Annotated in this window: 80 protein-coding genes and 1 pseudogene (1 of these 81 cut by a window edge); 37 read left to right on the top strand and 44 right to left on the bottom strand. The window is 59.7% G+C overall.

The annotated features are described in order from the left end of the window. A protein-coding gene (locus JFU11_RS26190) for a TcdA/TcdB pore-forming domain-containing protein (RefSeq protein ID WP_201121411.1) crosses the window boundary here: on the top strand, positions 1-615 show its 3' portion. The gene continues 6,477 nt to the left of window position 1, outside the view; 615 of the gene's 7,092 nt are visible here — the last part of the coding sequence; the start codon falls outside the window, past its left edge; it ends in the stop codon at positions 613-615. A gap of 70 nt (positions 616-685) precedes the next feature. On the opposite strand, the gene JFU11_RS26195 is transcribed toward JFU11_RS26190, so the two are convergent. Beyond that, positions 686-1,282 (bottom strand): MarC family protein, encoded by a 597-nt coding sequence (locus tag JFU11_RS26195; protein WP_017336334.1) that lies wholly within the window; start codon positions 1,280-1,282, stop codon positions 686-688. A 266-nt stretch (positions 1,283-1,548) separates the two neighbouring features. Here JFU11_RS26195 and JFU11_RS26200 point away from each other — a divergent pair, with 266 nt between their 5' ends. The 3 genes from JFU11_RS26200 to JFU11_RS26210 all read left to right on the top strand — a co-directional run bounded on the left by JFU11_RS26200 (position 1,549) and on the right by JFU11_RS26210 (position 3,770). Beyond that, the gene (locus JFU11_RS26200; RefSeq protein WP_201062551.1) at positions 1,549-2,340 is read left to right on the top strand and encodes a hypothetical protein; all 792 of its coding nucleotides are present in this window, start codon (positions 1,549-1,551) and stop codon (positions 2,338-2,340) included. Between the two features lie 66 nt (positions 2,341-2,406). Beyond that, positions 2,407-3,135: a hypothetical protein gene (locus tag JFU11_RS26205; RefSeq protein ID WP_201062552.1), complete on the top strand. Its 729-nt coding sequence runs from the start codon at positions 2,407-2,409 to the stop codon at positions 3,133-3,135. Further along, positions 3,132-3,770 (top strand): hypothetical protein, encoded by a 639-nt coding sequence (locus tag JFU11_RS26210; RefSeq protein ID WP_123718984.1) that lies wholly within the window; start codon positions 3,132-3,134, stop codon positions 3,768-3,770. Before JFU11_RS26205 ends, JFU11_RS26210 begins: the two co-directional genes overlap by 4 nt. A gap of 30 nt (positions 3,771-3,800) precedes the next feature. On the opposite strand, the gene JFU11_RS26215 is transcribed toward JFU11_RS26210, so the two are convergent. The 13 genes from JFU11_RS26215 to gcbA form a co-directional block, all read right to left on the bottom strand. Further along, entirely contained in the window at positions 3,801-6,575 is a 2,775-nt protein-coding gene (locus JFU11_RS26215; protein WP_123718983.1) for a hybrid sensor histidine kinase/response regulator, read from the bottom strand. A gap of 99 nt (positions 6,576-6,674) precedes the next feature. Then, complete coding sequence (purD, locus tag JFU11_RS26220; RefSeq protein WP_123500880.1) at positions 6,675-7,970, bottom strand: phosphoribosylamine--glycine ligase; 1,296 nt, start codon at positions 7,968-7,970, stop codon at positions 6,675-6,677. A 190-nt stretch (positions 7,971-8,160) separates the two neighbouring features. Next, on the bottom strand, positions 8,161-9,768 hold the full coding sequence (purH, locus tag JFU11_RS26225; RefSeq protein ID WP_123718982.1) for a bifunctional phosphoribosylaminoimidazolecarboxamide formyltransferase/IMP cyclohydrolase: 1,608 nt from the start codon (positions 9,766-9,768) through the stop codon (positions 8,161-8,163). Positions 9,769-9,849: 81 nt separating this feature from the next. Beyond that, a complete protein-coding gene (fis, locus tag JFU11_RS26230; RefSeq protein ID WP_007907419.1) occupies positions 9,850-10,170 on the bottom strand; it encodes a DNA-binding transcriptional regulator Fis in 321 nt (106 codons plus the stop codon). Continuing rightward, positions 10,167-11,177, bottom strand: coding sequence for a tRNA dihydrouridine synthase DusB (gene dusB / locus JFU11_RS26235; RefSeq protein ID WP_007907421.1), 1,011 nt, complete (start codon positions 11,175-11,177; stop codon positions 10,167-10,169). Before dusB ends, fis begins: the two co-directional genes overlap by 4 nt. A 185-nt stretch (positions 11,178-11,362) precedes the next feature. Then, positions 11,363-12,583 carry a DUF3426 domain-containing protein gene (locus JFU11_RS26240; protein ID WP_201062553.1) on the bottom strand — a complete coding sequence of 407 codons (1,221 nt, stop codon included), beginning with the start codon at positions 12,581-12,583 and terminating at the stop codon, positions 11,363-11,365. 30 nt (positions 12,584-12,613) lie between these two features. Beyond that, positions 12,614-13,492: a 50S ribosomal protein L11 methyltransferase gene (gene prmA / locus JFU11_RS26245; RefSeq protein WP_201062554.1), complete on the bottom strand. Its 879-nt coding sequence runs from the start codon at positions 13,490-13,492 to the stop codon at positions 12,614-12,616. A 328-nt stretch (positions 13,493-13,820) separates the two neighbouring features. Then, entirely contained in the window at positions 13,821-15,179 is a 1,359-nt protein-coding gene (gene accC, locus JFU11_RS26250) for an acetyl-CoA carboxylase biotin carboxylase subunit (protein WP_123718979.1), read from the bottom strand. 17 nt (positions 15,180-15,196) lie between these two features. After that, positions 15,197-15,658, bottom strand: a complete 462-nt coding sequence (accB, locus tag JFU11_RS26255; RefSeq protein WP_201062555.1) for an acetyl-CoA carboxylase biotin carboxyl carrier protein — start codon at positions 15,656-15,658, stop codon at positions 15,197-15,199. A gap of 46 nt (positions 15,659-15,704) precedes the next feature. Then, positions 15,705-16,157, bottom strand: coding sequence for a type II 3-dehydroquinate dehydratase (aroQ, locus tag JFU11_RS26260; RefSeq protein ID WP_007937215.1), 453 nt, complete (start codon positions 16,155-16,157; stop codon positions 15,705-15,707). Between the two features lie 132 nt (positions 16,158-16,289). Beyond that, entirely contained in the window at positions 16,290-18,029 is a 1,740-nt protein-coding gene (locus JFU11_RS26265) for a protein-disulfide reductase DsbD (RefSeq protein ID WP_201062556.1), read from the bottom strand. 163 nt (positions 18,030-18,192) lie between these two features. Next, positions 18,193-20,139 (bottom strand): methyl-accepting chemotaxis protein, encoded by a 1,947-nt coding sequence (locus JFU11_RS26270; protein ID WP_201062557.1) that lies wholly within the window; start codon positions 20,137-20,139, stop codon positions 18,193-18,195. A 51-nt stretch (positions 20,140-20,190) separates the two neighbouring features. Continuing rightward, positions 20,191-21,861: a diguanylate cyclase GcbA gene (gcbA, locus tag JFU11_RS26275; RefSeq protein WP_123718976.1), complete on the bottom strand. Its 1,671-nt coding sequence runs from the start codon at positions 21,859-21,861 to the stop codon at positions 20,191-20,193. Positions 21,862-22,186: 325 nt separating this feature from the next. Between gcbA and JFU11_RS26280 the strand changes: the two genes are divergently transcribed. The 10 genes from JFU11_RS26280 (at position 22,187) to JFU11_RS26325 (ending at position 31,916) form a co-directional block, all read left to right on the top strand. Beyond that, positions 22,187-23,338 carry a hypothetical protein gene (locus JFU11_RS26280; protein ID WP_201062558.1) on the top strand — a complete coding sequence of 384 codons (1,152 nt, stop codon included), beginning with the start codon at positions 22,187-22,189 and terminating at the stop codon, positions 23,336-23,338. Further along, positions 23,335-24,018, top strand: coding sequence for a hypothetical protein (locus tag JFU11_RS26285; protein WP_201062559.1), 684 nt, complete (start codon positions 23,335-23,337; stop codon positions 24,016-24,018). Before JFU11_RS26280 ends, JFU11_RS26285 begins: the two co-directional genes overlap by 4 nt. 14 nt (positions 24,019-24,032) lie before the next feature. Beyond that, on the top strand, positions 24,033-24,539 hold the full coding sequence (locus JFU11_RS26290; RefSeq protein WP_201062560.1) for an Hcp family type VI secretion system effector: 507 nt from the start codon (positions 24,033-24,035) through the stop codon (positions 24,537-24,539). Continuing rightward, the gene (locus JFU11_RS26295) at positions 24,536-25,030 is read left to right on the top strand and encodes a hypothetical protein (protein WP_201062561.1); all 495 of its coding nucleotides are present in this window, start codon (positions 24,536-24,538) and stop codon (positions 25,028-25,030) included. The genes JFU11_RS26290 and JFU11_RS26295 overlap by 4 nt, the downstream gene beginning before the upstream one ends. Positions 25,031-25,164: 134 nt before the next feature. Continuing rightward, the gene (locus JFU11_RS26300; RefSeq protein ID WP_123358607.1) at positions 25,165-26,232 is read left to right on the top strand and encodes a DUF2333 family protein; all 1,068 of its coding nucleotides are present in this window, start codon (positions 25,165-25,167) and stop codon (positions 26,230-26,232) included. Positions 26,233-26,235: 3 nt separating this feature from the next. Next, the gene (locus JFU11_RS26305; RefSeq protein ID WP_007907443.1) at positions 26,236-26,805 is read left to right on the top strand and encodes an NUDIX hydrolase; all 570 of its coding nucleotides are present in this window, start codon (positions 26,236-26,238) and stop codon (positions 26,803-26,805) included. A 274-nt stretch (positions 26,806-27,079) separates the two neighbouring features. After that, a complete protein-coding gene (locus JFU11_RS26310) occupies positions 27,080-27,451 on the top strand; it encodes a translation initiation factor Sui1 (RefSeq protein WP_007907444.1) in 372 nt (123 codons plus the stop codon). A gap of 219 nt (positions 27,452-27,670) precedes the next feature. Continuing rightward, on the top strand, positions 27,671-29,584 hold the full coding sequence (gene speA, locus JFU11_RS26315) for an arginine decarboxylase (RefSeq protein WP_007907445.1): 1,914 nt from the start codon (positions 27,671-27,673) through the stop codon (positions 29,582-29,584). Between the two features lie 233 nt (positions 29,585-29,817). Continuing rightward, on the top strand, positions 29,818-31,122 hold the full coding sequence (locus tag JFU11_RS26320; protein WP_201062562.1) for a contractile injection system protein, VgrG/Pvc8 family: 1,305 nt from the start codon (positions 29,818-29,820) through the stop codon (positions 31,120-31,122). After that, positions 31,119-31,916, top strand: coding sequence for a DUF4123 domain-containing protein (locus JFU11_RS26325; protein ID WP_201062563.1), 798 nt, complete (start codon positions 31,119-31,121; stop codon positions 31,914-31,916). Before JFU11_RS26320 ends, JFU11_RS26325 begins: the two co-directional genes overlap by 4 nt. A gap of 12 nt (positions 31,917-31,928) precedes the next feature. On the opposite strand, the gene JFU11_RS26330 is transcribed toward JFU11_RS26325, so the two are convergent. Further along, positions 31,929-33,269: an MATE family efflux transporter gene (locus JFU11_RS26330; RefSeq protein WP_123718968.1), complete on the bottom strand. Its 1,341-nt coding sequence runs from the start codon at positions 33,267-33,269 to the stop codon at positions 31,929-31,931. A gap of 97 nt (positions 33,270-33,366) precedes the next feature. Further along, positions 33,367-33,660: a hypothetical protein gene (locus tag JFU11_RS26335; RefSeq protein WP_123718967.1), complete on the bottom strand. Its 294-nt coding sequence runs from the start codon at positions 33,658-33,660 to the stop codon at positions 33,367-33,369. A gap of 193 nt (positions 33,661-33,853) precedes the next feature. On the opposite strand from JFU11_RS26335, the gene JFU11_RS26340 reads away from it, so the two are divergent. From JFU11_RS26340 to JFU11_RS26360, 5 genes are all read left to right on the top strand, one after another. Further along, complete coding sequence (locus JFU11_RS26340) at positions 33,854-34,156, top strand: MazG-like family protein (protein ID WP_008011269.1); 303 nt, start codon at positions 33,854-33,856, stop codon at positions 34,154-34,156. After that, the gene (locus JFU11_RS26345; RefSeq protein ID WP_201062564.1) at positions 34,156-34,905 is read left to right on the top strand and encodes a methyltransferase domain-containing protein; all 750 of its coding nucleotides are present in this window, start codon (positions 34,156-34,158) and stop codon (positions 34,903-34,905) included. Before JFU11_RS26340 ends, JFU11_RS26345 begins: the two co-directional genes overlap by 1 nt. 12 nt (positions 34,906-34,917) lie before the next feature. Further along, complete coding sequence (locus JFU11_RS26350) at positions 34,918-35,544, top strand: DUF4136 domain-containing protein (RefSeq protein ID WP_123718966.1); 627 nt, start codon at positions 34,918-34,920, stop codon at positions 35,542-35,544. Positions 35,545-35,597: 53 nt separating this feature from the next. Beyond that, the gene (locus JFU11_RS26355; protein WP_123718965.1) at positions 35,598-36,155 is read left to right on the top strand and encodes a DUF4136 domain-containing protein; all 558 of its coding nucleotides are present in this window, start codon (positions 35,598-35,600) and stop codon (positions 36,153-36,155) included. A 330-nt stretch (positions 36,156-36,485) separates the two neighbouring features. Next, positions 36,486-38,468, top strand: a complete 1,983-nt coding sequence (locus JFU11_RS26360) for a pilus assembly protein TadG-related protein (RefSeq protein ID WP_123718964.1) — start codon at positions 36,486-36,488, stop codon at positions 38,466-38,468. Here JFU11_RS26360 and JFU11_RS26365 read toward each other — a convergent pair. Together JFU11_RS26365 and JFU11_RS26370 are read right to left on the bottom strand one after the other, a co-directional pair. Next, positions 38,438-41,206: an ATP-binding protein gene (locus JFU11_RS26365; protein ID WP_201121412.1), complete on the bottom strand. Its 2,769-nt coding sequence runs from the start codon at positions 41,204-41,206 to the stop codon at positions 38,438-38,440. The two genes, JFU11_RS26360 and JFU11_RS26365, sit on opposite strands and share 31 nt — an antisense overlap. Further along, a complete protein-coding gene (locus tag JFU11_RS26370; protein WP_201062566.1) occupies positions 41,203-41,643 on the bottom strand; it encodes a TadE/TadG family type IV pilus assembly protein in 441 nt (146 codons plus the stop codon). The genes JFU11_RS26365 and JFU11_RS26370 overlap by 4 nt, the downstream gene beginning before the upstream one ends. 75 nt (positions 41,644-41,718) lie before the next feature. Here JFU11_RS26370 and JFU11_RS26375 point away from each other — a divergent pair, with 75 nt between their 5' ends. The 3 genes from JFU11_RS26375 (at position 41,719) to JFU11_RS26385 (ending at position 44,346) form a co-directional block, all read left to right on the top strand. Next, positions 41,719-42,189, top strand: a complete 471-nt coding sequence (locus JFU11_RS26375; protein WP_201062567.1) for a prepilin peptidase — start codon at positions 41,719-41,721, stop codon at positions 42,187-42,189. 113 nt (positions 42,190-42,302) lie between these two features. Beyond that, positions 42,303-43,091, top strand: a complete 789-nt coding sequence (locus tag JFU11_RS26380) for a response regulator transcription factor (protein WP_123718961.1) — start codon at positions 42,303-42,305, stop codon at positions 43,089-43,091. An 880-nt stretch (positions 43,092-43,971) separates the two neighbouring features. Beyond that, complete coding sequence (locus JFU11_RS26385) at positions 43,972-44,346, top strand: DUF6124 family protein (RefSeq protein WP_201062568.1); 375 nt, start codon at positions 43,972-43,974, stop codon at positions 44,344-44,346. 162 nt (positions 44,347-44,508) lie between these two features. On the opposite strand, the gene JFU11_RS26390 is transcribed toward JFU11_RS26385, so the two are convergent. The 5 genes from JFU11_RS26390 to cpaB all read right to left on the bottom strand — a co-directional run bounded on the left by JFU11_RS26390 (position 44,509) and on the right by cpaB (position 49,792). Next, entirely contained in the window at positions 44,509-45,399 is an 891-nt protein-coding gene (locus JFU11_RS26390) for a type II secretion system F family protein (RefSeq protein WP_201062569.1), read from the bottom strand. Next, positions 45,396-46,280: a type II secretion system F family protein gene (locus tag JFU11_RS26395; protein ID WP_123718958.1), complete on the bottom strand. Its 885-nt coding sequence runs from the start codon at positions 46,278-46,280 to the stop codon at positions 45,396-45,398. The genes JFU11_RS26390 and JFU11_RS26395 overlap by 4 nt, the downstream gene beginning before the upstream one ends. 10 nt (positions 46,281-46,290) lie before the next feature. Next, positions 46,291-47,571 carry a CpaF family protein gene (locus tag JFU11_RS26400; RefSeq protein WP_123718957.1) on the bottom strand — a complete coding sequence of 427 codons (1,281 nt, stop codon included), beginning with the start codon at positions 47,569-47,571 and terminating at the stop codon, positions 46,291-46,293. Then, positions 47,568-48,773, bottom strand: coding sequence for a pilus assembly protein (locus tag JFU11_RS26405; RefSeq protein ID WP_201062570.1), 1,206 nt, complete (start codon positions 48,771-48,773; stop codon positions 47,568-47,570). Before JFU11_RS26405 ends, JFU11_RS26400 begins: the two co-directional genes overlap by 4 nt. Before the next feature lie 89 nt (positions 48,774-48,862). Next, positions 48,863-49,792 (bottom strand): Flp pilus assembly protein CpaB, encoded by a 930-nt coding sequence (gene cpaB / locus JFU11_RS26410; RefSeq protein ID WP_123718955.1) that lies wholly within the window; start codon positions 49,790-49,792, stop codon positions 48,863-48,865. A gap of 314 nt (positions 49,793-50,106) precedes the next feature. Here cpaB and JFU11_RS26415 point away from each other — a divergent pair, with 314 nt between their 5' ends. Beyond that, the gene (locus JFU11_RS26415; RefSeq protein WP_080370534.1) at positions 50,107-50,304 is read left to right on the top strand and encodes a Flp family type IVb pilin; all 198 of its coding nucleotides are present in this window, start codon (positions 50,107-50,109) and stop codon (positions 50,302-50,304) included. An 85-nt stretch (positions 50,305-50,389) separates the two neighbouring features. Further along, positions 50,390-50,791 (top strand): response regulator, encoded by a 402-nt coding sequence (locus JFU11_RS26420; RefSeq protein ID WP_201062571.1) that lies wholly within the window; start codon positions 50,390-50,392, stop codon positions 50,789-50,791. A 161-nt stretch (positions 50,792-50,952) separates the two neighbouring features. Here the strand turns inward: JFU11_RS26420 and JFU11_RS26425 are convergent, their stop codons facing one another. After that, positions 50,953-51,807 (bottom strand): MaoC/PaaZ C-terminal domain-containing protein, encoded by an 855-nt coding sequence (locus tag JFU11_RS26425; RefSeq protein ID WP_201062572.1) that lies wholly within the window; start codon positions 51,805-51,807, stop codon positions 50,953-50,955. Positions 51,808-51,809: 2 nt separating this feature from the next. After that, positions 51,810-53,162: a 3-oxoacyl-ACP reductase gene (locus JFU11_RS26430; RefSeq protein ID WP_123718952.1), complete on the bottom strand. Its 1,353-nt coding sequence runs from the start codon at positions 53,160-53,162 to the stop codon at positions 51,810-51,812. Between the two features lie 184 nt (positions 53,163-53,346). Between JFU11_RS26430 and JFU11_RS26435 the strand changes: the two genes are divergently transcribed. Beyond that, entirely contained in the window at positions 53,347-54,624 is a 1,278-nt protein-coding gene (locus JFU11_RS26435) for an acetyl-CoA C-acetyltransferase (protein WP_123718951.1), read from the top strand. Positions 54,625-54,631: 7 nt separating this feature from the next. On the opposite strand, the gene JFU11_RS26440 is transcribed toward JFU11_RS26435, so the two are convergent. After that, complete coding sequence (locus JFU11_RS26440; RefSeq protein WP_201062573.1) at positions 54,632-55,660, bottom strand: bile acid:sodium symporter family protein; 1,029 nt, start codon at positions 55,658-55,660, stop codon at positions 54,632-54,634. Between the two features lie 84 nt (positions 55,661-55,744). Between JFU11_RS26440 and JFU11_RS26445 the strand changes: the two genes are divergently transcribed. Continuing rightward, a complete protein-coding gene (locus tag JFU11_RS26445; RefSeq protein ID WP_201062574.1) occupies positions 55,745-56,536 on the top strand; it encodes a helix-turn-helix transcriptional regulator in 792 nt (263 codons plus the stop codon). Positions 56,537-56,609: 73 nt separating this feature from the next. Here JFU11_RS26445 and JFU11_RS26450 read toward each other — a convergent pair whose 3' ends face one another. Beyond that, positions 56,610-58,556, bottom strand: a complete 1,947-nt coding sequence (locus JFU11_RS26450; protein ID WP_201062575.1) for a methyl-accepting chemotaxis protein — start codon at positions 58,554-58,556, stop codon at positions 56,610-56,612. Between the two features lie 444 nt (positions 58,557-59,000). Here JFU11_RS26450 and JFU11_RS26455 point away from each other — a divergent pair, with 444 nt between their 5' ends. Then, complete coding sequence (locus JFU11_RS26455; RefSeq protein WP_007907116.1) at positions 59,001-59,894, top strand: PA4780 family RIO1-like protein kinase; 894 nt, start codon at positions 59,001-59,003, stop codon at positions 59,892-59,894. A 215-nt stretch (positions 59,895-60,109) separates the two neighbouring features. Continuing rightward, entirely contained in the window at positions 60,110-61,324 is a 1,215-nt protein-coding gene (locus tag JFU11_RS26460) for an MFS transporter (RefSeq protein WP_201062576.1), read from the top strand. On the opposite strand, the gene cueR is transcribed toward JFU11_RS26460, so the two are convergent. From cueR to JFU11_RS26475, 3 genes are all read right to left on the bottom strand, one after another. Then, positions 61,278-61,691, bottom strand: a complete 414-nt coding sequence (gene cueR, locus JFU11_RS26465; protein WP_007907120.1) for a Cu(I)-responsive transcriptional regulator — start codon at positions 61,689-61,691, stop codon at positions 61,278-61,280. The two genes, JFU11_RS26460 and cueR, sit on opposite strands and share 47 nt — an antisense overlap. Then, positions 61,688-64,081 carry a heavy metal translocating P-type ATPase gene (locus tag JFU11_RS26470; RefSeq protein WP_201062577.1) on the bottom strand — a complete coding sequence of 798 codons (2,394 nt, stop codon included), beginning with the start codon at positions 64,079-64,081 and terminating at the stop codon, positions 61,688-61,690. The genes cueR and JFU11_RS26470 overlap by 4 nt, the downstream gene beginning before the upstream one ends. A gap of 171 nt (positions 64,082-64,252) precedes the next feature. After that, positions 64,253-64,636, bottom strand: coding sequence for a hypothetical protein (locus tag JFU11_RS26475; protein ID WP_048396201.1), 384 nt, complete (start codon positions 64,634-64,636; stop codon positions 64,253-64,255). Between the two features lie 159 nt (positions 64,637-64,795). Between JFU11_RS26475 and JFU11_RS26480 the strand changes: the two genes are divergently transcribed. Then, a complete protein-coding gene (locus JFU11_RS26480; RefSeq protein ID WP_201062578.1) occupies positions 64,796-64,945 on the top strand; it encodes a cation transporter in 150 nt (49 codons plus the stop codon). Positions 64,946-65,100: 155 nt separating this feature from the next. After that, a complete protein-coding gene (locus tag JFU11_RS26485) occupies positions 65,101-66,297 on the top strand; it encodes a multidrug effflux MFS transporter (protein WP_123718945.1) in 1,197 nt (398 codons plus the stop codon). A 9-nt stretch (positions 66,298-66,306) separates the two neighbouring features. Here the strand turns inward: JFU11_RS26485 and JFU11_RS26490 are convergent, their stop codons facing one another. After that, the gene (locus JFU11_RS26490; protein ID WP_007907130.1) at positions 66,307-66,477 is read right to left on the bottom strand and encodes a hypothetical protein; all 171 of its coding nucleotides are present in this window, start codon (positions 66,475-66,477) and stop codon (positions 66,307-66,309) included. A gap of 230 nt (positions 66,478-66,707) precedes the next feature. Further along, on the bottom strand, positions 66,708-67,721 hold the full coding sequence (locus JFU11_RS26495; protein WP_201062579.1) for a zinc-binding alcohol dehydrogenase family protein: 1,014 nt from the start codon (positions 67,719-67,721) through the stop codon (positions 66,708-66,710). Between the two features lie 117 nt (positions 67,722-67,838). On the opposite strand from JFU11_RS26495, the gene JFU11_RS26500 reads away from it, so the two are divergent. From JFU11_RS26500 to JFU11_RS26510, 3 genes are all read left to right on the top strand, one after another. Further along, complete coding sequence (locus JFU11_RS26500) at positions 67,839-68,768, top strand: LysR family transcriptional regulator (RefSeq protein WP_123718943.1); 930 nt, start codon at positions 67,839-67,841, stop codon at positions 68,766-68,768. A gap of 314 nt (positions 68,769-69,082) precedes the next feature. Further along, positions 69,083-69,817, top strand: coding sequence for a helix-turn-helix transcriptional regulator (locus JFU11_RS26505; protein WP_201062580.1), 735 nt, complete (start codon positions 69,083-69,085; stop codon positions 69,815-69,817). 136 nt (positions 69,818-69,953) lie between these two features. Further along, positions 69,954-71,336, top strand: a complete 1,383-nt coding sequence (locus JFU11_RS26510; protein WP_201062581.1) for an MFS transporter — start codon at positions 69,954-69,956, stop codon at positions 71,334-71,336. 115 nt (positions 71,337-71,451) lie between these two features. Here JFU11_RS26510 and JFU11_RS26515 read toward each other — a convergent pair whose 3' ends face one another. From JFU11_RS26515 to JFU11_RS26525, 3 genes are all read right to left on the bottom strand, one after another. After that, the gene (locus JFU11_RS26515; protein WP_038978824.1) at positions 71,452-72,405 is read right to left on the bottom strand and encodes an adenosine deaminase; all 954 of its coding nucleotides are present in this window, start codon (positions 72,403-72,405) and stop codon (positions 71,452-71,454) included. An 81-nt stretch (positions 72,406-72,486) separates the two neighbouring features. Further along, on the bottom strand, positions 72,487-73,452 hold the full coding sequence (locus tag JFU11_RS26520) for a 2-oxoglutarate and iron-dependent oxygenase domain-containing protein (RefSeq protein WP_123718939.1): 966 nt from the start codon (positions 73,450-73,452) through the stop codon (positions 72,487-72,489). Positions 73,453-73,614: 162 nt separating this feature from the next. Continuing rightward, the gene (locus JFU11_RS26525) at positions 73,615-74,697 is read right to left on the bottom strand and encodes a BMP family ABC transporter substrate-binding protein (protein ID WP_123718938.1); all 1,083 of its coding nucleotides are present in this window, start codon (positions 74,695-74,697) and stop codon (positions 73,615-73,617) included. Positions 74,698-74,993: 296 nt separating this feature from the next. Here JFU11_RS26525 and JFU11_RS26530 point away from each other — a divergent pair, with 296 nt between their 5' ends. Further along, the gene (locus tag JFU11_RS26530; RefSeq protein ID WP_201062582.1) at positions 74,994-76,082 is read left to right on the top strand and encodes a calcium:proton antiporter; all 1,089 of its coding nucleotides are present in this window, start codon (positions 74,994-74,996) and stop codon (positions 76,080-76,082) included. Positions 76,083-76,202: 120 nt separating this feature from the next. Here JFU11_RS26530 and JFU11_RS26535 read toward each other — a convergent pair whose 3' ends face one another. From JFU11_RS26535 to JFU11_RS26545, 3 genes and pseudogenes are all read right to left on the bottom strand, one after another. Beyond that, the gene (locus JFU11_RS26535; protein WP_123718936.1) at positions 76,203-77,561 is read right to left on the bottom strand and encodes an 8-oxoguanine deaminase; all 1,359 of its coding nucleotides are present in this window, start codon (positions 77,559-77,561) and stop codon (positions 76,203-76,205) included. A gap of 266 nt (positions 77,562-77,827) precedes the next feature. Further along, positions 77,828-78,514, bottom strand: a complete 687-nt coding sequence (locus JFU11_RS26540) for an SDR family oxidoreductase (RefSeq protein ID WP_201062583.1) — start codon at positions 78,512-78,514, stop codon at positions 77,828-77,830. 25 nt (positions 78,515-78,539) lie between these two features. Continuing rightward, positions 78,540-78,740 (bottom strand): annotated as a pseudogene (locus JFU11_RS26545) (MerR family DNA-binding protein); the annotation flags it as partial. A gap of 84 nt (positions 78,741-78,824) precedes the next feature. On the opposite strand from JFU11_RS26545, the gene JFU11_RS26550 reads away from it, so the two are divergent. Continuing rightward, the gene (locus tag JFU11_RS26550) at positions 78,825-79,247 is read left to right on the top strand and encodes a hypothetical protein (protein ID WP_123718934.1); all 423 of its coding nucleotides are present in this window, start codon (positions 78,825-78,827) and stop codon (positions 79,245-79,247) included. 80 nt (positions 79,248-79,327) lie between these two features. Here the strand turns inward: JFU11_RS26550 and JFU11_RS26555 are convergent, their stop codons facing one another. From JFU11_RS26555 to JFU11_RS26580, 6 genes are all read right to left on the bottom strand, one after another. Continuing rightward, positions 79,328-80,254: an ABC transporter permease gene (locus JFU11_RS26555; protein ID WP_038978830.1), complete on the bottom strand. Its 927-nt coding sequence runs from the start codon at positions 80,252-80,254 to the stop codon at positions 79,328-79,330. Next, positions 80,254-81,360, bottom strand: a complete 1,107-nt coding sequence (locus JFU11_RS26560) for an ABC transporter permease (protein WP_201062584.1) — start codon at positions 81,358-81,360, stop codon at positions 80,254-80,256. Before JFU11_RS26560 ends, JFU11_RS26555 begins: the two co-directional genes overlap by 1 nt. Before the next feature lie 11 nt (positions 81,361-81,371). Further along, positions 81,372-82,937, bottom strand: a complete 1,566-nt coding sequence (locus JFU11_RS26565; protein WP_201062585.1) for an ABC transporter ATP-binding protein — start codon at positions 82,935-82,937, stop codon at positions 81,372-81,374. A gap of 580 nt (positions 82,938-83,517) precedes the next feature. Further along, complete coding sequence (locus JFU11_RS26570; RefSeq protein ID WP_201062586.1) at positions 83,518-84,099, bottom strand: YigZ family protein; 582 nt, start codon at positions 84,097-84,099, stop codon at positions 83,518-83,520. 7 nt (positions 84,100-84,106) lie between these two features. Next, positions 84,107-84,757 carry a TetR/AcrR family transcriptional regulator gene (locus tag JFU11_RS26575; protein ID WP_038978834.1) on the bottom strand — a complete coding sequence of 217 codons (651 nt, stop codon included), beginning with the start codon at positions 84,755-84,757 and terminating at the stop codon, positions 84,107-84,109. Between the two features lie 120 nt (positions 84,758-84,877). Next, a complete protein-coding gene (locus JFU11_RS26580; RefSeq protein ID WP_008006295.1) occupies positions 84,878-85,798 on the bottom strand; it encodes a LysR family transcriptional regulator in 921 nt (306 codons plus the stop codon). A 139-nt stretch (positions 85,799-85,937) separates the two neighbouring features. Here JFU11_RS26580 and JFU11_RS26585 point away from each other — a divergent pair, with 139 nt between their 5' ends. Beyond that, a complete protein-coding gene (locus tag JFU11_RS26585) occupies positions 85,938-87,287 on the top strand; it encodes an aspartate aminotransferase family protein (RefSeq protein WP_030128382.1) in 1,350 nt (449 codons plus the stop codon). Positions 87,288-87,351: 64 nt separating this feature from the next. Beyond that, positions 87,352-88,845, top strand: a complete 1,494-nt coding sequence (locus JFU11_RS26590) for a CoA-acylating methylmalonate-semialdehyde dehydrogenase (protein WP_123718930.1) — start codon at positions 87,352-87,354, stop codon at positions 88,843-88,845. The last annotated feature ends 150 nt before the right edge of the window (positions 88,846-88,995 follow it).

Here is an 88,995-nt window from a genome sequence, read left to right on the forward strand (position 1 = left end):
GAGTCCTTTGAGCTACTGGGAACGCAACAGCAAACCAACGTATTGCTTCATGAAGACAAGAATGGACTGCTGCTGACTTATCCGGGCATGGGGCATGCCGGGCCACTCAGTTATGTCTGGCGTAATGCCGAGGTACTGGTCATTGAAGGCCAGATGAAGATTGGCGATGTTCTGCCACTGATGCCCGACGACGTCACGACCCTGATTCTGCGCATGGGGCAAGGTGCGGTCAGTTACCTATTGTCGAAGGCTGCCTGGCTGAGGCTCGAGTTGGTCATCCTCGACTGCCGGCATTCGCTGGGCAATGCGCAAACGATTCCCGGCAAGTTGATCTGGGAGCTGGATAGTCCTGAAAAACTGTTGCTGAGCATCGTTCAGGAACACTTGGTGATCATTGACCCGGACAGCGGGCACAGCGTGATTTTTCGTGAAGTGTATGCGACGGATGTCACCTTGCGCGGCGAAGCTTTGCTCGGGTTCGAAGGGCATCGACCTTATGCCGTTTCGACACTGGTGCAGAGGCTGGTCGCTCGGCAGAGCATGCATGACAGTGCAACGCTGGGAGAACTTCTAACCGCATCGACTGCTGAGCTGGAAAGCAGCTTGGTGGGATAGTCTTGAGCTCGCACCGATAAAGAAGGCCGCGAAAGATTCTGTTCGCGGCCTTTTACTTTCGTCAGTGACTTCAGGGAACCAGATAACCCTTCACCCCGGTAAAAATAATCTGCGCCGCCAATGCGCAAACAAACAACCCCATCAACCGACTGACAATCTGCAAGCCCTGATCGCCGAGAATCCGTTCTATCCGGTTGGACAAGTAAAGCACCACGCCGACCGTGAAACTGGCCAGGGCAATACTGAGAATGGCCGTCAGCTTGTCATCCCAATGGGGCTGGCTGACGCCCATCACTAACAGAGCACCGATGGTGCCAGGGCCGACGGTCAATGGAATGGTCAGCGGGACGATGGTTACATCCTGCTGCACGTTGTCGGTCTGCACCGCCGATTTGCCTTGAGCCATGCCCAGCGCCGAGATGAACAGCACACTGCCGGCGCCGATGCGGAAGGCGTCCACGGTGATGCCGAAGACATTGAAAATCACCCGCCCGAACAGGTACAGCAAGACGCTGGAAACCAGGGTGGCGGTTGCCACTTTCCAGGCCAGGCGTCGCTGCTCCTTGCGCGAATAACCGCGGGTCAGGCTGATGAAACAGGACAACACGAAGAACGGGCTGTAGAGCACCAGCATCTTCAAGTAAACGCTGAACAACACGTGGAGCATGATTTCGGCTCGCGGCAGGAAAGGGTCGAACCGGAGTCTATCAGTCGTCCAATTACCTGTCGGCATTTGATTGAAAACAGCTGATTTTTTGTTTTATTCAATCTGAAGTTTCGTTTTTGCATTAGTTGTTTTTGTTTGATGGTTTATAAGTGTTGTGGTTTTTTTATGTGGCGTTACAAGTTTGGCGTTGTGGTGTTTTGGGTGTTTGGGTAGTGTTGTTTTGCAAGTTATGGAGTGACTTGCTTAATTTAACTAAGGAGGAATTTATGAGTGTAAATATGATCGATAGTGCTACTGTTGCTGCCTGTGTAAGACGTCTGGAAAGTTACGAAATTGATGAAGTGCCAGTTGTACGTTCTCGTGCATTTGCTGCAAGTGGGATTGTTGTTGAGGAGCCTTCGAAGGGGGCTGTCGTTGGCGAAGGCATTTTGTCCTTCGTAGGCAACCTGTCGGAGCAAAATCAAGTAGATGCGATGCACGCCTTTCTTTTTGCCAGCCTTGTTGCGAATAAGCAATTTCCTTACGAGTATCAGGGCAAGGAATGGTACTACAAGTTTGTCGAAGTTATGACCTCCGCCGGTTGGCTGACGAGCCAAAAATATTACAACGACATTGAAATTAGCGGAAATACCGTTCGGATGGACCAGTTGGTACTGGAAATCCTTGGCTCGGTGGTCGCTGGCCTCGCTATACCAGGCACTGCTTCTGCACTGATGCTGAAGGTTGCCGGTGATGCCATTACCGCCTTGAAAAAGAAAGAAACGGCTTTAACGCTGTATGAACGGAATTTGTTGGAACATGGCGTAGGCGGTATGGCTGCAGGAACCTGTACCGAAGTCAATGGTGAGGTAACCCTGGCACTAGGGACTGTACGTTTTATTCGCAAAAATACAGCAACCCAAGTCCTGTTCATGGATTGGGATAGTCGTGATGTGCAGCTGTATAAAGGTGAATCTGTTTTCAGAAAGGTTCCTTATATCGCTGACCAAACCCGAGACCTGATTCGGACAAAACTTGGGACGAATGCAGTCAGTAAAATCGAAGGCTACGAGATCTGATCTCGCGCGTTCGATGGGGTGGCCGCGTGTCGGCTACCCTTCTTTCTATCATCGAAGGAATTCTACATGGCAAGGGAATATTCGGTATTTGTTAATGCCGCTGCTATCGTTTTATTGCCGAGCAATCCCGTGGAGTCAGCAACTAACGACCTGATGAATTCAGTCCTGCTTGCACAACTGGTCGCCAATAAGCGTGCCGAAGCCACGAGCGCGGTCGATTGGTATGAGACCTATGTGGGGGTGCTGGGTGATTTTTGGTTAACGAGCGCCAGAAGCAGGCAAGATATCCAGCCGGGAAAAGACGATACCGCTTCACCGCTTGAATGGATCGCTGCGGTGCTGGCAAGTAGCACTGAGGATGAGGCGCGGCTGGTGACGGCGTTGTTGAAGGGTATCGCACGACTATCCGATTCTTTGCCCGCGATGAGTTTGCTGCGCAAGCATGTGCAAAAAGAATCCGATGATGAACCGGTAGAAATCTCCTTGCAGTCCAAGCCTGTTCGCTTGCTCGTGATCGTGGCGCAAGACAACGCTTCGATGACCTGCATTTGCCTCCAATTCAAAACTCGGCGAAAGCTTGATCCCAATCCCTGGGGACAGCGCTTCCATGTCGAGGATATGGAGGGCTGCGTTTCGGCTCATTTTTTCCATGCGCACCTGTCCGAGACATTGTATGCGCCCGCCCGTGAAGCGGTCGCCCGCAAGGTTGAGGGGGCTTTGAGCGACAACATCGTGGATATCACGGAGGCCATCGATGCTTTGGCCTTTCTGCCCACTGAGGAGGCTGACTCATGACGAGTTCTGTTCCACAGGCTGCGGTGGTAGGCGGCAGTGTCGTTGCGTTTGCCGCCGGTCTGCCCGAGTCACACAGGGAAGATGTTTACCTGAGTACGATCTACGCGCAAAGGGCCACCCGGGCTGCCTACAACGACGGTTTGTCGGGCGACTGGTTCGACTACTATTGCAAGACGCTCAAATTCATCGGCTGGGACGTGCCGCGTCCGGAAGGGCTAGCGCCCGTTCAAGGCGGGTCGATGGGGGAGGCTGCGTCGCAACATATTGCGACCCGTCTTGGTGAGGCTTTTTCCGACCCGACCAATCGTGCTCTGGCAGCGCTGGAGCGCAATACACAGGCGCTTGAACTATTTGAGTCGACGAGCCTTTCGCAGGATGCAGGCTTCTTTCAGATGATTCCTTGCGTACAGAAAGACGCTCACCGGGTCGAAATGGGGATCTATCACCGTCAATTCCAGCTTCGTCGAGAGATGTCGCGATTTCTGTTCATCAATCAAGATGATCTGATGCAAAGCAGTACAGAGCAGATGTCTGTCATTACATTCAATACGCTCTACTACGCGCAGTTCCGGGACAAAGTGAAAAAATCGGTGTTGTCCCAGGCGATCAAGGATCTGAGCGCTCTGGAAATCTGAACGCTTGTCTGTCTTCCAGAAAGCAACTACTCAGAATGTTGAGGCTGTGCGAGCTTGCTGATCACGCTGGGCAACCCAATGCTCGATCAGGTCGCGCAACTGCGACAGCTCGACCGGTTTGGCCATGTGCCCGTCCATGCCGGCCTGGCGCGCGCGCTCTTTGTGTTCGGCGAGGATGTGTGCGGTCAACGCCACCACGGGGGTGCGAATCCGCTGGTTGCCGACTTCCCAGGCACGTAGCTGCTGGGTGGCGGAGAAACCGTCGAGGATCGGCATTTCACAGTCCATCAGCACCAGGTCGTAGCGCTGTGCCTTCATCGCCATCAGGGCTTCTTCGCCATTGCTGGCGGTGTCCGGTTGCAGGTTGAGCTTGCCCAGCATGCCGCGTATGACCTTGGTCGAAATGCTGTTGTCTTCGGCCACCAGGATGCGGAAATCGCTGGGCACCTTGACCGGAAGGGTAGGGCCGGTGGGCAGCTGCTGCGAGACAGGCAAGCCTTTGTTGCGCTGGTTCAGCTCGTCCGCCAGGGTGGTCTTGAGTGTATAGCCGGCCACCGGTTTGGCGAGAATGCGCTTGATCCCGGAATTGCGCGCGATGATCTTGCTCGGGGCGTTGCTGATGCCGGTGAGCATGATCAGCAGAATGTCATGGTTCAGGCTCGGGTCTTCCTTGATCTTGGCGGCCAGTTGCATGCCGGTCATGCCGGGCATGTTCTGGTCCAGCAGGACCACGTCGAAGTAATCGCGCAGATGGGCCTTGGTGCGCAGCAGCGCCAGGGCCTCCTTGCCGGATGGCACGGCGCTGACATTCAAGCCCCAGGCGCTGCACTGCTGCACCAGCACCTTGCGGCAGGTGTCGTTATCGTCCACGACCAGTACGCGTGCGCCTTGCAGCGGGCTGTCCAGGTCCGACGTCGGATGTTCGAGACGGTCCGGGTCCAGTGGCAGGGTCAGCCATAAAGTGCTGCCCTGGTTGGCTCCGCTCTTGATGCCGAATTCACCCTGCATCAAACGGATCAGCTGACGGGCGATGACCAGCCCAAGATTGCCCCCCAGGCTGGTGGCCGAGAGAAAGTGCTTGCTGTGCAGTTCGGCATGCATCAACGCGTCGCGTTCTTCCGCCTCCATGGGCTGGCCGCTGTCCTGCACGGCGATGCGCAGCCGCGGTTTGGCGCTGCGTTCATCCAGAGCGACGACGATCAGGATCTCGCCTTCGTCGGTTTTCTTCAGGGCGTTTTCCAGCAGGCTCAACAGGGTCTGGCGCAGGCGTGTCGGATCTCCGCTGATGACGCGTGGTACCTGCGGCTGGATAAAGCTGATCAGCTCGACGTTCTGCTGTTCGGCCTTGGCGCGGAAGATGCTCAGGCAGTCTTCGATCAGGGCGTTGAGGTCGAACTGCACGTCGTCCAGTTCGATCTGCCCGGACTCGAGTTTGGAGATGTCGAGAATTTCGTTGATCAGTGTCAGCAGCTCGTTGCCGGCGCTGTGGATGGTCTGCACATAGTCGCGCTGCTTGACCGACAGCGGTGTGCCCAGCAGAAGTTCGGTCATGCCCAGCACGCCATTCATCGGTGTGCGGATTTCATGGCTGATCTTCGCCAGAAACTCGGCTTTGGCGTTGATCTCGGCGTTGCTGGCGGCCAGATCGCGACTGACGCTGAAACGGTCTTCGGTGATGCTTCGCTGTCGCTCGCCCAAGGCAATACTCATCAGCAGGCCACTTATACAGATAAACACCAGCAGAATAATGATCAGGCCTTGCGGAGCGACAAGGGTCAGCCCCTGCAGCGCCGGCAGGATAATCAATGTGCCGAGGTTGAATACCACCATGGCCGCCACGAACAGGCGCGCCGGACGATAACCTTTTTGCCAGTGATGGGTGCCGACGAACAACATACTCAGGCCGGCCAGGGCAACCAGCGCGTAGGTGATGAGGTTCAGCGGCAACGTGTTGACGAACAACAACAGCAGGCCGCAGGCCACGATGAACAGGATATCCCCCAGCAGCAGCTTGTTCAGCGGATGTGGGCCGAGCGGGGCGAAGAAACGGTACGCGAACATCAGGCCGCAAGGCGCGGTCATTAGCAAGGCGAGATAGGCACCGGGTGTTTGCACGGCGGACCAGTTCGGCAACCATGGCCGGGCCAGGTTCAGCAGCAACACCAGGCTGAGCATCAGCAGCCCTTCGCACGCTGCCAGCCAGAGGCTGCTGCGCGAGCGGGTGTAAATGTAACGGGTCAGGTTATGCAGGATCAGCATCCCGAGGCAGCCAAAGAGCAGGCCGTAGATCAGCGTCAGGTTCTGAGTGGCCGCGGTCATGACCGCCGATTGCAGGGTGATGTAAGGCCGCAACTGGTGTTCGGAGACCAGCCGCAGATAGACGTCGAGGGTTTTGTCGCTTTGTGGCAGCGGCAACATGAAGTCGCTGCTGGGGAGGGGGCGCTTGGTCTGGAGCTGCCCGGTACCGGTATTCAATTGATCGATCAGTTGGTCGCCGTCGAGCACATACAGATTGAGGTGCGACAGGTCCGGTGCGAACACTCGCAGCAACTGTTCGTGCTTGCCGGGCGCGAGCCTGAAACGCAGCCATAGCGCACCCTCGGGCGCGGCCGCGGTGAGGCGCTCGAGTTCAATGGGGCTGAATTGATTGGTGTAGCGGCTGGAGCGGATGTCGCTCAGCTGCAGGTCGCCTTGTTCGTCGAGCAATACCGCCCAGCCACTGCCTTGCGCGGCTTGGGCCGGGAGCATGCAGAGCAAGGTCAGCAGAGTGACGGTGAAGCCTATGGCAATCCTGAGCCAGCGCACGGCGAAATCCCTTCGTAGGTTAATGCCAAAGTATAACTATGCGCGGCGCCGGAATAGTCAGGCAAGGGCCGCAAGCCCTTGCCTGGCCGAATGGATGGCTTATTCCTGATTTTCGCCACGCTCGCGGGCAATGGCGCGGTAGCCAATGTCCTTGCGGTAGAAGCAGCCTTCCCAGTCGATTTTAGCTGCCAGTTTGTAAGCTTGCTGCTGGGCTGCATCGACGCTGGTGCCCATGGCGGTTGCGCACAGCACCCGACCACCGGCGGTCACAACCTGACCGTCCTTGAGCGCAGTACCGGCATGGAAGACTTTGCCTTCCAGTGTCGCGGCTGCATCCAGGCCGTTGATCGCAACGCCTTTGGCGTAGTCACCCGGATAACCGCCAGCGGCCAATACGATGCCGACGCTCGGACGTGGATCCCATTGTGCTTCGACCTTGTCCAGCGCTTGCGCCAGGGCGGCTTCGACCAGCAACACCAGGCTCGACTGCAAACGCAGCATCACCGGTTGGGTCTCAGGATCGCCGAAACGGCAGTTGAACTCGATAACTTTTGGGTTACCCGCCTTGTCGATCATCAGGCCGGCATAGAGGAAGCCGGTGTAGACGTTACCTTCCTCGGCCATGCCACGCACGGTCGGCCAGATCACCAGGTCCATGACCCGCTGATGGACTTCGGCCGTGACGACCGGGGCCGGGGAGTAAGCGCCCATGCCACCGGTGTTCGGGCCGGTGTCGCCGTCGCCGACGCGTTTGTGGTCCTGGCTGGTGGCCATTGGCAATACGTTCTTGCCGTCGACCATGACAATGAAGCTGGCTTCTTCGCCGTCCAGGAACTCTTCGATCACCACACGGGAGCCGGCATCGCCAAACGCGTTGCCTGCGAGCATGTCGCGCACCGCGTCTTCGGCTTCGCCCAGGGTCATGGCGACGATCACACCTTTACCGGCGGCCAGGCCATCGGCCTTGATCACGATCGGTGCGCCTTTTTCACGCAGATAAGCCAGGGCCGGCTCGATCTCGGTGAAGTTCTGGTAGTCGGCGGTCGGGATCTTGTGGCGCGCCAGGAAGTCTTTGGTGAAGGCTTTCGAACCTTCCAGCTGAGCAGCGCCAGCGGTCGGGCCGAAGCAATCCAGGCCACGGGAGCGGAACAGATCGACGACACCGGCGACCAGCGGCACTTCCGGACCGACGATGGTGAGGGAAACGTTTTTCTCCGCGAAATCTGCAAGCTGCTCGAGGGCGAGCACGTCGATGGCGACGTTCTCGCACTTGGCTTCAATGGCGGTGCCGGCGTTGCCCGGGGCAACGAAAACTTTCTGCACGCGCGGATCCTGAGCCACTTTCCAGGCCAGGGCGTGTTCACGGCCACCGCTGCCAATGATCAAAACATTCATTTCAAAAACCTCGGATGACGCTAATTCTGTTTTTAGAACCTAAAGCGCTTCACGCTGTAGGAGGTCGCAATGAAGTCGGTAGATGCAAGGCTGAGTCGACCTCGATGAGCGGAGTTGCCTTTTGGCAATGAGCATCATCGAGGTCGGCTCCAACGCAGCAGATGCCGGCTTCAGTGCGGCCGTCGTCTAGTTAGTGACGGAAGTGGCGCATGCCGGTGAACACCATCGCGATACCGGCTTCGTCGGCAGCAGCTATCACTTCGTTATCACGCATCGAGCCGCCTGGCTGGATCACCGCAGTGATGCCGACCTTGGCCGCATTGTCCAAACCATCGCGGAACGGGAAAAAGGCGTCGGAGGCCATCACCGAGCCTGCTACCTGCAACCCGGCGTGCTCAGCCTTGATCGCCGCAATACGAGCGGAGTTCACGCGGCTCATCTGGCCGGCGCCGACACCAATGGTCTGACGGTTCTTGGCGTAGACGATGGCGTTGGATTTAACGTACTTGGCGACTTTCCAGGCGAAGATCAGGTCGTTGATTTCCTGCTCGGTCGGGGCGCGCTTGGTCACGACTTTCAGGTCTTCGCTGCCAATCATGCCGATGTCGCGGCTCTGCACCAGCAAACCGCCATTGACGCGTTTGTAGTCCCAGGCCGGAGCGCGATCAGCCGACCACTCGCCGCAGGCCAGCAGGCGTACGTTGGCTTTTGCAGCCACGATGGCGCGGGCTTCTGCGCTGACGGACGGGGCGATGATCACTTCGACGAACTGACGCTCGACGATGGCCTTGGCGGTTTCAGCATCCAGTTCGCGGTTGAACGCGATGATGCCGCCGAACGCCGATTCGGTGTCGGTGGCGTAGGCCAGTTCGTAGGCCTGACGAATGCCGCCTTCCGCGTCCGGGCTCACGGCCACGCCGCACGGGTTGGCGTGCTTGACGATCACGCAGGCCGGTTTGACGAAGCTCTTCACACATTCCAGCGCGGCGTCGGTGTCGGCCACGTTGTTGTACGACAGCTCTTTGCCTTGCAGTTGGGTTGCCGTGGCGATGCCAACTTCGGCAGGCTTGGCTTCAACGTAGAACGCCGCGCTCTGGTGCGGGTTCTCGCCGTAGCGCATTTCCTGCGCCTTGACGAACTGGCTGTTGAAGGTGCGCGGGAATTCGCTGCGGCCTTCAGTGCTGAGGGTGTCAGCCGCCTGGTTCACGGTGCCCATGTAGTTGGCGATCATGCCGTCATAGGCGGCGGTGTGTTCGAAGGCCTTGAGCATCAGGTCGAAACGCTGAGCGTAGGTCAGGCCGCCGGCCTTGAGGCTTTCCAGGACGTTGGCGTAATCGCTGGCATTCACCACGATAGCCACGTCTTTGTGGTTCTTGGCTGCCGAACGGACCATGGTCGGACCGCCGATGTCGATGTTTTCGATGGCGGTCGGCAGGTCGCAGCCTGGCTTGTTGATGGTGGCTTCGAACGGGTACAGGTTGACCGCTACCAGATCGATCGGCTTGATGCCGTGCTCGTTCATGATGGCGTCGTCGATACCGCGACGACCGAGGATTCCGCCGTGGATTTTCGGGTGCAGGGTTTTCACCCGACCGTCCATCATTTCTGCGAAGCCGGTGTAATCCGCGACTTCCACTGCGGCAACGCCGTTGTCGCGCAGCAGCTTGAACGTCCCGCCGGTGGAGAGGATCTCGACGCCCAGGGCTTCGAGCTCCTTGGCGAATTCAAGGATCCCGGTCTTGTCGGAAACGCTGATTAAAGCGCGGCGGATCGGCAGGCGGGTAGTCTGGTCGGTCATTTCAATTTCCATCAAAAGCAAAGGAGTCAGCAAAAAAGGCGACCGGTTTTACGCGGGCGCCTTTCTGGTTTGATTGAATGCTTACAGCAAATCGTACTGCTTTAGTTTCTTGCGCAGGGTGCCCCGGTTCAGCCCGAGCAGCTCGCTGGCCTTGGTCTGGTTGCCCTTCACGTAGTTCATCACGCACTCGAGCAGGGGAGCCTCGACTTCGGAGAGCACCAGGTTGTACACATCCGTGACGGCAGCGCCCTCAAGGTGGGCGAAATAATTGTGCAGCGCCTTCTCGACACTCCCGCGAAGGGTCTGACCTTCTTCGCTCGGTGTGTTGAGGTGCTGTTTCAAATTCACGTTGTCGCTCACGGGTGTTGTTCCACTCACTAAAGTCTCGGTCATCATCGTCATGCGGCCACCCCTTCTCCGTCCCCTGTCAGGCTCTTGTAACGTTCGGCGAAGAAGGCCCGAACGTAGGCGCATTGTGCTTCCGTATCTTCCAAACGATTGAAGTGGGCGCGGAACTCCCTGGCGCCCGGTAAGGTTGCGAGATACCAGCCCACATGCTTGCGAGCTATGCGCACGCCCATGACGTCGCCATAGAAGGCATGCAGCGCAGCCAGATGCTCAAGCAGAATACGTTCCACCTCGATCAGTTCCGGTGCCGGGAGTTTTTCGCCGGTACGCAGATAATGGTCGATTTCACGAAAAATCCATGGCTGCCCCTGGGCAGCCCGACCCACCAACAGGCCATCGGCACCGGTCGCGTCGAGCACGTACCGGGCTTTCTCTGGCGAATCGATATCGCCATTGGCGAAGACCGGAATCGACACCGCCTGCTTGATCGCGGCAATGGTGTCGTACTCGGCTTCACCGGTATACAGATCGGCACGGGTGCGGCCATGTACCGCCAACGCCGTAATGCCTGCCTGTTCGGCGATCTTCGCCACGGTCAGGCCGTTCTTGTTCGCCCGGTCCCAGCCGGTGCGGATCTTCAGGGTGACCGGCACATCGACCGCAGCCACCACGGCCTGCAGGATCTCGGTCACCAATGCTTCATCTTTCAACAGGGCGGAGCCGGCGGCCTTGTTGCAGACCTTCTTCGCCGGACAGCCCATGTTGATATCAATAATCTGTGCGCCCAGTTCGACGTTGGCCCGGGCCGCATCCGCCAGCATCTGCGCATCTCCGCCGGCGATCTGTACCGAGCGGGGCTCGGGATCACCTTCGTGGATCATGCGCATACGCGATTTGCGGGTGTTCCACAAGCTCATGTCGCTGGTGACCATTTCCGAGACTACAAGGCCCGCGCCCAGTCGCTTGCACAGCTGACGAAAGGGCTGATCGGTGACACCCGCCATGGGGGCGAGAATCAAGCCGTTGTGCAATGTATATGGACCGATGCGTACCGCCGACATAGGACTTCCCTGTTGTGGGGCCGGATCATGAGAGTTCGAAAAAGGGTTGGCATGATACCCGCTCTCGATGACTGGATAAAGGCTGAATTGGATAAAATCTGAACAGTTAATTCGTTATCGCCAGCGGTTTGGTTGGAACGGTCAAAGTCAGAAAACTGCCGTCAAGCCTGTAACACTCGAGCGTTTCACTCGGGGGAATGGAAGCTCAGGCTGTAGTTCACCGCTTTGGGGCCTGGATCGAGAATGTCCAGCGCGATGTGGATCGGCGTTTGCGGCGGCATTTCCGCGAGGCCTTCGAGGTCGCCGCTGAGGTACTCGCCGGGCTTGAAGCGACGGCTGGCGATCAGGTGGCCGTTGAGGTCGGCAAAGCGCAGTTCCAGCAACGGGAAGGGCTGGGAGAAGGGCGCACGGTTGTAGATGATGGCATCGACCACCAGCGCACCATTGAAGTCCGGGTGGCTGCGGACCACCAGGTTGCTGCTTTTGACTTTCGCGATGTCGACCTTGGACGGTACGGTGCAGCCGATCTGCGGACACAGTTGCTGGAACCACGGACGGTACTGGTCCTGGCGCGCCAGTTCGTCGAAGTGGTAGGCGACGTATTGGCCAGCGAGGCCGGCGGCGGCGAGCAGGATCAGCAGCAGCCAGAAAAAGCGCCGACCCCAGGGGGAGCGACGTTTTTTCCAATCCAGTTGCAACGGGTCGTCGGTCAGGTCCTCCAACACTTCCGCGCGCAGGGCCGGTCCGCTGCGTTCGCGTCGCTTGCGCAGGGGCTCGACCGAGGGCAGGTCGTCGTCGACTTCATCGGGAGTCGCCGACAGGCTGCCAAAGGGGATCGGGGCGTCGAGCGGGTCGTGCAGGCGCAGCTGTTGGATCTCGGGTTCGTCGTCCAGATCCGCGGGCTCCAGCGACAGCGAAGGCTCGGTGCGCGATTGTTTGCTCGGCTCGATCGTCGGTTCTGGTGTGGGGGCGTCGACGGTTTGTGCGCGATCGGCGGCCGATTCGCTGAAGAGACTGTCGGACCAGGGCTCCTGATCGTGCTCGGTGGTATCGCGGCGAGCGCTGAGGCTGTCTTCGCGGGGCCGAGTGAATTCCGTTGTTGGCTGGATTTCCCGCTGTTCAAGCCGGGCGAGCTCTTCGTCCAGATCCAGGCTGTCCAGATCCATTTCTGCAGCGGTCCATTGCTTTTGGCTGATGGCTCGCTGCACAGTCGGTTCGACGGGTGCCGGTGCGACCGGTTTGACCGTCTCCTTGCCGGCCCGCTGCTCGAGTAACTGCTTGGCGGCGTTGAACACCTGCAAGCAAGAGCCGCAGCGAACCACTCCACGGGCCGCGCTCAACTGAGCATGGTTGACGCGGAAGCTGGTTTGGCAATGCGGGCACTGGGTGACGAAGCTGTCGGTCATGCGGAAATCCGGTTTATGCAGGCGCTCATTCTAGCGCCGACGGCCAGTAATGCGTACCCAGCCGTCGCGATTGGCAATCGGGTCCAGATCGAAGTCCTGAGCGTAGGCAGCGGCGACTTTTTCACCTTGTTCGGCGAGGATGCCCGACAGCGCCAAGCGACCGCCCGGCTTGACCAGGCTGGACAGTTGCGGCGCCAGCGAAACCAGCGGGCCGGCAAGAATGTTGGCCACCAGCACGTCGGCCTGAACCTGTGGCAGGTCTTGCGGCAGATACAGCGGGAAGCGTTCGTCGGCAATGTTGTTGCGCCCGGCATTGTCGCGGGAGGCTTCCAGCGCCTGCACGTCGATGTCCGTGCCGACGGCTTGCTTGGCGCCCAGCAACAGCGCGGCAATCGCCAGAATCCCTGAGCCGCAACCGAAGTCGAGCACGTTGCAATCTTTCAGGTCCTGACCGTCGAGCCATTCCAGGCACAGTGCAGTGGTCGGATGAGTGCCGGTGCCGAACGCCAGGCCTGGGTCCAGCAGCAGGTTCACCGCGTCCGGCTCAGGCGCGGCGTGCCAGCTCGGGACGATCCACAGGCGCTGACCGAAGCGCATCGGCTGGAAACCGTCCATCCAGCTGCGTTCCCAGTCCTGGTCTTCAATCACTTCGCTGTGATGCTCGGGCAGCGGGCTGCCGGTCAGCAGCTCGAGGTGGGCCAGTACGCTGGCGGCTTCGGTGCCACCTTCGAACAAGGCCAGCAGGTGAGTGTGCGACCACAGCGGGGTGGTATTGAGTTCCGGTTCGAAGATCGGCTGATCTTCGGCGTCCATGAAAGTCACCGACACGGCGCCCACTTCAAGGAACGCGTCTTCGTAGGTTTCGGCTTGTTCTGGGCTGATGGCGAGACGGACTTGCAGCCAAGGCATGGCGGGCACCTTTGAAAAATATAGATTGCAGCCTAGCGGGCTGCGAGAAGCGCGCAAGTTTACGCGAGCGCGAGGCAGAAGACGACCGGGTAGGCTGAGTTCGGAGTTGAACGAATAACCTGTGGCGAGGGAGCTTGCTCCCGCTGGAGCGCGAAGCGGTCCCAAAATGGCCGAACCGGATCTGTCTGATACCGCGCAGTTGAATGGACTTGCGGTCGCTGCGCAGCCGAGCGGGAGCAAGCTCCCTCGCCACTAGGGTTTTGCGTGCAGCCAATATCCAGAAACAACAAAGCCGCTCGAAAGCGGCTTTGTTGGTATGGATCACAGCTTAGTGCTTTTCGCCAGCCAGCTTGTGTTCCAGGTAGTGGATGTTGACTCCGCCTTCGCAGAAGCCAGCATCACGGACCAGATCGCGGTGCAGCGGGATGTTGGTCTTGATCCCGTCGACAACGATTTCGTCCAGCGCATTGCGCATGCGCGCCATGGCTTCGTCACGGGTTGCGCCGTAGGTGATCAGCTTGCCGATCAACGAATCGTAGTTCGGCGGAACGGCATAGCCACTGTACAGGTGCGAATCGACGCGAACGCCGTTGCCGCCTGGAGCGTGGAAATGCTTGACCGTGCCTGGGCTAGGCATGAAGGTTTTCGGGTCTTCGGCGTTGATCCGGCATTCCAGCGCGTGACCGCGGATAACGACGTCATCCTGGGTGTACGACAGCTTGTTGCCGGCGGCGATGCTGAGCATCTCCTTGACGATGTCGATGCCGGTGACCATTTCCGAAACCGGGTGCTCTACCTGGACACGAGTATTCATCTCGATGAAGTAGAAGTGGCCGTTTTCGTACAGGAACTCGAAAGTGCCAGCGCCACGATAGCCAATGTCGATGCACGCCTTGACGCAGCGGGCGAGGACTTCCTCGCGCGCGTTCTCGTCGATGCCCGGTGCCGGCGCTTCTTCGAGAACCTTCTGGTGACGACGTTGCAGCGAGCAATCGCGGTCGCCCAAATGGATCGCATGGCCTTGGCCATCGGAAAGCACCTGAACTTCCACGTGACGTGGGTTGGTCAGGAATTTTTCCAGATAGACCATCGGGTTGCCGAACGCTGCGCCCGCTTCGGAGCGGGTCAGTTTCGCCGAAGAGATCAGGTCTTCTTCCTTGTGAACTACGCGCATGCCACGACCACCACCGCCGCCAGCGGCTTTGATGATCACCGGATAACCGACTTCGCGACCGATGCGCAGAGCGGTTTCTTCGTCTTCAGGCAGTGGGCCGTCGGAACCCGGAACGGTTGGAACGCCTGCGGCGATCATGGCGTGCTTGGCCGATACCTTGTCGCCCATCAGGCGAATGGTGTCGGCTTTCGGGCCAATGAACGCGAAGCCGGAGTTCTCGACCTGTTCGGCAAAGTCGGCGTTTTCCGCAAGGAAACCGTAGCCTGGGTGAATGGCGGTAGCGCCGGTCACTTCAGCCGCGGCGATGATGGCCGGAATGTGCAGGTAAGAGTGCGCGGCCGATGCCGGACCGATGCAGACGGATTCGTCTGCCAGGCCCAGGTGCATCAGCTCTTTGTCGGCCTTGGAGTAAACGGCGACAGTCTTGATGCCCATCTCTTTGCAGGCACGCAGAATCCGCAGGGCGATCTCACCGCGGTTGGCGATCAGAACTTTTTCCAACTTCGCAGTCATCAAAGTTTCTCCGCGGTTCAAACGATGGTGAACAGCGGTTGGTCGTACTCAACCGGCTGGCCGTCTTCGACGAGGATGGATTCGATCACACCGCTGGCTTCAGCTTCGATGTGGTTCATCATCTTCATGGCTTCGACGATGCACAGAGTGTCGCCTTTTTTCACGGTCTGGCCGACTTCAACGAAGGACGGCGAGGACGGCGAAGATTTGCGATAGAAAGTACCGACCATCGGCGAACGGGCAACGTTGCCGTTCAGCACAGGCGCAGCCGGAGCTACAGGAGCAGCGGCGGCAACCGGAGCAGCAGCGACAGGCGCAGGCGCCGGAGCATGCATAGGAGCGGGAGCGTAGTACTGCTGAGCCGGCGTCTTGCTGTGACGGCTGATGCGTACGGACTCTTCGCCTTCCTTGATCTCGAGCTCGTCGATACCGGACTCTTCCAGCAATTCGATCAGTTTCTTAACTTTACGGATATCCATGAATCATCAACTCCCAAGGGTCGGTCAGGGGCTTAACGCTTGTTGTTCAAGCTGTTGCCTGTCTTTCAAGCTGCTCTAGGGCGGCCTCCAGGGCCAGTCGATAACCGCTGGCGCCAAGGCCGCAGATCACTCCCACCGCAACGTCGGAGAAGTAAGAGTGATGGCGGAAAGGTTCGCGTTTGTGCACGTTAGACAAATGCACTTCGATGAATGGGATGCTCACTGCCAGCAGCGCGTCACGTAATGCGACACTTGTATGCGTAAAAGCTGCTGGATTGATCAGAATGAAGTCCACACCTTCGCCGCGAGCAGCGTGGATGCGATCGATCAATTCGTACTCGGCGTTGCTTTGCAGGTAGAGCAAATGGTGGCCGGCATTGCGCGCCCGCTGTTCCAGATCCTGATTGATCTGCGCCAGCGTCGTTGCACCGTAGACACCCGGTTCCCGGGTGCCGAGCAGGTTCAGGTTGGGGCCGTGTAAAACCAATAGGGTCGCCATCTGCTGCTCCTTTGTCATCTGTATGCAATTGTCAGAACCCGGCGACTATGCCGCAAAGCCTTTGTGACTGTCCAGTTCTATGCAATAGCCAGCACGATGGCCGATGTTTACGCGAAATATGTGACTGGGTCATTAAATCCGGTCATTTGCTTTCGCAACACGTTCGGCGAAGTTTTTCGCGCTGATCTCGCCGATCACCCGCACATCGGCACGTTCGACGCCATCTTTGCCAAAAAACATCAGTGCCGGAGGACCGAACAGCTTGTAGCGGTCAAGCAGGGCGCGTTGTTCGGCGTTGCTGGCGGTGATGTCGAAACGGATCAATCGATAGCCTTTGAGGCGTTCGACGACATTGGCATCGTTGAGGACTTCGTGTTCGATGACTTTGCAGCTGATGCACCAGTCGGCGTACCAGTCGAGCAGCAGCGGCGTGCCGGAGGATTTGGCTTCGGCGAGCACACGGTCCAGTTCGGCGGGCGTGGTGATGGTTTGCCAGTTGCCGACGATTTGCGGTTGACCTTTGTCGGCGACATTGCGCGGCTGGCCAATAGGGTTGAACGGATCGGTCTGGCCGCTGAAGGCGCCGTACCAACAGGCCAGGGCATAAAACAGCAGGAACATCCCAAGCAATTGCCCCAGGCGTTTTCTTGGCGGTTTATAGACGAATTCCAGTGCGCCCATAAACAACCCGACGCCACCGGCGAGCAAGCCGATCAGCAACAAGGTGATCTGGCCCGGCAATACCCGGCTGAGCAAAGCGATCGCCAGCCCCAGTAGCAGCACCCCAATCGCGTTTTTTACGTAGATCAGCCAAGGCCCGCTTTTCGGCAGCCAGGCCGCGCCGCCGGTCGCTACCAGCAACAGCGGCGCACCCATGCCCAGGCCGAGCATGAACAATTTCAATCCTCCACCCAGAGCATCGCCGCTGGCGCTGATATACAGCAGCGCGCCGGCCAGTGGTGCCGATACACAAGGCGAAACCAGCAGGCTCGACACCACGCCCAGCACCGCCGCGCCCCACAGTGAGCCACCTTCGGTACGCCCGGCAATCCGGTCCAGGCGGCTGCTGATGGCGTAGGGCAGTTTCAGTTCGAAGACGCCAAACATGGCCAGGGCAAACACTGCGAAAAACATCGCGAACGGCACCAGCACCCAGGCCGACTGCAAGCGTGCCTGAAGATTGAGCTGTGCGCCGAACATTCCCATCAACGCCCCGAGCAACGCGAAACAAAGAGCCATCGGCAGTACGTAGGCCAGCGACAGATTAAAGCCGCGTAAACCACCGACCTGCCCGCGCAGGACCACCCCGGAGAGGATCGGCAGCATCGGCAGTACGCAGGGGGTGAAGGTCAGGCCAACGCCGGCGAGGAAAAACAGCGCCACTTCGCGCCAGCTCCAGGATGTGGTCGCGGCGCCACTGCCATCAATATTCAGGCGTTCGGTCTCGGGCGGGTAACACAGGCCTTTGTCGGCGCAGCCCTGATAGGTGACGACCAGCGTAAAGGCGCGGGAATCAGTGCGCGGCAGTTCTATATCGAGAATGCCGTGGTAAACCTCGACATCGCCGAAGAACTCATCGTGCTTTTGTTCGCCCTTGGGCAGTTGCGCCGTGCCAAGGCCAATGTCAGCCGGTTCGGCGCGAAACTGGAAGCGATGGCGGTAGAGGTAGTAACCCTCGGTGGCGACGAAGCGCAGTTTGATCGATTGCGGCGTGCTTTCTACCAGGCTCAACTGAAAGGCTTCGCGCACCGGCAGGAAATCAGCGCTGTTATTGATCGAACCCAAGGTGGAACTGGGCCGACTGTCCAGCAAGCCGGCGGCAGAGGCCGGCAGGGCGAGCACTAAAAACAGCAGGCAGAGCAAACGGCGCATGACAATCTCGCGTATCGAAAGTGTGGGCATGATAGCGGACAGTGGCGGGGTGTGCAGGACGGGGCATCTTTTGGTGGTTGTTCTGACGCCATCGCGGGCAAGCCCGCTCCCACAAGGACAGCGCATACCCTGTGGGAGTGGGCTTGCTCGCGAAAGCGGTTTGTCAGACGCGGAAAGCCTGAACGGCTGTATGCAACCGTCCACCCAGCACCAACAAATTCTCCCCTTGCTCACGCCCCTCGCCAATACGCAGCAAGTTATCCCCACCCAATTGGTGAATCCGCTCACTGTGATCGCGGATTTCGCTGACCGCGCCGCTCTGCTGGGCGGTGACATCGGCGATGCGCACGGCGGTGTCGGAAATGGTCTGGATCGCCCCGACGATTTTATCCAGTGCGCCATCGGCCGCCTGAGCCTGATTCGCCGTGGCTTCGGCATGTTCGACCTGAGCACGCATGCCTTCGACCGATTGCCGCGCGGCGGTTTGCAGGCCGGCGATCAGGGTCTGGATCTCGGCCGTGGCCCCGGCGGTGCGTTGTGCCAGTGAGCGAACCTCTTCGGCGACTACCGCAAATCCTCGGCCCATTTCTCCGGCGCGGGCCGCTTCGATGGCGGCGTTCAGAGCCAGCAGGTTGGTCTGGTCGGCAATCGAGCGAATCACCGTGAGCACGCCGCCGATGGTCGCCGACTCTTCGGCCAAGTGTTCGATCATCTGCGCGTTGCCTTGCACTTCGCCCACCAGCGCATGCAGCCCGGTGAGGCTCAGCCCGATCACTTTCTGACCGTGTTCTACCGCAAGCCCTGCATGGCGGCTGGCGTCGGCAGCCTGGCTGGCGTCGCCGGCAACTTGTTGAATCGTCGCCTCGAGTTCACCGAGAGAGTCGCGGATCAACGCGGTGTCGCCGGCCTGATGTTCGGCGCCGCTGTGCAGGTCATTGCTTAATTCGGCCAAGGTTCGGCTGCTGCCGGCGACTTGCTCGGCGTTGAGGCGAATGGTGCCGACCAGGTCGACCAGATAGGCGCGTAAGCGATTGAGCGAGGCTTGAATGTCATGCAGTTCGCGGTTGGTCGCGCCCAGTTGAATGTCGCGACTGAAGTCACCTTCAGCCCAGGTCGACAGCGCCGGGGCGAGGTTGGTCAGGGTTCGGGCCAGGCGTCGCTGCAAGGTGTCGATGAGCAATGCGATCAGCAGGATCAGCCCGATCATCACCCCTTGCATCAACCGCACTTCGCTCTGGATCTGCCCGTGCTGGGCACGCACCACCGGTTCCAGCCCGGCGATGGACTGCTGCACGGCGGCGATTTTCACGTGCGTCGCGGTGCTGAGGTCGGCGCGTTTCTGAATCTGTTCGCGAGTGCGCGCCAGTTCCGAAGGGTAGCGGGTGAGCAGGCTGTTGAGTTCACGCTTGAGGCCGACACCGGCATCTTCGGCGACGGTTTTCTCGGTGTTATCCAATCCCATCATTGCTGCGAAATCATCGGTGTTCGATTCGGTGCTGGCGGTCACACCCAGCAGCGGTAAAGCGTCCAGTTGCTCGGCTTGAGTGCGGATGTTGGCGACCTCGCGTTCGACATCGGCGGCCAGTTCGCTACGACCACTACTGACCAGTTTGTTCCGAGCCAAGGAGAGTTTGCCCAAGTGCTGGGAGGCCACGAGCAAGGGCGTCAGGTACGCCGCGTTGCCGCTGGCGTATTGGCTGAGCTGATCGAGGCTGGCGCCAAGTTCGCGTTCGGCTTGCAGCAGCAGTGCTTGCGGATCGCCCGCGAGTTTGCCGGCAGCCAACAGGTCGGTTTTGCTGAATTCAGCCAGGTTCGACAGGCTCGGACGCAAGGTGTCGGCCAATGCCGGTGGCAACTCACCGAGTTCCTTTTGCAAGGCGTCGATGGCTTGGCTGGCGCTGCTCAGGCGCAGGGCATCACCGCTGGCCAGGTAATCCTCGACGTTGCGTGCCACTTCATTTTGAAACTGCTGAGACAGTCCCAGATAACGCTCCATCAATAGATAGGGGCGTTCCAGCGCTTTTTGCGACCACCAGAGCGTGGCGCCAAGGGCCACGCACACGGCGACCAAAAGGAGGGTATTGAGATTGGTCAACAGCTTCAGGCGCATCATGGTCTACCAACGGCAGAATGGTAAGTGCCTGAAGTTATTGCGTTTCTGTTACAGAGTTATGACCGAATGGGTCGATTCAGATGAAAAAGTGGCACTTTGCTTTGATTCCCGCGCGGCTTGTACGCGGTTACGTCCGGCGTTCTTCGCACGGTACAGCGCCTCGTCCGCCTGGCTGGCCATCAGCAGGCTGTCAGAGTCTTCGCGCAATTCGACGACGCCGGCGCTGAAGGTGCACCAGAGGTCCTGCGGCTGAGCGGGGTAGTGAATTTCGGCAAAGCGCTGACGGATTTCATCGAGCACCTTGTAGGCTGATTCGATATCAGTGTCCGGCATGACAATGGCGAACTCTTCACCGCCGTAACGGCCGATGAAATCGGTCTTGCGCAACCGTTGCTTGAGGAACAGCGCCAGGCTCTTGATCACCCGGTCGCCCATGGGATGGCCGTGGCTGTCGTTGACCCGTTTGAAGTGGTCGATATCGAGCATCGCAAAGCTCAGCGGCTTGCTTTCGCGACGGGCGCGGAATGAACAATCTTCAAGCAATTGCAGAATATGGGTGTGGTTGTACAAGCCGGTCAGGCTGTCGCGCACCATCCGTGCTTTCAGATTGCGCGCTCGTGCCGCGCGGTTGCGCACGGTGGTGATCAGGTGCCGTGGCTTGATCGGCTTGGTCAGGAAATCGTCGCCGCCCTCGCTCATGGCGTCGAGCTGCTTATCCAGGTCGTCTTCGGCCGACAGATAAATGATCGGCACGCTGACATAGCGGTCGTTATGCCGGATCACCTTGGCCAGTTCAGTACCGGTGCAGGCGGGCATGTACATGTCGAGGATGATCAGGTCCGGCTGGAAGTCCGCCAGTTCGGCCATGGCCTGGATCGGTTCGATCAAGGTTCGCGTGACGATCCCGGCGCTGTTGAGCAGGCGTTCGGTGTGCAAGGCCTGGGCGCGGGAGTCGTCAATGATCAGCACTTTATAAGGTTCGTATTGGGCGACGCAGGTCAGGACTTCGATCTTTTCCAGCAGGCTTGAAGCTTCGAGAGTGCCGGTGAGAAATTCCTGGCCGCCGGCGCGCACAGCGGCGAGGCGGGTCGGGGTATCGGTTTCGTGCAGGCTGAAAAACAACAGCGGCAAAGGCTGATCGAGGCCTTCCTGGGCTTCGGCCGCCAGTTTCAGGCCGATGCCGGCGCCACTGAAATCGACGTCCATGACAATCGCCGCCGGCAACCGCTCGACCATCGAGGAGCGGAACGCGGCGACACTGTCGAGGGATTGAGCGCTGAGCCCGAAGAATTCAAGTTGCTTGGCCAGCCGCTCGGCCCGGTCGTGATCCTGCAACATCACGTAGATCGGTTTGCGCAGCGGCGGCAGAAAGGTCTGTTCGAGCTGATCGCCATGGCGCAAGCCGGTGCGGGACAGGCGCTGCATCAGGCGATTGAGGTCAGTGATCAGTCCGCTGCTCAGGCGTCCGCGGTTGGCGTCGACCGCTTCCAGCGACTGGCCGATGTGGCGCGCCAACTGGGTATGTTCCGGTTGTTGGAAACGTTCGGCAAAGCGCAGCAGGCGCAGATTGGCCTCACTCAGTTCCGACAAGTCGGTGGTGGACCATTCGTTGCGTTGCAGGCGTTGCCATATCTCAAGAATTTGACGTGCCTGATGAATTACCCGCTGGGCAAAGTGGTGCTTGAGGCGCTCACGGCTGGGGTCTTCTGGCTCGGTCATATCCTGACTACTAGTTAGGGTGCATGCTGAGATCGACTGGTGGCTCTATGCTAGCACCTCTTTTCGATTGCATGAGTGTCGTACGTCAATAATCTGCAAGACGACTTCATTCAGTTTATGACCGGTCGGTCTTGTTTTTCCGGTCGATGTCCACATGAGCCAGCGTATAGGCTGTTTCTGGACGTTTCCCGCTTGTTTCAGAGGAACTTCCTAGCGTCCGGCATACGTCGTCTGTCAGGGATTTCTGATTTTTCATTGGCATGATTCGGGCGGCGTTTACGACTGTTAGGGTTCAGGGATTCCCTTAGACGCTCGTCCGCAAACCATGACCCAGTGTTTCAAAGAACACCCCAACGATGATTTACGCCTGAATCACAACAGCACGCCCGTAGCTGACTGTGAATGCAAAGAAGTGCGGCTTTATGGCAGCAAGACCCTGGTTACGGATGTGCCGATCCTTACTTGTTCATGCCTCTGGCGTACCTATCAGCGTGAGGCAGAAAAAATCGTCGCACCGGATGGTGTATTGATTGTCGACCCGGTAGAGCGCAACCGCGCGATCAATGCCGCTTACGCCCGATTGTGGCTGCATGACCGGCGCTTCCAGTGGGCAGGGTTAGCGGCCTTCGCCTCGAAGCAGGTTGGTTGCGGACTGCTCCATGCGGCGGACAGCATTGATCTTATTCGCGATGAGTATGAAGCGCGGCAACGTTTGCGGGACAGTCGCCGTGAGTCAGGGATTTTGACTCCGGACAGGATGACCGAACAGGCAGGCGCGTTGCGTGACTATAAAGAAGCCGATGCGCGCAATCCTGTGCCCTCTGTGGATTTCCGTTCCGCAGAAGAGGACTTGTCATTGGTGCAGCAACAGTTCCGGCATGTGTACGACATGATGGCGTTGGGGAATACCACGCTGTTTCTGGATATTTTTCCGTTGCATGAGTTTTATGCGAAGCGGGGATTGAAGGAGTTGCAGCAATGCCTAGACGCTCGGGGCGAGATCTATGGGCATCCAAAGTTTCCGGTGCTGTGGCCGGTGGGGCAGGAAAAGCTCCAGTTCGGAGTGGATTACCCCGAAGTTTTGCCGGCTTTTGAGGCGATAGAAGCAGGGGACATTGCCAGGAGCGTGGAGTATTTGGCGTTGCATGAGCAAAAAAATATCCTGCAGCCGACAATCTATCAGGACCGCCAACTGACAGCTTTGCTGCGTGGCAACCACGTTTCCTACGTCACAGGGTTTCCTTCGGGTGTTGCCCAGGCAATTGAGTTGACACTCACCAGTCAATGCCAGCGCGTCGCGGATGGCCGCACCATCGGTTTTGGCAGCAACCCACTGGCAGACTTGTCAGAGATCAATCAGCGAATGGAGTTCGTACTTCAAGCAGCAGCACGCTTTGATCAGATGCTCAACGACCACAACCGTAATGCATTAGAACAGTCGATCAACGAGATCGTATCGAGCGGTAGCAGGCTATGAATCTGCGACCACGGCTGTTCGGTTGGCGCTGCGGAGCAAACCTTCTACTGCTGGCTGTCTTGACGTGGGCCGCCATACATCAGCTGACGCAACCTCTCTGGGATGAACCCGAAATCGTCCTGGAAATGGGGGGGACGTATGAAGATCTGCGCAGAAACTCTTCAGCCCCCTTTAGTCCGGAGATACGCGGGCACATCTGGTTCGGCATTCCCATGAGCGATGCAAGATTGCGATTCGTCGATCCGCAGTTTGGGTTCACCACGCCCGCGGCGCGCTTTTTCACTGTCAACTTTGATGACAATGTCATTTACGGCATCCGCATGTCCCCGCAGGTCGAGCCGCTACTAATCGATGATGCCCTCAAGGTGGTTCTCGATCTGCAAGACCAATGGCGTGAAAAAGGCTGGGTGGCGAAGGGGCTGCGAAGAAACCCCACGATCGCTGATACACCTGAGTGGCGGGCCTACCTGAGGAAAGGGATTCTGGCCGGGCGATCCTATTGGCAAGCCGGCGATAAGTATCAGGTCATGCTGGTACTGGCTCGCTTCGAGGATTACCGAAATCCGACCGAAGAACGCTACCTCAGCACCCTCGCGCTCGCCAAACCCTGGACGCCCTTCGACGAAATCGAAGACATGTACGACGAGCCCAGTCACTTCCCCGCCCCGCAACCCAACTAAAAAGGAACCCCACCATGCCAACTCCCGCCTTCATGACCCTCCAAGGAGAACGACAAGGCCTGATCAGCGCAGGTGCCTTCACCGAGGCATCGGTGGGCAACATCTACCAGCTGGGTCGTGAGGACCAGATCATGATTCAGGCCCTCAGCCATGGCATTTTCGTGCCCAAAGGGGCGGGAGCGGGGCGTCGGATGCACAAACCCTTGGTCATCACCAAGGCAATCGACAAGGCATCACCGCTGATCAACATCGCTCTGTGTTCCGGGGAGTTGCTCAGCAAGTGCCGCGTCGAGTGGTATCGCACCTCGGCTCACGGAACGCAGGAGCATTTCTACACGATGGAGCTTGAAGACGCGGTGATCATCGGCGCCGAAGTGCTGATGCCGCATTGCCAGGATCCCGCTACTGCTTACCTCACTCAGCTGGAAAAGGTCCACTTCAGTTACCGACGGATCTATTGGCGGCATGAGATCAGCCGAACCATGGGCTCTGACGAATGGGGCGCCGAGGCGCAAGTATGAGGCTGGTCAATGAAATGCCTCTGTCCACGTGGGAGCGCCAACATGCATATTCCAGTGAGCAAGCACTGGATCACGTGCGCCAGGCGTTGCTCGATCGGCAATCCATCGAAGGCCTAGACGAGTTGCGTGCGGGCCTGCTGATTGATATCGACAGCGAGGTGCTGGAGCAACTCGAGATTGGCGAATGGTGGCTGATCCGGGCGGAGGCCGACTTTGGCGACTGGCCGATACCGGTTCGTATATTCGATCAGACGGTCATCGAGTTGATGAAAAATCCGCCGGTTCAGCCATCGCGATCACCGAGAATCTTCCGCCTCGTCGATAGCGTAACGGCCGAGCCGCTGACGCAGCAGCATTACATCGCGACCGTGGACGGGCAGGCTGCCCAGAGAAAAACCGACGGCGAAGGCATCGCCCATCTTTTTGCGCCGGCCGAGGTGCGGCAGATTTCAATGGAGGTCATGGCGTTTAGCGCGGGCAGGGATGCTTAAGTTCATTGGCAACGGTTGCCGCAGGTTCGGGCGGTAATTTTCGGGATAAGCCCAACGGCAGGTGCCGGTCAAAGGCACGTTGTTGTATGGTTGTGGTCGAACCGATGAACTCAAGTGATTGAAAGGATACCGCCATGCTGGACTGGAAGAACCGCACAGGCAGCGCGCCTGAGCGTGCCGCTGAACCGAAATCGGCCACCCGCAGTTATTTTGGCGGCCTGTTGTTCAGCCGGGCGCTGGCCACTTTGATTGTTCTTTACCTGTTGGTGGCGATTGCGTTGGGCTGGTACTGGAGCCAGGAGCCGGCGCTGTTCCCGGTTCAGCAGAATGCCCAAATGGCGGCCGAGAAAGAAGGCAAGCAGATGGTTGTCGGGTACACCACGGTGGAAACCCTCAAGTCCGTCGCCGGCACCCTGCTGACCAAGCCGGGCGGTTATATTTCCAACGACCGTTTCCCGCCGGGGCTGTGGATGGATAATACGCCGAGCTGGGAATATGGCGTGCTGGTCCAGGTCCGCGACCTGAGCCGTGCGCTGCGTAAAGACTTCGCCCGCTCGCAGTCGCAGTCCACCGAAGACGCCGATCTGGCCAAGGCCGAGCCGCGTTTCAACTTCGACAACAAAAGCTGGGTGCTGCCATCCAGTGAGTCCGAGTATCAGGAAGGCATCAATTCCCTGAGCCGTTATCAGGCGCGCCTGTCCGATCCAAGTCAGAAAAGCGCGCTGTTCTATGCCCGCGCCGACAACCTGAATAACTGGTTGGGCGATGTCGGTACCCGTTTGGGGTCGCTGTCGCAGCGGCTGTCGGCCAGCGTCGGCCGGGTCAAGCTCAACACCGCACTGAAAACCGAAGTCCTGGCCCCGGGTCAGGTGCCACAGGTCGACGAAGAAATCGTCGAGACCCCGTGGCTGCAGATCGATAACGTGTTCTACGAAGCCCGTGGTCAGGCTTGGGCGTTGTCCCACCTGCTGCGTGCTATCGAAGTCGATTTCGCCGATGTGCTGGCGAAGAAGAACGCCACGGTCAGCGTGCGCCAGATCATTCGTGAGCTGGAAGCCTCGCAAGAACCGGTCTGGAGCCCGATGATCCTCAACGGCAGCGGCTTCGGTGTGTTGGCCAACCACTCGCTGGTCATGGCCAATTACATCTCCCGGGCCAACGCCGCGGTGATCGATTTGCGTCAACTGCTCAATCAGGGCTGAGTCATGGTCGATAGCTCCGTTGATGACATGCGTGAGGCCGCCCATCGCGCGGCCTCCGATGCCGAACAGATCGCCTGGGTCGACGAGCAGGACAACCTGCTCGGCGCGCTGGTCCGCTCCGAGCTGCGCGAACGCGAGCTGATCGGGCGCGGCACCTACATCATGCTGTTCAATTCTGCCGGTGAACTGTGCGTACACCGACGCACCCTGAGCAAAGCGATATACCCCGGTTACTGGGACGTGGCGGCCGGCGGCATGGTGCTGGCCACTGAGACTTACGCCGAATCGGCGGCCCGTGAGCTGGAAGAAGAGCTGGGCGTGAGCGGTGTGGAACTGACTGCCCATGATCACTTTTTCTTTGAGGACACCGGCAACCGACTCTGGTGTTCGGCGTTTTCGGCGGTGTGGGACGGCCCGTTGATCCTGCAACCGGAAGAAGTGCTTGAAGCGCGTTTCATCCCGATCGATCAGGTCCTGCTGGAAATCACGCAGAAGCCTTATTGCCCGGACTCTCTGGCGGCCTTGCAGCGCTATCTTCGCGCCCAAGGGAATAACGTCGCAAAAGAGCTATAAATTGGCGCCGATTGGCTCTTAGCAAGTCGGCTTTTTGCCGTTACACTGCGCGACCTTTTCAAGCTGAACCGGTAATGCTTGTTGTAGGAGCTGCCGCAGGCTGCGATCTTTTGACTTTAGCTTTTGAGTCAAAATCAAAAGATCGCAGCCTCGTTGCACTCGTCAGCTCCTACACCGGGTTTTCCGTTTCAGTAGCGCTGCCCCTGCCTGAGTGGGGCTTCGCGGTCGATGGCATCTGCCACGACCAGTCTTTGTCCTCCCAAGAGGATTGCCGGTGGCCAAAAAAGCCGCATCCTTCGCCGCCCTTGGTGGCCTGGTATTTTCCACCGACGCAGGTCGTCATTGCCCGGATTGCAGTCAACCGGTGGATGCCTGCATCTGCAAACAAACCGTTATCCCGGCCGGCGACGGCATCGCTCGCGTGCGTCGCGAAAGCAAGGGCCGTGGCGGCAAGACGGTGACCACCATCACCGGTGTGCCCCTGGCCGAAGACGCGCTCAAGGATCTGGCCACCACGTTGAAAAAACGTTGCGGGACCGGTGGGGCGTTGAAGGACGGAATCATCGAAATCCAGGGCGATCATGTCGAGCTACTCTTGGCCGAGCTGATCAAACACGGTTTCAAGGCGAAGAAGTCCGGCGGCTAGCAGCCTCTGTGAAAACCACCCGCGGCTTGATCCAGTCCCGATTTCATTCTGGTCTGGCGTCGTCTCAATGGTTTTCACAGAGCCTGTTCATGACCGGTTTCTAAACTCACTGCGGTCAGCGAGGTCTACCCCCTCGTTGACGAACCGTCATTTTCATACTTTAGACTGCGCCGGCCTGAACCCAGGCGACGCTCTATGACTTCTTTATAGGGGACTTCGATGTCCGTACGACGCACACGCAAAGACGATGGCAGCCAATGGACAGTTGCGGACAGCCGCAGTGTTTACGGGATTCGCCATTGGGGGGCCGGGTATTTCGCGATCAATGACGCCGGTCGCGTCGAAGTTCGTCCGAACGGCCCGACCAGTTCGCCTATCGACCTCTTCGAGCAAGTCGACCAACTGCGCAAAAGCGGTTTGTCCTTGCCGTTGCTGGTGCGTTTCCCTGACATCCTGCAAGACCGAGTACGTCAGCTGACTGGCGCGTTCGACGCCAACATCGAGCGTCTGGAATACCAGAGCAAGTACACCGCGCTGTACCCGATCAAGGTCAACCAGCAGGAAGCGGTGATCGAAAACATCATCGCTACCCAAGACGTATCGATCGGTCTGGAAGCCGGCTCCAAGCCGGAACTGCTGGCGGTACTGGCGCTGGCGCCGAAGGGAGGCACCATCGTCTGTAATGGCTACAAGGACCGCGAGTTCATCCGTCTGGCGCTGATGGGCCAGAAACTCGGCCACAACGTGTTCATCGTGATCGAGAAAGAATCCGAAGTCGGTCTGGTGATCGAAGAGGCGGCGTCACTCAAGGTCAAGCCGCAGGTCGGCCTGCGCGTGCGTCTGTCGTCCCTGGCGTCGAGCAAGTGGGCAGACACCGGTGGTGAAAAATCCAAGTTCGGCCTGTCGGCGGCGCAACTGCTGTCGGTGGTCGAGCGTTTCCGCGCTGCCGGCCTGGACCAGGGCATCCGCCTGTTGCACTTCCACATGGGTTCGCAGATCGCCAACCTGGCGGACTACCAGCACGGCTTCAAGGAAGCGATCCGTTATTACGGCGAGCTGCGCAACCTTGGCCTGCCGGTGGATCACATCGACGTCGGCGGCGGTTTGGGCGTGGACTACGACGGTACTCACTCGCGTAACGCCAGTTCGATCAACTACGACATGGACGATTACGCCGGTGTCGTGGTCGGGATGCTCAAGGAGTTCTGCGACGCGCAGAGCCTGCCGCACCCGAACATCTTCTCTGAAAGTGGCCGCTCCCTGACCGCTCACCACGCCATGCTGGTGGTGCAGGTGACCGACGTCGAGAAACACAACGACGACGTGCCGAAGATCGATAACAAGGAAGAGCTGCCGGAAACCGTGCAGTGGCTGGTTGATCTGCTCGGCCCGACCGACATCGAAATGGTCACCGAGACTTACTGGCGCGCCACGCACTACATGAGCGACGTGGCCACTCAATACGCCGATGGCAAGCTGACCCTGGCGCAAAAAGCCCTGGCCGAGCAATGCTACTTCGCCGTTTGCCGCCGCCTGCACAACTCGTTGAAGGCCCGTCAGCGTTCCCACCGTCAGGTGCTCGACGAACTCAACGACAAGCTGGCCGACAAGTACATCTGCAACTTCTCGGTATTCCAGAGCCTGCCGGACACCTGGGCCATCGGCCAGGTCCTGCCGATCCTGCCGCTGCACCGTCTCGACGAAGAGCCGCTGCGCCGTGCGGTGTTGCAAGACCTGACCTGCGACTCCGATGGCAAGATCAAGCAATACGTCGACGAGCAGAGCATCGAGACCAGCCTGCCGGTGCATGGTCTGAACGAAGGCGAGGACTACCTGCTGGGGATTTTCCTCGTCGGTGCCTATCAGGAAATTCTCGGCGACATGCACAACCTGTTCGGTGACACCGACTCGGTGAACATCTACCAGAACGCCGACGGCAGCGTGTACCACGCTGGTATCGAAACCCACGACACCATCGAAGACATGCTGCGCTACGTGCACTTGTCGCCGGAAGAGCTGATGACCCACTACCGCGACAAGTGCGCCAGTGCCCGCATCAGCGCCGCCGAACGCACCCAGTTCCTCGACGCCTTGCGTCTGGGCCTGACTCGTTCGTCTTACCTGTCTTCTTGAGGTAAGGCTCCGTTCTCATCGGGTTGTCTGAAAATTCTCCATACGTTGGGGAAATTTCAGATGACCCGGTGCGACACTTCTCTCTTTTCAAGCGAAATGACCCACAGACCGGGCTATCCAAGCGATGTGGTCTTCTTTTCACGTAGGTCATTTCCTAAGTTGTACTTCGGCACTCTACTCGGCCATGTCTCTCAGCGAGAATCCCCGGCCGCCCCTCCTGTAGAGAATCGCCGATGTTCGATCCAGTCAACGAGCTGTCATTTCGTCTGGATATAGCGGGTCTTCCCGACCCCTTTGAGGTCTTGGCCTTTACCGGTAGTGAAGCCATCAGCGAGCCTTTTGTGTTCGACGTGGATCTGCTGAACAGTGACCCAACGCTGGACCTCGCAAGCCTGCTGTATCGCTCGGCCTTTTTGCACTTCGGGCCCTTGGGGCAGGGTATTCACGGGCAGTTGCTTGGCCTCGTTCAGCTCGGCCATGGTGGTGAGCCCAGGCTCTGTCGTGTCCGTCTGGGGCCCAGGCTGGCGTGTCTGGCCCAGCGCTTCAATCAGCGAATCTTCAGCCAGTGTTCGGTGCCGGAGATTCTCGCTCAGGTGCTCAAGGAGCACGGTATTGCCGGCAAGGATCGGCGCTTCGACCTGAGCGGCGATTACCCGTCCCGTGATTTCTGCACGCAGTACCGGGAATCAGACCTGCAATTTCTCCAGCGTCTGTGCGCCCAGGAACGGCTTCATTACTACTTCGAACACCGCTCACGCGGACACTGTCTGGTTTTCGGTGATGGCCTGGGGCAGTTTAGCAGTGGCGAAGAGAGCGTCTTCAAGGGTGAGAACGAACGGCCAGGTGTGCATCAGTTCAAGCTTCACGGTTGTGGGCAGATCGCCGAAGGCCAGACGAATCTGGCGACCCTGCGCAGCGGCCAACTGATGCCGCTGTCCGGCCATCCGTGTGCGGACTGGAATCGTCTCTGGCTACTGACCCATGTCGAACATCAGGGTGGGCAGGAGCCGGGGCTTTCTTATAGCAACCAACTGCGGGCCGTTGTGCAGGAAATGTCTTTCATGGCACCTCATTCGGGCGTGAAACCCAGGATGCACAGCCTGCAGCGGGCGTGGGTGGTCGAGGTCGATGAGTCTCAGCCGGATCTGTCCAGACCGGTTGCCGTGCAGTTTGACTGGCTTTACCAGGGGGAGGGCGCAGCGCCCAGCCACTGCTGGCTGCCGTTGGCTCCCGAGTTGGAGGGCGCGGGCACCCTGCCGTTGAGTGAAGGGGTGCAGGTGCTGGTGAGCTTTATCGAAGGAGATCCGGATCAACCCTTGATCAGCGGATTTCTTCCCGGCGCAGCTTCCAGTGCAGAGCCACCCTTCTTGACGACCGATGTCAGCCCGGTGCTTGACGGCATGCAGGGCTTGCTGCAATCCAGCGAACCCTTGGTGCTCCTGTGCCTGCTGCCCGGAGGCGGCAGTTTCAGTCATTGCGCGCAGTCCTTTTGCACCTGCCGGGCGGCGATGCAGCTCGGCCAGAGCGGTGTGGCATGATCGCCGCTCAAGCGGTCGACCCGACCCCGCAATGGCTGTTGCTCGACGTGCCGGGCGTGCCTCAGGCCGGCGCGAGTTTGCAGCAACAGTTTGCTCATGCCCGATGGTTCCGCCTGTTCGAAGGCACCGAATTTCACCCGTTGCGTGAACACGGGCCGGTGTTGGTCGACCTTCGCGAATGCCCGGCATTGGCCGAGCTGTGCCAAAGTGCGCCACATACCTGGAGCGGATTGCTGCTGGTCAGTGAAGCATCGCCATCGCAGCTGCTGGAGCATTTGCGACGCATGCTCGCGGTCACCTTGGGTCTGCATCACCGGGCTTTGTTGAGTTACTACAACCCACACACGGCGAGTTATTTTTTCGATGCCTGCGATGCGCAGGAGTTGAGTCGCTGGCTAGGTCCGATCGATCAGTTGCGCTGGTTCGGCGGCACCTGGGCCGACCGGGCCATAGGCTGTCAGGGCTGGCAGCAGTTGTTCAATCCGCGGCTTGCCGTCAGGCCGCTGGACATCGAAGAAACCCTCAGCCTGCGTCAGCGAGACACCTTGCAAACCTGCCTGCTGGAACAACACGCCTGGCGCTGGAGCCGATCCACCGGCACCGACTACAACAGCTTGTGGGCTTACCTGCAGGAAGGGCTGGCGCTGGGTTTCAGCGAACGTCCGGTGCTCGATGGCTGGTTATGGTTGCGCTTGCAGCATCCCGACGCAGTGCCAGTGCAGTCGTTGCCGGGATTCACCCAGCAGGAGCGTCTCGATAGCCTGCGCAACCTGTGGCAGAACGATCAACCCTGAAGCTGACCCTCGTCATCCGTTGAGCCAGCTGTCGTGCTTGCGCAAGTACCAGGCGAACGCGCCAAGGGTCAGGCTACGCAGCAACATGAACAACAGGAAGGTTATCCACAATCCATGGTTGCCCAAGCCTTGCAGCGCCCAGGCGAAGGGCAGCAGCAGGATCAACGTCAGCAGCATGCCGTTGCGCATTTCCCGGGCGCGGGTGGCGCCGATGAACAGGCCGTCGAGCAGGTAACTCCAGACGGCAATCAGCGGCAGCACCGCGAGGTAAGGCAGGTAAAGGAAGGCGGTGTCGCGCACGCTCTGGATGTCCGTCTGCATCTCGATGAACAGGTGCCCGGCGAGCAGAAACAGCAAGGCAAACCCCACACTCGCCAGCAATGACCAACCGCACGCCACCACCAATGAGCGGCGCAGGGCCTCTCGGTCGCGAGCACCGATGGCGTGTCCGCACAGTGCTTCGACTGCGTGGGCCAAACCGTCCAGCGCGTGGGCGGTCAGCAGCAGACCGTTAAGCAGCAACGCATTGGCGGCGACTGTGGCATCGCCCAGCCGCGCGCCCTGCACGGTGATCAGGAAAAACACCGACTGCAACGCCAGGCTGCGGATGAAGATGTCGCGATTGACAGCCAGTAATGGGCGCCAACTCTGCCACAACGCCAGCGCCGCCCAAGCGATATGACCGGGGTAGGCGCGCAGGGCTTTGCGGGTCATGAACAGGCCGATCAGCGCGCCGGTCCACTCGGCGATCACCGAGGCCCGCGCCGCGCCGACCACTCCCCACTCCAGGCCGAGCACGAACCATAGGTTCAGCGCGATATTGACCAGGTTGGTGCTCAGCAGAATCGCCAGCGGAGCCCGAGCGTTCTGGGTGCCGAGGAACCAGCCCACCAGCGCGTAACTGGCCAGCGCCGCCGGCAGGCCGAACAACCGTGTGTGGAAGAACTCGCGGGTGAGCTGATCCAGCTCCGCCGACGGTTGCATGAAGTGCAACGCGACCCCGCTCAACGGCACGCCCAGCGCCCCTAAAAGAATGGCCAGGCCCATGGCCAACAACAGACCCTGGAGCAAAATCTGCCGCAACGCTGCGCCATCCCCACGCCCGGCAGCCTGGGCGGCGAACCCGGTGGAGCCCATGCGCAGAAAGCCCATGGCCCAGGCAAGAAAGGTATACAGACTGGCGCCCACTGCGACAGCACCGAGCTGATGCGCATGGGGCAGGTGGCCGACGACGGTGCTGTCGACCAGCGCCACCAGCGGTACAGAAATGTTCGAGAGAATCATCGGTGCGGCGAGCGACCAGACTCGACGATGAGTCGGACGGTCGCGCCAGTCGGCAATCAGGTTGGACATGCAGGCTCCTTGGGGGCGTCTGCATTGTAGCGGCAGATTGTTTTGCATGATCGTTCCCACGCAGAGCGTGGGAATGATCAGGGCAGGAGGGATGGGGTTAATGAACAATCCAGCTCAGCAACCACAATCCCAGCAACAACCAGATAATCCCCATGATGATCGACGCGTTCATGAAGGCGCGGATCGCCGCCCACAGCAGCATCAGCCCGATGATCAGTGTGATGATGCTGACGATCGAAGTGTCCATGCCCAGCGCCTGGGCCAACCCTTCGACGAAATTGCTGCCGGCGTTGCTCAACAGGTTGAACAGGCCAGTAAGGGCATCGATGATGAACCGGATGGCCGAACCGATTATCTGGCCGAGCCATTCGAAAAAGCTTTCTACCTGCATGTGTACGTCCTGATGGAGTGGTGGCGTGGTTGCCGGATCCGAGCGTTGGGCTATGGATCGTGCTGCCGAGTTCCCGTAGGAGCTGCCGAAGGCTGCGATCTTTTTGGAGTATGGCGCAAAGTGCGCAGGCACAACGCTGCCACTTGCCTTCACCCGCCATCCCCCTGAAGCTATACGCCTTCAGGAGAGCCCGATGAACCTTGTTGAACTGACCGAACGCCTGCACGCCATTCGCGACCGTAATGACTGGCGGCAATTTCACAGCCCGAAAAACCTGGCCATGGCCGCAAGCGTGGAAATGTCCGAGCTGGTGGAGATTTTCCAGTGGCTGACCGAAGACCAGTCGCGTCAGTTGCCGGCAGACAAGCTCGCCCATGCCGGGCAGGAAATCGGCGACATCGTGCTGTATCTTCTGCTGCTGTGCAGCGAGTTGGGGTTGGACATGAATGAAGTGGTGCGCAGCAAACTCGCGGACAGCGAACGGCGGTTCAGCTGATGAGCGACCGTCATTTCGATCAACTGGCGACTCGCTTCGCCGAAAAAATCTACGGTGGCGCCAAAGGTGCGATCCGGCTCGCGGTGCTGCAAGCCGACCTGGCCGAAACCCTGCCGGACCGTCCGTTGCGCGTCCTGGACATCGGCGCGGGCCTGGGCCACATGTCGTTGTGGCTGGCCGAGCGCGGTCATCAGGTGACCCTCGCCGAACCCGCCGAACCGATGCTTGAAGGTGCCCGCCAGCGCTTCACCGAAGCGGGGCAGACGGCGACATTCATTCAGGCGCCGTGGCAAGACCTGCTCGGTCAGCTCACCGAACCTTACGATCTGGTGCTGTGCCACGCCGTGCTGGAATGGCTGGCCGAACCCCATGCGATTTTGCCGGTACTGCATCAGTTGACGAAGCCGGACGGCTGGTTGTCCCTGGCGTTCTACAACCGCGATGCGTTGATCTACCGCAACCTGCTCAAGGGCCATTTCCGCAAGATGCGCAAGAACGACATGGCTGGCGAGAAGCAGAGCCTGACTCCGCAGCAGCCACTGGATCCACGGGAATTGGCGGCGCAACTTGAGAGCATGTGGCAGGTCGAAACCCAGAGTGGAGTGCGGGTTTTTTATGACTACATGCCGGTGGAATTCCAGGCCCGCGTCGAACTGCCGGACTTGCTGGAAATGGAACTGGCTCACCGCCGTCACCCAAGCTTCGCCGGGCTTGGGCGCTATTTGCACTGGATCTGTCGGCCGATCTGACCGGAGCGCGAAATGAAAAGTCGTTCAGGGTTGCTGGTGATCTGTCTCGGGTTGGCGGCCTGTCAGGGCAGCAACCCTTATGTCGCGACCTCCAATCCCCTGCCACCGGCACCGCCCCAGGCCGCCACCACCTTCGACCGCAGCGCCTACCCGGCGCCGCCACGGGATTACGGACGCTATCGCAGCTGGGCCTGGCTCAACGGGCGCCTGCCTCCGGGCACGGCCTGGGCCGACTCGGAGCAGGTGGCCGAAGCGGTCAGCAATGCCCTCGATCAACGCGGCTTGCGTCCACTGCACGACAACCGCCCGGCAGACCTGTTGGTCAGCGCCGACCTGCATCTGGAAACCCGCTTGCGTCAGGTCCAGGACGACTATGGTTACGGCGGGGGGTATTACGGCGGCGGTTATGGCGGTTACAACCGCTACGGCAGCGGTTACGGCATGTACAACACGGTGCCGGTCATCCGTACTTATCAGGTACAAGTGGTGGTGGTGCGCGTCGATCTGTTCGACGCGAGCACCGGCCAGCCGGTATGGAGTGCCAGTGCCGAAACCAGCAATCAGGGCAGCCAGAGCGAGCGTGCTGATGCCATTCGTGAAGCTGTCGAAAAAGCCATGTCGGCGTATCCTCCTAGTTAGCTTCCTGTAAAGGAAGCATCCCGCTGGATCATGTCTTCAATCGGAGAAAAATCATGTTCCGCCGTCTCGCTTTACTGGCCATGGCCGCACTGCTCACTGCCTGCGCCGCCAACCAGGTCAATCATGACTTCGATGCCAGCCGCGACTTTGCCGCCTATCGTAGCTGGAGCTGGAAAGAGCCTGCCGTGCAATACCGTCCCGATGATCCACGGATCAAGAGTGACCTGACCGAACAACGCATCCGCCAGTCCGTTGCCGATCAGCTGGATCAGCGCGGTTTACGTCCAGCCGCCGCCGGTGCCAGCTCGGACCTGAAGGTGCAGGCCTACCTGATCGTCGAAGATCGCCAGCAACAGGTGAGCACTAACTATGGCGGCGGTTATGGTGGCCCATGGTACGGCTACTGGGGCGGGCCGATGTACACCGAAACCCGCAACGTCAGCTATAAGGTAGCAACCATCCAGGTCGACCTGCTCGATGGCAAGGACGGCAAACTGGTGTGGCGCGGCAGCGACGAGCAGACGCTTAGTCGCACACCGAACCCGCAGGATCGCAGCAATAAAATCCACGAGACAGTCGGGCGGATATTGGCTAACTATCCACCGCACTAAACCAACACCACCGCTCCACTGTGGGAGCGAGCCTGTGGCCAGGTGAGCTTGTGTGGCGAGGGGGCTTGCCCCCGTTGGAGTGCGAAGAGACCCTAAAACCAGTCACCGCGATCTTTAGTCAGCAACGCGGTGTCCTGATTTACGACTGCTTCGCAGTCGAACGGGGGCAAGCCCCCTCGCCACACAAGCCCGCTCCCACATAAACCCATTCCCACATTGAGTTTTTGTCGTCTTGGATGGCGAGTTGCCAGCAATCTGGCGGACCCTTGTCTACACTGCTTCACATCGTTGGAGGTAGCCCTCGGCAGTGTGCCGGCAAAGGAGTGTGCCATGTCTCCCTGCTTGCAGTTTCGTAGCCCGGCCCGGCAACGGGGAGCGATCGGTTTGATGGCGGTGCTGGCCCTGGGCATGGCCTTGGTGTTCCTGCTGCTCGTGGTCGACAGCGGCCGCCTGTACCTGGAAAAACGCAGCTTGCAACGGGTGGCGGATATGGCCGCGCTGGAGGCTGCCACGCGCAACGGTGATTGCGCCACGGGTGCCACCGCTACCGCCTATGCCACCGCCAGTGCAAACCGCAACAATTTCACTCTTCCTGACCCCACGCGCAGCCTGACGGTGGCCTGCGGCGCCTTGACCCTGGACGCCAATAATCTTCGGGTTTTTACGGCTAATCCGAGCAGCAGCGAAGCCATTAGGGTGACCGTCAGCCATTCGATCCTGCAGAGTTTCGCCGGTGGTATTGGTGCCGTGTTCGGCGGTCCTCCAGCCGGTGCGACCCTCAACCTGACCGCGACCGCCGTCGCAGCGTTGCCGCCACCGCTGGCATCGCTGACCATCCGCACTACGGTGCTGACTATCGATACCAGCAAGTCGGCCACTCTCAATGCGCTGTTCGGTGGTTTGTTGGGCGGCAATCTGAACCTCTCCGTGGCGGGCTGGAACGGTTTGATGAGCACCAACATCAGCCTGCTCGGTTACCTCGATCGATTGAAGGTCGACCTCGGCCTCAACGCCGCCGGGTATAGCCAGGTGTTGGGCACTTCGGTGGCGGTTAGTCAGTTGATCCAGACTGCCGTCAATGTGCTGGACCCCGGCGGCACACTCGGCGCGACGGCGACCATCGTCGGGCTGCAAGCACTCAAGGTTGCCGCTGGCTCAACGACCGTGGTGCTGGGCAATATGCTGCACGTCGAGAACGGCAGCAATATGTCGGCGTTGGCGACGAACGTGAGTGTGTTCAACCTGATTGAAGGCATCGTGCAACTGGCCAACAAGAAAAACGGTCTGGTGGCAACGCTGCCGATCAATCTGGCAGGGCTGGCGCAAATCACGGCGCGGGTGCAGGTCCTGGAACCGCCACAACTCTCCGCGATCGGCAATCCGAAAAACGCTGCGCTGGATCCACTGGGCCCCAATCGGATCTACGTGAGAACTGCGCAGGTGCGCACATTGCTGTCGATCGACCTGCCGGCACTCGACGCCATTGTGGCGCTGGTCAATGCGGTGACCGATCTGGCAGGACCGCTGACCAACACCCTCAATGCCTTGCTCAATCTCAACCTGGTGGCGGTGCTCAATTCACTGACCTGTGCCTTGGGCGTGCCCTGCCAGACACCCGACATCATCGTGTTGCCGGGGCCGATACGGCTCGATGTGGCGCTGGAGGTCGCCAGTGCCAGCAGTTACGTCACGGCCTACAGCTGCGTCAGTAACACCAACAAAACCCTGACCACCAACACCAGCACATCGCTGGTTAACCTGAAAATCGGTCAGATCGATGCGGCCAGCATGTTCGGCAGCAACACCACGCCGCCGGCGGTCACGGTGCAGCCATTGAAGGTGATCGATATCGGGATCAAAACCTGTCGCAGGATTCTCTTTCTGCCCATCACCTGCGATCCGCGTGTGCCCGGCGTCGGTGGCGGCATCGATATCGTTGCCGACACCAGCGTGGCGGCGAACGCCAACATATCCCACGTCTATTCCGCACCACCCGCCACCAGCCTGCCGGAAATCAACCAGCCACCGTTCTACTACTCGTTCACCACCAGCAGCATCGTCAGCAGTCTGCTCAACACGCCGCTTAACATTCACGTGGATATGTATGGCCCGTCGGGCAGTCTCGTCAGCGGTCTGGGGACGATCCTGAGCAGCGTCACCACCTTGCTGGTCAGCGCGATCAACAGCGTGCTCAGCCCGTTGCTCGACAGCTTGATCAACACCTTGCTGTTAAGCCTTGGGATCGATTTGAACAAGGTCGACGTCGGTGCCAACCTCAGCTGTCATTCGGGACGCGCGACGCTGGTGATCTGATCGCCCGTGGCAATCGGCAACTCGATACAAAACCGCGCGCCCTCGGTCGAGTTTCTTACACTCAACTTACCGCCCATGTTTTCGACGATGCCGTAACTCACCGACAACCCGAGCCCGGTGCCGATGCCCACCGGTTTGGTGGTGAAGAAGGGTTCGAAAATCCGCTCCAGCAGCCGTGGATCAATACCGCCGCCGTTGTCCTCGACCCACAGTCGCACCGAGTATTCATCACGTTCGGCGTACACCGAAATCCACGGTTTGAACTCCTGGTCGGCCTCGCGTTTGCTCAGCAGCGCATCCCGCGCATTGACCATCAGATTGATCAGCACCTGTTCCAGCTGATCGACGTAACCGCGCACCTGCACTTCAAATCCGGTCTCGCTGACCCGCAGCTCGACGCCTTTGCCGCGCATACCTTCGGACAGCAGTGACAGCGTGCCCTCGATGGCTTGAGCCGGATTGAACGGGTGCTGCTCGATCTCCGAACGCCGACCGAACACCCGCATGTGATCCACCACCCGCGCCGCGCGCTGGACTTGCGCGTCGATGCGGTTGAGTTTGTCTGTCAGGTAATCGATTTGCGCATCGCCATTGCTCAGGCGTTTGAGCACATTGACGATGGCCATGCGCATCACGTTCAGCGGCTGATTGATTTCATGCGCCAGCCCGGTGGCCATTTCGCCGAGGGTGGCCATTTTTGCGCTTTGGGTGAGCTGTTGCTGGGCGCGCCGGACTTCGGTGTTATCGCGGCCCACAGCCTGAATCTCAAGCAAGCGACCCTGCTCGTCGAACACCCCGCGATCCGACCAGACCCACCAGGCGTGTTCCCGGCCCGGCAGTTGCAGGTTGATTTCCGCGGTGCTGACCGGGAACTCCGGGCTCAGGTGACTGAGCCGCTGGAGGAACGATTCGCGCTGTTCCGGCGACATCCAGCTGCCCAGGTTCACTCCCGGCAGCTTCTCGGGCTGGCATTCCAGATAGGTCGCCAGCGGGCGGTTGCCGAAGGTCAGTGTCAGGTCTGGAAGGTAGCGGCAGATCATCGCCGGGGAATCTTCCACCAGAATCCGATAGCGCTCTTCACTCTGTTTTACCTTCTCGGCGGCCAGGGTCGCTTCGGTGACATCCAGCCACAGCCCCACGGCTTCCACCGGCAGCCCGAGGTCGTCGCGCAGCAGTTTGGCTTCGTCGAGCAGCCAGTGGTAATCGCCGCGACTGTCGCGCAGCCGATAACGGGCACGCACCGAACCTTCGCGCAGCAGTTGCCGGGTGCGCTCGAAATAGCCGTCGCGGTCCTCGGGGTGAACCCGTTCCACCAGCGCGCCGGCGGCGCAATCGGCGAGCGACCAACCGAGCAGCGGCAACAGGCTGTCGCTGAAAAATGTCGGTTGCAGCGCACCTTCGACATAGCGCTGCACATAGATCACTGCCGGTGAACTGGCGATCAGGTTGTCCAGCCGGGCATGGGCGGCAGCGGCGTTCTGCTCCTGATTTTTGATGTCACTGATGTCGAGCATGAAGCCCACCAACCGCCGGTTTCTGCCGATGCCCAGGGCCTGACCTTGCAGTCGATACCAGATCGGCGTTTGCGCCGCGTCGGGGCGATGCAGGCGCACGCACAGCAGCAACGGCGCGCCTTCGTCCTGCAAGGTTTGCAGGCGAATCGTCAGCTCTTCACGGTCGGCGGGGTGGATCTGTTCGAGCCAGTCGTGCAGCGGCAAACGAGTGCTCGCAAGGTTCAGCATGCTTGCCAGCGACGGCGCCAATTGCACCTCGGCATCGTCGCTGAAAACCTCCCACCAGCCGGTGCCGAGCAATGCTTGCAGAGACTCCAGCCGCTCCAGTTGCAGATGGTGCTGATGCTCGCGCAAACGCTCAAGCAACGGGCCGGCCAAAGCGGCGGTGAGTTGCAACCAGTCGCGCTCGCTCAGGTCGGGGGCACGTTCTTGCACCGGGTAGAAACCACAGAGCAACCAGGCCACCACGCCCAGGGCATTGTGGTACGGCACCGCGAACCCTTCGGCATTGCCGAAGATGCCTTGCAGGCGCGGGTGTTCGCTGGGGGGCAGTTGTTGGGGGGCGGAGCCATTCAAACTGTCGAGCCCGGTGCCCAGGCGTTGGTCGATTTCCCACAAGTCGGGTGCATCGAAGGCCACGTAATGCTGGTGGATCAGCCAACCCTCTGCCTGTTCGTCGAGCAAGGCCATGGCGATGCATGGAATCTGAAAGCGCTGGGCCAGACCTTGCAGTTGCTCCGCCAGCACCTCAGGCAAGCGCGTCAGGCTGCACAGGCGCAACTGTTCGCTGATCTGCGCCGCAAGTAATTGGCATTGTTCGCGGCTGCGCGCTTGTCGACGTTCGAGCAGCAGATCGCCGATGTCGATTAACTGCAACAGCCAGTTTTCGCCCAACGGCTGCACCCATCCCCGCAGATGCAGCGGTTGTTCGCCGAGGCTGAAAAAATCCAGGTCCAGACTCTGCCCCTGCCACTCGGCAGGCGCGCCTTCGACCGACAGCTCGCTATGGGGCATGAGGTAATCGAGCAGATGCGGTGCCTGCGCGCCCGGCATTTGTTGCGCCAGCAGATGCCGCAGAGGGCCGGTCAGCTGAATCACCCGGCCCTCGTCATTCAGAAGCAGCTGCAAACCGAGACGTTGCACGCTCTGAGTGTCCGCACTGGTCGAGGGCTGCGGCGGTTGGCGGTTGAGCAGGCGCCCGAAGAGTCTGTCCCCGGAACTCAAAATTGCAGGCTCGATCGGGCGGTAAGGGTCGCCGGCAGATTGGGCACCGAGCCGATCCCCGGCAGCACCAGAAACGGCAGGACCTGATTCAGTTTACTGGTGGGGTAATTGATGGTGACCGTCAGCACGCCACCGATATAAGTGGCACTGGCGTCAGTGGCCACATTGAAGTTCAGCGCGGCAGGAATCCAGGCCAACTGCCGGGTCAGTTCGGTGGTCGCTATGTTTTTGACGGCGGTGTCGTAATTGGCGGTGCTCGGGTCCAGCGCCACACTGCGGCGCACCGCTTCGGCCGTCGATTGATTGAACGATTGCATCAGCAACAGCGGCAGGCTGTAACTGACCAGCCCATAAAACACGGCGAAAAAGATGATGAACACCAAAGCGAACTCAATCGCCACGGCACCTTTTTGTTTGCGGGGGAGGCCTGTTTTCATGAGTGCGTCTACCCTGACCATCACGACGTAGTATCAGCATAGAATCATTCAGCCAAAACGGACGTTTTTTACCGGATGCAGAACTTTGTCCTACTTATCTGGCTGACGCTTTGCGCAGCACAGGATGTCCGAGAGCGGCACATCGCTAATGGCCTGACCCTTGGCGCGGGTGTACTGGCGCTGGCATATCTGTTGTGGACGGGCACCACATGGTTGGGGGCCGAGGCGGCGCAGGGCGGCTGGGCTTTGTTGTTGGCTCTGGCCTTCACCTTGCCCGGTTATGCATTGAGACGTCTGGGGGCGGGCGACGTGAAACTGATGGCGACGCTGGGCCTTGCGACGGACGGTATGCACCTGCTCGGCGGCTTCATCGGCGCTGGATTGGCCAGTGCATTCTGGCTGCTGCTGGCGCCAAGACTCTGGCTGTATATGGGGCAGGGGCTTAGAGATCGTCTTCGTTACCTGGGGCCAGGAACGTCAAAAAAGCAGCCCTTTGCGCCGTTCGTACTGGTGGGCATGTTGCTCACACTGGTCTGGATGCATTAGTCGCCGGGCGCCACTCGTTCTATGTACATAGTTGGAAAGTGCGTCTACTTTCAAAACAGTTGTTGTACAGCTTTTGGAAGTGGGTACAGGAACGGTCAAGCCTGGAGTGACACGTGAACAAGCGTATCTCGGCAATAAAAGTCCTTGTGGTCGATGACGAACCATTGATTGTCGAAGAACTGTGCGAGTTCATCGAGCGCAATGGTTATCGCTGTGTTCCTTGTCAGTCCGGCAAGCAGGCGATCGAGCGTTTCAATGAATATGAGGATATCGGTCTGGTGCTCTGTGATTTGCAGATGCCTGACATGGATGGCATTCAGCTCGTCCAGGCGCTGCGACGGTTGTCCGGCAAGCACCGGGCGTTCGAGGCGATCATGCTCACCGGTCGCGCAGACAAGCAGGATGTGATCAAGGCCTTGCGCGCCGGGTTCGCTGACTACTATCAGAAACCGATTGATCTGGATGAGTTGCTCGAAGGTTTGCAGCGTCAGGAAGTGGTCTTGCAGGAGCGGCAGAAAAACCTGCAGTTGGGGCATTTGAGTCAGAAGCTGCAGTACCTTTGTGAGTCGATCGACGAGCTGTATCAGGATTTGGACAAGGTTCGCCGGGGACCGTCTTCGGTGTCTTCGTCTGATTCGGCTGATGGTGCGTTCAGTGAGGTTGAGCGGGTGGAGATGCCGGCGGCTTTCAATCAGCTGTCACCGCGGCAGTTGGAGGTGGCGCGGTTGGTGGGCAAGGGGCAGACCAATTATCAGATTGCTTGTGAGTTGGGGATTACCGAGAACACGGTGAAGCTTTATGTGTCGCAGGTGTTGCGGTTGACGCATATGCATAATCGGACGCAGGTGGCGTTGGCGTTGTCGCCTGGTAATGCTGGTGTGCGGCGGCTTACTGCGCACTGATTTTTTTCGGCTGTACGCTGTTTCATGGTGTACATATCCATTTCTGCGGTAACGGCGGCTTATGGTTTAGTCCCTTTTGGCAAACGCCCCAAAAGGAACCAAAAGGTCTCGCCCCAAGCGTACGGCCCCTCGCTAAGGCTCGGCGTTCCTTCGTTCCGGTATCCATCTGGGGGCATCGCCCTACGGTTGGCTTCGCTTCAACCTACATGCGATGAGTTCGACTGCGTCGAACGGCGCTGCGCGCCAATCCCCAGATGAACACCGGAACGAGGCCTCCCGAAGGGGCGGGCAGATCAAGATCAAAAGCTGCAGGCGAGCTAACGCTCGGCCTGTTGAGTGGTGAGGGGCGGGTGCACGCCGCTCCACTGTGGGAGCGAGCCTGCTCGCGATGGCGGCCTGACCGCCGACCAATCTCTCGCGGGTGTACAACCCCACGTAGGAGCTGCCGAAGGCTGCGATCTTTTGATCTTGGGGCCCTGACAGCCAATCAATCCCTCTCAGACATACGCCAACCCACTGTGGGAGCGAGCCTGCTCGCGATGGCGGCCTTACAGCCAGCGATGTTTATCGATCGGTAAAAACATCAGAACCTTCCCACATGTTTTTCAGGTTGCCCGTCGGAAGCTGTGTCTCTAGCCTTTGTCCGTCGCTGACCATTCAGCGTCCGGGCGTCGCGGCTCGATTCTTGAGGCATAATCGCTCCACCAAACAACAGCACTTTTGGGTGTCTGTCGTTTCGTGTCATGGCGACTGTGCGCGGGATACCTTCGGGTATGCCGAGCTGCCTCGGGGATCGGTCCGCGAACCCGCGTACAGCTGCCACCCCAAATTGCATCGCGGCAATTTGGAAGTGGCTCCATTTCATCCCAGAGGTGTAATCATGTTCAAAGCAACCCCGAATCCGCCAGAAACCGACAACGTTTCCCCTTACGAATCTTCTGATTCAAAAAAATTCCACGACGCCGCTAACCGCGCGCTCGATCACTACCTCAATCCCACCCCAAACAAAACCGAAGGCCGCAAGCCAAGCAAGATGTTTATGGTTGCGCCGGACATGGATAACGAAAGCCTGTTAGCCCATGTCTGCGAGTCGCTGGCTTCGGCAAGTGTCATGACCAGCGACATTGCCGCATATGTCGAAGCCCCGCAGCGGCATACGATCCTGGCGATTCAGCAGGTCATCATGCTGGCCGAGCTGGCGGTGAATCGAATGCTGGATAACGTCGACATACCAAAACCCGCGCCACACAGCTAATCCCCTGTAGGCGCGGGCCTGTGGTGAGGGGGCTTGCCCCCGTTTGAGTGCGCAGCACTCACAAGATCTTTGGGACATCAGAGATTTTGGGGCTGCTTCGCAACCCAACGGGGGCAAGCCCCCTCGCCACAGGTCGCTCCTACGGGATCGCCGCTGTGCCTTTCAATGATGAAAGGCCCGGGCCAATGCGGTGAAGCTAGGTCCGGCCAGTACGATCAGTAACGCAGGGAAGAGAAACAACATCATCACGACGGACATTTTCGCGGACATCTTGGAGATGTATTCCTGCAAGCGCGTCAGGCGCCGGTCATCGAGCAGCATTTTGAGTCCCAGCAGTGATTTCATGGCACCGCCGCCCTGGTGGATCAATTGCTGAAGAATCACGCAGGTGTCGGTGAACTCGTCCACCGCCAGTAACTGGGTGGCCTTGTTCAGTTCTTCGCCAAGCTCCAGGCCGGAATCGACCCGGGTCAGTATCAGGCGCAATTCATGGGTCAGGGCCGGCAGTAATTGTTTGCCTTCGATGCTCAGCACTCGCAGCGACTGCTCCACCGCCATGCCGGATTCGAACAGGATGCGCAGCAGTGGAATGAAGGTCGAAATCTCGATCGCCAGTTGTCTTTGCCGCCGGTACGCGGCGGCGGCCAGCAAGCGTTTGGGCAGCAAATAACCGAGGGCGGTGGCGAAGGCCGGGGTGATCCAGTGGTTGTTCACCTGCGGGAAGAACACGCTCTGGATCAATAGACTCAGGACCAACGCAAGCACCGGTATGCCGACCTGGCAGGCAGCGAACAGCGAGCGTTGCCGGGCGCTGCGCCAGCCGAGGCGGTTGAGCAGGGTCTGGGTTTCGTTGTCCAGTTTGACCGAGCGCTGACCGATGCGGCTGTCGCCCAGCACTTGCAACCAGTGACGGACGCGATGGTCGCTCAGTGGTTTGCCGTCCAGTCGTTGAGCCACTTGGCGAGCACGCCGATGTTGGTCCAGCAGCCCACTGAGCAGCAACAGCGTGGCCGCCAGAAACAACAGTGCGCTGATCAGCAGGGCTATTTTCATACGCTACGCAACATGCGCCACAGCGCCAGGCAACCCACCACCTGCAGGCCGAACGCGGTCGCGAGCATCATTTGCCCCGAGCTGCTGTTCCACATGGCGAGCAGGTATTTCGGATTGGACAGTAAGAAGTAGGCGGCAAGTCCCACGGGCATCAGGGCCAGCACCACCGCCGTGATGCGGGTTTCGCCCGTCATGGCGCGCAGTTGGCGTGCAGCTTGGTCGCGTTCACGGATCATTTTGATCAGGTTCTCAAACAGCTCACTGGCATTACCGCCGTAGCGGTGATTGACCTTCAGACCCAGCGCAAACAAGCGAAACTCGTCTTTCTCGTACAGTTCGGCGAAGTCCGTGACAGCGTCAGGCAGGCTGACGCCCAAATGCACGTTGCGCTGAACCCGGCCCATGGCGTTTTTCAGTGGATCTTCGGCGGCGTTGATGGCGACCAGCACCGCATCGGCCAAGGTGCGTCCGGACTTCAGACTGCGCACCGTGTGATCGAGCATTGGCGGCAGCTGTTCGATCATGCGCTTGAGCCGGCGCTGGTAGCACAAACTGATGTACAGCCGCAGAGCCAGAGGTGGCATCAGCAACAACGCCAGCAAACCGATCCAGCTCGCGAGGGCAAACCCCAGCAATATGCCCAAGGCCCAGAGCAACAGCCACAACCCCAGGCGCTCGGTGGGACGACCGAGACCGGCGCGTAGAAAGGCCCGTTCCAAGCCAGCCCAGGATGATTTCGCCACCGTCAGTTGCGGTTGCCCCTGCATCAAGCGACCGAGGGTTCGATCGATGCCGGTCTGGCGCAGACCGTTGTAGAACAAACGGATCGACAGGCCCAGCAACGTCAGGCAAATCAGGATGAGCAGCGCCGGTTTGAGCATGCCGTGACCTTCAATGCGATAAGGGAGAGAGCGCCGACTCGCGGCGTAGTTTATCGCCGGCGGGGTTGACCGCCTCGCGCAGAAAACCGAAACCGGTGCGTCGGTCGAAGCGGAACAGCGTATTGGTCACATAGATGTCATCACGAATACCCACGACCTCCACCACTTCGCTGACGCAGCGACGGCCATCGGGCAGGCGCGTCAGTTGGATCACCACGTCCAGCGCCGCGCAGATCATTTGCCGCAGGGTGCGTTCAGCGATGGAGCGCCCGGTCAGGCCCACCAGGGTCTCCAGGCGCAACAGCGCATCCTGCGCATTGTTGGCGTGCACGGTGCTCATGGAGCCGTCGTGCCCGGTGTTCATCGCGGTGAGCACGTCGACCACTTCGACGCCGCGAATCTCGCCGAGGATGATCCGGTCCGGGCGCATCCGCAGCGCGTTGCGAATCAGATCGCTGGCCTTCACTTCGCCGTGGCCTTCGGCATTCGGCGGTCGGGTTTCCAGGCGCACTACGTGAGGATGGCCGAGTTGCAGTTCGGCGACGTCTTCGATGGTGACCAAGCGTTCGTGAGGGGCGATCAACTGGCTGAGAATGTTCAACAGTGTGGTCTTGCCGGTGCCGGTACCGCCGCTGACAAGGATGTTGCAACGCTTGCCCACGGCCTCCTGAATAAATTCAAAGATCGCCTGATCGATGGTTTGCATCGCCATCAGATCGGAGCTCTTGAGCATGTCCTTGCGGAATTTTCGAATCGACAGGCATGGGCCATCGAGGGCAATGGGCGGGATGATCGCGTTGACCCGGCTGCCGTCGGGCAGGCGCGCATCGACCATCGGCGAAGACTCGTCGAGCCGTCGGCCCAGAGGCGCGAGAATTCGTTGCATTACTCGCTCGACGTGATGGTCGTCGATGAATCGCAGGTCGCTCAGGTGCAACACACCCTCGCGCTCGACGAACACCCGGTGCGGGCCGTTGACCAGAATCTCGGTCACCGTCGAGTCACGCAGCAACACCTCCAGCGGGCCGAAACCGGTGAGCTCGTCGACAATTTCCTCAGCCAGCCGCTCCATCTCATAACGGGAAATCGCCAGGTGCAGACGGGCGATGTACTCGGCGACTTTGTCGATGACGAACTGCGACAGCATTGGCCGCGAACCTTCCAGCAGGTTTTTTCCGGACTCCTCTATGGCGTCGATGATGTAGCGGTGCAGCACCAGTTTCAGGCCTTCGTGGTCGGTATTGCCGGCCGGCCCGTGGGAGGGCGCGCCGAAGAGTTTTTCCCCGCTCATTGCGCACCCCTCAATCGGTCAAACCAGCCAGCCTTGGGTTTGTCCAGGTCTTCGGAGCGTTTGGCCAGACGTTCGCCGAGGGCGCGCAGGCTTTGGGTCAGGCCTTCGCGCGGAGCCAGTTCGAACAGGCTCACCCCCTGATTCTTGGCGTTGAGCCGTACTTCCGGGCTGTAGACAAGGACCGCCATAACCTCCATGCCGAAGCTTTTGCTCAAGGTGTCGGAGTCTGGCGCGACGTTGCGCAGATAGCGGTCCACCAGCAACCGGGCGTGGTCGAGCTTGAGGCCTTTTTCGCGCCAGCGGCCGAGCACTTCAAGGTTGCGTCGGCAGTCGAGCACATTCTGATCGGTGTACCACAGCAACTTGTCGCAATGGCTGACGAAGGTGCGTAACGCTTCGCTGTCCGACTGGCCGGTGAGGTTCACCACGATGTGCTGGAAATGTTGACGCAAGGCGCTGAGCAGCATGTACAGCTCGGCGGCACTGGTCTGTTCCAGCGGTTCGTCGTTGCTGGCGTAGGCGAGGATCCGCAGCCCGGCGTCACAGGTGGTAAAGGCGCTGTCGATCAGCGTCGCGTCGAGGCGCCTCAGATGTCGCAACGCATCGCCAAAATGAAACGAGCTCTCCAGCCCCAGCAACGCAAGGCTGTCGCCACGCGGCAGGCCCAGATCCAGCAACAGTGTCTGCTGGCCGCTCTTTTGCACCACGTGCGCCAGGTGGTTAGCGAGCAACGCTCCGTCGGCATTGCTCTGCGCACCGTAAAGCACGGTCAGGCCACCCTGTTGACTCTGTTGCATGTTCGGCGCCACGGTTGGCAGGCGTTTGCTCAGGCGGCGCACCAGGCCGGCAACTTCACTGGAGCGTGAGCCATAAGAGACGAAATCCCGCGCGCCGGCACGCATGGCATTGAGCACGAGTTGGTTGTCCATGCCGTCGCCCAAGGCAACGATCGCCAGCATCGGTTTGGCTTCCAGGGCACCCTCGATCAACGCGCTCTGGGCCACCACATGCTCACGGTCCAGCCCCACGAACACCAGGTTGGCGAAGGTCACGTCCACCAGCGTCAAGAGCTCATCGAGGTTACCGCCACCGGCGCTGATCACTCGGCCCAAAGGGGCAAGGGCACCTTGCAGCCACTCGAAGTCGGTGCTGTTGCGTGTGATCGCGAGGAACGTCTGACTCAGGTTCTGGGGCTGGCTCATTGCGATAACCCACCGCATTTATCGAAGCAGCCGTTGTCGAGCAAGTACTGCGTGAAACGTCTGCGCATGGAGAAGCGTCCTCGCTCGATTCAGGGCGTTTGTTGGGTGACTTCATTGCCGCGGATGACTTCCACGCTCGTCTTGCGCGGTGCTGCGCCGCCGGTGGCGGGTTTGGGTGTGCCGTCCAGGGCCAGTTGACTGAACTGCACCAGTTCGCGATTGGCACTGGCCAGGCTCGCCTTTGAATCGCGGTTGCCGGCCCAGTATTGGTTCAGGCGTTTTTCCTCGGCGCTGCGCACGGCCAGGCGCAAAACCCCGACCTGAGCCGCGAGCATCAGGCGACTCAAGAGGGGTTCGGGGACGGCGAGCAAAACGGTGCGGGCGCTGGCGCGTTGCTGTTCCTGTTTGAGTCTTTCTTCAGTGCTGCGTGCCGGGTTGGCAGGCTGACCATCGTTCATCAGCCCCAACTGGTCGCCGACACCGAGCACCCGCAACGCCGGGACCACGACCTGGGCCGATTGCTGGAGGTTGTTGGTGTCCATGCGCAGAAACAGCAGGACATCGACATAGTCGCCGGGGCTCAGTTGACCGCCGACATTGACCACGTCATCCGCCGCCACAGCAAGGGCGCGCTCATCGGGGCGGATCATTCGCGCCAGCGCCCCGCCGGTTTCGAAACTTTCATCATTGAGCCAACTGCCTGCAGTAAGCATGCGCCAAGGCATACGGCCAATGGCTTGATCGAGACGGGACAGGCTGCCGGCCGGGGCGGTACGAAGTTTTTCCAGGGTCACGTCGGCGGCGGTGATTTGCTCGAACGGCGCTATGTCACGCAGCAGCACAACCACCGGCTGGCGGGTCGGGTCGTCCACCGACGCCAGTATTGGGGCCGATGATGTGCCGGGTTGCGCGATGGATTCGGGTGCCGGTTGGCGGCTCAGCGCCAGCCCCCAATAACCGGCAATGATGGCGCCTACCAGAAACAGCCCGGCCAGGCCCATGGTGACGCGACTGTTCATGAAGGCTCTCCCTTTCCTGCTGCGTAACGCCCCCCCAAGAGTTCTAACGAGATGACTTCGCAATCAGGCAGCTATGAACATGGAACTATTTCGCTATTTGACGGTAGCGCAGGTAGAGCAAAAAGCCATTACAGGGCGGTAAATATCTGACAAAAGTAACGGGTTGAAGCCAAAAGCGCTGTTTATTGACGGTTAATACTTAAGTATTAATAGGTTCTTACAGTTGTTGGTCTCGGGTTTGCCGACAATGCTGATGCTGGCATAGGGGAATCATGTTGCGGCCGTGCAACATCCGCTGTCATAGGAGACACGTCATGTCCTTTATTAAAGTTGTTCAGAAGATCAAATCCGAGTTCGTTTTTTACAAAGGTCTGGCCAAAGATACTGAAGGTGCTTCGGGTATCGAGTACGCGATTATTGCGGGGATGGTGGCCGTTGCGCTGGCAGCATTTGCGACACCCATCGCCACGAGTGTCACCGCAATGTTCACCACAATTTCAGCCGCGCTTTGATTTTAAGGCTGGCAACAGGCAGTCATTTGCCAATCCCGCAAAGGGCTTCTAACGTCAAGGCTTAGTCCATTGCAGGTGTTACCCCATGAACGCTCCAGCGCTCCCTCGGCAACAGCTTCTTCTGGTCGACGATGAGGAGGATGCGTTACTGGAACTGGCCGAGTTGCTGGAGGGCGAGGGCTTTACTTGTTTTACGGCAACCTCGGTGAAACTCGCCCTTCATCATTTGACTTGTCATCCTGATATCGCGTTGGTGATTACTGATTTGCGGATGCCGGAGGAGAGTGGCATGTCGTTGATCAAGCGGTTGCGTGAGCACACGGATCGTCAGTATTTGCCGGTGATTGTGACGTCGGGGCATGCGGATATGGATGATGTGAGTGATATGTTGCGGTTGCAGGTGCTGGATTTGTTTCGCAAGCCGATTTATCACGTGCGGTTGTTGGAGACGTTGAATAATTTGTTTCCTGGGGTGGTTAGTTCCTGATCTATGGTGCCCATATCCCAAGGTAAGCACTGAACTGTGGCGAGGGGGCTTGCCCCCGTTGGGCTGCGCAGCTGCCCTGAAGGCTGAGCACGCGGAGTGTCTGACAGTGCGCTTGGCGACTGCTGCGCAGCCGAACGGGGGCAAGCCCCCTCGCCACAAAATCAGGCAACAGGCCGCCACTGCCCAACCATGTGTTCCAGATCCCCCGCACCCATTAACTGGAAATCCCCACTGGCCCCCGCCGCACTGGACATCAGCGTCACTTCACTGGGAAGGCGCACCGGTTTCCTGAACTGCACCGCAATCTCGACGTTTGCCGTCGGCAAATGATCGGTCAGGGCTGCCAGCGTACGTGCCTTGTTCCACAGGCCATGGGCGATGGCGCTAGGGAAACCGAAGAGCTTCGCGCTGATCGCACTCAGGTGGATCGGGTTGTAGTCTCCGGACACCTTGGCGTACCGCCGGCCAATGTCCGCCGGTGCTTTCCAGTGGGCTACTTCGGTCAGCGATAGCGTTGATGCAAACGCTTCCTCAACGGGCTCGCCTTCCAGTTTGACGCCGCGACAGAGCATCTGGCTTTCAGCCTCCCACAGCGGCCCCAACTGATCGTCGAGTGTCGTCACCAAATCGAACGTCGCCCCTTTGGCATGAGGTTTCAGGTTCTGCACTTTCACGCTGACCCGCACCCGGTGTACGCCGCCCATGGGGCGCAAGATGCGGATGCGATTGCTCAAGTGAATCAGCCCCAGCAGCGGGAACGGAAACGCTTTGGCCGTGAGCAATTGCATCTGCAAGGCAAACGCCAGGATGTGTGGATACGTCGGTGGTAGCAGTCCGTTGTCGACGAAACCACAGACCTTGCGATACGCCTCCAGGCGTTTCGGATCGATATTGACCCAGCAGTGATAACCCAAGTCAGGCAGGGTGGTGCCGGTGATTTTGCGGCGCGTTGCCGCTTTCACATACAGCGTTTTCAGGCCCGGTTCGCTATTGAGTGTGTGCCAGTCGGTGGTCATGGTCAGGCTCCCAAAACGCTTTGCCCACAGACGCGCAACGCCTGCCCGGTAAAGGCTCCGGTGCCCGGTTGTGCCAGCCAGGCCACGGCTTCGGCGACGTCTTGCGGCAGGCCGCCCTGGCCCAATGAACTCATGCGCCGCCCGGCTTCGCGCAGGCCGAAGGGCAGGTGCGCGGTCATCTGGGTTTCGATGAACCCTGGCGCTACGGCATTGATGCTGATGCCGCGCTCACTCAGCAGCGGCGCCCAGGCCTGGGCCAGGCCGATCAACCCGGCCTTGCTCGCCGCGTAATTGGTTTGTCCGCGATTGCCGGCGATGCCGCTGATGGACGCCAGCAGGATCACTCGGCCGTTGTCGCGCAAGGTGCCGCTGTCGAGCAAAGCCTTGGTCAATACTTGCGGCGCGTTGAGGTTGACCGCCAGCACCGCGTCCCAGAATTCCGGGGTCATATTGGCCAGGGTTTTGTCCCGCGTGATGCCCGCGTTGTGAACCACGATATCGACGCCGTCGGGCAAGTGTTCGATCAATTGTGCGGCGGCATCTTCGGCGCAGATGTCCAGTGTGATGCCGCGCCCGCCGAGGCGTGCGGCCAGGGCCTCGAGATCGTTCTTGGCCGGTGGCACGTCGAGCAGGATTACCTCGGCGCCGTCGCGGGCCAGGGTTTCGGCGATCGAGGCGCCGATGCCGCGTGCCGCGCCCGTCACCAGTGCCTTGCGTCCCGACAAGGGGCGACTCCAGTCCATCACCTGCGCCTCACACGCCTTCAAGCGAATGACTTGTCCGGAAATGAACGCGCTTTTTGGCGAGAGGAAAAACCGCAATGGGCCTTCCAGTTGATCTTCGGCACCTTCGCCAACATAGATCAGCTGCAAAGTACCGCCGCTGCGCAGTTCCTTGGCCAGCGAACGGCTGAAACCTTCCAGGGCGCGTTGGGCGCTGGCGGCGAACGGGTCGCTCAAGGTCTCTGGCGCCCGGCCCAGAATCACCAGATGCGCATGGTGATCGAGGTTTTTCATCAGCGGCTGGAAGAACTCGCGCAGCTGTTTCAGCTGATCGACCTGTACCAGATCGCTGGCGTCGAACACCACGGCTTTGAGTTTCTGGCCGTGGCCGGGAATCCACGCGGTGGCCAGGGTCGGATCGGTGCCGTAGCTGTAAATCGTGTCGGTCAGGCGGTTGGCGAGAGTGCTGACTTTTTCCGCCAACGGGCCACCGCCAATCAACAGCGCCCCCTCGATAGGCCGCAGCCGGCCTGCTTGCCAGCGTTCCAGTCGTACCGGCGACGGCAGACCCAGGGCACCGACCACACGATGGCCGATGGACGAATTGGCGAAGTCGATATAGCGGTCAGACATGAATCACGCTCCAGCAGCTGGGGTTAAAAGTGTGGACCATGAACGGCAATTAGTCGTTCGACCCACGAGATACGGCCTACGCTTGATCATTGCAGGTTAGTTTGAGATTGGGTTTAGCAGGACTTTCAGGAAATGCAGCCCCCTGTGGGTTTGGTGTTCATATTTGGTTAAAAGGAGCTTTTTCATGACTCAGCTGCGCCGCGTCGCGATTATCGGTGGTAACCGTATCCCCTTTGCCCGGTCCAACGGGCCGTACGCCACTGCCAGTAACCAGGCGATGTTCACCGCAGCGCTGGAAGGCCTGATCGAGCGCTATAACCTGCACGGTGTGCGCATGGGTGAAGTGGCGGCAGGTGCATTGCTCAAGTATTTGCGGGACTACGGCCTGACCCGCGAATGCGTGCTCGGCTCGCGGTTGTCGCCGATGACGCCGGCCTACGACATCCAGCAAGCCTGCGGCACGGGGCTGGAGGCGACATTGTTGGTGGCGAACAAAATCGCCCTGGGCCAGATCGAATGTGGCATTGCCGGCGGCGTCGACACAGCCTCGGACGTGCCGATCGGGGTCAACGAAAGCCTGCGCAAGATCCTCCTGCAAGCCAACCGCGCCCGAAGCACCGCTGACAAACTGAAAACCTTCCTGCAACTGCGTCCCCGCCACTTGATGCCCGACTTTCCAAGCATCGGCGAGCCGCGCACCAACCGGTCGATGGGCGAACACTGTGAAATGATGGCCCAAACCTGGAGCATCCCGCGTGACGAGCAGGATCAGCTGACTCAGGAAAGCCATCAGAAACTGGCCGCGTCCTACGCCGAAGGCTGGCACAACGATTTGATGACGCCGTTCCTCGGCCTGACCCGGGACAACAACCTGCGCCCGGATCTGACCCTGGAAAAACTGGCGTCACTGAAACCGGCCTTCGAGAAAAGCGCCAAGGGCACCCTGACCGCGGGCAACTCCACGCCACTCACCGATGGTGCGTCGGTGGTGTTGCTGGGCAGTGAAGAATGGGCGAAAGAGCGCGGCTTGCCGATCCTTGCCTATTGGCGTGACGGCGAGGCGGCAGCGGTGGATTTCGTCAACGGTGCCGAAGGCCTGCTGATGGCGCCGGCTTATGCCGTGCCGCGGTTACTGGCGCGCAACGGCCTGACCTTGCAGGACTTCGATTACTACGAAATCCACGAAGCGTTCGCCGCGCAGGTGCTGTGCACATTGAAGGCCTGGGAAGATCCGGAGTTCTGCAAAACCCGCCTCGGCCTCGACGCACCGCTGGGCTCCATTGACCGCAGCCGCCTGAACGTCAAGGGCAGCTCACTGGCCGCCGGGCATCCGTTTGCCGCCACCGGTGCACGCATCGTCGCCAACCTGGCGAAGCTGCTGGACGCGGCGGGCAAGGGCCGAGGGTTGATCTCGATCTGCGCAGCGGGCGGTCAGGGCGTGACGGCGATTATCGAGCGCTGATTGCTGATTACTGGGGGTTGAGCACTGCCGCGCGTTGCTGCGCGGCCAGTTCCCGGTTGCGGTTGGCATAACCCTCGGCCATCACCGAGCAGACGATCAGCTGCAACGGGTGATAGATCATGATCGGCAGCAGGATCAAGCCAAGGCCGGGGTTGGCGCCGAAAATCAGTGCCGCCATCGGCGCACCGGCCGCCAGGGATTTCTTGCTGGCGCAGAACACCGCGGCAATCTCATCGGCAGGGCTGAACTTCAGCGCACGAGCGGTGCGGGTGGTCATCCACAGAATGATTGCCAGCAAAATCGCACTGCCCATCAGCGCAGTCAAAATCACGCTGTTGCCCTGTTGCTGCCACATCCCCGACACCATCGAATTGCAAAACGCCGAGTACACCAGCAGCAGAATCACCAGTTTGTCGGCGATGTTGGTGTAGCGCTTGTGCCGAGCGAAAAACTTGCCCAGGAACGGCCGCAGCAATTGCCCGAGCACCAGCGGCAACAGCAACATCGCGCACAAGTCGAGCAGGGTTGAGCCCAGATCGATACCACCCGCGCCGCTGCCGACCACGAAACTCACTAGCAACGGCGTCAGAAAAATCCCCAACACACTGGACAGGCTCGCGTTGAGAATCGCTGCCGGTACGTTGCCGCCCGCGCTGCCGGTCAGGGCCACAGATGAGGAAATGGTCGAAGGCAGGGCGCAGAGGTAGAGGAAGCCGAGCATCAGCAGTGAGGGAATGTGCGAACCCAGCAGTTTGTCGCTCAGCAGCCAGATCAATGGAAACACCGCAAAGGTGAAGATTTGAACCATCACGTGCAGCTTCCAGTTTTTCAGTCCGTGGCTGATCTGCTCGCTGGAGAGGTTGACCCCATGGAGGAAGAACACCAGAAACACGCCGATGTTAATCACATACTCCACGTGCATCCCGCCGCGGGTGGCGCCGAAGGTCGGGAAGAAATACGCCAGCAGCGTGGCGAGCAGCATGCCGCACAAGAACCAGTCGTTGACCACGCGTTTGAGGTGTTTGAAGGCATGCATGACCGGCACCGAATAGGTTTGTAAGAATTGATGACTTAGCCTAACGTCGGCCTCATCAGCCGTCTTGCGACATAAGGCCAATCAATGCCGACTAACGGACAACTTTCCCTCGAGCGGACCATCCCGGCGCTAACGGCGTTGCCGCGTCCGTTGTATGCGCGTGCGGAAAGTCTGAACGCTGGTTCGTGGACACCGCCGCATCGTCACGATTGGGTGCAGTTTTCCTACGCCATCAGCGGCGTTCTCGGTGTGCATACCGCCGAGGGCAGTTTCTTTGCGCCGCCGCAGTGGGGCATCTGGATTCCGGCGGATCTCGAGCATCAGGTCGTGACCTCAATGCGTGCCGAGATGCGCAGCCTGTACGTGCGCCGCGAGGATTGCCAATGGGCGGACGGGCGTTGCCGGGTGCTGGAAGTCACGCCATTGGCACGGGAACTGATCAAGCGTTTTTGCCTGTTTCCGGTGGAGTATCCACAGGGCGAAAGCCAGGAGGCGCGGTTGGTGGGCGTGCTACTGGATCAGTTGGCGAGTCTGCCGGAGGTGGGTTTTTCTCTGCCGCTGCCCCGGCATGAACGGTTGTTGGGCTTGTGCAACGAACTGATCGACAGCCCTGAGCGCAATGCGACCTTGCAGGAGTGGGCCGAGTGTTTGGGCACGTCGGAGAAAACCCTGATGCGCTTGTTCCAGCGTGAAACGGGGTTGAGCTTCCGTGGCTGGCGGCAGCGCATGCGGCTGCTGTCGTCGTTGAGTTTGCTGGAGGAGGGGAACAGCGTGACCCATGCCGCGCTGTCTTGCGGGTATGACTCGACGTCGGCGTTTATTGCGGCGTTCAAGGGATTGTTCGGGTTTACCCCGGGGGAATTGTTCAGGCAGTGACGGCCTCATCGCGGGCAAGCCCGCTCCCACAAGGACAACGCAAACCCTGTGGGAGCGCTACCGGGATTTTGGATCAGGTTCTGAACCGCCGAACCAACCCATCCAGCTCATTCGACAACCCTGCCAGGCTCTGAGAATCCAGCCGCGCCGAGTTCGCCAGTTCTGCCACCAACTGCGCATCGCCATGAATCTGGCTGATGTGGCGATTGATGTCTTCCGCCACTTGATGCTGTTCTTCCGCCGCCGTGGCGATTTGAGTGTTCATGTCACGAATCACATCCACCGATTCACGAATCTGCCCGAAGCTGCTGCGCGCCTCGCCGATACGGGTCACCGATTGCTGAGACACTTCCAGGCTCGCATGCATCTGCTGCGTCACCTGGCTGGTGCGTTTGGCCAGGTTGCCCAGCAACCCGTCGATTTCCGCCGTGGAGTCGGCGGTCCGTTTGGCCAATGCCCGGACTTCATCCGCCACTACCGCAAAACCGCGACCCTGTTCACCGGCCCGGGCTGCTTCGATGGCAGCGTTCAGCGCCAGCAGGTTGGTCTGTTCGGCAATGGAACGAATGGTCCCGAGGATCGACTGAATGTCGTTGCTATCGCGCTCAAGCTGTTGCATCGATTGCGCCGACTGTTCGATTTCCTGGCTCAAGCGATCAACACTGCTCACGGCGGCATCGATCTGCTGCTGACCTTCGCGCGCCTGACGCTGACCGCTGTCGGCCGACTCGGCGGCCTGGCTGCAGGAGCGTGCGACTTCGTTGGCGGTGGCGACCATTTCATGGAACGCCGTGGACACCATGTCCACCGCTTCACGCTGGCGCCCGGCGGCTTCGGCCATGTCGCTGGACACTTGCGTCGAGCTCTGGGAGGTGGCGAGGATTTTGGTCGCGGCGCCGCCGATGCTTTGGATCAGGTTGCGAATCGCCGCCAGAAACTGATTGAACCAGTTGGCCAATTGAGCCGTTTCGTCGCTGCCACGGATTTGCAGGTTCTTGGTCAGGTCGCCTTCACCCTGGGCGATGCCTTCCAGACCGCTGGCCACGCTGCGGATCGGCCGCACGATCAGGCTGGCGAAACTGGCGCCGACAATGGCGAAGAACACCGCCAGTACCGCCGCAATGATTGCGATCAGCCAGGTCAGTTGAGTGGCCGAGCTCATCACGTCGGTCTGCTTGATCAGGCCGATAAAGGTCCAGCCCAGTTGCTCCGACGGCCAGACGTTGGCCATGTAACGCTCGCCATTGAGCTCGACTTCCACCAGCCCTTTGCCGGCCTTGGCGAGTTGCGCGTAACCGTCGCCGAGACTGGTCAAGGCTTTGAAGTTGTGTTCCGGTTGTTTCGGGTCGACCAGCACTTTGCCGGTGTTTTCCACCAGCATCAGGTAGCCGGTTTCGCCGAGTTTGATCTGTTTGACGATTTCGGTGAGCTGCTTGAGCGTCACGTCGATACTGACCACGCCGCCGTTGCTGCCCAGTTTGTTGTCGATGGTGCGCACGGTGCTGACGTAAGTCGCGTCGTCCTGAGCCCAGTAATAGGCCTCGGTGCGAAATGGTTTGCCGGGTTTGGCCTGAGCCGCTTTATACCAAGGGCGCTGGCGCGGATCGTAATTGCTCAGCTTCGCATCGTCCGGCCAAGACACGTAACCGCCCGCCGCCGTACCGAGGATGGCATAGGCGTAGGCCGGGTGGCTGTTGCCCAGGTCCTGGAGGAGGGCGAAGACCTTTTTGTCCGACTCGCCTTGGGGAATGCTCTCGGCGTTGGCGCTCATGTAGGTCTTGAGGCTGTCGTCGGAGTCCTTGATCAGCGGTTGGGTGGCCAGGTAATCGACGTTCTGGCTGATGCCGTCAAAGAACAGCTGCATCGCATTGCTGACCTGACGAATTTCGCGGCCACTGCCATCGACAAAATTATCCTTGGCATCGCTGCGCAAGTTCAGCACCACAAGGGTGGCGACCAGCACCACGGGCAAGCAGGCGATGATTGCAAACGCCCAGGTCAACTTCTGTTTGATGTTCATCCGCGCTCCAGTTTTTTCTTGTAGGCCCACGCAGTGCAGATGACTCGCGGATTGTTGGCAGCCGAAAACGTTCGATACCCCGATCCTTGAGTGCGCCCTCGTTATCATTGTCGGGGCGATTGTCGGACAATTCCTTTTCTCTCTAATGACTTCGGCTGAGGAACGTGGAAATTTAGGCCTGTTGAGAAAAATCCGGCGAAGGGTAGGGGCTACATGTCAGATTCTGTCGCAAATGCCCCTGTAGCCCTTCGTCAACAAGTGGCGCAGGCTCAGCTATGATCCTGAGCGGTCAATGAGTTGTGCCCGATTAATCCGGCACATTGTGTGCTTCTTGATGTTCATGGGAACGTTCATAGGTCGGCAACCCCTCCCGCGAATGAGAGGATTGCCGTATAACGAATGACTTTCGCGTGTTTGGTAATAAAGGACCCACAATAAAAGCTGATGAAGACTCCAAAACGCATTGAACCCCTGATCGAGGACGGTCTGGTCGACGAGGTGCTGCGCCCACTCATGAGTGGTAAAGAAGCAGCTGTTTATGTGGTGCGCTGCGGCAACGAGCTGCGTTGTGCCAAGGTCTACAAGGAGGCGAATAAACGCAGTTTTCGTCAGGCGGCCGAGTATCAGGAAGGCCGTAAGGTGCGCAACAGCCGGCAGGCTCGAGCGATGGCCAAGGGCTCCAAGTTCGGCAAGAAAGAAACCGAAGACGCCTGGCAGAATGCCGAAGTGGCGGCGTTGTTCCGGCTGGCCGGTGCCGGTGTGCGCGTACCCAAGCCGTATGACTTCCTCGAAGGCGTGCTGCTGATGGAGCTGGTGGCCGACGAGTACGGCGATGCCGCGCCGCGTCTGAACGATGTGGTGCTGGAGCCGGACCAGGCGCGCGAATATCACGCGTTTCTGATTTCGCAGATCGTGCTGATGCTGTGTACCGGTTTGGTGCACGGTGACCTGTCCGAGTTCAACGTGCTGCTGACGCCGACCGGCCCGGTCATCATCGACCTGCCGCAAGCGGTGGATGCGGCGGGCAATAACCACGCGTTCAACATGCTGGAACGGGACGTGGGCAACATGGCGTCGTACTTTGGTCGCTTTGCACCGGAGTTGAAACGCACCAAGTACGCCAAGGAAATGTGGGCATTGTACGAAGCTGGTACTTTGCACCCGGCCAGTGTGTTGACCGGCGAGTTCGACGAGCCGGAAGAACTGGCGGACGTCGGCGGGATCATGCGCGAGATCGAGGCGGCCCGTCTTGATGAAGAGCGTAAGCAAGCGATTCGCGCTGCTGACGACGCGCCACCGAGCAAAGCCGAAGAGCCGCCTCCACCGTGGATGCAGTAATCGGTTGACCCAAAACCCGGCCTCGGCCGGGTTTTTTGTAGATGCTTTTTTTTCGGATCGCGTCGTCTGCATCGCGGGCAAGCCCGCTCCCACAAGTTTTGTGTTGCACCCGGATTCTATGATCGACACCTGACCTGTGGGAGCGTGGCTTGCCCGCGATGGCGTCAGACCAGACAATCCACAACGGCGATACTCACCACACTCAAGGACTGAATGTGAATTCCACCCGCAATGCCCAACTGATCATCGCCGCCCGGCTGATTTCGGACTTCGGCGCTTTCCTCAACATGGTCGCTCTGGCCACTTACGTCTATCTGCTCAGCAACAGCGCCATGAGTGTCGGCATTTTCCTCGCCAGCCGTGTAGCCGGGGGGATTTTTGCCAGTCTGATCGGCACCCGGTTCTATCGCCGTTGGGCCGGGCGCCTGCCGCTGATTGCCTTCGACTTGCTGCGCGCCGGTTTGCTGAGCCTGCTGCTGGTGTTGCCGGTCACCCAACAAGCGCTGCTGCTACCGCTGATCGCGTTCGGCCTGGGGTTTGGTAATTCGATGTTTGCCATTGGCCTCAACAGCCAATTGCCGCACATGATCGATAAGGCGCAGCTACTCAAGACCAACGCCTGGATAACCTCGGCGTCGTCTGCGGCGATGGTCGGCGGGAGTCTGGTGGCGGGTTTGTTGGTGGCGGGGTTTGGCTTTGAAACGGTGTTTGCCCTGAACGTGGTCACTTACCTGCTGGCGGCGTTGTTGATTGTGCCGCTGCGGTTTCCCAGACCTGCACCCAGTGATGAACCCCATCACCAACAAGGCGAATGGCCGGCCCTGCGTCAGGGCTTGCGCACGGCGCCGGTGCTGACGGCGATGCTCGCCGTTGCCATGGCCGATACGCTTGGCAGCGCCGCACACAACGTCGGCCTCCCGATCATTTCAAAACTGCTGACACCCGAGTCGGCCAGCACCACCCTGGGCCTGATGCTGGCAGTCTGGGCCATCGGGAAATTCATCGGAGCGCGAATCGCCAGTCGTCTGAAAGGTACGGACAACGTTCATCTGGAACGACGATTTTTCTTCGGTGTTTTGCTGATGTCCTGTGGCTTCATCCTGATGTTCCAACAGCAAACCCTTTACGGCTTGCTGCTGTTTTCGTTGCCCGCAGGCTTGGGTGACGGCTTCTCGGAAGTCGGCCTGATGTCGCGCCTGCAACGTGAACCGGACAACCTGCGCCTGCCGATTTTCAGTTTCCTGACGCTGCTGCAAATGACCGGGTTCGGCATCGGCATGTTGATCGCCGCGCCGTTCTATTCCTGGTGGACGCCCGGCGCGGTGGTGTTGTTGTTCCACGGCATTCCCCTCACCACGTTGCTGGTGGCGAAGGGGTTGGCGTTCAGGAATGGGCGGGTTCGGCGCAGCAGCCCGACGCCAGCTCCTTGAGGATCGGGCAGTCCGGGCGGTGGTCGCCGTGGCAATGTTCTACCAGGTCTTGCAGGGTGTCGCGCAGTTGCCCGAGTTCGCGAATCTTCTGGTTCAGCTCGTCGATGTGCTGACGGGCCAGCGCCTTCACATCGGCGCTGGCTCGCTGACGGTCTTGCCAGAGGGTCAGCAGTTTGCCGACCTCTTCCAGCGAGAAACCCAAATCCCGAGAGCGCTTGATGAATGCCAGAGTATGCAGATCGTCGTCGCCATAGACCCGATAGCCACTGTCGGTGCGATGGGCCGCCTTGAGCAGGCCGATGGATTCGTAGTAACGAATCATCTTCGCGCTCAGACCGCTCTGGCGGGCTGCTTGGCCAATGTTCATCGGTTGTCCTCCAGGTCTTTGGGTTTCCAGGTTTTCAACAGTAGCGCATTGCTCACCACGCTGACGCTCGACAGCGCCATGGCCGCGCCGGCCAGCACCGGGTTGAGGAAGCCGAACGCCGCCAGTGGCAGGCCGATCAGGTTATAGACGAAGGCCCAGAACAGGTTTTGGCGAATCTTCGCGTAGGTCTTGCGGCTGATTTCCAGCGCCGCCGGCACCAGCCGTGGATCGCCGCGCATCAGGGTGATCCCGGCAGCGTGCATGGCGACGTCGGTGCCGCCGCCCATGGCGATGCCGATGTCTGCCGCGGCAAGGGCCGGTGCGTCGTTGATGCCGTCGCCGACCATTGCCACCACGCCGGTTTTTTTCAGTGCGGCGACGGTGGCAGCTTTGTCCGCCGGCAATACTTCGGCGTGGACATCGCTGATGCCCAGCGCCTCGGCGACTACCTTGGCGCTGCCGCGGTTATCGCCGGTCAGCAGGTGGCTGCTAATGTTCCGTGCACTCAGCTGTTGCACCGCTTGCAAGGCGCCGGGTTTGAGCGTGTCACCGAAGGCGAACAGACCGAGCACTCGCGGTTCAGGGCTTTGTTCAATCAGCCAGGACAGGGTCCGGCCTTCGGTTTCCCAAGCGGTTGCGGAGTCGGCCAATGACCCGGTGCTCAGCCCGCTTTCTTCCAGCAGACGCCGATTGCCCAAAGCCAATCGCCGACCATCGAGATTGCCGGCAATACCGCGCCCGGTCAGCGATTGACTGTCGCTGACATCAGCCACGGTCAGGCCGCGCTCGGTGCAGGCATCCAGCACAGCCTTGGCCAACGGGTGTTCACTGCCGCGTTGCAGCGCACCAGCCATTTGCAGCAGAGCAGCTTCATCACCTTCGATGGCACTCAGATGAGCGATGCGCGGCGTGCCCGAAGTCAATGTGCCGGTCTTGTCGAACACCACGGCGCTGACTTCATGGGCACGCTCCAAAGCTTCGGCGTCCTTGATCAGAATCCCGTAGCGCGCCGCCACACCGGTGCCGGCCATGATTGCCGTCGGCGTGGCCAGCCCGAGTGCGCAAGGGCAGGCGATCACCAACACTGCGACCGCGTTGATCAACGCGGTTTCCAGTGGCGCGCCGTACAGCCACCAACCGATCAAGGTCACCAGCGCGATCAGCAGCACCGCTGGCACGAACACCTGGCTGACTTTATCCACCAGTTTCTGGATCGGCGCTTTCGCCGCCTGCGCGTCTTCCACCAGGCGGATGATCCGCGCCAGCACGGTTTCTGCACCGAGCGCCAAGGTCCGAACCAGCAGCCGACCTTCGCCATTGATGGCGCCGCCGGTGACCTTGTCACCCGGCTGTTTTGGCACCGGCAGGCTCTCGCCGCTGATCAGTGCTTCATCGGCGTGGCTCTGGCCTTCCACCACTTCGCCATCCACCGGGAAGCGTTCACCGGGTTTGACCATGACCAGATCGTTGAGGCGCAAAGCGCTGATCGCAACGTCCTGTTCGCGGCCATCGATCACCTGAATGGCTCGCTCCGGACGCAAGGCTTCAAGGGCGCGGATGGCGCTGGCGGTCTGGCGCTTGGCGCGACTTTCCAGGTATTTGCCCAGCAGTACCAGAGCGATCACGACCGCCGAGGCTTCGAAGTACAGGTGCGGCAGGCGGCCGGCAGCGGTGGCCCACTCGTAAACGCTCAAGCCGTAGCCAGCGCTGGTACCCAGGGCCACCAGCAAATCCATGTTGCCGGCGCCGGCGCGCACGGCTTTCCATGCAGCGATATAGAAGCGTGCGCCGAAGATGAACTGCACCGGCGTCGCCAACGCAAACTGCACCCACGCCGGGAGCATCCAGTGCACGCCGAAAGGTTGCAGCACCATTGGCAGCACCAGCGGTAAGGCGAGGGCGATAGCCGCCAGCAAAGCCCAGCGTTCACGGTGCAGTCGTTGTTGTTGATTGTCGATTTGCGGGTGTTCGACTTCCCAGACGCTGGCGGAGTAACCGGCCTTGGTCACGGCGCCGATCAGGGTTTGCGGGTCGACCTGGCCGAGCAATTCGAGGTGGGCACGCTCGTTGGCCAGGTTGACGCTGACACTTTTGACCCCCGGCACCTTGGCCAGTGCCCGTTCGACGCGGCCAACGCAGGACGCGCAGGTCATGCCGTCGATGCTCAATTCCAGGGTCTGCTGTGGCACGCTGTAACCGGCCTGCAGCACCGCGTCCATCAAGGCCGGCAGGCTGTCACTGGGCGCTTGAACCCGGGCCTGTTCGGTGGCCAGGTTGACGCTGACGGCCGTGGCGCCGAGAACTTTGCTCAAGGCACGCTCGACACGCCCGGCGCAACTGGCGCAGGTCATGCCGGCAATCGGCAGATCGAAGGTGGTGGATTCGGACATCGGTCACGCTCCCTGTAGAAATTACCTACAGGATCAACCTTGCCATGCGGGCAAGGTCAAGCGCCATGTCTCAGATCAAAAGATCGCAGCCTGCGGCAGCTCCTACATTGACAGCGTGTTAACCCGATCCCGTAGGAGCTGCCGCAGGCTGCGATCTTTGTTACAGGCGACTCAATATTCGAGGGCGGCAGGTTTGAGGTACATCCCTTCCTGCGTCATCGCAATCCGGAACTTCAACACATCCCCGGCCTTGAGCGTGATGTTCTGCGAACCCGGCGCGAGCATGCCCGGGTTGCAACCCGGCGCCTGGCCCGGCAGCAGTTTGAGACGCAGGGACACATTGCCCGGCGGCAGGTTGAACGAGGTGCTCTGTTCCTGGAACAGTCGCGCCGATAGCTGATCCTGGATGTACACGCCGATCTCGCAGGAAGTCGAAACCTCCAGACGCTCGCGGGAAATGATCAGCACGCCGTAGTCCTCCCCGGCGGCTTGGACCGAAGGTGTCGCGGCAAATAGGCTGAGGAAGCCAAACAGGCTGAGAGCTGACCAGCGCATGGCTGAATCTCCTGAGGTCGAGTCATAGATGGACGCAGCTTGGCCGAGCACGGCGCCGATTGCCAGCCCGGCAGCTTGCCTCAGAACTTGACCTTGCCATGGTGGCAAGCTCGAGACTGCCCTCAACCCGATTAAAGGGCCCCATTAAGGAGACGTCCCATGCAAGTGTTCAACGTTGAAGGCATGTCCTGCGGTCATTGCGTCAAGGCCATCACTCAGGCGCTGCAAGCCAAGGATCCCGCGGCCAGCGTGCGCATTGATCTGGCGGCAAAAGAAGTCGGCGTTGAAAGTGCGCTGACGGCCGATTAGGTGATCGCCGCGATCAGCGAAGAGGGTTATGGCGTCAAACTGGCCTGAGTTTTTTAATAGTTAGCGACCTAACGGAATGTTCAAGGCGTCCACGCCCGGCTAGACTGTTGGCCTGCCGATCCATGGCCAACCTGCATGCCTAACCTGGACGCCTGATGAACTTCCGCACAATCATGATTCTCGGCGCCTTGAGCGCTTTCGGTCCGCTGGCGATCGATTTCTATTTGCCGGCATTCCCGGCGATGGCGCTCGCTTTCGGCACCGACGAAAAACACGTTCAACTGACCCTGGCGGCCTATTTCCTTGGCCTGTCCATTGGCCAACTGGCGTACGGCCCGGTGGCTGATCGCTTCGGGCGACGGATTCCCTTGCTGACAGGTGTCGGCTTGTTCACCGTCGCTTCATTGGCCTGTGCTTATGCGCCGACTCTGGAGTGGCTGATTGGCGCACGTTTCGTCCAGGCGCTGGGCGGTTGCGCGGGCATGGTGATTTCGCGGGCGGTGGTCAGCGATAAATGCGATGCGGTGGGTTCGGCGAAGGTCTTTTCGCAGTTGATGCTGGTGATGGGCCTGGCGCCGATTCTTGCGCCGATGCTGGGCGGGTTGCTGGTCAACACGACTGGCTGGCAATCGATCTTTTTGGTGCTGACCGGTTTTAGTGCATTGGCAGGGTTGGCAGTGGCCCTCGGGCTGCCGGAAAGTCTGCCGGCCCATGTGCCGCGCCAACCGTTGTCGGGCGCGCTGCGTCAGTACGGTCGGTTACTGGCGGACCCGATCTTCCTCGGCCATGCCCTGACTGGCGGTGTCGCCATCGCCGGGATGTTTGCCTACATCGCCGGTTCACCGTTCGTCTTCATCAAACTCTATGGCGTGCCGGCCGAGCATTTCGGCTGGCTGTTCGGCATTAACGCGGCGGGTTTCATTCTGGTGGCCCAGGTCAATGCCCGGATGCTGGCCAAACGCGGTCCGGCTTTTTTACTGGCGCGTACCGTCTGGTTCTATCTGGCGGGCGGTCTGGCCCTGTTGGCGGTCAGCGCGTTGCATACCGCGCAGTTGTGGCCGTTGCTGATTCCGCTTTTCCTCTGCATCGCCAGCCTGGGTTGTATTGTGCCCAACGCCTCAGCCTGCGCCATGAACGGGCAGGGCGCGCGGGCGGGCAGTGCCTCGGCGATGCTCGGTTGCCTGCAGTTCAGCGTTGCCGCCGGGGCCGCAGCATTGGTGGGGGTTTTGCATGATGGCAGCGCCATGCCGATGGCCATGGTCATCAGCCTGTGCGGGATTCTGGTGGTGAGCGCGGCAACGCTCACCCGACGTTTGCAAAATGCCCGGGCGCTGACGCAAGCCCAAGTCTGAGGACGGGACTCAGCCAGCAGCGCGATGCTGACGGTCGGGAATCTGATGGGGCGCGTGCAAGCGCGCTTCAAGCGTTTTAGTGAAGGCCAGGGCTTCGGCCTCACTGCGGAACGTCACAGCGTGTTGATCCAGGCGGACCTGCCAGCGGGATGTTGCTACTTCTTTTATCAGGATCTTCATTGCTGAACTCCTTTCGTAAAAGACGTCTCGTAAAAGACATCACGTAAATGATTGTTCGCAGAGTCTTCGATTGTAGACCTGAATACGATCGCAATTGTGACAACGGTCAATTCTCTGACTGACGGCAAAAGATCGCCATCCCCTGTAGGAGCTGCCGAAGGCTGCGATCTTTTGATCTTGTGTTTTTAAAGCAAAATCAAAAGATCGCAGCCTCCGGCAGCTCCTACTCTTCAGAACCCTTCAAGCACAATCTTGCCCTTGGACTTGCCGCTCTCCAACAGCTCATGGGCACGCCGCAGGTTAGCCGCGTTGATGGTTCCGAAGTGCTCGCCGACCGTGGTTTTCAGCGTGCCCGCATCGATCAGCCCGGCGACGCGGTTGAGCAGTTTGTGTTGCTCGATCATGTCTGCGGTTTCGAATAGCGAGCGGGTGTACATGAACTCCCAGTGCAGCGACAGGCTCTTGCGCTTGAGCTTGGTCACGTCCAGCGATTTCGGATCGTCGATCAGCGCCAGTTTGCCTTGCGGCGCCAACGCCTCCACCAATTGATCCAGGTGTTGATCGGTCTGGGTCAGGCTGGCGACGTGAGTCACCTGCTCGAACCCCGCACGTTTGAGTTCTTCACTCAGCGGCTGGCTATGATCGATCACCTGATCGGCGCCCAGGTCACGCACCCAACTCTGGGTCTGGGCACGGGAGGCGGTGCCGATGACCTTCAGCCCGGTGAGCTGGCTGGCCAATTGCGTGAGGATCGAACCCACACCGCCAGCGGCACCGACGATCAGCAGGCTCTGGCCCTCATCGGTTTTGCCTTCGCGCACTTGCAGGCGCTCGAACAACAGTTCCCACGCGGTGATGGCGGTCAGGGGCAGGGCGGCGGCTTCGGCGAAACCGAGGGTTTTCGGCATATGGCCGACGATTCGCTCATCCACCACATGCAGCTCGCTATTGCCGCCGGCACGGGCGATGGAGCCGGCGTAGAACACTTTGTCGCCAGTCTTGAACAAGGTCACTTCGCTGCCGACGGCCTTGACCACACCGGCCACGTCCCAGCCCAGCACCTTTGCCGCGCCACCTTCAGGCTGGACGTTCTGGCGAACTTTGGTGTCCACCGGGTTGACCGAGATGGCTTTGACCTCCACCAACAGGTCGCGCGGGCCAGCGACCGGTTCTGGCAGTTCGATGTCTTGCAGGGATTTTTCGTCGCTGATGGGCAGGGAGGCGTAGTAGGCAATGGCTTTCATGTGGGGTCCTCAGAGGGAATGATTTCGATGGGACAGATGATTGGTTATTTCCCGGCAAGATAAAACCCGCTAAAAGAGCAGTCTCTTTCAATATTTTTTTGATAATCGGGGTTGGCGATGTTGCGTTTCGATGACTTGCAGTTGTTCGTTCGGGCTGCGGACCTGGGCAGTCTGTCGGCGGCGGCGCGGGTGATGGATATGTCGGCGGCGGTGGCCAGTGCGGCGTTGAAGCGCATCGAACAACAACTCGGCGCGCGCTTGCTCGCCCGCTCTACCCGTAGCCTGCGCTTGACCGCTGAAGGCGAGGGCTTTCTGGAATACGCCCGGGCAGCCTTGAGCAATCTTGATGAAGGTCGCCGCCTGCTGGCCAGCGGGCAGGATCAGGTCAGCGGGATTTTGCAGCTGTCGGCGCCTTCGGACTTCGGTCGCAACCTGCTGTTGCCGTGGCTCGATGAGTTTCAGCGTGAACATCCGAAACTAACGGTTCGGTTGCTATTGGGCGACCGCATCGCCGACCTGTTCCGCCAACCGGTGGACATTGCCCTGCGTTATGGCGAGCCGGAAGACTCAAGTCTGGTGGCGTTGCCCATCGCTCCGCAAAACCGTCGCGTGCTCTGTGCGGCGCCGAGTTACCTGGCCCGGCATGGCGAACCTCGGCATCTGGAGCAACTGGCTCAGCAAAATTGCCTGTTGTTCATGCTCGGCGGCCGGGTCCACGATCACTGGAGTTTCCACGATGGCAAACGTGAAGTGAGCCTGACGGTCAGTGGCGATCGTTTCAGTGACGACGCCGATGTTGTGCGTCTGTGGGCCATAGCGGGGGCGGGGATTGCGTATAAGTCCTGGCTCGATGTCGCTGCCGATGTGCTGGCCGGTCGGTTGAAAGTGCTGATGCCGGAGCTGCTCTGTGAGCGCGCACCGCTGAATTTGCTGTGCGCCCATCGCGCACAATTGAGTAAGCCGGTGAACCTTTTGCGGGAAATGCTTGCCAGCCGATGCGCTCGTATAAGCAGTCAATTTCCGACTAAATCGGATGTCGATCATTAGTCGCAGGCAAATAGCGAAATTTCTGTCAGGAACTATCACCACCAATGGATCCCCGAGGGCAGGAACCGGCGGTTAACCCGCTTATACTAGCGCTCGCCTCATGTACGCACCGTCGACCTCGCAATGGCGAGTTCAGGTTCGATTCGGTCAGACCCATGGTCATCACCGGACCTTCATTGCACCCGCGAAGCAATGGCCTGGGTGAGTGGGTGCCTTTGCCGGTTTATGGCGGTTTTCGCGTCTTGGCCGACGACACATTACTGGTCAAGATGTCTCTGAGCAGTAGACGAAACGATTCAACAGGGAGTGAATACATGGAACATGCACCTTGCATCAGCCAGATCGCCACATTGCTGGCTGACCCAAAGCGCAGCGCAATGATGTGGGCCTTGATGGACGGCTCGGCGCGGCAAACCGAAGAGCTGGCGTTGCTGGCCGGCCTGTCGCCGTCTTCGGCCAGTGCGCATTTAGGGCGTTTGTCCGCCGGAGGTCTGTTGAAAGTCGAAACCCGTGGACGCAAGCGGTTTTTCCGGCTTGCCGCGCCCGAAGTCGGCGCCGCGATAGAGGCCTTGGCCAGCGCGACCCTGGCCAGCGCGCCTCGGGATATTCCAGAGGTTTTCAAACGCACCAGCCCTATCGCCAAACCTCAGGCGGCGCCTTCGTCATTGCTGCGGGCCAGGCTCTGCGACGACCATCTGGGCGGCACCCTGGCCGCCGATCTTTACCAGCGTCTGCTGGATTCGGGGTGGATCGAGCAACTCGATCAACGGGTCATGATCACTCACAAGGGCGCCACACAATTGGCAACACGCGGTGTATTCATCCAGGCGCTGGCTCATCGCAACAGCAGAGTCGCCTGCGCTTGCCCGGACTGGAGCGAAAGACGCCCGCATATGGGTGGTTCGTTGGGCGCGGCGTTGTTGCAGTTGTTCATGCAGTCCGGCTGGTTGAGCCTGCCCAACGATTCGCGAGCGTTGCAGATCACCGCTGCGGGGCAACGGGAAATCCATCGCTTCGCCAAGGAAACCGAACTGGAAATGGCGCTTTAGAGCCATTGAGATGCGACGTCCGGGATCTTTGTTTCAGGCGTCGTTCAGAGCTGTGGACAGGTCGTATTCAGCAATAATCCCCAGCCGCTATCGCGCACACTCGATCCGGGGACTTTCAGGATTGGGGGGATGTGGCATGGAAACACGAAGCTTCAGCGCGGCAGAACGACTGGAACGGCTGCCCATCAGCGGTTATCACCGCATCATTTTCATCATCATTGCCTTGGCGTTTTTCTTCGACTCCATGGACCTGGCGATGATGACCTTCCTCCTCGGCTCGATCAAAACCGAGTTCGGCCTGAGCACGGCGCAGGCCGGATTGCTGGCCAGTTCGAGTTTCTTCGGCATGGTCATGGGCGCATCGCTGTCCGGTATGTTGGCCGACCGCTTCGGGCGCAAACCGGTGTTCCAGTGGAGCATTGTGCTGTGGGGCATCGCCAGCTACCTGTGCTCCACGGCGCAGAACGTCGAAACGCTGACGCTATTCCGAGTCCTGTTGGGGATCGGCATGGGCATGGAGTTTCCGATTGCGCAGTCGATGCTGTCCGAGCTGATTCCGGCAAAGCGACGTGGGCGTTACATCGCATTGATGGATGGTTTTTGGCCCCTCGGTTTCGTCGCCGCCGGGGTGCTGTCGTACTTCCTGTTGCCGGTGATTGGCTGGCGCGACATCTTTCTGGTGTTGGCGGTGCCGGCGGTGTTCGTCCTGGCGATTCGTTTTTTCATTCCCGAGTCACCGCGCTGGCTGGAGCAGGCCGGGCATCATGACGCGGCGGATAAGGTCTTGCGCGGCATCGAAGCCCGGGTTCGGGCTTCACTGGGCCGTACGGAGTTGCCTGAACCGATTCGTCTGCCCCGGGTGGCGAGTCAACCGGGCACTTTCTTCTCTGCGCTACGAGAGATCTGGTCGCCGCAGTATCGCCAGCGCACGATGATGATCTGGAGCGTGTGGTTCTTCGCCTTGCTGGGTTTCTATGGCCTGACGTCCTGGCTCAGTGCGCTGTTGCAACAATCGGGTTTCGCCGTGACCCAGTCGGTGTATTACACGGTGCTGATTTCCCTCGGCGGGATTCCCGGTTTTCTCATGGCTGCCTGGCTGGTGGAGCGTTGGGGGCGTAAACCGGTGTGCGTCGTGACATTGCTCGGCGGTGGGGTCATGGCGTTTCTTTATGGCCAGAGTGCGGTGTTCGGCGGCAACGTCAGTCTGTTGATTACCTCGGGGCTGCTGATGCAGTTCTTCCTGTTCGGCATGTGGGCGGTGCTCTACACCTACACCCCTGAATTGTACCCGACGTCGGCACGCGCCACGGGTTCGGGGTTCGCGTCAGCCATCGGCCGAGTGGGGTCGTTGCTCGGGCCGTTGGTGACCGGGCTGGTGTTCCCGATGACCGGGCAGGGCGGAGTGTTTGCGCTGGGGGCGATGTGTTTTGCGATTGCGGCGGGGGTGGTGTGGATGTTCGGGATGGAAACCCGGGGCAAGACGTTGGAAGAGTTGAGCGAAGTAGAGATCGTCGGCTGAACACAGTCCCTGTGGGAGCGGGCTTGCCCGCGATGAGGCCAACTGCCTCAACATTGAGTTGGCTGACAGTCCGCTATCGCGGGCAAGCCCGCTCCCACAGGTTATTCGGTGGCTTTTAAGGTTTGACCAATCTGGCATCCAGGCTGTTCTGCGCCAGGCGCTTGGCCTGATCCTGGGTCATCCCCAGATCGGTGTACAGCGCGTGGAAGTTCTCGGTGACATACCCGCCGAAGTAGGCCGGGTCATCGGAGTTCACCGTGACCTTCACACCGCGCTCGAGCATGTCGAGGATGTTGTGCTGGGACATGTGATCGAACACGCAGAGTTTGGTGTTCGACAACGGGCACACGGTCAGCGGGATCTGCTCGTCGATGATCCGCTGCATCAAACGCTCATCTTCGATGGCGCGAACGCCATGGTCGATGCGCTGGATTTTCAGCAGGTCGAGGGCTTCCCAGATGTACTCGGGCGGGCCTTCTTCACCGGCGTGGGCCACGGTCAGGAAGCCTTCGTTGCGCGCACGATCGAACACCCGCTGGAACTTGCTCGGCGGGTGGCCCATCTCCGAACTGTCCAGGCCCACGGCGACAAACGCATCGCGGAACGGCAATGCCTGGTCGAGGGTTTTCTGCGCTTCGTCTTCGCTCAAGTGACGCAGGAAACTGAGGATCAAACCACTGGTGATGCCCAGTTGCTGCTCGCCATCCTTCAGTGCGGCGGCGATGCCGTTGAGCACTACTTCGAACGGGATGCCACGGTCGGTGTGGGTTTGCGGGTCAAAGAACGGTTCGGTGTGAATCACGTTCTGCGCCTTGCAGCGCAACAGGTAGGCCCAGGTCAGGTCGTAGAAATCCTGAGACGTGCGCAACACGTCGGCGCCCTGGTAATACAGGTCGAGAAACTCTTGCAGGTTATTGAAGGCGTAAGCCTTGCGCAGGGTTTCAACGTCGCTCCACGGCAGGGCGATCTTGTTGCGTTCGGCCAGGGCGAACAGCAGCTCAGGCTCCAGCGAACCTTCCAGGTGCAAGTGCAATTCTGCCTTGGGCAGAGCGTTCAGCCAGTCGTACATTTTTGAAATCTCATCAGGTGCAATGAGGGCATTCTACAGATGCGCGCAGAAACAATGAGCAAAACCTGACCAGCCGGTTCATTACACGGCTTCCTGTTCCCGTCGATAGGCGTAAGTATCGGCAAAGCGCGACAGCAGGAATTCGGCACAAGTGGTGGCCGGATACTTCGCTGGATGCCGTTCGTCCTGGCAACCGGGCAGGCATTCGATGGGCGTGTCGGGGTGCGGTTCGGCAAAGAACGGCATCGAGTACCGATCCACCCCCTGCGGGCTGATCACCCGATGCGGCGTCGACAGGTAACGGTCGTTGCTCCAGCGCGCCATCATGTCGCCGAGGTTGACCACGAACGTGCCTTCGATCGGCGGCGCATCAATCCATTCGCCCTGCACGTTGCGCACTTGCAGACCTCCCGCGGCATCCTGATAGAGCAGGGTGATGCAGCCGTAATCGGTGTGAGCGCCGGCACCTTGCTGATCTTCGGTGCTGGCAGTATGGCGCGGCGGGTAATGAATCATCCGCAGCACGCTGACCGGTTCTTTGAAACGGCTATCGAAGAAGTCACGCTCGATGCCTAATGCCAGAGTCATGGCCCGCAACAGGGTTTGAGCGAGCGCCTGCATGTCGACGTAGTGTTGCTCCATCAGCGATTCCCAACCGGGCATCGACGGATGACGGTTGGGACCGCGCAATGGTTTTTTCGCAATAACCTCGGGATGATCAGCCGGCAGGTGCAGGCCCATGTCGAAGGTTTCTTTCAGATCGCTGGGCTTGCTCGGGTCGAGTTGCTCGGTGGCGATGGCGCCATAGCCGCGGTGGTGGCGGGTCTGGGTGATGTCGATCTTGAGTTTTTCGGCGGCGGGCAGGGCGAAGAAACGTTGGGCATGGTCGAGCACGGCATCGATACGCGACGGGGCGATCAGGTGGCCCTTGATATAGAAAAAGCCCCATTCGCGGCAGGCGTGGTCGATTTGTGTGGCGATCGATTGCCAGGCGTTTTGATCAGCGCTGTAGAGCGGGCTGATGTCGATGATCGGGAGGCTGTTCATGCGATTGTCCTGAAGAGTACGCAGATTGACAAAACACTGCAGAGCCCTGTGGGAGCGGGCTTGCCCGCGATGACGTCTGCACATCCAACATCTCTGTTGACTGAAAGTCCGCTATCGCGGGCAAGCCCGCTCCCACAGGTACTGTGTTTTGGTTCAAAGGAATTACTTCGGTATCTCGGCCTTCATGCCTTCGACGTAGTAATTCATCGACGCCAGTTCCGCATTGGTTGCCGTCGCGCCCGCCGGGATTTTCTCGACGCCGGCCTGGTCCTTGATCGGCCCGGTGAACGGATGCAGAGCACCGCTCTTGATGTCGGCAATGATCTGTTCGGCTTCGGTTTTTACCGCAGCCGGCACCAGGTCGCTGATCGGCAGCTCAACCGTGCCTTCCTTCAGACCGCCCCAGTAATCCTGGGATTTCCATGTGTGGTCGAGCACGCTTTGGGTCGCCTGAATGTAGTGCGGCCCCCAGTCGTTGACGATAGACGTCAGCACCGCTTTTGGCCCGAAGTGCGCCATGTCCGACGCATAACCGACGGCATACACGCCGCGCCGTTCGGCCGCCTGGATCGGTGCCGGGCTGTCGGTGTGCTGGAACACCACGTCCACGCCCTGGTCGATCAGCGCATTGGCGGCGTCGGCTTCCTTGCCCGGATCGAACCAGGAATTGACCCACACCACTTTGATCTCGGTGCCCGGGTTGTACTTGTTCAGGGCCAGTTGAATGGCGTTGATATCGCGAATGACTTCCGGAATCGGGAAAGAAGCGACGTAGCCGACTTTCTTGGTCTTGGTCATCTTCGCCGCGAGGAAACCGCCGACGTAGCGGCCCTCATAAGTGCGCGCCAGGTAAGTGCCAAGGTTCTTGTCCTGCTTGTAGCCGGTGGCGTGTTCGAAAGTCACCTTGGGAAATTGCTTGGCGACTTTCAGGGTCGGGTTCATGTAGCCGAAAGACGTGGTGAAAATCAGGTCATATTTGTCCTTGGCCATGTTGCGGATCACCCGCTCGGCGTCGGCGCCCTCGGCGACGTTCTCCACGTAGTTGGTGGTGATCTGCTCGCCGAACTTCTTAGCCAGCGCCTTGCGTCCCTGTTCATGCTGATACGTCCAGCCGTGGTCACCGATTGGGCCGATATAGACGAAGCCGACTTTCAGCGGGTCGGCAGCACTGGCGGTCAGGCTGGCGCTCAGACCGATGGCTGCGGCGACAGCGCAAAGTAGCTGCTTCAACGGACGTTTATGCATGAACTGGAACTCCATTTTGTTGTGAGGTGTGCGAGGTCAATGCAAATTGCTGACCAACAGGACAACAAAATCAAAAGATCGCAGCCTGCGGCAGCTCCTACATGATTTCGCGTACTCCTGTAGGAGCTGCCGCAGGCTGCGATCTTTTGATGTTCAATTCACCACAGAACCATCCCGGTGCGCCCTCACCAATCCACGCCATCCACTGGTGCGCTAAGGTGTAACGAAACGTTGGCGCCGCCCCGCAGTCAGTAGCTCATCACGCCGATTTCGCTCAGTTCGGCAAAAGGCCCGCGATGCTCACACTCATCAAGCAAGAAAAGTTTCTACTGCTGGCCCTGATCACCGCCTTCGTCGCCTACCCGATGGAGCACTGGCTGCTGCACAGCGGCCAGACCATCGCCCTGAGCGCCGGCCTGGTGCTGATCGCGTTCATCGTCGCTGCCTCGATGCGCGTCGCCCATCATGCCGAACTGCTCGCCGAAAAAGTCGGCGACCCCTACGGCACAATGATCCTGACCCTGGCAGCGGTGTTGGTGGAAGTGGTGATCCTGGCGATCATGATGAGCAACGAAGCCTCAAAGACGCTGGTTCGCGACACGATTTATTCAGCGGTGATGCTCGACATCAACGGCATTCTCGGCCTGGCCGCGTTGATGGGTGGGCTCAAGCACGGCGAACAGTCTTACAACGACGACTCGGCGCGCAGCTACAGCGTGATGATCCTCACCGCCATGGGCGTTTCCATGGTGGTGCCGGAGTTCATTCCCGAGGCCAACTGGAAACTCTATTCAGCCTTCACCATCGGCGCGATGGTCGTGCTCTACGCTTTGTTCCTGCGCATGCAGGTCGGGCCTCATAGCTATTTCTTCAGCTACAGCTACCCGGAAAAGCGTCGCAGGAAGGAACCGGACGAGAAGCCCGAACCGATCAATCTGGCATTGAGCATCGGCACGTTGGTGTTTGGCGTGGTGGTGATCGGCGCATTGGCCGAAGTCATGTCCAAGACCCTCGATCTGGGCCTGGAAGGAACCGGAGCTCCGCCGGTGATCACGGCGATTCTGGTGGCGGCAATTTCCGCGGCGCCGGAGATTCTGACCGCGTTGCGGGCGGCACTGGCCAATCGCATGCAGTCGGTCGTCAACATCGCCATGGGCGCGTCGCTGTCGACGGTGATCCTGACGGTGCCGGTGATGGAAGCGATGGCGCTCTACACCGGCCAGCCATTTCAGATGGCGATGACCCCGGTGCAGACCGTTATGATCTTCATCACCCTGATCGTCAGCGCGATCAACCTCAATGATGGAGAAACCAACGCCATCGAAGGCATGACCCACTTTGTGCTGTTTGCGACGTTCATCATGTTGTCGTTGTTGGGCCTCTGAAACACCACAAGCCACTGTGGGAGCGAGCCTGCTCGCGATGGCGGTGTGTCAGGCACCATTAAACTGACTGACACTCCGTCATCGCGAGCAGGCTCGCTCCCACATGGGAAAGGTGTCGTATCAGACGCCGCTGATTAACTGCCGAGCCGCCTGGCTGTGATCGGCAATCAACCCTTTCAGATCCAGCCCCTCAACCTGTCCATCGATCACCCGCCACTTTCCGCCGACCATCACCCGGTCCGCCCGATCCGCGCCGCACAGCAGCAGCGCCGACACCGGATCATGGCTGCCGGAGAAGCGCAGTTCATCCAGTTTGAACAACGCCAGATCCGCCTGCTTGCCCACCGCCAGTTCACCGATATCGCTGCGCCCGAGCAAACTCGCCGAGCCCTTGGTCGCCCAGCCCAGTACCAACTCCGGCGTAATCTTTTCCGCGCCATAACGCAGCCGCTGGATGTACAGCGCCTGACGGGTTTCGAGGATCATGTTCGACGCATCGTTGGACGCCGAACCGTCCACGCCCAGACCCAGCAGCGCACCCGCAGCAGTCAGGTCCAGCGTCGGGCAAATGCCGGAGGCCAGGCGCATGTTCGAACTCGGGCAATGGCAAATACCCGTGCCGGCCGCGCCGAGACGGGCGATTTCGTCGGGGTTGAAATGAATGCCGTGGGCCAGCCAGGTGCGCGGGCCGAGCCAGCCGACGCTGTCCAGATAATCCACGGTACGCAGGCCGAAACGTTGCAGGCAGAAGTCTTCTTCGTCGAGGGTTTCTGCCAAGTGCGTGTGCAGGCGCACGTCGAGGGAGTTCGCCAGTTCGGCGCTGGCGGACATGATTTCCGGGGTCACCGAGAACGGTGAGCAGGGCGCTAGGGCGATTTGAATCTGCGCCCCATCGCCGCGCTCGTGGTACGCGGCAATCAAACGTTGGCTGTCATCGAGGATCACTTCGCCTTCCTGGACGGTTTGCTGCGGAGGCAGGCCGCCGTCTTTTTCACCAAGGCTCATGGAACCGCGAGTGAGCATGGCGCGCATGCCCAGTTCGCGGACGCTCTCGACCTGTACGTCGATCGCGTTTTCCAGGCCTTCCGGAAACAGGTAATGGTGATCGGCCGCGGTGGTGCAACCGGACAGCAGCAACTCGGCCAACGCGACTTTGGTGGCGAGGGCAAGTTTTTCAGGGGTGAGGCGAGCCCAAACTGGATAGAGGGTTTTTAACCACGGGAACAACGGCTGATTAACCACCGGCGCCCAGGCACGGGTCAGGGTTTGATAGAAGTGGTGATGGGTATTAATCAGCCCTGGCAGGATCACATGTTCGCGCGCATCGAAAACGTGGTCACAGGACGCGGAGGGTTGCTGGCCGGCGCTGAGCACTTCGACGATCAAACCGTCTTGCAGCACCAGACCGCCACGGGCATCGAGCGCGTTGGCCGTGAAAATGGCGAGGGGATTTTTTAACCAGGTACGGGTCGCAGGCATGGTGGCCGGCTCCTCTGAAAGTTGGGTTCAGGGTTGCCAGCTCAGTGTTGCCCTGTCTGCTGATCCAGGGTCGCCGCGGGGGCGAGGTGCGGAGTTTCGAACAAAAAAGCTTTGCGGGCAAGCCCGGTCCGACCAGGCGATGCCAAACCCTGTGGGAGCCGGGCTTGCCCGCGATGCAGGCACCTCGGTTTTTCAGCGATACCGAGGTGATGCTATCGCAGCGGTGCGGCGATCCGACAAGCCAGCTCCCACAGGGTGCGGTGGTGTTACCAGGGAATGGTCTCACCCCTGTAGTTCACAAAATGATGCCCGCCCTTGCCGGCATACGCATTCACCTGATCGATCAGCCCGCGGGTGCTGGTTTCCACATCAATGTCCGCGCCTTCACCGCCCATATCAGTCTTCACCCAACCCGGATGCAGCGACAGCACGGTGAGTTTCTGTTCGCCCAATTGGGTGACGAAGCTGTTGGTCATGGAGTTCAGCGCCGCCTTGCTGGCCTTGTACAGCGCCAGCTCCGGCGCGTCGGGCATGGTCACGCTGCCCAGCACCGAACTCATGAACGCCAGCACGCCGCTGTCTTCACGAATCTGCCCGACAAATCGCTGGGCCAGATTGATCGGCGCCACGGCGTTGGTGAAGAACAATTGACCGACCTCGGCCAACGTCGCGCCGCCCGGCGTCTGGACCTCCGGCCCCTTGACCCCGGCATTCACGAACAACAAGTCGAACACTTCACCCTTGAGTTGTTGGCTAAGGGCGATGACTGCTTGCTGATCGTCCATGTCGAGTTTTTCGATCCGCACCTTGCCCAACGCTTGCAAGGCTTCGGCGTTCTGCGGGTTACGCACGGTGGCGGTGACTTGCCAACCGTCGGCCAGCAGGGTTTTCACCAGACCGAGGCCCAAGCCCCGGGAGGCGCCGATGATGAGTGCGGTTTTTGCCGTAGACATGAATGGCTTCCTGGATAGATGAGAATCACGGATTTAATGGACAACGCTGGCCGAGTCGATGTTGCAGTTCCTGACGCAAGACGTCGAGTTCGGCGATGCGGGTTTCGATCAGGTTCAGTTTGTCTTGCAGCAGCCGGGTAACGGCATTGGCTGGGTCGGGCGCCTGCCACAGCGCAGCGACACTGCTGCCGATCTCACCAAGGGTAAAGCCCCGCCGCTGAGCCGAATCTTGGTGTCTCGAGAGGGCTTGACCCTGGAGCATACTCCAGGCTTTAGCCTTGTTGCTCCCTGAATTTATGGAGCAATGCCGATGTGGACTTCAACGCAATATCGTCAAGTGGTGCGTGGCAGTGCGTGGTACGACCTGATCGTGACCGCTGCTTTTGTGACACCGTGGAGTTTTGCGGCGTTGCATGGCGTGTTGTTGAGCCTGAGTCAGACTTTCAATCTGCCAGGCGAGCTGCCGCCGTTCGAGCCGATGCATATGCTGATGGCGAATTTATTGGGTTCGATTGTGTGCGTCTGGGCGGTGCTGCGGATTCGTGATCCGCAGTTGGTGTTTGGGCGGTATGACGCGGTGGGGAGGTTTCTGTTTTCGGCTTGGCAACTGTATGCCTTGCTCCACGGCGCCAGTTCATTGCTGGTTGTTTTCTTGGTCTTTGAATTGGCGTGGGGCGTTGTTCAGGTGATGCCTGTTCGGGCGCCATCGCGGGCAAGCCCGCTCCCACAGTGATTTTGGCGAACACGGAATTTTCGATCGACACAAAACTTGTGGGAGCGGGCTTGCCCGCGATGAGGCCCTTGAAGCCAACCCTAATGCCCGGCCTGCCACGGCTGCCCCAACGAAACCGGCGCATACAACCGTGTGCGCACGGCATCCCGGGACAGCAGCACCAACACCACAATGGTCGCGACATACGGCAGCATCGCCAACAGGCTCGACGGAATCGCCAGCCCTAACCCCTGCGCCACCAAATGCAGGATGCTGGCGAGACCGAACAGATACGCCCCGAGCAGCAATCGCCACACCCGCCAACTGGCAAACACCACCAGCGCCAGGGCAATCCAGCCACGACCGGCGCTCATGTTTTCCGCCCACATCGGCGTGTACGCCAGGGACAAATAAGCCCCGGCCAACCCCGCCATTGCGCCGCCAAACAGCACCGCCAGCGTACGCACGCGCAACACCGGCAAGCCCATGGCACTAGCGGCATCCGGGTTTTCGCCGACTGCCTGAATAATCAACCCGACGCGACTTTTCAGAATCACCCAGGCCACTAACGTGAACAGCGCGAACGACAGATACACCAACAAGTCCTGGGCAAACAGCATCCGTCCGATCAGCGGGATTTCACTCAACAACGGAATCGCCACTGGCTCAAAACCCGCCAACGGTTTGCCAACCCACGCTGCGCCGACAAAGGTCGACAGGCCCACGCCGAAGATCGTCAACGCCAACCCGGTCGCCACCTGATTGGCATTGAACACCAGTGCCACCAAGGCAAACAGCGACGACAACAGCATCCCGGCGAGCATTGCCAGCAACACGCCAAGCCAGAGATTGCCGCTGTTCAGCGCGACGATAAAACCGATCACCGCGCCAAACAGCATCATGCCTTCCTGCCCGAGATTGAGGACGCCACTCTTCTCGCAAATCAGCTCGCCCAGCGCCACCAGCAACAACGGCGTACCGCAACGGACCATGGCGTAGAAAATATTGCTCAGCAGATCGATATCCATCACAAGGCTCCTGCGTGTACGGCGGTGGTTGGTGCACGGCGAGCCCAGCGCAGGTTCAAACGCGGTCGGTAGAGAATCAGTACGTCACAGGCCAGCAGGAAAAACAGCATCATCCCCTGGAACAATTGAGTGATGGCTTGCGGCAGGTTCATGCTCATCTGCGCGCTCTCGCCACCGATGTACAGCAGCGCCATCAACAGGCTGGAAAACAGAATGCCGATGGGATTCAGTCGCCCGAGAAACGCCACGGTGATCGCCGCATAACCGTAACCCGGTGAGACTTGCGGCACCAATTGACCGATCGGCCCGGTGACTTCGCACACGCCGGCCAGCCCCGCCAAACCGCCGCTGATCAACAGCGCCAGCCAGATCAGCCGCTTCTCGCGAAAGCCGACAAAACCGGCGGCGCGCTTGTCCAGCCCAAGCACTTTGATCTGGAAGCCGACAAAGCTTTTCTGCAGCAACACCCACACCGCTACCAGCGCGAGCAAGGCGAAATACACACCGGCGTGAACCCGGCCGTCCTCCATCAACAGCGGCAGTCGACTGGCATCGCCGAACATCGCCGACTCTGGAAAGTTGAACCCGGCCGGGTCTTTCAGCGGGCCGTGGACGCAGAACAGCAGCAGGTTCAGGGCGATGTAATTGAGCATGATGCTGGTGAGGATTTCATTGGCGTTGAAGCGCGTGCGCAACCATGCCGTCAGCCCGGCCCACGCGGCGCCGGCCAAGGTGCCGACCACCAGGATTAGCACCAGCGCCCAGCGACTTTGCATATCGATAATGTTCACTGCCAACGCACTGCCGGCGAGGGCGCCGAGCAGCAACTGACCTTCGGCGCCGATGTTCCAGATCCGCGCCTGATACGCCACCGCCAGGCCCAATGCGCAGAGCAGAATCGGCAACGCTTTGACCAACAATTCGGAGACGCCGTACAAGTCGCTGATCGGTGCAATCAGCAACGTGTGCAAGGTCAGCACCGGATCGTGGCCCAGCGCGATAAACAGCAGTGAGCCGCAGCCCAGCGTCAACACGGCCGCCAGCAAGGGCGAGCACCACAACATCAGGCGCGATTGCTGGCCACGGGGTTCGAGAGAAAGCAGCATGTGAAACTCCGTTAAAGCGCTACGGGGGCAGGTGATTGAGGCGCGTCGAACTGGCCGGCCATCCAGCCGCCGACGTCGCTCAGATGGGTGTCGACGGTGGCCTGCAATGGCGACAGCCGACCGCCGCACAGGGCGCCGAGGCGGTCGCTGATCTGGAACAATTCGTCGAGGTCTTCAGAGATCACCAGAATCGCCGCGCCAGCATCGCGTAAGGCAATCAACGCCCGGTGAATGGTCGCGGCCGCGCCGACGTCCACGCCCCAGGTCGGGTGCGCGGCCACCAGTAATTTAGGCTGCTGAAGGATCTCCCGGCCGAGGATGAATTTTTGCAAGTTGCCGCCGGACAGGCTGCGAGCAGGCGCCTGGGCATCAGGTGTCTTGACCCCGAAGCGGCGGATGATGTCTTCGGCCAGCGCTTCGACCTTGCCGCGCTGAATCAGGCCGTTGCTGACCAGCCCCTGTTGAAAGGCGGTGAGCAGGGCGTTATCTGCCAGGCTCAGCTCCGGCACCGCGCCATGGCCCAGACGCTCGGCGGGAACGAATGCCAGGCCAAGTTTACGTCGAGCATCTGGCCGCAAATGGGCCACTGGTTGCCGGCCGAAACTGATCGTTGCGCTGTCATCGCGGGGCAGCCGTTCTTCACCACTGAGCAAGGCCAGCAACTCATCCTGGCCATTGCCGGCCACTCCGGCGACCCCCACGATTTCGCCGCTGCGCACGTCGAAATCAATATTCTTCAGAGAGCAGCCGAACGGGTCCGGGTTGTGCCAGGACAACCCCGTCACGTTCAAAAACGCATCCGCGCCAATGACCTTTGGATACTCGGTGATCAGCTCGGCAGCTTCACCGACCATCAACTGCGCCAGTTTCCGATCCGAGCACTCCGCCGGCACGCAATGCCCGGCCACCCGACCGCCGCGCAACACCGTAGCGCTGTGGCACAACGCGCGCACTTCGCCGAGCTTGTGGCTGATAAACAGAATGCTGCAGCCCTCGGCGGCCAGTCGGCGCAAAGTGACGAACAACTCATCGGCCTCTTGCGGAGTCAGTACCGACGTCGGCTCATCGAGAATCAGCAGGCGAATGTCTTGCATCAGGCAGCGAATGATTTCCACCCGTTGACGCTCGCCGATGGACAGGCTGTGGACAAGTCGCTCCGGTTCCAGCGCCATGCCGTAGCGTTGGGACACTTCGCGAATCTTCGGCTCAAGCTGCTTCGGTGTTCCTGCCGCAGCGCCCATTGCCAGCGCGATGTTCTGCGCCACGCTCAGGGTTTCGAACAGCGAGAAATGCTGGAACACCATGCCAATCCCGAGGCCGCGAGCCTGGGCCGGATTGCGCATGCTCACGCGCTGGCCCTGCCAGATCATTTCCCCTGAGTCGGCGTGAGTGACGCCGTAGATGATCTTCATCAGGGTACTTTTGCCCGCACCGTTTTCGCCGAGCAGGGCGTGGATTTCACCCGGCGCAATGCTCAAGTCGATGGCATCGTTGGCCAGGCAACCGGGGTAACGTTTGCTGATTCTGCGCAATTGCAGGCGGGGTATTTGATCGGGGATCGGCACGGGGTTGGACATGACAGGCTCAGGTCGACAGAAGTTATGCCTGGGGATAAAGCAATTTCCTGGCCATTGAGTCAGGAAATCGGCAAAGCCTTGCTGGCATAGGGGTTGTGGACGGTGCCTCGCCATATTCCAATTCCGAATCAGGCACCACTTGAGGGCACGTTCTTTGATCAGGCTCTGGTTTTGCGCGCGGTGAATTGATCAAAAAACGAGCAATACCCTGCAAGCTATGTCGGACATGGGGCTGCGCCAGCCATGAACGGGTTATCCACAGGTTGTTCCACAGTATTTGTGCGCAAGCCGACGGGAGGGGCATAAGCAGTGAGGGGCTTTCTTCTAATGGCGATAAACCGCTCTAACTGATTGTTTTTACGTGGAATAAATGTTGTTGCTGAGGATTTGGATGAAAAATGAGCAAAGCCCGCAAAGCCGCATGACAGAAGGGTTACAGCGGAATGTGCTCAGGTTATCCACAGCCGGGTGCACAGCAGATGTGGGCAAGTATCGAGAGTAAAGAAAACCGGGCTGCCCCAAAAGATCGCAGCGCCCACAGGCGCGTAGGAGCTGTCGCAGGCTGCGATTTTTTGATCTTTTATCGCTGCAACAAAATGCGCCCGCGACTCAAATCCGCCAGCTGCATCTGCAAAGTCTCTATTTGCCCCTCGCCGATCGCCAATTGCAGTTCCACGCCATTGGCCGTGAAGGTTTCTTCCACGACCAAACCGCCCAGTTCCGCTACCCGAAGCTTCACCAGCGCCAACTCGCCAAACGCACAGGCACAACTGACCGGCACCCGGCTGATCAGCTCGACCTTCGGCGCCCCTTGCAGGCATTTGTTGGCGCCGCCGCCATAGGCCCGGGCGAGGCCGCCGGTGCCCAGTTGAATGCCGCCATACCAGCGGATCACCAGCACCGCGACCTGATCGCAATCCTGCGCTTCGATCGCTGCCAGAATCGGCCGGCCAGCGGTGCCGCCGGGTTCGCCATCGTCATTGCTGCGGTATTGATCGCCGAGTTTCCATGCCCAGCAATTGTGCGAGGCGTTCAAATCACTGTGCTGCTCGATGAACGCCTGGGCGTCGACTGCGCTAGTGATTGGCCCGGCGAGGGTGATGAAGCGGCTTTTGCGATTCTCTTCGCGGTATTCGCAAAAGCCGCTGAGGGTAAAAGGCATAGGTGTCTTAGATAGCAGGCGTCAGGCCGCAGCCTTTGAGAATGATGCGGATCAGGTTGTTGCCGGCGTCTTCCATGTCTTGCTTGGTCAACTTGGTGCGCCCGGTGACACGGCAGATTTGCGTGGCAAAATCGGCGTAATGCTGGGTGCTGCCCCACAGCAGGAAGATCAGGTGCACCGGGTCGACCGGGTCCATTTTGCCGGCGTCGATCCACGCCTGGAACACTGCGGCCCGGCCCTGAAACCAGATGCGATAGTCCTGGTTGAAATGCGCGCTCAGGCATTCGCCGCCGCTGATGACCTCCATGGCGAAGACCCGCGAAGCCTGCGGCTGGCGTCGGGAGAATTCCATTTTTGCGCGAATGTATCGAGTCAATGCTTCTGCCGGATCATCCTCGACGGTCAGGGTATTGAAGGTGCTGTCCCACAATTCAAGGATGTTACTCAGCACCGCCACGTACAAACCGAGTTTGTTGGTGAAGTAGTAATGCAGATTCGCTTTGGGCAACCCCGCATTCTGCGCGATGGTGTTCATGCTGGTGCCTTTGAACCCGTGACGGGCGAACTCGTCTTCGGCGGCTTTGATGATGGTCTCTTCGTTCTTCTGACGAATGCGGCTGGCGGGTTTGCCGCCGTGGGCTGGGACTTCAAAGGTCATAGGCACTTCCGAACAGGTAAATGGGTGCAACCAGATGCGTTGATAGCGCACCCGCAGGCCGCAGACAAGTCCTGTCGCGATAAAACCTTGACCACCGCAATTCCACAGGGATTTTCTTGTTCAACGCGTCGCTGCCAGGCTCTCCAGAAAACTCTCCAGCACCAAGTGGGGACGACGGCCCTTGCGGGTGACCGATGCCAGACTCAGGTCATAAAAACGCGCCTTGGGTTTCAGTGCACGCAATCGGCCCTGCTGCACCCAGAGGCTGGCGTAATGATCCGGCAGATAACCGATGTAGCGCCCGGTCAGAATCAGAAATGCCATGCCTTCGCGATCCGACGCACTGGCGGTGCAGTTGAGCGCTTGATAATGGGCCTGGATCTCGGCGGGCAAACGGAAGGTCGGGGCGATGGCGTCCTGGCTATTGAGGCGTTCATCGTCCAGCTGTTTGTCGTCGACATAGAACAACGGATGGCCGACCGCGCAATACAGCAGCGAACGTTCGCTGTAGAGCGGCTGATATTCCAGACCCGATAGCGCGCTGGCTTGCGGCACCACGCCGACGTGCAAGCGACCGTCGAGCACGCCTTGTTCGACTTCATTGGGCGCGATCATGCGGATCTGGATCTGTACATCCGGACCACGCTCCTTCAACTGCGCCAGGGCATGGGTGATGCGCATATGGGGCAGGGTGACCAGGTTGTCGGTCAGGCCGATGGTCAACTCACCGCGCAAATGTTGGTGGAGGCCGTTGACCTCGGTGCGGAAACTTTCCAGCGCACTTAATAGCTGCAGCGCTGATTGGTAGACCTCGCGGCCTTCTTCGGTCAGGGAAAAGCCGGCACGACCGCGTTGACAAAGACGCAGGCCGAGGCGTTGCTCCAGATCGCTCATCTGCTGGCTGATCGCCGAGCGACCGATCCCCAGCACCGACTCTGCCGCGGAGAAGCCGCCGCATTCCACGACGCTGCGAAAAATCCGCAACAGGCGGATATCAAAGTCACTGACTTGCGCCAGCGGATCGGGACGACGGCTGCTCATGCTTTGTTTACTCAAAGTTTAGTAGATGGCTGACTGAAGGTTAGAAAAGTTGGATTTCACCGACTTTATCTCCGTGGCAATTTAGCTGCAAGAAAGCTTTTCATCTCCACGCCGCTTATTGCCCTGCGAGGTTTTGCCCATGAACGTGCCTGAAAACGCCCCGACTTCCCTGGCCAGCCAGCTCAAGCTCGATGCTCACTGGATGCCCTACACCGCGAACCGCAATTTCCAGCGCGACCCGCGACTGATCGTGGCTGCCGAGGGCAGTTGGCTGACAGACGACAAGGGCCGCAAGGTCTACGATTCGCTCTCGGGTCTGTGGACCTGCGGCGCCGGACACACCCGCAAGGAAATCCAGGAAGCGGTGGCCAAGCAACTGGGCACCCTCGATTACTCGCCGGGCTTCCAGTACGGTCATCCGCTGTCGTTCCAGTTGGCCGAGAAAATCACCGACCTGACGCCGGGCAATCTGAATCACGTGTTCTTCACCGACTCGGGTTCCGAGTGTGCAGACACAGCGGTGAAAATGGTGCGTGCTTACTGGCGCCTTAAAGGCCAGGCCACCAAAACCAAAATGATCGGTCGTGCTCGTGGTTATCACGGCGTGAACATCGCCGGCACCAGCCTCGGCGGCGTGAACGGCAACCGCAAACTGTTCGGTCAGGCGATGATGGACGTCGATCACCTGCCGCACACTTTGCTGGCGAGCAATGCGTTTTCCCGTGGGATGCCGGAGCAAGGTGGTATCGCCCTGGCCGATGAACTGCTCAAGCTGATCGAACTGCACGATGCCTCGAACATTGCTGCGGTATTCGTCGAACCAATGGCCGGTTCCGCTGGCGTTCTGGTTCCGCCGCAGGGTTACCTCAAGCGTCTGCGCGAAATCTGCGATCAGCACAATATCCTGCTGGTGTTCGACGAAGTGATCACCGGTTTCGGCCGTACCGGTTCGATGTTCGGCGCCGACAGCTTCGGCGTGACTCCGGACCTGATGTGCATCGCCAAGCAAGTCACTAACGGTGCGATCCCGATGGGCGCGGTGATTGCCAGCTCCGAGATCTACCAGACCTTCATGAACCAGGCGACGCCTGAGTACGCGGTGGAATTCCCGCACGGCTACACCTATTCCGCGCACCCGGTGGCTTGCGCCGCAGGCCTGGCAGCACTCGATCTGCTGCAAAAGGAAAACCTGGTGCAAAGCGTGGCGGAAGTGGCGCCGCATTTCGAAAATGCATTGCATGGCCTGAAGGGCTCGAAAAACGTCATCGACATTCGTAACTACGGGTTGGCCGGTGCTATCCAGATTGCGCCTCGCGACGGCGATGCCATCGTGCGTCCGTTCGAAGCCGGCATGGCTCTGTGGAAAGCCGGGTTCTACGTGCGCTTCGGCGGCGACACCCTGCAGTTCGGCCCAACCTTCAACAGCAAGCCGCAAGACCTCGATCGTCTATTCGACGCGGTCGGCGAAGTGCTGAACAAAATCGACTGATTTTTCCCTCTATATATAGGCGTCCTCTCGCGGGCGCCTGTGGACAACTTTTCAGGAGCCCCGCATGAGTCTTATCCCACATTTGATCAATGGCGAACTGGTGATCGAAGACGGTCGCACGGCCGACGTGTTCAACCCGTCCACCGGTCAGGCGATCCACAAGCTGCCATTGGCCAGCCGTGAAACCATTCAAAAAGCCATCGACTCGGCCAAAGCTGCGTTCCCGGCCTGGCGTAACACTCCGCCGGCCAAGCGTGCTCAGGTGATGTTCCGCTTCAAGCAATTGCTGGAGCAGAACGAAGCCCGCATCGCACAACTGATCAGTGAAGAACATGGCAAGACCCTGGAAGATGCGGCCGGTGAATTGAAGCGCGGGATCGAGAACGTCGAGTTCGCCTGTGCTGCACCGGAAATTCTCAAGGGCGAGTACAGCCGTAACGTAGGGCCGAACATTGATGCCTGGTCGGACTTCCAGCCATTGGGTGTGGTGGCCGGTATTACTCCGTTCAACTTCCCGGCCATGGTGCCGCTGTGGATGTATCCGTTGGCAATCGTCTGCGGCAACTGCTTTATTCTGAAACCGTCCGAGCGCGATCCAAGCTCGACGCTGCTGATTGCTCAGCTGCTGTTGGAAGCCGGCCTGCCGAAAGGCGTGCTGAGTGTGGTGCATGGCGACAAGGCTGCGGTGGATGCCTTGATTGAAGCGCCGGAAGTCAAAGCGCTGAGCTTTGTCGGTTCGACGCCGATTGCCGAATACATTTACGCCGAAGGCACCAAGCGCGGCAAACGCGTCCAGGCGCTGGGCGGGGCGAAGAACCACGCGGTATTGATGCCGGATGCGGATCTGGATAACGCAGTCAGCGCACTGATGGGCGCGGCGTACGGTTCGTGCGGTGAGCGCTGCATGGCAATCTCGGTGGCCGTCTGCGTCGGCGACCAGGTGGCTGATGCGCTGGTGGCCAAACTGGTGCCTCAGGTCAAAGCGTTGAAAATCGGTGCCGGTACGACCTGCGGCCTGGATATGGGGCCGCTGGTTTCCGGTCAGGCTCGCGATAAAGTCAGTGGCTATATAGAAGACGGCGTTTCAGCAGGTGCAACCTTGGTTGTGGATGGTCGTGGTCTGAGCGTGGCCGGTCATGAGGAAGGTTTCTTCCTCGGCGGCTGCCTGTTCGATAACGTCACGCCAGAAATGCGCATCTATAAAGAAGAGATCTTCGGGCCGGTGCTGTGCGTCGTTCGGGTCAATAGCCTGGAAGAGGCGATGCAACTGATCAACGATCACGAATATGGCAACGGCACTTGTATCTTCACGCGTGATGGGGAAGCGGCGCGGTTGTTCTGCGATGAGATTGAAGTGGGCATGGTCGGCGTCAACGTGCCATTGCCGGTGCCAGTGGCTTATCACAGCTTTGGCGGCTGGAAGCGTTCGCTGTTTGGCGATCTGCATGCGTATGGTCCGGATGGCGTGCGTTTCTACACTCGTCGCAAGGCTATTACCCAGCGCTGGCCGCAACGAGCGAGCCATGAGGCTTCGCAGTTCGCATTCCCTAGCTTGTAAGTAGAAGGGCAGAAGGCCGACCTCTTGAGGTCGGCCTTCGTGTTTTCGGGCTTTTTGGACTTATATGACAGAAATGTGAAAATTGGTGTTGACGGCAGATTCTGAAAGCCTATAATTCGCCCCACTTCCGGCGCAGTCGAAACGGAAAAT

The sequence above is a fragment of the Pseudomonas sp. TH37 genome (genome assembly GCF_016650735.1).
Classification (GTDB): Bacteria; Pseudomonadota; Gammaproteobacteria; order Pseudomonadales; family Pseudomonadaceae; genus Aquipseudomonas; species Aquipseudomonas farris.

What these genes read in the sequence shown, in the direction of transcription:
- JFU11_RS26590 (WP_123718930.1), top strand. Translation starts at nt 87,352, where the DNA reads ATGAGTCTTATCCCACATTTGATCAATGGCGAACTGGTGATCGAAGAC.
- JFU11_RS26270 (WP_201062557.1), bottom strand. Translation starts at nt 20,139, where the DNA reads ATGCGCCTGAAGCTGTTGACCAATCTCAATACCCTCCTTTTGGTCGCC.
- JFU11_RS26425 (WP_201062572.1), bottom strand. Translation starts at nt 51,807, where the DNA reads ATGACCACCGACTGGCACACACTCAATAGCGAACCGGGCCTGAAAACG.
- JFU11_RS26585 (WP_030128382.1), top strand. Translation starts at nt 85,938, where the DNA reads ATGAACGTGCCTGAAAACGCCCCGACTTCCCTGGCCAGCCAGCTCAAG.
- JFU11_RS26440 (WP_201062573.1), bottom strand. Translation starts at nt 55,660, where the DNA reads ATGCATGCCTTCAAACACCTCAAACGCGTGGTCAACGACTGGTTCTTG.
- JFU11_RS26265 (WP_201062556.1), bottom strand. Translation starts at nt 18,029, where the DNA reads ATGCGCCGTTTGCTCTGCCTGCTGTTTTTAGTGCTCGCCCTGCCGGCC.
- JFU11_RS26575 (WP_038978834.1), bottom strand. Translation starts at nt 84,757, where the DNA reads ATGACCTTTGAAGTCCCAGCCCACGGCGGCAAACCCGCCAGCCGCATT.
- JFU11_RS26330 (WP_123718968.1), bottom strand. Translation starts at nt 33,269, where the DNA reads ATGTCCAACCTGATTGCCGACTGGCGCGACCGTCCGACTCATCGTCGA.
- JFU11_RS26300 (WP_123358607.1), top strand. Translation starts at nt 25,165, where the DNA reads ATGCTGGACTGGAAGAACCGCACAGGCAGCGCGCCTGAGCGTGCCGCT.
- JFU11_RS26305 (WP_007907443.1), top strand. Translation starts at nt 26,236, where the DNA reads ATGGTCGATAGCTCCGTTGATGACATGCGTGAGGCCGCCCATCGCGCG.
- JFU11_RS26570 (WP_201062586.1), bottom strand. Translation starts at nt 84,099, where the DNA reads ATGCCTTTTACCCTCAGCGGCTTTTGCGAATACCGCGAAGAGAATCGC.
- JFU11_RS26290 (WP_201062560.1), top strand. Translation starts at nt 24,033, where the DNA reads ATGCCAACTCCCGCCTTCATGACCCTCCAAGGAGAACGACAAGGCCTG.
- JFU11_RS26435 (WP_123718951.1), top strand. Translation starts at nt 53,347, where the DNA reads ATGACTCAGCTGCGCCGCGTCGCGATTATCGGTGGTAACCGTATCCCC.
- JFU11_RS26490 (WP_007907130.1), bottom strand. Translation starts at nt 66,477, where the DNA reads ATGAAGATCCTGATAAAAGAAGTAGCAACATCCCGCTGGCAGGTCCGC.
- JFU11_RS26355 (WP_123718965.1), top strand. Translation starts at nt 35,598, where the DNA reads ATGTTCCGCCGTCTCGCTTTACTGGCCATGGCCGCACTGCTCACTGCC.
- JFU11_RS26375 (WP_201062567.1), top strand. Translation starts at nt 41,719, where the DNA reads ATGCAGAACTTTGTCCTACTTATCTGGCTGACGCTTTGCGCAGCACAG.
- JFU11_RS26280 (WP_201062558.1), top strand. Translation starts at nt 22,187, where the DNA reads ATGACCCAGTGTTTCAAAGAACACCCCAACGATGATTTACGCCTGAAT.
- aroQ (WP_007937215.1), bottom strand. Translation starts at nt 16,157, where the DNA reads ATGGCGACCCTATTGGTTTTACACGGCCCCAACCTGAACCTGCTCGGC.
- JFU11_RS26505 (WP_201062580.1), top strand. Translation starts at nt 69,083, where the DNA reads ATGGAACATGCACCTTGCATCAGCCAGATCGCCACATTGCTGGCTGAC.
- JFU11_RS26325 (WP_201062563.1), top strand. Translation starts at nt 31,119, where the DNA reads ATGATCGCCGCTCAAGCGGTCGACCCGACCCCGCAATGGCTGTTGCTC.
- JFU11_RS26475 (WP_048396201.1), bottom strand. Translation starts at nt 64,636, where the DNA reads ATGCGCTGGTCAGCTCTCAGCCTGTTTGGCTTCCTCAGCCTATTTGCC.
- JFU11_RS26470 (WP_201062577.1), bottom strand. Translation starts at nt 64,081, where the DNA reads ATGTCCGAATCCACCACCTTCGATCTGCCGATTGCCGGCATGACCTGC.
- JFU11_RS26295 (WP_201062561.1), top strand. Translation starts at nt 24,536, where the DNA reads ATGAGGCTGGTCAATGAAATGCCTCTGTCCACGTGGGAGCGCCAACAT.
- JFU11_RS26240 (WP_201062553.1), bottom strand. Translation starts at nt 12,583, where the DNA reads ATGACCGACAGCTTCGTCACCCAGTGCCCGCATTGCCAAACCAGCTTC.
- JFU11_RS26515 (WP_038978824.1), bottom strand. Translation starts at nt 72,405, where the DNA reads ATGTACGACTGGCTGAACGCTCTGCCCAAGGCAGAATTGCACTTGCAC.
- JFU11_RS26560 (WP_201062584.1), bottom strand. Translation starts at nt 81,360, where the DNA reads ATGCTGCTTTCTCTCGAACCCCGTGGCCAGCAATCGCGCCTGATGTTG.
- gcbA (WP_123718976.1), bottom strand. Translation starts at nt 21,861, where the DNA reads ATGACCGAGCCAGAAGACCCCAGCCGTGAGCGCCTCAAGCACCACTTT.
- JFU11_RS26345 (WP_201062564.1), top strand. Translation starts at nt 34,156, where the DNA reads ATGAGCGACCGTCATTTCGATCAACTGGCGACTCGCTTCGCCGAAAAA.
- JFU11_RS26530 (WP_201062582.1), top strand. Translation starts at nt 74,994, where the DNA reads ATGCTCACACTCATCAAGCAAGAAAAGTTTCTACTGCTGGCCCTGATC.
- speA (WP_007907445.1), top strand. Translation starts at nt 27,671, where the DNA reads ATGTCCGTACGACGCACACGCAAAGACGATGGCAGCCAATGGACAGTT.
- JFU11_RS26320 (WP_201062562.1), top strand. Translation starts at nt 29,818, where the DNA reads ATGTTCGATCCAGTCAACGAGCTGTCATTTCGTCTGGATATAGCGGGT.
- fis (WP_007907419.1), bottom strand. Translation starts at nt 10,170, where the DNA reads ATGACGATGATGACCGAGACTTTAGTGAGTGGAACAACACCCGTGAGC.
- purD (WP_123500880.1), bottom strand. Translation starts at nt 7,970, where the DNA reads ATGAATGTTTTGATCATTGGCAGCGGTGGCCGTGAACACGCCCTGGCC.
- JFU11_RS26495 (WP_201062579.1), bottom strand. Translation starts at nt 67,721, where the DNA reads ATGAAAGCCATTGCCTACTACGCCTCCCTGCCCATCAGCGACGAAAAA.
- JFU11_RS26415 (WP_080370534.1), top strand. Translation starts at nt 50,107, where the DNA reads ATGTCCTTTATTAAAGTTGTTCAGAAGATCAAATCCGAGTTCGTTTTT.
- JFU11_RS26580 (WP_008006295.1), bottom strand. Translation starts at nt 85,798, where the DNA reads ATGAGCAGCCGTCGTCCCGATCCGCTGGCGCAAGTCAGTGACTTTGAT.
- JFU11_RS26335 (WP_123718967.1), bottom strand. Translation starts at nt 33,660, where the DNA reads ATGCAGGTAGAAAGCTTTTTCGAATGGCTCGGCCAGATAATCGGTTCG.
- JFU11_RS26370 (WP_201062566.1), bottom strand. Translation starts at nt 41,643, where the DNA reads ATGAAAACAGGCCTCCCCCGCAAACAAAAAGGTGCCGTGGCGATTGAG.
- JFU11_RS26400 (WP_123718957.1), bottom strand. Translation starts at nt 47,571, where the DNA reads ATGAGCGGGGAAAAACTCTTCGGCGCGCCCTCCCACGGGCCGGCCGGC.
- JFU11_RS26485 (WP_123718945.1), top strand. Translation starts at nt 65,101, where the DNA reads ATGAACTTCCGCACAATCATGATTCTCGGCGCCTTGAGCGCTTTCGGT.
- JFU11_RS26395 (WP_123718958.1), bottom strand. Translation starts at nt 46,280, where the DNA reads ATGCTCAAACCGGCGCTGCTCATCCTGATTTGCCTGACGTTGCTGGGC.
- JFU11_RS26510 (WP_201062581.1), top strand. Translation starts at nt 69,954, where the DNA reads ATGGAAACACGAAGCTTCAGCGCGGCAGAACGACTGGAACGGCTGCCC.
- JFU11_RS26500 (WP_123718943.1), top strand. Translation starts at nt 67,839, where the DNA reads ATGTTGCGTTTCGATGACTTGCAGTTGTTCGTTCGGGCTGCGGACCTG.
- JFU11_RS26550 (WP_123718934.1), top strand. Translation starts at nt 78,825, where the DNA reads ATGTGGACTTCAACGCAATATCGTCAAGTGGTGCGTGGCAGTGCGTGG.
- purH (WP_123718982.1), bottom strand. Translation starts at nt 9,768, where the DNA reads ATGACCGACCAGACTACCCGCCTGCCGATCCGCCGCGCTTTAATCAGC.
- JFU11_RS26445 (WP_201062574.1), top strand. Translation starts at nt 55,745, where the DNA reads ATGCCGACTAACGGACAACTTTCCCTCGAGCGGACCATCCCGGCGCTA.
- JFU11_RS26535 (WP_123718936.1), bottom strand. Translation starts at nt 77,561, where the DNA reads ATGCCTGCGACCCGTACCTGGTTAAAAAATCCCCTCGCCATTTTCACG.
- JFU11_RS26555 (WP_038978830.1), bottom strand. Translation starts at nt 80,254, where the DNA reads ATGGATATCGATCTGCTGAGCAATATTTTCTACGCCATGGTCCGTTGC.
- cueR (WP_007907120.1), bottom strand. Translation starts at nt 61,691, where the DNA reads ATGAACATTGGCCAAGCAGCCCGCCAGAGCGGTCTGAGCGCGAAGATG.
- dusB (WP_007907421.1), bottom strand. Translation starts at nt 11,177, where the DNA reads ATGTCGGCGGTACGCATCGGTCCATATACATTGCACAACGGCTTGATT.
- JFU11_RS26340 (WP_008011269.1), top strand. Translation starts at nt 33,854, where the DNA reads ATGAACCTTGTTGAACTGACCGAACGCCTGCACGCCATTCGCGACCGT.
- prmA (WP_201062554.1), bottom strand. Translation starts at nt 13,492, where the DNA reads ATGCCTTGGCTGCAAGTCCGTCTCGCCATCAGCCCAGAACAAGCCGAA.
- JFU11_RS26420 (WP_201062571.1), top strand. Translation starts at nt 50,390, where the DNA reads ATGAACGCTCCAGCGCTCCCTCGGCAACAGCTTCTTCTGGTCGACGAT.
- JFU11_RS26525 (WP_123718938.1), bottom strand. Translation starts at nt 74,697, where the DNA reads ATGCATAAACGTCCGTTGAAGCAGCTACTTTGCGCTGTCGCCGCAGCC.
- JFU11_RS26195 (WP_017336334.1), bottom strand. Translation starts at nt 1,282, where the DNA reads ATGCTCCACGTGTTGTTCAGCGTTTACTTGAAGATGCTGGTGCTCTAC.
- JFU11_RS26390 (WP_201062569.1), bottom strand. Translation starts at nt 45,399, where the DNA reads ATGAAAATAGCCCTGCTGATCAGCGCACTGTTGTTTCTGGCGGCCACG.
- JFU11_RS26385 (WP_201062568.1), top strand. Translation starts at nt 43,972, where the DNA reads ATGTTCAAAGCAACCCCGAATCCGCCAGAAACCGACAACGTTTCCCCT.
- JFU11_RS26540 (WP_201062583.1), bottom strand. Translation starts at nt 78,514, where the DNA reads ATGTCTACGGCAAAAACCGCACTCATCATCGGCGCCTCCCGGGGCTTG.
- JFU11_RS26565 (WP_201062585.1), bottom strand. Translation starts at nt 82,937, where the DNA reads ATGTCCAACCCCGTGCCGATCCCCGATCAAATACCCCGCCTGCAATTG.
- cpaB (WP_123718955.1), bottom strand. Translation starts at nt 49,792, where the DNA reads ATGAACAGTCGCGTCACCATGGGCCTGGCCGGGCTGTTTCTGGTAGGC.
- accB (WP_201062555.1), bottom strand. Translation starts at nt 15,658, where the DNA reads ATGGATATCCGTAAAGTTAAGAAACTGATCGAATTGCTGGAAGAGTCC.
- JFU11_RS26350 (WP_123718966.1), top strand. Translation starts at nt 34,918, where the DNA reads ATGAAAAGTCGTTCAGGGTTGCTGGTGATCTGTCTCGGGTTGGCGGCC.
- JFU11_RS26205 (WP_201062552.1), top strand. Translation starts at nt 2,407, where the DNA reads ATGGCAAGGGAATATTCGGTATTTGTTAATGCCGCTGCTATCGTTTTA.
- JFU11_RS26480 (WP_201062578.1), top strand. Translation starts at nt 64,796, where the DNA reads ATGCAAGTGTTCAACGTTGAAGGCATGTCCTGCGGTCATTGCGTCAAG.
- JFU11_RS26430 (WP_123718952.1), bottom strand. Translation starts at nt 53,162, where the DNA reads ATGTCTGACCGCTATATCGACTTCGCCAATTCGTCCATCGGCCATCGT.
- JFU11_RS26405 (WP_201062570.1), bottom strand. Translation starts at nt 48,773, where the DNA reads ATGAGCCAGCCCCAGAACCTGAGTCAGACGTTCCTCGCGATCACACGC.
- JFU11_RS26520 (WP_123718939.1), bottom strand. Translation starts at nt 73,452, where the DNA reads ATGAACAGCCTCCCGATCATCGACATCAGCCCGCTCTACAGCGCTGAT.
- JFU11_RS26285 (WP_201062559.1), top strand. Translation starts at nt 23,335, where the DNA reads ATGAATCTGCGACCACGGCTGTTCGGTTGGCGCTGCGGAGCAAACCTT.
- JFU11_RS26360 (WP_123718964.1), top strand. Translation starts at nt 36,486, where the DNA reads ATGTCTCCCTGCTTGCAGTTTCGTAGCCCGGCCCGGCAACGGGGAGCG.
- JFU11_RS26210 (WP_123718984.1), top strand. Translation starts at nt 3,132, where the DNA reads ATGACGAGTTCTGTTCCACAGGCTGCGGTGGTAGGCGGCAGTGTCGTT.
- accC (WP_123718979.1), bottom strand. Translation starts at nt 15,179, where the DNA reads ATGACTGCGAAGTTGGAAAAAGTTCTGATCGCCAACCGCGGTGAGATC.
- JFU11_RS26200 (WP_201062551.1), top strand. Translation starts at nt 1,549, where the DNA reads ATGAGTGTAAATATGATCGATAGTGCTACTGTTGCTGCCTGTGTAAGA.
- JFU11_RS26455 (WP_007907116.1), top strand. Translation starts at nt 59,001, where the DNA reads ATGAAGACTCCAAAACGCATTGAACCCCTGATCGAGGACGGTCTGGTC.
- JFU11_RS26450 (WP_201062575.1), bottom strand. Translation starts at nt 58,556, where the DNA reads ATGAACATCAAACAGAAGTTGACCTGGGCGTTTGCAATCATCGCCTGC.